The sequence below is a fragment of the Micromonospora pattaloongensis genome, from assembly GCF_900107255.1.
Classification (GTDB): Bacteria; Actinomycetota; Actinomycetes; order Mycobacteriales; family Micromonosporaceae; genus Micromonospora_I; species Micromonospora_I pattaloongensis.
Genome location: NZ_FNPH01000005.1, coordinates 228,475 through 341,716, shown reverse-complemented (window position 1 = coordinate 341,716; position 113,242 = coordinate 228,475). Strand labels below are relative to the sequence as shown.

Here is a 113,242-nt window from a genome sequence, read left to right as displayed (position 1 = left end):
CGAAAAATGCGCGAATCAATTACCGATCGTTTTGCAACCCGCCGACGCCGCAATTCCTTTTCGTCACCGGCACGCCCTTTCTCGGCACGCCACACGCCGATCACGTGATAAGTGCCCGGTTGACCGATTCCGTGCTCGGCCCGTGTGTCCATTGTGTCTGATGAGACGCGAGAAACTCATGGTTTCAGCGCGGCGGCCGAGGGGGTACCGCAGATGACGCCCCGCGAGAGCGGCTTTGCGAAAACAGCGGAAAAACATCGGCAGGCATTTCTATCACCGATCGGGTGATGGATTTCCCGGGCCTGCCGACGGCGGAAGGATAAACGATGGTGAAACGCGCAGCGCGGGTTGCCGCGGCGGTCGGAATCGGTTACCTCCTGGGACGACGACGGAAGCTGCAGCTGGCCCTGACGTTGGGGGCCGCCGCGGCGGCCGGACGGCTGAGCGGCGACTCCGGACGGCTGCTGCGGCGCGGCACGGAGTCGCTGCTCTCCTCGCCGGAACTCGGCAAGCTCTCCGGGTTGAGCCGGCCGCTGGTCGGCGCGGCGAAGGCGGCGGCGATGACGGCCGTCAGCAGCCGGGTCGACGCCTTCAGCGACCAGCTCCAGGATCGCGCGGAGATGCTGCGGCGCGGGCCGAGCGCCGGGTCCGGCCGCTCGCGCGCACGGTCCGAAGCCGACGACCCGGACGACCGGCGCGACTCCGACGACCGCTACGACTCCGACGACCGGCGGCACGCGGAAGACCGGTACGACTCCGACGACCGGGACGAGGACGAGCCGTACGACGCCCACGACGAGCCGGAAGACGACGCCCGGGACGACGACGAGTACGCGGACGAGGACGACGACCGCGAGGACGAGTACGACGACGAGGACGACGACCGCGACGACGTCGACGCCGGAGAACCGGAGCCGGCCCGGCAGCGCACCACGGCCGTCGTGCGGCGGCGCCGGAGGTGAGGCGGATGGCGACGTACGGGCGGCTCACGGCGGAGCTGCGGAATCTGGCCGACGCCGCGGGCGCGCGGCTGACCTCGACCGCCGCGGAGCGGATCGGCGCGGCGACCGAGCGGCTCAGCGCGTACGCGGAACGGGGTGGCGGGCCCGGCCTGGTCGCGGCCGCGACCGGCGCGCGGCGGCTGGCCGAGGGGAAGTCCCCCGCGCGGGCGGTGCTCGGGGCGGGCCTGGCCGGCGCCAGGGAGAAGCTCAAACAGGCGTTCGGCGCCGGCGGCGCGAAGAACAAGATCAAGGTGACGAACATCGTCGAGACCGTCGATGTCGGCGCCCCGGTACGGCTCGTCTACGACCAGTGGACGCAGGTCTCGGACTTCCCGCGGTTCATGAAGAAGGTCGAGCACGCGGAGCGCGAGTCCGATCGGAAGCTCACCTGGAAGGCGCAGGTGCTCTGGTCACACCGGGAGTGGGAGTCGACCGTCGTCGAGCAGGTGCCCGACGAGCGGATCATCTGGCGATCGACGGGCCGCAAGGGCTCCGTCGACGGCGCGGTCAGCTTCCACGAGCTCGCGCCCGGGCTGACCCGGATCGTCGTGGTGCTCGAGTACCACCCGCAGGGGCTGTTCGAGCGGACCGGGAACCTCTGGCGCGCGCCGGGCCGGCGGGCGCGGCTGGAGCTGAAGCACTTCGTCCGGCACGTGATGACCGAGACCGTGCGCCACCCCGAGGGAGTGACGGGCTGGCGCGGCGAGATCCGCGACGGCCGGGTCGTGCGCGACCACGACGCGGCGATGGCCGACGAGCAGCACGACACCGCGCGCGCCGGCGCGGATCCCGACGGCGCGGTGCCGGGCGAGCAACGCCGGGCGCCGCGGGGGCGGTCCGGGCGCCCGGAGCGACGCCCGCGCCGCGGCGACGAACAACCGCGCGGACGCGGCGGAGAGCGCCACGACGACGAACAACCCCGCCGGCCCGGCGGAGAGCGGCCGCGCCGCACCGGCCCCGCCGGACGCGCGCGGGACACCGAGAGGAGCGAACAGTGACCAGTGCCATGCAACCTGCCGGCGGCGCGAGCGTTTCCCGCGGCGGCGGCTCCGCATCCGATCTCGCCGAGGTCGTCGGCACGATCCTCGACAAGGGCATCGTCATCGACGCCCACGTCTCGGTCGGCATCGTCGGGATCCGCATCCTGACCATCGACGCCCGCGTCGTGGTGGCCAGTGTGGACACCTATCTGCGCTTCGCCGAGGCGACGAACCGGCTGGATCTCAACGGATCGCAGGCCGGCAAGGGCCTGCCGGAGATGGTGCAGGGCCCGAAGGGCGCGCTCATGGAGAAGGCCAGCGACATGTTGGGCGAGCTCGTCGGGGGCAACGACCGGGAACGGGCGCCGCGCCGCCGGCGCCGGGAGGAGAACTGAGATGGCCCAGCAGACGACCGAGGTCGGCTACTTCATCTACGGCATCGTGCCCGGCGACGTCGAGCCGACCGACGCCGCGCGCGGCCTGGGCGACCCCGCCGCGCCGGTCACCGCGGTGACGCACGGCGACCTCGGGGCGCTGGTCAGCGAGGTGGCACTGGACCGCCCGCTGGGACGCCCCGACGACCTGCTCGCGTACAAGCGACTGCTGGACGAGACCGCGGTGGCGGCGCCGGTGCTGCCGGTGCGGTTCGGCACCGTCCTGTCCAGCCGGGACGCGGTCGCCGAGCTGCTCGCCGGCGACCACGACCGCTACCTCGCCGCCCTCGACGAGCTGGAGGGACGCGTCGAGTACGTGGTGCGGGGCCGGTACGTCGAATCGGCGGTGCTGACCGAGGTGCTGTCGGAGAACCCGGAGGCGGAGGCGCTGCGCCAGGAGCTGGCGGGCGCGCCGGAGAGCGCCCCGATGGAGCTGCGGATGCGGCTCGGCGAACTGATCAGCGCCGCCGTCGAGGCCAAGCGGGCGGCGGACACCCAACGGCTGGTCGACGCGCTGGCCGCCACGGCGGTGTCCCACGTGCCGCGCCCGCCGACCCACGAGCAGGACGCCGCGCACGTGGCCTTCCTGGTCGAGACCAAGCGTCGGGACGAGTTCGAGCGGGCGGTGGAGCGCTTCGCCGGCGACGAGTGGTCCGACCGGGTGACCGTGCGGCTGCTCGGCCCGCTGGCGCCGTACGACTTCGTCGGCGGCCCGGCGCCGCAGGGGTGAGGCGCGATGTTGCTGACGCTGCTGACCCTGCCGCTCGCCCCGGTGCGCGCCCTACCGTCGCTGGTGCGGCTGCTGCGCGACCGGGCGAACGAGCAGCTGTACGACCCGGCGACGCTGCAGCGCCAGCTCGAGGAGCTGGACGCCGCGGCGGCCGCCGGACAGATCTCGGACGAGGAGCTGGCCGAGGCCCAGCAGCGGATCATCGATCGGCTGCTGGGTTGAGGCGGGCACGGCGACGAGCGGAGGTGTTCGGGTGCCAAGCGACGATCACGACGCCGACGGGCGGGACCGGCCACGCCGGCGACGTGCGGGCACGTACGACGAGGACGAGCGGCCGGCGCCGCGCCGGCCGCTGTCGGCGAGCGTGGCGGCCCGGGCGGGGCTGCAGCACATCGCGGAGCTCTCCGGCAAGACGCCCACCGGAGTGACGTCGATTGAACGGAGCGAGGACGGGTGGGTGATCGGGATCGAGGTGATCGAGGACCGGCGCATCCCGTCCTCCACGGACATCCTCGGCGTCTACCAGGTCGAGGTCGACATGGACGGCGAGCTGGTGACGTACCGGCGGATCCGGCGCTACCCGCGCGGCCAGAGCGACAGGGGGTGACTGGCGGCTGACCCGCCGGGCCGCCGCCCCGCGCCGGGTGTGCGCGGCGGCGGCCTGGGTACGCGGCTGCGGTGAGCGATGCGACCGCGACCTCGACCGTCACCTTCGTCGGGACCGCCACCACGATCCTGCGGCTGGGCCCCTTCACCCTGCTGACCGATCCGAACTTCCTGCACTTCGGTCAGCGGGCCTACCTCGGCTACGGCCTGTGGACCAAGCGGCGCACGGATCCGGCGATCGGCATCACCCAGTTGCCCCCGCTCGACGGCGTGGTCCTGTCCCACCTGCACGGCGACCACTTCGACCGGGTGGCGCGGCACGGGCTGATGCGCTCGCTGCCGATCGTCACCACCCCGGCGGCGCAGCGGAAGCTGCGCAAGTGGGGCTTCGGGGCGGCGATCGACCTGCGGACCTGGCGCCGCCACGAGATGAGCCGGGACGGGCACACGCTACGGATCACCGCCCTGCCGGGTCGGCACGGGCCGGGGCTGCTGGACTACCTGCTCCCGGAGGTGATGGGCAGCATGATCGATCTTGAGCGCGACGGGGCACGCCAGCTACGGCTCTACGTCACCGGCGACACCCTCAACCGCCCGATGCTCGCCGAGATCCCGGAGCGGTTCCCGGAGATCGACGCGATGCTGATCCACCTCGGCGGCACCCGGATCGCGGGAATCCTGCTGACCATGGACGGCCGTCAGGGCGCCGACCTCGTCGACCTGATCCGGCCCGGTGTGACGGTCCCGATCCACTACGACGACTACCGCGCGTTCCGCTCGCCGCTGAGCCACTTCCTCGACGCGGCCCGGCAGCGGGGGCTGCTGCCGGGAATCCGGCCGATCCTGCGCGGCGAGACCATCGCGCTGTCGCCGCACGCCTCGTCGAACCCCGGCCGGTAGCCGGGGCCCGACGCGCGCGGCGGTGCGGCCGGCCACACCGGTTCCGCCGCCCGGCCTAACACGATCTTCTGCCGTAGCCTGACGGAACACTCCAGCGCCACGGCGCTCGGCGTGCGTGGCGGAGCGACGGCGAGGACAAGGGGGAAACGTGAGCCAGGAAGTGCGCGGCGTCATCTCGAGGGCGAAGGGCGCTCCGGTGGAGGTCACCACGATCGTCGTGCCCGATCCGGGGCCCGGCGAGGCGGTGGTGCGGGTGCAGGCGTGCGGGGTCTGCCACACCGACCTGCACTACCGCGAGGGCGGCATCAGCGACGAGTACCCCTTCCTGCTCGGGCACGAGGCGGCCGGCATCGTCGAGCAGGTGGGTGAGGGCGTCACCGACGTCGCCCCCGGCGACTTCGTGGTGCTGAACTGGCGCGCGGTCTGCGGTGTCTGCCGTGCGTGCCGCCGCGGCCGCCCCTGGTACTGCTTCAACACCCACAACGCGGCCCAGAAGATGACCCTCACCGACGGCACCGAGCTCTCCCCCGCGCTCGGCATCGGCGCGTTCGCCGAGAAGACGCTGGTGCACGCCGGGCAGTGCACGAAGGTGGACCCGGCGGCGCGGCCGGCCGCGGTCGGGCTGCTCGGCTGCGGAGTCATGGCGGGGCTCGGCGCGGCGATGAACACCGGTGAGGTCACCCGTGGCGACTCCGTCGCGGTGATCGGCTGCGGCGGCGTGGGCAACGCCGCGATCGCCGGGGCGGCGCTCGCCGGCGCGACCACGATCGTGGCGGTGGACGTGGACGGTCGCAAGCTCGAATGGGCGAAGAAGTTCGGGGCGACCCACACCGTGAACTCGAGGGAGACCGACCCGGTCGAGGCGGTGCGCGAGCTGACGGGCGGGGTCGGCGCCGACGTGGTGATCGACGCCGTCGGCCGTCCGGAGACGTACCGGCAGGCGTTCTACGCCCGCGACCTGGCCGGCACGGTCGTGCTCGTCGGCGTGCCGACCCCGGAGATGACGATCGAGCTGCCGCTGCTGGACGTCTTCGGCCGTGGCGGGCGGCTCAAGTCCAGCTGGTACGGCGACTGCCTGCCCAGCCGCGACTTCCCGATGCTGACGGAGCTCTACCTGCAGGGCCGGCTCGACCTCGACGCGTTCATCACCGAGGAGATCACGCTGGACCAGGTGGAGGAGGCGTTCACCAAGATGCACCACGGTGACGTGCTGCGCTCGGTGGTGATCTTCTGATGGCGGCCCGCATCGACCACACGGTCACCTCCGGCACCTTCTCGCTCGACGGCCAGACCTGGCACGTGGACAACAACGTGTGGGTGATCGGCGACGACGACGAGTGCGTGGTGATCGACGCGCCGCACGACGTGGAGACGATCCTCGGGGTGGTCGGCGGGCGCCGGGTGGTCGCGGTGCTGGCGACGCACGCGCACGACGATCACGTACGGGCGGCGCCGGCGCTGGCCAGCGAGACCCGCAGCCGGGTGCTGCTGCACCCCGACGACCGGGTGCTGTGGGATCTGGTGCACCCGGACGTGGCGCCGCAGGGCATGGTGCGCGACGGCGAGACCGTCGAGGTCGCGGGCACGACGCTGCGGATCCTGCACACCCCGGGCCACAGCCCGGGCGCGTGCTGCGTCTACGCCCCGGAGCTCGGCGTCGTCTTCACCGGCGACACCCTCTTCGCGGGCGGACCCGGCGCGACGGGCCGCTCCTACAGCGACTTCGGCACGATCATCGAGTCGATCCGGACGAAGCTGCTGACCCTGCCACCGGAGACCGTGGTGCACACCGGGCACGGGGACAGCACGACGATCGGCGCCGAGGCGCCGCACCTCGACGAGTGGATCGCGCGCGGTCACTGAGGAGCCCTCGTCCGCGCGTCGGGGCCGGCCGGTTCTCCGGCCGGCCCCGACCCTTTCCGGCTCCGACTTTCTTCCGGCCCCGCCTTTTCCGGTCCGGCACCCGGCACCGCTTCCCCAACCGCCCCCGCGCCGGGCATCCTGTACGTTCCGGAATCCCGATCACGAGGGGAGGCAGCGGCCGGTGTCCGCGGGCCAGGCCCGTCGGCGCTCCGGCGTCGCGCGCCCGATGGCCGACACCACGCCCCGCGACCGCTCCGCCGATCCCGCCGCCGTGCGCCGCAACGGCGACGCGGACTGGGACGCCTGGCCGGTGCCGGACTATCTGGCGGAGAACTACCGCGAGCTGCACCCGGCCGACGTCGCGGTCATCGACCATCACGCGCGCTACTACGGCCAACTGCCGGCCGACGGCATCGACGTCGGGCTCGAGGTGGGCGCGGGCCCGAACCTGTACCCGCTGATGCTGGCCGCGGCGGTGTGCCGGCGGATCGACGCGGTCGAGCCGAGCGCGGCCAGCCGGGCGTATCTGCGCGGGCAGCTGACCCGCGGCGCCGATCCCTCGTGGGACGCCTTCTACGCGCACTGTCGTGAGCGGCTGCCGAGCCTGCCGTCCAGCAGCGCGGCGGCGCTGTCCCGGGTGACCGTCTCCCGGGGCGACGCCCTGGCGCTGCCGTCCGGCCGGTACGGGCTGGCGTCGATGCACTTCGTGGCGGAGAGCGCCACGGAGGACTACGACGAGTTCGGCGCGCTCTGCCGGGCGTACGTGGGCTCGGTGCGCCCCGGTGGGCATCTCGTGGCGGCGTTCATGGAGAACATGGGGCGCTACCGGGTGGGCGCGGGCCCGCAGTGGCCCGGCTGTCCGGTCGACATCCCGGCGATCCGCGCGGTGTTCGCCCCGTACGTCGACGACCTCACGCTGTGCCGCGTCGACGCCGATCCCACCCTGCCGGACTGGGGCTACACCGGGATGGTGCTGCTGACCGGCCGGCGCGCGGCGGCGCCGGTGCGGTGAGGCGGGGCGGAGGGAACGCGTGGTGCGGGAGGTGCGATCCAGTTCGCGCTTCGGCTACGCGCGCCGGTGTGACCGCCGATACATCCTCGGGGGGCGCGGGGCGTTCGGCCGGGACCGTCGGCCGCGGGGCCACGTTTCCGACGCCCTCGCACGGGTGCGGCGCGGGGGAAGAATGATCCAAGTTTCGGCCGAAAAAGCATTTTTGGCACATAATGGGCAACGGGCCATCCGCGCGTTCGCCGGCTGGCGCGAACGACGAGCGGCGGCCGACGGCGGCCCGGTGATGGCAGGAGGGCGGATGACGGCGCGCCGGCGGATGACCGTCTACCTCGCGGCCGCGACCGCCGTCAGCGCGGTCTACTACGCCGTTCCCGCCTGGCAGCCGGTCACCTGGGGCCTACTGGGACTCATCAGCGCCGCCGCGGTGCTGGTCGGGCTGCGCCACAACCGCCCCCGTCGCCGCGCGCCGTGGCTGCTGGTGGCGGCGTCGCTGCTGATCTTCACCGTCGGCGACACCACCTACAACATCCTCACCCACGTCGTCGGGCAGGTGAACCCGTTCCCCTCCCCCGCCGACGCCTTCTACCAGCTCTTCTACGGGCTGCTCCTGGCCGGCCTGCTGCTGCTGCCCGAACGCGGCCCGCGCGGGCCGGACCGGGCCAGCCTGCTCGATGCGCTGGTCCTGACCGGCGGGCTCGGGCTGCTGTCCTGGATCTTCCTGATCAGCCCGCACATCGAGGCCCACCACCTCACGCCGGCGCAGCGCGCCCTGTCGATCTCGCTGCCGCTGTGGGACGTGCTGATCCTGGCCGCCGGCGCGCAGCTGGTGTCGTCGGCACGGCGCAACCCGGCCGTGTTGCTGCTGGCCGCCGGCGGCGTCGGGCTGCTCGTCTCCGACGTCCTGTACGGGCTCAGCCAGCTGCGGGGCGCGTGGCAGATCGGCGGCCCGGTCGACCTCGGCTGGACGGTGTTATACATCAGCTGGGGCGCGGCGGCGCTGCACCCGTCGATGGCCGCGCTGACCGAGCCGCGGGCGCTGCGGCACCGCGAGGCGGGCACCCTGCGCCTGCTGCTGCTGGCCCTCTCCTCCCTCATCCCGCCCGCGGTACTGCTCGTCGAGTCGACCACCGGCGAGGTGCGCGACGCCACCGTGATCGCGCTGTTGTCGGCGGTGATGTTCCTGCTGGTACTGGCCCGGCTGACCGGGGTGATCGGGACGCACCGGCAGGCGGTGGCGCGCGAGCGCGGCATCCGGCGGGCCAGCACGGCGCTGGTCTGGGCGACCAACGTGGAGCAGGTCGCCAGCGCGATCCGGGTGGCGCTCGCCGATCTGCTCCCCACCGGCGTCGAGTACCGGGTTGCGCTCGCCGAGGACCGCGACGGCACCGGACCGTGGCCGCCGCCGCCCGCTCGCGGCGAGGTCGCCCGGCTGGTGGCCACCGCGACGCTCGACCCCGCGCTGGCGGCCCGACTGGGCGGCTTCGACGCGGCCTGGCAGTGCCGGATCACCCTGACCGGACGCCCGGCCGGCGACCCGCACATCGGCACCCTCTACGTGGCCGGGCCACGGGCGGCGCTGCGCGGTCTGGACGAGTCGGTCGAGGCGCTGGCCGCGCTCGCGGCGCTGGCGCTGGAGCGCATCGCGCTCAGCCAGGAGATCAACCGGCGCAGCAGCGAGGAGTACTTCCGGACGCTCGTGCACAACACCGCCGACGTCATCCTCATCCTCGACGACGACGACCGGATCCGCTACGGCAGCCCGTCGGCGACGACCGTGTTCGGCCCGCCCGCGCTGACCGGCCTGCCGCTGTCGGAGATCGTCCACCCGGAGGACCGCGCCGACGCCACCGAACTGCTGGCGCTGCTGCGGGCCGGGGCGCGCGACACCGCCGACGCCGACTGGGCCGTGGTCGCCGCGGGCGGGCGCCGGGTCGAGGTCGAGGCCTCCTGCCGGGACCTGCGCGGCGACCCCACCGTCGACGGTCTCGTGATCACCCTGCGCGACGTGACCGAGCGGCGCGAACTGGAACGCGAGCTGACGCACCGGGCCTTCCACGACTCGCTCACCGGTCTGGCCAACCGCGTGCTGTTCCAGGAGCGGATGCAGCAGGCGGTCGCCCGGGCCCGGCATGCCGGCATGGTCGCCGCCGCCCTCTTCATCGACATCGACGACTTCAAGGTCGTCAACGACACGATGGGCCACGCCGCCGGCGACGAGCTGCTGATCGCGGTGAGTCAGCGGCTGGCGGGCTGCCTGCGCGGTCAGGACACGGCGGCGCGATTGGGCGGCGACGAGTTCGCCGCCGTCGTGGAGGACGCGGCCGACCCCGCGGAGGTGGAGGAGGTGGCGGCGCGGGTCACCGCCGCGTTCGCCCGGCCGTTCCCGCTCACCGCCGGCGTCGTCAACGTGACGGCCAGCGTGGGCGTGGCCACCACCGCCGAGCTCACCGAGGGACAGGACCTGCTGCGCCACGCCGATCTGGCACTGTACGTGGCCAAGGGCGCCGGCAAGAACCAGTGGCGGCGGTACCAGCCGGCGCTGCACACGGCCGTGCTCGACCGCATGCAGCTGCGCACCGATCTCGACCAGGCGGTGCCCAGCGGCGAGCTGGCGGTGCAGTACCAGCCGATCGTGGCGCTGGACACCGGCCGGCTGGTCGGGCTCGAGGCGCTGGTGCGCTGGCACCATCCGGCCCGCGGCCTGCTCACTCCCGCCCAGTTCATCGACGTCGCCGAGGAGAGCGGGCTGATCGTCCCGATCGGATACTGGGTGCTGGAGCGGGCGATCACCGACGCGGTGGCGTGGGCCGGCGAGCTCGGCCCGGACCGGGCCCCGTACGTGACGGTCAACGTCTCCGTCCGACAGTTCCGCTGTCCCGGCTTCGTCGACCGGGTCCTGCGCACCCTCACCGACGCCGGTCTGCCGCCCGAGCGGCTCGTCCTGGAGATCACCGAGAGCCTGCTGCTCCGCGACGACGACCGCGTCTGGACCGACCTGGCCGCGCTGCGCGCCGCCGGCGTACGGCTGGCCATCGACGACTTCGGCACCGGTTACTCGTCGCTGAGCTATCTGCGGCAGGTCCCGGCGAACCTGCTGAAGCTCGAGAAGTCGTTCATCGACACGATCCTCGTCGAGCCCGACCAGCGCTCGCTCGTCGAGGGGATCCTGCGCCTGGCGCACACGCTCGGGCTGGCGATCATCGCCGAGGGGATCGAGGATCCCGCCGAGCGGCAGGTGCTCGCCGAGATCGGCTGTCAGTTCGGCCAGGGTTACCTTTTCGCCAAACCGATGGACTATGACGACATGATCAAATGGACACTCGCGCCCGACACCACGATCTGAACCGCGAGGTCCCCCGTGACGTCAACCCCCCGCCTGGCCGACCTGGCCCGGACGCCCACCAGCACCCCGATCTACGACGCCGTCATCGACGAGATCCGCGGCCGGCACATCCGGATCGGCGACGACTGGCTCGTCGACTTCGCCTCCTGCAACTACCTGGGCTTTGATCTCGATCCGGAGATCATGGCCGCGATCGGCGAACAGGTCCGCCGCTGGGGCACCCACCCCAGCTGGTCCCGGCTGCTCGGCAACCCCCGCCTCTACCCCGAGATCGAGGAACGCCTGACGGAGCTGCTCGGTGCCCCGGACACCCTCGTGCTGCCCACCGTCACGTTGATCCACATGGCGGTGGTGCCGATTCTCGCCGACCGCGGCACGGTGTTCCTCGACAGCCGGGCCCACAAGACCATCTACGACGCCGCCCGCTACGCCCAGGGGCTCGGCGCGACGCTGACGCCGTTCCGCTCGGGCGACCTCGACCAGCTCGCGGAGCTGCTGCGCGGCGCGCCGGCGTCCGGACCCCGGCTGGTCTGCATCGACGGCGTCAACAGCATGACCGGCAACCTGCCGGACCTGGCGGCCTATCTGGAGCTGTGCCGGGAACACGGCGCCCTGCTCTACGTCGACGACGCGCACGGCTTCGGCGTGATCGGCGAGCGCCGCGCCGACGAGACGTCGCCGTACGGTTGCCGCGGCAACGCCATCGTCGCGCACCAGGGGCAGAGCTACGACGACCTGATCCTGGTCGGCGGCTTTTCCAAGGCGTACTCGTCGATGCTGGCCTTCCTGGCCCTGCCGACGGCGGTGAAGCAGCAGCTGAAGGTCAGCGCACCGCCGTACCTCTACTCCGGACCCTCGCCGACCGCCTCGCTCGCCACCGTGCTGGCCGGCTTCGACGTCAACGCCGCCCGCGGCGACGCGCTGCGCGCCCACCTCCACCGCCTCACCGCCCGGGTGCTCGACCACGTCGCCGCGCGGGGGCTCAGCACGCCGAACACCAGCGGCACCCCGATCGTCGAACTGCCGGTGGCGCCCGGCCGCGAGCTGGCCGAGGTCGCCGAGGTGCTGTGGCGGCACGGCAGCTACGTCACGTTCGCGGCCCATCCCCTGGTGCCGCTGCACGAGGTCGGGATCCGGATCCAGCTCACGGCCGCGCACACCGACGCCGACATCGACCAGCTCGGCACGGCGCTGGACGCGCTCGCCGACGCCGGGTTGCTGCGCCGGGCGTGATGACCGACGCCGATCTGTGCCAGGGTGGGGACATGACGGATTTCGACGACCCCATCGATTCACCGGGCGGGTGGCAGCGCGAGCACGCCGAGCGGTACGTGGCGACCGACGGCGCCGAGGGGCACCTGTGGAACGGCGTGCCGACGCTGCTGCTCACCACCCGTGGCCGCCGTTCCGGCCAGGCGCGGCGCACCCCGCTGATCTACGGCCAGGACGGCGACGACTACCTGGTCGTGGCCTCCAGCGGTGGCAGCGACACCCCGCCCGCCTGGTACCGCAACCTCAGCGCCGACCCCCGGGTGCGGGTCCAGGTCGCGGCGGACCGCTTCGACGCCACCGCGCGCGCCGCGTCGGCCGAGGAGAAGGCGCGGCTATGGCCGGTCATGACCGCGATCTGGCCGGCGTACGACGAGTACCAGCAGAAGACCAGCCGGGACATCCCGGTGGTCATCCTGAGTCGGAGCTGACCGCCGGCTGGTTACTGTGAGGGCGTGCAGCCAGGGATCGAGCCGGACAACGGCCTGCTGAGCGCCGTCGAGCAGGAGCTCACGGTGCTGCTTCGCCGTGCGCGCGGGGCCTACCACCGCGCGGCCAAGGAGTTCGATCCGGACATGGACCCGGCGGCGTACGGCCTGCTGCTGCGCCTGGACGAGGTCGGCAGCTGCCGGGTCACGGACCTCGCCGCGTTCTTCGGCATCGGCAAGCCGACGGTGAGCCGCCAGCTGCAGATGTTGGAGCAGTCGGGGTTGGTACGCCGGCACGCCGACGCCGAGGACGCGCGCGCGGTCCGGTTCGCGCTGACCGAGGCCGGCGCCGGGCGGCTGGCCGCGGTGCGCCGGGCACGCCGCGAGCGGCTGCGCGCCGGCCTGGCGGTGTGGCCGGCGGAGGACATCGCGGAGCTGGGCCGGTTGCTGGCCCGGTTCAACGCCACCGAGTTCTGAGCCTTCGGTGTGGCGTCCGCCTCGTCGCCCTTTAGTTGCCTCAGGCAACTAACCTGATATTGTTGCCTTAAGCAACTACAGGGGGGGTGCGATGGGACAGCGGGCAGAGACGTGCGCCGCACTGGCCTCCGAGGTCAACGCGCTCGCCGCCACCCGCCGTGAGCTCGTCCGCCACCTCGCCGCCGGCACGGTGACACTCGGCTGCCTCGCCCCGCTCGCCGCCCTCAGCCGCACCGAGGGCCGCCGCGTCGGCGAGATCGCCCAACGGATCCGCGTCGACATCTCGGTCGCCAGCCGACAGATCACCGCGCTGGAGGCCGCCGGACTCGCCGAGCGCGCCGCCGACCCGCGCGACCGGCGGTCCCACGTCGTCCGGCTGACCGAGTCCGGCGACCGGGAGCTGCGGCGCCTGCGCGCCGAGGTCGGGGCGTTCACCGAGACGACCCTGACGGACTGGTCGCTCGACGAGATCGAGCAGCTCCTCACGGGCATCCGCCGGCTGCGCCGCACCTGGGAACACGCCCTGGCCGCACCGGCCACCACCGACCCGGCGTAGACCGCCGTACACGCAATCCGACCGAAGGAAGTCATGACTGTTACCACCGAGGCGCCCAGCGCACCACCCAGGGTCCGACGCGAGGTGCTCGAGTCGCTGATCGGCCTGCTGCTCGGCATGTTCGTCGCGATCCTGTCCAGCTCCGTGGTCTCCACCTCGCTGCCGAAGATCATCGCCGACCTGCACGGCTCACAGGCGTCGTACACCTGGGTGGTGACCGCGACGCTGCTGGCCATGACGGTCAGCACCCCCATCTGGGGCAAGCTCGCCGACCTGTTCAACCGCAAGCTGCTGGTGCAGCTCTCCCTGGTGCTCTTCGTCGTCGGCTCCGCGCTGGCCGGCCTCGCGCACTCCACCGGGACGCTCATCGGCTTCCGGGTGATCCAGGGGCTGGCCGCCGGCGGCCTCACCGCGCTGTCGACCGTGGTGATCTCCGACCTGATCTCGCCGCGCGAACGCGGCCGCTACATGGGCATCCTCGGCGGCGTGATGTCCGTCGGCATGGTCGGCGGACCGTTGCTCGGCGGTGTCATCACCGACACCTCCTGGCTCGGCTGGCGCTGGAACTTCTACGTCGGCGTCCCGTTCGCGATCCTGGCGATCATCGTGCTGCAGAAGACCCTGCACCTGCCCGCGCTGCCCCGCCGGCGCGTGCGCATCGACTACCTCGGCGCGACCCTCATCGCCGCCGGCGTGTCGCTGCTGCTGATCTGGGTCAGCCTCGCCGGCCAGGAGTACGCGTGGGCGTCCCGGCAGACCGCCGCAATGGTCGCCGGCGGCCTCGTGCTGCTCGCCCTCGCGGTCGCCGTGGAGCTGCGCACCGCCGAACCGATCATTCCGATGCGACTGTTCCGCAACCGCACCGTCGTGCTGGCCATCATCGCCAGCGTCACCGTCGGCGTCGCGATGTTCGGCACCTCGGTCTTCCTCAGCCAGTACATGCAGATCGCCCGCGACAAGACCCCGACCCAGTCGGGCCTGCTCACCCTGCCGATGGTCCTCGGCTCCCTGGTCTCGTCGATCGTGGTGGGTCAGATCATCAGCCGGACCGGCCGGTGGAAGCGTTGGATGGTGCTGGGCGGTGTGCTGACGATCGCCGGCATCGCGCTGATGGGCACCATCGGATCGCACACCAGCTTCGTGCTGCTCTCGATCTACATGGCGGTGCTCGGCCTCGGCGTCGGCATGACGATGCAGAACCTGGTCCTGGTCGTGCAGAACTCGATCAACGTACGCGACATGGGCGCGGCGACCGCCACCGTGACGTTCTTCCGCAGCATGGGTGGCGCCATGGGCGTCTCGGCGCTCGGCGCCCTGCTCGGCAACCGGACCGCGGAGTTGATCACCGAAGGGCTGGCGCGGCTGGGCATCCGCGCTCCCGGCGGCGCCGGTGGCCGGAGCATCCCGGATGTCTCCGCGCTGCCCGCGCCCATCCGCACCGTGGTCGAGGACGCCTTCGGTCAGGGCGTGGCGGAGCTGTTCCTGGCCGCCGTTCCGCTGGCGGTGATCTCGCTGATCGCGATCCTGCTGCTCAAGGAAGTCCCGCTGGGCACCAAGACCGGCATCGAGCTCGCCCGCGAGGAACTCCCCTAACCCCCCGGCCCCCACCCCCTGCCCCGGCGATCTTGCAGTTGCGGCCCTCGCAAATCACCACATTCCGGCCTAAAAATACGGCCATAACTGCAAGATCGGCGGGGTTGCCGGGTGGGTGGGTGGGGTGGGTTAGGTGGGGCGGAGGGCGGTGGCGGTCCAGATCGTCAGGGCGGCTAGGAATTCGCCACGGGCGGCCGCCGCGTCGACTGCCGCGAACCAGCCCTCCCACATGCCGTCCGGCACCAGGCCGGCCGGCATCGGCAGCCGCCGGTCGAACATCGGCAACACCGTCGCGGCGTCGTCGGGGTCGGTGAAACAGCACGTGATCGGCTCGGTGATCACGTCGACGAGGCCGGCCCGGACCAGCCGGCGGCGCAGCGTACGCCCCATGGAGCGGTGCTGCGGGCCGGCACCCCCGGCCAGGTGCCGGCGCAGCGCCGCGGTCAGCTCGTCGGGGAGCCCGTCCGCGGTCAGCGATTCCCAGTCGGTGTCGACCAGGCAGACCCGTCCGCCGGGGCGGGTGACCCGGACCAGTTCGGCGACGGCGGCGTCCGGGTCCGCGAGGTGCTGCAGCACCCGTTCGGAGCGCACCCGGTCGAAGGTCGCGTCCGCGAACCCGAGCGCCGTCATGTCGCCCACGGCGTAGCGCACCCGGCTGCCGTCGTGACGCAGCGCGGCGATCGCGACCGCGGCGGCGGAGAAGTCCGCCGCGACGACCTCGCCGGTCGGCGCGACCAACGCCGCGAGCTGCCGGGCGACCTCACCGGCGCCGCAGCCGGCGTCCAGCAGCCGCTGCCCGGGCAGGGGCAGCAGCGCGGTCTGCGCGGCCCGGCGCACGCGCTGGATCTCCGGCTGCGCGGCGAGCGCGTCGAGAGCGGCGATCAACCCGGCCAGCACCTCGGGCGGCAACCGGTCGAGCTGCGCGAAGGGTGACCCGGTCGGCGGCTCGTCCCCCATCCCGTCATTGTCGCCACCGGGCGGGTCCGGGCATGGCCGGTTCACGAACGACCGCGCTCCGCCGCGGTGCCCCCGCTCTCCGTGCCGACCGGCAGGAACACCGCTGACGGACGCGATGGATCGTGGAAGACCACCCGGTCCCCGGCGCGCAGCCGCACGGCGGCGCCGAGCGGTTCGCCGGTGCCGGGGTTGCGGGCGTAGCGGGGGTGGGCGCCACCGCTGACCTGTACCCGCAGCCGGTGCCCGACGTCGAAGCGGTGCGCCGCCGGCCAGAGCTCGACCGGCACCCGCAGCACGCCGTCCGCGTCGCACGGAAACCGGTCGGGGGTGACGCGGGTGAGCCCGTCGCAGATGTTCCACGACCGTCCACGCGGATCGACGTCGCAGAGCCGGACGAACACGTCGAAATACGGCAGGGTGCTGCGCACCCAGAGCTCGGCGGTGACCGGACCGACCACCTCGACCGGCGCGGTCAGCGGCGTGCCGGTGTAGGTCAGCACGTCCGGGCGACGCTCCAGCGGGCCGTTCTCCACCCGACCGGCCCGCTGTGCGACCAGCAGCGGGCCGCCCAGCGACGGCGTGGGGTCGGCCGGGTCGTAGCGCAGCGCGTCGGGCGTCGACGGTGGCGGCGTGGCGGGCGCGAGCGCGCCGCCGGGCTGCAGCCGCCACGCGGTGCTGCGGGCCGGCGGCGGCCAGTGCAACAGCTCCCGCCATCCGCCGCCCCGACCGCCGACATGGACGCGCACCGGCGCCGCGCGCAGCCGCTCGGTCTCGCCGGACAGGTGCGCGCGCAGCCAGCCGAGACCCTCCCGCAGCGCCGTCCGGTGCAGTCCCGGGCTGCCGTGCGTCCACGGGCCGATCGTCAGGTACGGCCGGGCGCCGGCGGCGCGCAGCGTGGCGTAGTCGCGCAGCTGGGCGGGGAGGAAGATGTCCTGCCATCCGGTCACCATGGCGACCGGGGCGCGCACCTCGGCGAGGCGCCCGTCGAAGACGCGGGGCGTCCAGTACGCCGCCGCGGGTCGGTGGTGCGTGAGCCACTCCTGGAAGAACGGGACGGTGTCGCCGGTGGCGATCCGGTCGGCCTCGGCCAGCGGCAGGTGTGCCAGCGCGGCGAGCAGCCGCGGCTGACCGCGCCTGAGTTCCAACTGCCGGGCCAGCCAGGGCGTCGTCTGGGCGGCGAGCAGCTCGGCCCAGGTGAGCACGGTGTCCAGCGCGAACGCCTCGCCGGCGTAGGTGGAGTCCCGGGTGGCGGCGGCGGTGACCACCGCGACCATCGCGCGCAGCTCGTCGCCGGCGTCGGCGGCCAGCGCCCATTCGACGAAGCCCTGGTAGCTCACCCCGAAGGTGCCGAGCCGGCCCGCGTACCAGCGTTGCCGGCGCAGCCAGTCGAGGGTGTCCATGCCGTCGGCGTGCTCGTGCAGCAGCGGCTCGAACACGCCCGTGGACCCGTACGTGCCCCGGCACGACTGGATCACCGCGTGGTACCCCTGCGTCGACAGCAGCGTGCCGAGCAGCCGCATCGGCCCGCCGCGGCCGTACGGCGTGCGGATCAGCACCGTCGGCGCCGCGGGCAGTTCGGGCGCGTAGTGATCGGTGCGCAGCTTGATTCCGTCGCGGGCGCGCACGGTGAGGTCGCGGGTGATCCGGACGCGCCCGGTGCGCGGCGGCGGTAGGCCCAGCGCGCCGGCCAGCGCCCGCGCCGTGGCCGCCCGGGTGGCGGCGAGCGCGCCGCTCAGAACGCGAGGCACTCGCCCGCGGTCATCAGCGCCCGGCGCGGCGCCGCGGGCCCGGCTCCTCATCGCGTCTCCTGCCGTCACCGACGACCCGGCCCGGATCGCGACCGCACCATAACAGCGATCTCGATCACGTGGGGGTGCGCCGATGCCCGGGTCGGCCCGGCGCGCACCGGGCGGCCGGCCTCGGCGCGGGTATTCTGGGAGGCCGACCAGCAGCGCCGGTGGCCGCACGGGCCGCGACCGTCTCCACGATCATGGCGCCGCCGCGATCAGCGCGGCGGGTACGGAATCAGCAGCCCCGCACGCGCGTTCCTCCCCTGGGCCGTGCGGTACACGACGGCCGCGCGGACGTTTTCCGACGAGAGCCGAGGAAGGCTCGGGTCACCCCGCGTCACAGCCACCGATCACCACCACGAAGAATGGATGCCATGCAGACCCGCTCCGATCTCCGCAACGTCGCCATCATCGCGCACGTCGACCACGGCAAGACCACCCTGGTGGATGCCATGCTGCGCCAAGGCGGCCAGTTCCACGCCCGCGCGGAGATGGCCGACCGCGTGATGGACTCGATGGACCTGGAGCGGGAAAAGGGCATCACCATTCTCGCCAAGAACACGGCCATCAGCTACGTGCCGGACAGCGGCGACCCGGTCACCATCAACATCATCGACACCCCCGGTCACGCCGACTTCGGCGGCGAGGTCGAGCGCGGCCTGACCATGGTCGACGGCGTCGTCCTGCTGGTCGACGCGAGCGAGGGGCCGCTGCCGCAGACCCGCTTCGTGCTGCGCAAGGCGCTCAAGGCCCGGATGCCGATCATCCTCGTGATCAACAAGGTCGACCGTCCCGACGCCCGGATCAAGGAGGTCGTCGACGACACGTACGAGCTCTTCCTCGACCTGGACGCCGACGAGGAGCAGATCGACTTCCCGATCGTCTACGCCTGCGCCCGCGACGGGATCGCCTCGCTGACCCAGCCCGCCGACGGCACCGTGCCGGCCGACAGCGACAACCTCCAGCCGCTGTTCCGCACCCTGCTGGAGACCATCCCCGCGCCCTCGTTCGAGGAGGGCGCGCCGCTGCAGGCCCACGTGACCAACCTCGACGCCTCGCCGTTCCTCGGCCGGCTCGCGCTGTGCCGCGTGCACCAGGGCACGATCCGCAAGGGCGAGACCGTGACCTGGTGCCGCACCGACGGGTCGATGCAGAAGGTGCGCATCTCCGAGCTGCTGATGACCGAGGGGCTGGACCGCAAGCCGGCGGAGCAGGCGGGGCCGGGCGACATCATCGCCGTCGCCGGCATCCCGGAGATCATGATCGGCGAGACCCTCGCCGACGCGGAGGACCCGCGGCCGCTGCCGCTGATCACCGTCGACGAGCCGGCCATCTCGATGACCATCGGCACCAACACCTCGCCGCTGGTCGGCAAGGTCAAGGGCGCCAAGGTCACCGCCCGGATGGTGAAGGACCGGCTGGACAAGGAGCTGATCGGCAACGTCTCGCTGCGGGTGCTCCCCACCGAGCGGCCGGACGCGTGGGAGGTGCAGGGCCGTGGCGAGCTCGCGCTGGCCATCCTCGTCGAGCAGATGCGCCGCGAGCAGTACGAGCTGACCGTCGGCAAGCCGCAGGTCGTGACGAAGGAGATCGACGGCAAGACCTGCGAGCCGGTCGAGCGGCTGACCATCGACGCGCCGGAGGAGTACCTCGGCGCGATCACCCAGCTGCTCGCCACCCGGAAGGGCCGGATGGAGCAGCTGGTCAACCACGGCACCGGCTGGATCCGAATGGAGTGGCTGGTACCGGCGCGCGGCCTGATCGGCTTCCGCACCGAGTTCCTCACCGAGACCCGCGGCACCGGCATCCTGCACCACGTCTTCGAGTCCTACGAGCCGTGGTTCGGCGAGCTGCGCACCCGCAACAACGGCTCGCTGGTCGCCGACCGTTCCGGCGTGGCCACGCCGTTCGCGATGATGAACCTGCAGGAGCGCGGCACGCTCTTCGTCGAGCCGACCACCGAGGTGTACGAGGGCATGATCGTCGGGGAGAACTCCCGCTCCGACGACATGGACGTCAACATCACCAAGGAGAAGAAGCTCACGAACATGCGCTCCTCCACCGCGGACGAGACCGAGAAGCTGATCCCGCCGCGCAAGCTGTCGCTGGAGCAGGCGCTCGAGTTCTGCCGCGAGGACGAGTGCGTGGAGGTCACCCCGGCCGCCGTGCGCATCCGCAAGGTGGTGCTCGACCAGACGCAGCGGGGCCGGATGGCCGCCCGCCGCAAGCACCAGGGCTGACCGCCCCACCCGTTGATCGAGGGCCTGTTCACCCGGGGTGAACAGGCCCTCGATCCACTTCGCGTCGCGGGACCGCGCTACTCTGCCGGCCATGACGTGGCAGCGCCTCGACGCGGAACTGGCCACCGCGTCGCGCACCGTCTCGGTGTGCGTCGGCCGGCTCGGCGCCGCTCCGGCGTACACCCGGCTGCCCGACGTCGGGCACTACGCGGCCAGCACCATGAAGCTGGCCGTGCTCACCGCCCTACACCGCGCCGCCGAGGCGGGCGCGCTCGATCTCGACGCCCCGGTGCCGGTGCACAACGCCTTCGACTCCGCCGCCGCCGGCGCTCCCCGCTTCGCCTGCACCCGGCGCTACGACAACGACGATGTGGTCTGGGAGCGGATCGGGGCGACCGCGCCGCTGCGCTGGCTCGCCGAGCGCATGATCGTCAAGTCCAGCAACCTCGCCACCAACCTGGTCCTGGCCCACGTCGGTCTGCCCGCCGTGGCGCGCGTCTGGGATCTCGTCGGGGCCCGGCACAGCGTCACCGGGCGCGGCATCGAGGACTTCGCCGCCCGCGATGCCGGCATCACCAACGAGGTCACCGCCGCCGACCTGGCCGCGCTGCTGTCGGCGATCGCCCGCGGCGCGACCGCCGCCGGACCGTGCGACGCCCCGGTCGTCGGCCCCGACGCCTCCCGCCGGATGCTCGACGTGCTGTTCCGGCAGGAACACCGCGAGGACCTCGCCGCCGGGCTGCCGCCGGGCACCCGCATCGCCCACAAGAACGGCTGGGTCCACGGGGTACGCCACGGCGCCGGCGTGGTCTTCCCCGACGACGCGCCCCCGTACGCGGTGGTGGCCTGCACCACCACGACGGACCCCGCCGACGAGCGCGGCGACGACGACGCGTGCCGGCTGATCGCGCGGATCTCCGCGACCGCGTGGACGCGTCGGCACGAGCTCACCCCAACAGGTGCCCCCGCAGCGCCGTGAGCGTGGCCTCGTCGAGACCGAGCCCGTCGCGCAGGTAGCCGTCGAACGACCCGTACACCCGCGCCACCTCCGCGTAGGCCGCGTCCAGGTACTCCTCGCGCACCTCCAGCACCGGGCGCACCGCGTCCTCGTCCAACTCCGGATGCCGGCGGCGCATCGCCCGCAGGATCGCCTCCCGCGTCCCGGCGCCCAACTGGTTGCTGCGCAGGTAGTCCGCCCGGATGGCCGCGTCGTCCACGCCGAGCGCGGTCAGCAGGATCACCGTCAGCCAGCCCGTGCGGTCCTTGCCGGCGCTGCAGTGGAACAGCAGCGGCAGGTTCGCCGGATCGGCCGCGAGCCGCACGGCCCGGCCGAACCCCGCCCGGGCCGGCGCGCCCGTGACGAACCAGCGGTAGATCTCCGCCATCGCCGCCGGCGTCCCCTCCCGGGCCAGTGCGGCGTACGCGCCGAGATCGTGGCCGGCCAGCACCGCCGACAGGTAGATGAAGACCGGATGCTCCCGCTCCGACACCGGCAGGTGCACCACCCGCGGCTGACCCGCCAGCCGGTCCGGCGCCGCCACCGAGATCTCGGAGGCGTCCCGCAGATCGACGACGCAGGTCACGCCGAGCTCGGCCAGCACCCCGACGTCGGCGTCGCCCAGCCGACCCGGCGCGTCGCTGCGGATCAACATGCCGGACCGCACCGGCCGCCCACCGGCGCCGGTCAATCCACCCAGATCCCGGCTGTTCGGCGCGCCCACCAGAATCCCACCCGGACGTGACATCCGCCCTCCCCGATACGACGATCTATTCGGGGATAGGGTGCCGTACATGTCGATTGCGGCGGTACGCACCCATCGGCTCAGCGCCGCCCTGCACACCCCGTTCGTCACCGCCCTGCGTCGGACCACCACCGTCGAAACCCTCGTCGTGGAGGTCGTCGACAGCGACGGGTGCTCCGGGTTCGGCGAGGCACCCCAGGTGTGGCAGGTGACCGGCGCATCGGTGGACGGCTCCGACGCCTGCGTCCGCGAACTCCTCGCCCCGCTGATGACCGGCCGCGACCCCGACGATCTGGTCACCCGGTGCCGCGAGGTGCGCCGCGCGGTGGCCGGCAACGAGGCCGCGAAGGCCGCCGTCGACGTCGCCCTGCACGACCTCGCCGCGCGCCGGCTCGGCGTACCCCTGGTCCGGCTGCTCGGCGGCACGGCGCTGCGGGTGCCGACCGACATCACGCTCTCCGCGGGCGACGCCGACGCGCTGGGCGCGACGGCGCGGCAACGCGTCGGCGCCGGGTTCACGATCCTGAAGGTCAAGGTGGGTACGGACGCCGCCGGCGACCTGGCCCGGGTGCGCGCCGTGCGCGACGCCGTCGGGCCCGGCCCCCGGATCCGGCTCGACGCCAACCAGGGGTGGACGCCGCGCGAGGCCGTCCGGGTGATCCGCGGGATCGAGGACGCGGAGCTCGACGTCGAGCTGGTCGAGCAGCCGGTGCCGCGCTGGGACCTCGACGGGCTGGCCTGGGTCAGCGACCGGGTCGAGGTGCCGATCCTCGCCGACGAGGCGGTCTTCGCCACGCGCGACCTGGTCGAGGTGATCCGGCGCCGCGCCGCGGACATGGTGAACGTGAAGCTCGCCAAGTGCGGGGGCCTGACACCGGCACGCACGCTGCTCGGGCTCGCCGAGGCGCACGACATGGGCACGCTCGTCGGGTCGATGATGGAGACGCAGATCGGCGTGGGGGCGGCCGCCAGCCTGGTCGCCGCGTACGGCACCACGGCCGTCAGCGACCTCGACGCCGCCTGGTGGCAGGCGTCGTCGCCGGTCCGGGGCGGTCTGCGGTACGACGGCGCGGACGTGGTGCTTCCCGAGGCGCCGGGACTGGGCGTGACGGGGTTGGGCTGACGGGGTCGATGGTTTCCGCAGAACCGACAGATAGAGGGGTGCAGGGTGACTCTCCAGCCGGGCCGGGAGGCCCTCGTCCGGGTCGCGGTGGCGACCCTGTGGGCGCGCCCCGAGGCCGTCCGCCCGATCGACGCGCCGGCGCTCGCGCCGCTGACCGACCTGTCCGCCTGGATCTCCGGGATGGACGCCGACCAGCAGGTCGGCGACGCGGTGCTCAGCCAGCTCCTGCTCGGGGAGCGGGTGCTGATCGAGGAGCTGCGCCCCGACGGGTGGGCGCGGACCATCGCCGTGGAACAGCCGGCCGCGAAGCTGGATCCGCGCGGCTACCCGGGCTGGGTGCTCGCGGCGCAGCTCGCACCCGCGCCGCTCGCGGCCGACGACACGCCGCCCAGCCTGGTGGTGGACGCGACGGTCACCGCGCTGCGGGCCGCGCCCGGCGGCGAGGTGGTGATCCCCGGCGTCATCCTCGGCACCCGGCTCGCCCCGTACGGTCCGCCGCGCCAGCAGTGGCGACCGGTCCGGGTGCCCGGCCACGCCGAGCCGCTGTGGGCGCCCGCCGGCGACCTGGTGCCCGTTCCGCAGACCCGGCCGACCGCCGAGGAGGTCCTCGCGGTCGCGTCCCGGCTGCGCGACGTGTGCTACGTCTGGGGCGGCGTCTCGGCGTACGGCATCGACTGCTCCGGACTGGTGCACCTGGCCTGGCGCCGCTTCGGGGTGCAGTTGCCGCGGGACGCCGACGACCAGGCGCGGGCGACGACGCCGCTGGCGCTGGGCGACGAGGCCCCAGGCGACCTTTACTTCTTCGCCCGCCCCGGGAGGAACATCCACCACATCGGCATCGTCACCGCCCGCCCCGATTCGCAGGGGCGGCGGATGCTGCATGCCTGCTACACCAAGCGGCGGGTGCTGGAGGAGGAGCTCCCGGACGAACGGACGGCCACGCTGGTCGGCGCGCACCGCGTCTGACCGCGTCGGCGCCCCCACCGGGCGGACCGATGCGGGGACCGCCGCCCGCCCGCGATGCCCGCGCCGGCGGGGGCATCGGGCGGTGCGGTCAGCCGACGGCGTCGACCAGGGCGCGCTTCTTGTCCCGGCTCGACTTGATCAGGCTCGCGATCGTGGCGATGCCGAGCGCGCCGATGATGACGGCGAGGGAGAGTCCGATCGGCACGTGCGGCGCCCAGGGGATCGGCTGACCGCCGTTGATGAACGGCACGTTGTTGCCAGCGAGGGCTTCGAGCACCAGCTTGACGCCGATGAAACCGAGCACCGCGGCGAGACCGATGTTGAGGTAGACCAGCCGGTCCAGCAGGCCGCCGAGCAGGAAGTAGAGCTGCCGGAGACCCATCAGCGCGAAGACGTTGGCGGTGAAGACCAGGTACGGCTCCTGGGTGATGCCGAAGATCGCGGGGATCGAGTCGAGCGCGAAGATCAGGTCGGTGGTGCCGATCGCGATCATCACGATGAGCATCGGGGTGAAGAGCCGCCGCCCGGTGGCCGGGTCGGTGACCGTCATCCGGGCGCCGTCGTAGCTCTGCGTCAGCGGCAGCGCCCGCCGGCTCCACCGGATCAGCAGGTTCTCCGAGAACTCGTCCTCGTCCGGCTCGCCCTGCCGCAGGAAGTTGATCGCGGTGTAGACCAGGAACGCGCCGAAGATGTAGAACACCCACGAGAACTGCGAGATGAGCGCGGCGCCGGCGGCGATGAAGCCACCGCGCATGACCAGCGCCAACACGATGCCGATGAGCAGCACCTTCTGCTGGTAGGCGCGGGGCACCGCGAAGCGCGCCATGATGATCACAAAGACGAAGAGGTTGTCGACCGAGAGGCTGTACTCGGTCAGCCAGCCGGTGTAGAACTCGGCGGCGTGCACCCCTCCCCAGGTGACCCAGATTCCGGCGCCGAAGAGCAGCGCCAGCCCGACGTAGAACGCGACCCAGAGGCTCGATTCGCGGATGCTCGGCTCGTGGGGTCGCCGACCGATGATCAACAGGTCGGCGGCGAGGACGGCGATCAGCGCGACCAACGTCACGAGCCAGACCCAGGGGGAAACGCCCAACTCAACCTCCGGCAGACACGGGACACCATCAGCCGGGCGCGTCCGACGTGGACGAGCCTTGGCGAGGATGTGCGATGTTGTGGCTGTCGGAGGTCTCTTCCGCCACCGTGGCCGGCCCGTCAGGACGGGCCCGTCGCGGTGACCGACGGCGCCGGGTCGGGCCCGGCGAGCCGGCCGACGACCGTGTTGACGACGCAGTCGCGAGGGAATACTCCCCTCCTACATCCGTCATTGTCCCTCAGCCCCGCGGGCCGGGCGACCGCGACCCCCCGCCTGATCTTTGTGCCATGGCACACTCCGAAGCGCGTCCTAGGAGGCTGGGCTGAAGGGGTCGCGGCGTGGCGCCTCCACCCCGCGCAGTCCCGAGCCCGAGCGGCGTGCGACGCTGCCGTCATGGTGTTGGAGGTTGCGCTGATCGACGTGGTCGCCGGTCAGGAAGATGATTTCGCCGCGGCGTACGCCAAGGGGCACGCGGTGCTCGCCGGCACGCCCGGTTGCCGCTCGGTGCGGATGACCCGCGGCATCGAGTCGCCGTCGCGCTTCGTGCTGCTCGTCGAGTGGGACTCGGTCGCCGCCCACGAGGAGAACTTCCGGGCCACCGAGCGCTTCACCACCTGGCGGTCGCTCATCGGCCCGTACTTCGCCGGTCCGCCCCGCGTCGAGCACTTCACCGACGTCACCCCCGACCGCCCCTAGCGTCCGCCACCGATCGACGCCCGCCGCGGCCGCGGCGCGCGAGTCCCTGCCATGCGGCTCGGTCCCGTACACGATCGACGGAACGCGGCCCGCGCGCGGTAGCGTCGCGGCATGCGGCTGCTGATCGTCACGGCCGGGTCGCGTGGCGACGTCGGGCCGTACACGGGGGTCGGTGCCCGGCTGCGCGCCGCCGGCCATGACGTGACGTTGGCCGCGGATCCCGAATTCGAGCCGATGGTCACCGGCGCCGGGCTGCGGTTCCGGCCGGTCCCCGGCGATCTGCGCGCGCTGCAGGCGACCTCCGCCGGGCTGCGGCTGCACCGCGCCGGGGGCACGCCGCACGGGCTGACGCACTTCGTCCGGCTCGGCCACCGCATGATCGACGGGCTGGGCGATCACATCGCCGCCGCCGCCGAATCCGACACCGAGGCGCTGCTGCTCGCCACCAGCACCGCGCCGCTGGGCTACTCGGTCGCGGAACACCACGGCATCCCCAGCATGGGGCTGTTCCTGCAACCGGTGCACCCCACCGCCGCCTTCCCCTCGGTGCTGGCGCCGTGGCCGCTCGGCCGGGTGGGCAACCGCCTCGTCGGCCGGCTCGCCCGCGTCGTCGCCCGCGCCGTGTACGCCGGGGCGTCCCGTCGGCTACGCGCCCGGCTGCGACTGCCCCCGATCCCGCTCGGCGCGCTCGAACGGCGCGCCGAAGCCGCCCGATATCCGATCCTGCACGGATTCAGCCCCGCGGTGCTGCCCCGTCCGCCCGACTGGCGCCCGGGGCTGGAGGTCGCCGGCTACTGGTGGCCCGCGCCCGTGCCCGGATGGCGGCCGCCGGCAGCGCTCGTCGACTTCCTCGCCGACGGGCCGCCGCCGGTCTTCGTCGGCTTCGGCAGCATGGCCGGCGACGGCGAGCGGCTCAGCGAGCTGGTCGTGCCGGCGCTGCGCCGGGCCGGCGTACGCGGCGTGGTGCAGTCCGGCTGGGCCGGGCTCTCCGCGGGGAGGGCCGGACCCGACATCATCACGATCGGCGATGTCCCACACGACTGGCTCTTCCCGCGGGTCACCGCCGTGGTCCACCACGCCGGCAGTGGGACGAGCGCCGCCGGGCTCCGCGCCGGCGTGCCCGCGGTGCCGGTGCCGATGCTCGCCGATCAACCGTTCTGGGCCGGGCGGCTCGTCGCGCTCGGCGTCGCGCCGCGGGCCATCCCCGCCCGGCGGCTCACCGTGGAGTCCCTCGCCGCCGCCATCCGCGCCGCCGTGACGCAACCCGTCTTCGCGCGACGGGCCCGCGCGCTCGCCGACCGCCTCGCGACCGAGGACGGCGCGGGCGCGGTGGTCCGGGCGGTCGAACGGCTCGCCGGCTGAACCGCGACTACCCGGTGGCGAACCGCGCGCGCCGCCCGATCACCGTGAACCCGAGCCGTTCGTAGAGCCGTCCCGCCGGGTTGTCGACGTTCACGTCGAGCAGCGCCGCGGTCAGGCCCGCCGCGCGCATCCGCGCCAACGCCGCCGCCGCGAGCGCCGCGCCGAGCCCGCGGCCCCGCGCCCCGGGGACCGTGCCCAGCTGCACGATCCAGCCGTCCGCGCACGTCACGAAGCCGACGTCCCGGACCACGGGGTCGGTCGCCAGCAGCGACCATTGCGGCCGGAATCCGTCGTCACCGCTGGTCCAGTCGATCCACCGCCGCGCCGACCAACCGGGGAACCCCGGCCGTTCCCGGAACGCCGCCCGGTAGACCGCGAAGAATCGCTCCGCCGTCTCCGGTCGCCACGGCACCAGCGCGATCCCGTCGGGCAGCGGGTGCGACGGCAACGGCGTGCCGGCGAGGTCGAACCGGAGCACGTCCTCCGCGAAGACCCGCCGCAGCCCCTGCCGGCGCAGGAACTCCTGCCCCGCCGGCGTGAGCGTCTCGGTCTCCACCGTCAGGCGCTCCCCCACTGCGGGCGCCGCCGCCGTACCCCAGTTCAGCAGCGCCGAGCCGAGCCCGCGCCCGCGGTGCGCCGGGTCGACCAGACCGGTCAACACGGCCGCGCGTACCCCGTCGGCGCGCTGGGCGCGGAGCGCGGCGACCGCGATCAGTTCGCCCCCGGCGTCCCGCACGCCCCGGCCGAGCACGCCGTCGCCGCTGTAGCGGCGGCCCAGGAACGGCTCCGTCGCGGCCAGCGGCAGCCCACCGTCGACCGCGAGACAGCGCAGCGCGAGCGACGCCACAGCGCCGAGATCATCGTCGGCCAGCGGCCGCCATCGGGGTGTCACGGCCCGCAGCGTAGGCGCGGCGCGCCCGGCGGCGCACCGCATTTGGGTCGCGCGTGATGGGCCGGGCCGGTCGGCTCCCGGGCGTGCCCCGGGCGATCGAGGAGTGTGCGGCAGCGGCCGACGGGTCAGCGGACGCCGGCGACGTCCATGGCGCGCAGCTCCTTCTTCAGCTCGGACATCTCGTCGCGGATCCGCGCGGCCAGCTCGAACTGCAGCTCCCGCGCCGCGTTCAGCATCTGGTCGTTGAGCTCCTGGATGAGCTGGGCCAGATCCGCCCGCGCCATCCCCGCCCGCGACGGCCCGGCGGCCGCCTTGCCCCGGCTGCGCGTCTCCGGCACCGGCGCCTTGCCCCGCGACATCTGCCGCCCCGCGCCGCCGACGATCGCGCCCTCGGTGTCCTCGGCCTCCCGGTAGATGTCGTCCAGGATGTCGTGGATCTTCTTGCGCAGCGGCTCCGGCGAGATGCCGTGCGCCTCGTTGTGCGCGATCTGCTTGGCCCGTCGCCGGTTGGTCTCGTCGATCGCGTCCGCCATCGACGGCGTGATCTTGTCGGCGTACATGTGGACCTGACCGGAGACGTTCCGGGCCGCCCGGCCGATCGTCTGGATCAGCGACCGGCCGCTGCGCAGGAAGCCCTCCTTGTCCGCGTCGAGGATCGCCACCAGCGACACCTCCGGCAGGTCGAGCCCCTCGCGCAGCAGGTTGATGCCGACCAGCACGTCGTAGTCGCCCTTGCGCAGCTCGCGCAACAGCTCCACCCGCCGCAGCGTGTCGACCTCCGAATGCAGGTAACGCACCCGGATGCCGTGCTCCAGCAGGTAGTCGGTGAGGTCCTCGGCCATCTTCTTGGTCAGCGTCGTGACCAGCACCCGCTCGTCGCGCTCGGTGCGCAGCTTGATCTCGTGCATCAGGTCGTCGATCTGCCCCTTGGTGGGCTTGACGATCACCTCGGGGTCGATCAGCCCTGTCGGCCGGATCACCTGCTCGACGAACTCGCCGGCAGCCTGCTCCATCTCCCATGACCCGGGGGTGGCCGACAGGAAGACCATCTGCCCGACGCGTTCGAGGAACTCGTCGAAACGCAGCGGGCGGTTGTCCTGCGCGCTGGGCAGCCGGAAGCCGTGGTCGATCAGCATCCGCTTGCGCGACGCGTCGCCCTCGTACATGCCACCGATCTGCGGGATGGTGACGTGGGACTCGTCGATGACGGTGAGGAAGTCGTCCGGGAAGTAGTCCAGCAGGCAGTGCGGCGGACTGCCGTAGTCCCGGCCGTCGATGTGCATCGAGTAGTTCTCGATGCCGGAGCAGAAACCGACCTGACGCATCATCTCGATGTCGTAGGTGGTGCGCATGCGCAGCCGCTGCGCCTCCAGCAGCTTGCCCTGCCGCTCCAACTCGGCGAGCCGGTCGGCCAGCTCCGCCTCGATGTCGCGGATCGCCCGCTCCATCCGCTCCGGGCCCGCCGCGTAGTGGGTGGCCGGGAAGATGAGCAGCTGGTCGACCTCCTTGACGACGTCGCCGGTCAGCGGGTGCAGGTAGTAGAGCCGCTCGATCTCGTCGCCGAAGAACTCGATCCGCAGCGCCAGCTCCTCGTACGCCGGGATGATCTCCAACGTGTCACCGCGCACCCGGAAGGTGCCGCGGTTGAACGCCAGGTCGTTGCGGGCGTACTGGATGTCGACGAGCCGCCGCAGCAGCTTGTCCCGCTCGATCTCCTCGCCGATTTTGACCTTGACCGCCCGGTCCAGGTATTCCTGCGGGGTGCCGAGGCCGTAGATCGCCGAGACCGTCGCGACCACGACCACGTCGCGGCGGGTGAGCAGCGACATGGTCGCCGAGTGCCGCAGCCGCTCCACCTCCTCGTTGATCGAGGAGTCCTTCTCGATGTAGGTGTCGGTCTGCGGGATGTACGCCTCGGGCTGGTAGTAGTCGTAGTACGAGACGAAGTATTCGACGGCGTTGTGCGGCATCAGCTCGCGGAACTCCTTGGCGAGCTGGGCGCAGAGCGTCTTGTTCGGGGCCAGCACCAGGGTCGGGCGCTGCAGCCGCTCGACGAGCCACGCCGTCGTCGCGCTCTTGCCGGTGCCGGTGGCGCCGAGCAGCACCGCGTGCCGGTCGCCGCGGCGCACCCGCCGCTCGAGCTCGTCGATGGCCGCGGGCTGGTCGCCCGCCGGCTGGTAGTCGCTGACGACCCGGAACCGGCCGTCAAGTCGCGGAATGTCAAGCGCCATGCCATCAAAGTTACGCCGGGCCTGTGACAATCCGGGGGCGCGTGCGACGGAGGGTGCGCGATCCGCTTCGATCCAGCCATTGTGTGCCGAAGATCACCAGACTACCGTGCTACGGGTAGGCCGCTCGCGGCGGCCGGCCGGGTAACGATCGGGCCTCCACACCGGCTGATCGACCCGGACGCTGTGGTTGCTGCCCCGCATCTCGCTGGCGTGCGCACCGGACGCGGTCGCGCGGAAGCGCAGACCGGCCGCCGCGAGCGCCACCTCACGATTGCGCTGCCCCGCGGCACCTGCACGTCGTCTCGGGCCGATCCCGCCGCTGGGCGCGCCGCAGCCAGGCGGAGCCGAGACGCGGTCGGAGGGACGCCCCGGCAGCTCAGCGCCCCCAGCCGGTGGCCGCGGCCCACCGTTCGGCCCGCGGGTGCACCTCGTCGAACCACGGCTCCTTGGCCGCCGCGTACGACTCGGCCGAGCCGGTCGCGGCCACGAGGTTCCGCTTGAGCGCCAGATATCCGGCCCGGGCCTCCGGGTCGGCCCGCAGGTAGTCCCGCAGCAGCAGCGCGTACCGCCAGCCGGGCGAGTTGAGCACCCGCAGGTGCAGGTTGACCGGGCGGGCGGGGTCGGCGTTGCCGTGCAGCCGCGTGGCCGCCGCGGCCGCCTCCGGCGCGGACGGCTCCGGCGCATCGAACCACCGGCGGGGGCGCGGCGGCAGCCCGGCGGCGGCGAGCGTCTCGGCGAGCGCGTCGGCCTCGTCGAGCGACGCGACGCCGAGTTGGACGTCGAGCACGTCCCGGGCGGGCAGCCCCGGCACCGCGGTCGAGCCGATGTGCTCCACGCGCCGGTCGGCGCCGACGGCGTACCGGATCCGGGCGGCGAGCCGGGCGAACTGCTCCGGCCAGCCCGGGTCGGGGTCCGCGAGGACCGCCGCGGCGGGCCGGGGGGCCGGTCGTCGGTCGCGCACGTTCCGTTCGCACGGCAGCAGCCGGTCGCGCCACGTCGCGTCGACCGCGGCCTCGAGCTGCCCGAGGCTGCCGTCGTTGCGCAGCAGCACGTCGGCGACCGCCCGCCGCTGGGCGTCGCCGGCCTGCGCCGCGATCCGGGCGTACGCCTGTGCCTCGGTCATCCCCCGGTGCTCCACCAGCCGACGCAGCCGGACCGCCCGACCGGCCTCCACGACCACGACCAGGTGGTACGTGGGGGCGAGCCCCACCTCGACCAGCAGCGGCACGTCGTTGACGACGATCGCGTCGGGCGATGCCGCGGCCACGAGCTCCGCGCTGCGGGCCCGGACCCGGGGATGGGTGATCGCCTCGAGCGCCCGCCGCGCCGAATCGTCGCCGAAGACCACCGCCGCGAGCGCGGGACGGTCCAGCGTGCCGTCCGGCGCGAGCACACCGGCGCCGAACGTGGCGACGATCTCCCGGAGCCCGTCGGTGCCGGGCCGCACGACCTCCCGGGCGATGCGGTCGGAGTCGACGATCACCGCGCCGTTGGCCGCCAGCCGCGCCGCGACCGCGCTCTTGCCGGCCCCGATCCCACCGGTGAGTCCCACCATGAGCATCCGGACAGTCAACCGCACCGTCGGGTCGGCGCCGCCGGAAGGGTCAACTCCGGCGTGCGGCGGCCGATCTGCGACATGTGCAGCGTGTTCGGGAGGCGACGTGACGGTGTCGTCGCACCGCCTCGGCGGCCTCGGCGACGACCGGGCGACCGTGTCGGGACGCACGGCCGGCTTTCTCTTCGTCGCGTGCGGGTTCTACGGGTTCATCACCCTGCCGCTGCCGACGCCACCGGGCTTCAACCACGCGGCCGTGTCGATCGTCGCGCTGGCCGCGGTCACCGTCGGGCTGATCGTGCGCCGGCTGCCGTGGCACCGGATCCCCACCGCCGGGCGCCTGACGTTGGCGCCCGCCGCGATGGCGCTCGTCGCCGTGCACAACGTCGCCTCCGGCAACGACCCCTTCCGGTACGGGGCGTTCTTCTTCATCGTCTACATCTGGATGGGGCTGTTCGAGGCCCGGTGGGTCAGCCTGAAGATGACGCCGTTCGCGCTGCTGGCGTACGTCCTGCCGCTGCTGCGCGACGGGATCTCGCCGTCCGTGCTCGCCTCGATCAGCTACGCGGTGCCGCTCTTCGCCATCGTCGGCGAGGTGCTGGCCTGGCGGACGGCCCGGCTGCAGAGCCTGCAGCACCGGCTCCGCTATCTCGCCGAGCACGACAGCCTCACCGGCCTCTACAACCGCGTGGTGTTCGTCGAGGCGCTACGCGCGGCGTGCGAGGAGCGCGCCGAGGCGGCGGTGATCTTCATCGACCTGGACGGCTTCAAGCAGATCAACGACCGCCTCGGTCACGACGCCGGCGACCGGGTGCTGGTCGAGGTGGCGGACGCGCTGCGCCGCTCGGTGCGCGCCGACCGCCAGGACCTGCCGTGCCGGCTGGCCGGCGACGAGTTCGTGGTGCTGGTCCGCGACGCCGACCCGGAACGCGCGGCCCGGGACGTCGCGGAACGCCTGGTCGGGCTGCTCGCCGAGGTCGGACCCGCCGATCATCCGGTGCGGGCCAGCGTCGGCATCGCCAGCGGCACGGCGCTGGAGTCCCGGGACATCGTGCGGGCCGCCGACGAGGCGATGTACGCGGCCAAACATTCCGGTGCCGGCCTGGTCGCGGTGACCCTCCCCCGCGCCGCCTGACCCCTCCCGTCGCCACCGCCCGACGCACCACAACCGCACGATCGACGCGCCGTCCGCCCGGTGCCGCGCCGGAATGACGTCGGGCCCCGCCCGCGACTCGCGTCGCGGGCGGGGCCCGATGTCGGTGTGGCTAACTCAGCTCTTGCCGCCGGCGAGCTTCTCGCGCAGCGCGGCGAGCGCCTCGTCGGTGGCGAGGGTGCCGGCCGGCTCCTCCGCCTGACGCGCCGGGGCCGGGGTCGACGACGTGGTCGCGCCGGCGGCCGGCGGGTTGGCCGCCGCGTCCGCGTCGGCCGCCCGGGCGTTCTGCACCTGCTTGGTGTGGGCCTCCCAGCGGGTACGCGCCTCGGCGTACTGGGTCTCCCACGTCTCGCGCTGCTTGTCGAAGCCCTCGAGCCACTCCCCGGTCTCCGGGTCGAAGCCCTCGGGGTAGATGTAGTTGCCCTCGTTGTCGTACGTCGCGGCCATGCCGTAGAGGGTCGGGTCGAAGTGCTCCTCGCCCTCGACGAAGCCCTCGTTGGCCTGCTTCAGCGACAGCGAGATCCGGCGACGCTCCAGGTCGATGTCGATGACCTTGACCATGACGTCCGAACCCACCTGGACGACCTGCTCCGGGATCTCGACGTGACGCTCGGCCAGCTCGGAGATGTGCACCAGGCCCTCGATGCCGTCGTCGACGCGGACGAACGCACCGAACGGAACGAGCTTGGTGACCTTACCCGGCACGATCTGCTGGATCGCGTGGGTGCGGGCGAACTGGCGCCACGGGTCCTCCTGCGTCGCCTTCAGCGACAGCGAGACCCGCTCGCGGTCCAGGTCGACGTCCAGGACCTCGACCTCGACCTCCTGGCCCACCTCGACGACCTCGGACGGGTGGTCGATGTGCTTCCAGGACAGCTCCGAGACGTGCACCAGGCCGTCCACGCCGCCCAGGTCGACGAACGCGCCGAAGTTGACGATCGAGGAGACGACGCCCTTGCGGACCTGGCCCTTCTGCAGCTTGTTGAGGAACTCGGTGCGCACCTCGGACTGCGTCTGCTCCAGCCACGCGCGGCGGGACAGGACCACGTTGTTGCGGTTCTTGTCCAGCTCGATGATCTTGGCCTCGAGCTCGCGCCCGACGTACGGCTGCAGGTCGCGCACGCGACGCATCTCGACCAGCGAGGCGGGCAGGAAGCCGCGCAGCCCGATGTCGAGGATGAGGCCACCCTTGACCACCTCGATGACGGACCCGCGGACGACGCCGTCCTCGTCCTTGATCTTCTCGATCGTGCCCCACGCGCGCTCGTACTGCGCCCGCTTCTTCGAGAGGATCAGGCGACCCTCCTTGTCCTCCTTCTGAAGGACAAGCGCCTCGATGTGGTCCCCGACCGACACGACCTCAGCCGGGTCCACGTCGTGCTTGATCGACAGCTCGCGCGAGGGGATGACGCCCTCGGTCTTGTAGCCGATGTCGAGCAGGACCTCGTCCCGATCGACCTTGACGACGGTGCCTTCGACAATATCGCCGTCATTGAAGTACTTGATGGTCTCGTCGATCGCGGCGAGGAAGGCTTCCTCGGAACCGATATCGTCGATGGTGACCTTGGGGGCGCTCGAGGTGGCCTCGATGCTGCTCGTCATGTGGGCGGTTGCTCCGGTCGGATGGATGTCACTGCTGGCTGAAGTCGTCGCGGTGACCATTTCGCGCCAGCGGACCCGTCGCTGGGCACCACACACCGATCAGGGTGATCATGTCGATCAGGATGATCATGTGTTGTGTCCGGCGACCGCGGGCCTGCTCCCTGCCGAGGCACACGATCCGCGAGCGCATCGACTAGCTTACCGTGCGCATTACCACAGCGTGCAAGCCCTCCCGGGTTGCCACGGGAGAGTGCTTCTGAATCGCAGCAAAAGGCCTCTGCTGGGCGAAATGGGTGTCGCCGGGGTCACAGCGAACGGCCGCCGCACCGGGCCCGGGCGGCCCACCGTAGCGTGATCGCCGTGAACGACGAGGCGGTGGAGCCCGGCGGACCGGGCGTGACGCGCCGGCAGGTCAGTGACGCGCAGACCCGGATGGCGAGCCGGGGCTGGTGGGACCGGGACGCGGACGCCTACCAGGCCGAGCACGGGGCCTTTCTCGGCGACGTCGACTTCGTGTGGTGTCCGGAGGGGTTACGCGAGGCGGACGCCCGGCTGCTCGGCGACGTGCGCGGCCGGCGGGTGCTGGAGCTCGGCTGCGGCGCCGCGGCGGCCGGGCGGTGGCTGGCCCGCGAGGGGGCGCGGGTGGTCGCGCTGGACCTCTCCGCGGGGATGTTGCGGCACGCGGTGGCCGCCGCCGACCGATCCGGGGTACGCGTGCCGCTGGTCCAGGCCGACGCGCTGACGCTGCCCTTCCCCGACGCGGCGTTCGACACCGTCTGCACCGCCTTCGGCGCGGTGCCGTTCGTGTCCGACTCGGCCGCCGTGATGCGGGAGGTCTTCCGGGTACTGCGCCCCGGCGGCCGCTGGGTCTTCTCGGTGACCCACCCGATGCGCTGGATCTTCCTCGACGATCCCGGCGAGGGCGGCCTGGTCGCGGTCCACTCGTACTTCGACCGCCGGCCGTACGTCGAACACGACGCGCACGGCGTGCCCACCTACGTCGAACAGCACCGCACGCTCGGCGACCGGATCCGCGAGATCGTCGGCGCCGGCTTCGTGCTGCGCGACCTCATCGAGCCGGAGTGGCCCGAGGGTCACGAGCAGATCTGGGGGCAGTGGAGCCCGCTGCGCGGCCGGCTCTTCCCCGGCACCGCCATCTTCGTCGCCGACAAACCGAACGACGACGCGTGAACCGACGTGGTGGGCGCTGTGCCGATCGCCGAGATCGCGCCCCAGCCCGGTCAGTCACCATGCGTGATGACGCCGCAGCAAATCCGTAGTCGATCCGTGGTTGGTGCCATCCGCCCCGGGTATTCGATGGGCGAAGGCAGAACGCCATCACGGAGGTGAGATTAGTGAGCGACAGGAACGTGCGTTCGGTGCGGACCGGTGAGGTGCAGCAGCGCGCCCGCGAGGCCGGGATCCAGGATGTCGAGGCCAAGAACAAGGGCCAGCTGCTGGACGAGCTGAACGCCCGACAGCAGGGCGACGGTGGCCGCGGCGGTGGCGGTGGCGGTCGGCGCCGATAACGCATGAGACCGCGGTGGTTGGCAGGCGCCGAGGCTTCACAGCGGCCCGTCAGACCGACTCCCGCGAGGGCGGACGCCCCCACCTCCGGGGGCGTCCGTCACCCGTGACAGGCGGATCGCCGGCGAGGCGTTAGTGGTCCGCGCTGTTCCAGTCCGGGCCGAGCCCGACCGACACCTCGAGCGGCACCGAGAGCGGATACGCCCCGCCCATCTCGCGGCGCACCAGCGCCTCCAGCGCGTCCCGCTCCCCCGGCGCCATCTCGAAGATCAGCTCGTCGTGCACCTGCAGCAGCATCCGCGACCGCAGCCCCGACTCGCGCAGCGCGGCGTCGACGTGCAGCATCGCGACCTTGATGATGTCGGCGGCCGATCCCTGGATCGGCGCGTTGAGCGCCATCCGCTCGGCCATCTCGCGGCGCTGCCGGTTGTCGCTGACCAGGTCGGGCAGGTAACGCCGCCGCCCGAGGATCGTCTCGGTGAACCCGTCGTGCCGGGCCTGCTCCACGACCGTGCGCAGATAGTCGCGGATCCCGCCGAATCGTCCGAAGTAGTCCTCCATCAGCGCCCGCGCCTCCTCGGTGGAGATGCCGAGCTGCTGGGACAGGCCGAACGCGCTCAGCCCGTATGCCAGGCCGTAGTTCATGGCCTTGATCCGGCGGCGCTGCTCGCCGGTGACCTGCTCCACCGGCACCCCGAAAACGGACGAGGCGGTGGCGGCGTGGAAGTCCGCGCCGGAGTTGAACGCCGCGATCAGCCCCTCGTCGCCGGAGAGGTGCGCCATGATGCGCATCTCGATCTGGCTGTAGTCGGCGGTCATCAACGACTCGTACGCGGAACCGACCACGAAGGCGCGGCGGATGCGCCGTCCCTCCTCCGTGCGGATCGGGATGTTCTGCAGGTTCGGGTCGGTCGACGAGAGCCGGCCCGTCGCGGCCACCGTCTGGTTGAAGGTGGTGTGGATGCGCCCGTCCGGCGACACCGACTTGAGCAGACCGTCCACCGTGGACTTGAGTTTCGCGACGTCCCGATGCCGCAGCAGGTACTCCAGCACCGGATGCGGGTTCTGCGCGTACAACCACTGCAGCGCGTCCGCGTCCGTCGTGTAGCCGGTCTTGATCTTCTTGGTCTTGGGCAGGCCGAGCTCGGTGAAGAGAATCTCCTGCAGCTGCTTCGGCGAGCCGAGGTTGAACTCCCGACCGACCGCCTCGTACGCCCCCTGCGCCGCGGCCTTCACCTCGGCCGCGAAATGCGCCTCGAGCTCCGACAGGTAGTGCGTGTCGGCCGCGATCCCGACCCACTCCAGCCCGGCGAGCACCTCCACCAGCGGCAGCTCCACCTCGGCGAGCAGCCGCGCCGACTGCTCGCCGTCGCGGGACAGCTCCGCGTCGATGGCGTCGGCGAGATCCAGCGTCGCCCGCGCCCGCAGCATCAGGTTCTGCTCGGCCTCGCCGTCGTCGCCCAACCCGTCCAGCGTCAGCTGGCCGGTCTCCGGGGCGTCGACCCGCAGCTCGCGGTGCAGGTAGCGCAGAGCCAGATCGACCAGGTCGTACGAGCGCTGGTCGGGTCGGGCCAGGTAGGCGGCGAGGGCCGTGTCCCGGCCCACCCCGCGTAGCGTCCAGCCGTGCGCGGCGAATGCCAACCGGGCCGGCTTGCTGTCGTGCACCACCTTCGGCCGCTCCGGGTCGCCGAGCCAGCCCGCGACGGCGGCCTCGTCACCGGCGTCGAGACCCGCGGGATCGAACCACGCGGCGGTGCCGTCGGCGGTGGCCAGCGCGACCCCGGTCAACGACCCGGTGCCGCGGCCGAACGTGCCCGCGACCGCGACCCCGACCGGCACGCCGGGGCGGGCGTGCGCGGTCAGCCACGCCCCGATCCCGCCCGTCCGCAGGATCTCCCCCGCCAGCTCGAAGCCCGCCTCGGCCTCGGGCTCGACCGCCTCCAGGTACTGGTACAGCCGGTCGCGCAGGATCCGGAACTGCAGCGTGTCGAAGACCTGGTGCACCGCCTCGCGGTCCCAGCCGGCCCAACGGGCATCCTCCGGCCGCACCGGCAGCTCCAGGTCCGACACCAGGCAGTTGATCTCGAAGTTGCGGATCACGTCGGCCAGCCGCTCCCGCAGGCTGTCGCCGGCCTTGCCCTTGATCTCGTCGGCGTGCGCGATGACGCCCTCGAGGCCGCCGTACAGGTTGATCCACTTGGCGGCGGTCTTCGGGCCGACGCCGGGCACCCCGGGCAGGTTGTCGCTCGTCTCCCCCACCAGCGCGGCGAGGTGGCGGTAGTGGTCGGGACCGACGCCGTACTTGTCGGTGACCGCGGCGGGGTCCATCCGGGCCAGGTCGGAGACGCCCTTGCGCGGGTACAGCACGGTCACCCGGTCGCCGACGAGCTGGAACGCGTCACGGTCGCCCGTGCAGATCAGCACGTCCATGCCGGCGTCCCGCCCCTGCCAGGCCAAGGTGGCGATCACGTCGTCCGCCTCGTAGCCCTCCTTCTGCACCACGGGGATCCGCAGCGCCGCGAGCACCTCCTGCACCAGGCTCACCTGCCCGGCGAAGTCGGCCGGGCTCTCCGCGCGCCCCGCCTTGTACTCGGCGTACCGCTCCGTGCGGAACGACCGGCGCGACACGTCGAACGCGACCACGATGTGGGTGGGCCGCTCGTCCCGGAGCACGTTGATCAACATGGAGGTGAAGCCGTAGACCGCGTTCGTCGGCTGCCCCGTCGAGGTGGAGAAGTTCTCGACCGGAAGGGCGAAGAACGCCCGGTAGGCCAGGGAGTGGCCGTCGAGAAGGAGCAGGCGGGGCACGTTGTCGGTCACGTCAGACGACTCTAGTCCGTGACTCCGACAGGTCAGCACGCGACGCGGGTGACGGAGACCCGGGTGGTGCCGGTGATGCGGATCCACATGTCGCTGCCGGGAGCCTCGGTCCGCGGCTTCGCCACCGCGTCGCCGTAGTAGAAGGTCGTCCGGCAGCCACCGCGGACCATGAACGCGTCGACGTCGTAGTAGTACGCCGATTTGGCGCTCGAACTCTCGCCCAAGGCCAGCCAGGCGTCCGCCTCGCGCGCCGCCCAGCTGTCGTGGTTCTTCACGCACTCCAGCTCCGGGCCGACGAAACGCTGCAGCGCCGTCCAGCACCACTGGTTCGCGACCCGGATCGGCGCCGCACTGCCTTGGTTGACGACCGTGCCGCCGCAGCCGGGCGTGCCGCACGTCCCGGCCGCGGCCGGCGACGCGACGCCGACGACGGCGCCGACCGCCACCGCCGCGGCGGCGCCGACGGCCGCGAACATCTTCCGCGCCCTCATCCCATCCCACCCCGAGATCCGACCGGACCGTGTCGCGAGCGGTCCGGCGAGCCGGCCAGGGGATTCCCGCGCACGCGGCTTTCATGCCGCGGCACGGGGCGCGGGGCTAGAGGACCTTGCTCAGGAACGTCCGCGTGCGATCGTGCCGCGGGTTGCCGAGCACCTCGTCCGGCGCGCCGCTCTCCACCACCACGCCGCCGTCCATGAAGATCAACGAGTCGCCGACCTCGCGGGCGAAACCGATCTCGTGGGTGACCACGATCATCGTCATCCCGTCCCGCGCGAGGTCCTTCATCACGTCGAGCACCTCGCCGACCAGCTCCGGGTCGAGCGCGCTGGTGGGCTCGTCGAAGAGCATCAGCTTCGGCCGCATCGCCAGGGCCCGCGCGATCGCCACCCGCTGCTGCTGGCCGCCCGACAGCTGCCCCGGATAGTTGCCGATCTTGCTGGCCAGGCCCACCCGGTCGAGCAGCGCCGTCGCGCGTTCGCGCACCTCGGCACGCGACTCGCGGCGCACCCGCAGCGGCGCCTCCATCACGTTCTCCAGCGCCGTCATGTGTGGGAAGAGGTTGAACCGCTGGAACACCATGCCGATCGACCGGCGCTGCGCGGCGACCTCCTTCTCGCGCATCTCGTACAGCTTGCCGCCGCGCTCGCGGTACCCCACCAGCTCGCCGTCGACCCAGATCCGGCCGGCGTTGATCTTCTCCAGGTGGTTGATGCAGCGCAGGAACGTCGACTTGCCGGAGCCGGAGGGGCCGATGACGCACGAGACCTCGCCGGGCCGCACCGCCAGGTCGACGCCCTTGAGCACCTCCAGCGGGCCGAACGACTTGTGTACGTTCTCCGCCCGCACCATCAACTCGTCGCTCATCCGACGGCCCCCGTTCCGCCACCGCCGCCGCCCTGCTCAGCCGCGAAGCCGCGCAGCTTCATCCGCGCCCGAGCCTGCTGTCCGTACCCGCGCGAGAAGTGCCGCTCCAGGAAGTACTGCCCGACCAGCAGCACGCTGGTGAGCAGCAGGTACCACAGGCAGGCGGCGACGTACATCGGGAAGATCTGGAACGTGCGCTTGCCGACCGCGTCGAGCTGGAAGAACAACTCCATCGAGACCGGCACGTACAGCAGCAGCGACGTGTCCTTGAGCATGGCGATCGTCTCGTTGCCGGTCGGCGGGATGATCACACGCATCGCCTGTGGCAGCACCACCCGGCGCAGCGTCTGCCCCCGGCTCATGCCGAGAGCCGTCGCCGCCTCGGCCTGCCCCCCTTCGACGGACTGGATGCCGGCGCGCACGATCTCGGCCATGTAGGCGGCCTCGGAGAGCGCCAGCCCCAGCAGCCCCGCCATGAACCCGGTCAGCACATCGCGGGAGGTGAAACCGAACGCCCGCAGCTCCAGGTTGTCGATGCCGAAGAGCCGGCCGATCTGCGTGTCGAAGGGCACGCCGAACTCGATCCGGCTCCACAGGATGCCGAGGTTGCCGAAGACGGCCAACAGCACCAGCCGGGGCACCGCCCGGAAGAACCAGGTGTACAACCAGGCCACCGCGCGCAGGATCGGGTTGTCGGACAACCGCATGACCGCGATCACGACGCCCAGCGTGACGCCGAGGAGCATGGCGCAGATCGTCATCACGACGGTGCCGCGCACCAGCCCCTCGATGATCGGCGGGCGGAACATGTTGTCGACCATGAAGGCCCACTGGAACGCGTCGTTCGTGACCAGCATGTGCACGAACATCGCGGTCAGCACGGCCAGCACGGCCACCGCCAGCCAGCGGCCGGGGTGCCGCACGGGCACGGCCCTGATGGGTTCAGGCCGTGCCCGTTCGGTTGTCGCTTCGGTGATCGTCATCGAATTCGATCAGGGGTTGATGGCGGGATCGGTGATCGCGCCGCCCTGCACCTTCCACTTCTCGAGGATGGTCTTGTACGAGCCGTCCGTGATCAGCGCCTTCACGGCGTCGCGGACCGCCTCGGCGAACGCCGTCTGGTCCTTGTCGACGACGTAGCCGTACGGCGCCGCCTCGTACTGGTCGCCCAGCAGATCCAGCTGCCCGTTGGACTGCGTCACCGCGTACACCCCGACCGGGTAGTCGGCGAGCATCGCGTCGTCCTTGCCGGACACGACCGCGGCCGTCGCCTGGTCCTGGCCGGGGTATTGGTCGATCGTGATGGCCGGCTTGCCGGCGTCGGTGCAGGCCTTGGACCGCTTGGTGATGTCCTCGACCTGCACGGTGTCCTTCTGGACCGCGATCTTCTTGCCGCAGGCGTTGTCGATCGCGATGCCGGCCGGGTTGCCCTTCTTGGTCGCCCACTGGGTGCCGACCTGGAAGTAGCTCACCATCTGCGCGGCGGCCTTGCGCTCGTCGTTGACGGTGAACGACGAGACGCCGATCTCGTACTTGCCGGTGTCGACGCCGGGGATGATGTCGCCGAACGGCGCGGAGACGAACTCGGCCTTCAGGCCGAGCTTGCCGGCGACCGCCGTGAACAGGTCGACGTCGAACCCGATCACCGTCTTGCCGTCGGTGTCCAGGAACTCGGCGGGCGCGTACGTCGAGTCCGTGCCAACCACGATCTTGCCGTCCGACTTGATGGCGTCCGGCACCTTGCCGGCCAGCGCCGCGTCGACCGACGTGGCCACGCTCGCGCCCCCGCCCGGCTGGTCCGTGGCCTCCTTCTCGCCGCAGGCGGTGAGGGAGAGCGCCAGTGCCGCGGCACCGGCGAGTCCGAGTGCGGCGCGACGGCCGCGGTTATTCGCGATAAACATTCGTGTCCTCCAGGGTTGCCCAACGTACCCGACGGGCTACGCCACGCCCAGGTAGGCCTCTTTGACGGCCGGGTCGTGCAGCAGCTCCTGCCCGGTGCCGCTCTTGACGATCCGCCCGGTCTCGAGGACGTACGCCCGATGTGCCCGCGAGAGCGCCTGCTGGGCGTTCTGCTCCACCAGCAGCACCGTCGTGCCCTGCTGGTTGATTTCCGTGATGATCGAGAAGATCTGCTGGATCAGCATCGGCGCGAGCCCCATCGACGGCTCGTCGAGCAGCAGCAGCTTCGGCCGGCTCATCAGCGCCCGCCCGACCGCGAGCATCTGCTGCTCGCCGCCGGAGAGGGTGCCGCCCGGCTGCTTGCGCCGCTCCCGCAGCCGCGGGAACAGCTCCAGCACCCGTTCCAGGTCGGCGTTGATGCCCGCGCGGTCGCGTCGGGTGTAGGCCCCCATGTCGAGGTTCTCCAGCACCGTCATGCCGGGGAAGATCCCCCGCCCCTCCGGCGCCTGGCACAGCCCGCGCCGCACCCGCAGATCGGCGCGGAGCTTCGAGATGTCCTCGCCCTCGAACCTGATGCTGCCGGACGCGATCGGCCGGATCCCGGAGATCGCCCGCATGGTGGTGGACTTGCCGGCGCCGTTCGCGCCGATCAGCGCCACCACCTCGCCCTCGTTGACCGTCAGGCTGATGCCGTGCAGCGCCTGGATCCGCCCGTAGAGCAGGCTGACATTGTCGATCTCAAGCAGCATCGTCCGGCACTCCCAGGTAGGCCGCGATCACCTTCGGGTTCTCCCGCACCTCGGCGGGGAGCCCTTCGGCGATCTTCTTTCCGAACTCCAGCACCACGATCCGGTCGGTGACACCCATCACCAGCCGCATGTCGTGCTCGATGAGCAGCACCGTGATCCCCCGGTCCCGGATCTGCCGGATGAGCTGCAGCAGCTCCTCCTTCTCCGCCGGGTTGAAGCCGGCGGCCGGCTCGTCCAAACAGAGCAGCACCGGGTCGGTGGCGAGCGCCCGGGCGATCTCCAGCCGCCGCTGCTCGCCGTACGACAGGTTGCGGGCCGTCTCGTGCATCCGGTGGGCGATGCCGACGAACTCCAGCAGCCGCTCGGCCTTTTCGATGCCCTCGCGCTCCTCGCGCCAGTGCCGCGGCAGCCGGAACAGCGCCGAGATGACGCTGGTCTTGTGGTGCGCGTCCGCGCCCACCTGCACGTTCTCCAGCGCGGTCATCTCGGGGAAGAGCCGGATGTTCTGGAACGTCCGCGCCATTCCCATCTGGGTGATCTGGTGCTTCTTCCGGCCGCTGATCCGCTCGCCACGGAACCGGATCTCACCCTGCGTCGGCCGGTAGATGCCGGTCATCGCGTTGAAGCAGGTGGTCTTTCCGGCGCCGTTCGGCCCGATCAGCCCGAGGATCTCGCCCTTGTAGAGGGTGAAGTCCACGTTGTCCAGTGCGACGACACCGCCGAAGCGCAGCGTGACGTTGTCCACTTCGAGCAGCGGCTCCCGGCCGCCCCCGGCCGGAACCGCCGCGCTCTCGTCCTGCGGGGCGTCGGTCTGCACGGTCTCACTCACCGACGATCACCTCCTTGCGGCGGTCCTTGAACTCCGCCGCCCGTCGTCGGTTCGGGATCAGGCCCTGCGGCCGGAAGATCATCATCACGACGAGCACCAGGCCGAAGACGAGGAACCGGTACTCGTACAGCTCGATGCCGAACAGCTCGATGCTGCGGAACCGCTCGATCATGTACGCCACGAGGCCGCCGCCGACGATCGCGCCGACGATGTTGCCGGACCCGCCGAAGATCACCGCCGCCAGAATGATGATCGAGTTCAGCAGCTCGAAGTTCTGCGAGTTGACGAAGTTCTGCTTGCCCGCGAAGAGCGCGCCCGCCAGGCCGGCGACCGCCGCGCCCGACGCGAACGCCCAGAGCTTGAACTTGAACGTCGGCACGCCCATCAGCTGCGCGGCGTCCTCGTCCTCCCGGATCGACACCCAGGCCCGGCCGACCCGGCTGCGGGTCAGGTTCCGCACCCCGATCACCACGAGAATGATCAAAGTCAGCACCAGCCAGTAGTACGGCCGGGCGTCGAGCACGCCGAAGACCGGCTTGCCGTCGGCGTACTGCCCCGGCGGGTGCGGGATCTGGTTGAAGCCGCGCTGTCCCTTCAGGAACTCCGAGCTCACCGCCGCGATCCGGATCATCTCGGCGAAGCCGAGCGTCACGATCGCCAGGTAGTCGCCGCGCAGCCGCAGGGTGGGCGTACCCAGCATCACGCCCGAGACCATGGTCAGCGCGATCGCGATCGGCACCACGAGCAGCCAGGGCCACAGGGTCTTGATGTCGCTGCTCGGCGACGTCAGCACCGCGACGGTGTACGCGCCGACGGCGAAGAAGCCGAAGTAGCCGAGGTCGAGCAGGCCGGCGAAACCGACCACGATGTTCAACCCGACGGCCAGCAGCACGTAGATCGAGATGGTGAACAGCACCTGCGTGAAGTTCGCGCCCGGGGTCGGGATCGGCCCGAGGTACTGGTAGAACTCCTTGTTCGGCAGCGCGTAGAAGAACACGATCACCGCGGCCAGCAGCGCCCAGCGCACCCAGCGCGGCGCGCCGCGCCACCGTTCCCCGACCGCCTGGCGGCCGGAGTGCACCCTTTCCAGGATGGTCGTCATGCCCGCGCCCTCCCCAGCGACTCACCCAGCAGACCGGTCGGCCGGAACATCAGCAGCACGACCAGCACCGCGAAGGCGGCGAAGTCCTTCCAGTTCGTCCCGAACACCGCCGAGGCGTAGTTCTCCACCAGGCCCAGCAGCAGACCGCCGAGGAGCGCGCCGCGCAGGTTGCCGATGCCGCCGAGCACCGCGGCGGTGAACGCCTTGAGCCCCAGCAGGAAGCCGACGCTGTACGTCAGCGTCTGGATCCGCACGTCGTAGAGCAGACCGGCGACGCCCGCCATCGCCCCACCGACGACGAAGACCATCAGGATGATCCGGTCCTTGTTCACGCCCATCAGCGCGGCGGTGTTCGGGTCCTGGGCCACGGCCCGGATGCCCCGGCCTACGCGGCTGCGGTTGATGAACATGTCCAGCAGGATCATCATCAGCAGCGCCCCGCCGATGGTCAGCAGCTGCACCGGGTTGATCGGCACGCCGAAGACGTGGAAGAGCGGATCCTGGCTCACCAGGCGCGGCCCGCTCTCCGGCAGGCGGCGGGTGTAGATGCCGAACGCCTCCGAGATGGCGATCGAGGCGCCGATCGCGGTGATCAGGAAGGCCAGTGGCGGCGCGTTGCGCTTGCGCAGCGGCCGGTAGGCCACCCGCTCCACCACCGTCGCCGTCGCGGCCGAGGCCAGCGCGGCGACGAGCATCGCGATCAGCAGATAGAACACGATCGCGCCGAAGCCGGTCACGTTCGAGTCCTGGTTGAGGCCGAAGGCGCCCCAGGTCCAGATGGCCGCGAACGCCCCGGCGATGAAGACCTCGGAGTGCGCAAAGTTGATCAGTCGTAGCACGCCGTAGACCAGCGTGTAGCCGAGCGCCACGAGCGCGTAGATCGCGCCGATCGTCAGGCCGGTCGTGGTGAGTTCCCCGAAATTGGAGAAGAGTTCGTTGAAGTCCAAGGAGGGTGCTCCATCAGGCTTGGAAAGACGGAGGTGCGGCCGGGAGCTGCTCCCGGCCGCACCCGCGATCACACAGCTACTACCGCCCAGCGGGAAGCCGGCCGGTCACGCCTTCGGGATCTCCTGGTCCGGCACGACCTTGCCGCCCTGGACCTTGAACGCCCAGACCTTGACCTCGGCCGGGTCCAGCTCGCCGGTCTCGGTGAACTTGTAGTTCGCCGCGACACCCTCGCCGGTGTAGCCCTTCACGAACTCGAGCATCGCCGGACGCGTCGCCTTGCCCGCCTTGATGCCGGCGAGCAGGATGTTCGCCGCGTCGAAGGCGGTGTCGCTGTAGGTGCCCGGGTCGGTGCCGTGCAGCGCCTTGTAGTCCGCCGCGAACGTGCCGCGGGCCTCGGTGGCCGGCGCGCACGGGCAGGTCAGGATCGTGCCCTCGGCCGCGGCCTGACCGGCGGAGTTGATGTACGCGGGGTCGTTGACGCCGTCGCCGGCCACCAGCACGGCCTTGACCCCGGCAGCGGTGAGCTGCTTGCGGATCAGGCCCGCCTCCTGGTAGTAGCCACCGTAGAAGACGGCGGTGGCGCCGGAGGACTTGACGCGGGTGACCGTGGCGGAGAAGTCGGTCTGCTTGCCCTCGCCCTGCACCTTGTCGTTGCCGGCGACCGCGGCGCCGAGGACCTTCTTGACCTCGTCGGCCAGGCCCGCGCCGTACGCGGACTGGTCGTCGATGACGAAGACCTTCTCCGCCTTGAGCACGTCCTTGATGTACCGTCCGGCCGCCGGCCCCTGGCTCAGGTCGTTGCCGACCACCCGGAAGAAGGTCTTCCAGTTCTGGTCGGCGAGGCTCGGCCGGGTCGCGGACGCGGTCAGGTGCACCAGCCCGGCCTCGGAGAAGAGCGGGTTCGCGGCCTCGGACTCACCCGAGTACGCCGGGCCGACGATGCCGACGATCTTCTCGTCGTCGATCGCCTTCTGGGCCAGCTGCGGCGCCTGGTCCGGGCTGCCCTGCGAGTCCAGCGGCACCAGCTCGACCTTGCAGTCGGCGTTCTCCTTGTTGTACTTATCGACGGCGAGCTTCACGCCGTTGTTCTCGTTGATGCCCAGCGCCGCCGAGCTGCCGGTCAACGCGCCAAAGAATGCGATCTTGCTGCCACAAGAGTCGCCACCAGCCGTGTCGTCGCCGCCGCCGCTGCTGCAGGCCGCGGCGCCGGTGACGAGCGCCATCAGGGCGACGCCACCGAGCACGCGTGCGAGCTTCTGCCTCAAGGCTCGAACCCCTCCTCCGTCCAGGCCCCGTGCCACCCACCGCCGATTGGCTCTTGCAGGTGCGACGAAGCTGACCGTGAACCGGTCTTGGGGCGGGACGTTATCCCACCGGCGAGGGTGCCCGTAAGGTCTGAACAGCGGCGTTGGCTAAACCGTTACGTACGATGCGCCTATCAATGACGTTGCTGTAACAGACATCTAACATTATCCCTGGCCAGACGGGCTGGGCGTCTCCGTCAAGATCCGTTCGGCCACTTCCCGCATGGTCATCCGGTGGTCCATCGCCATCCGCTGGATCCACTTGAACGCCTGTGGCTCGGTCATGCCGTACGTGGTCATCAGCGCCCCCTTGGCCCGCTCCACCACCTTGCGGGTCTCCAACCGGTCGGTCAGGCCCGCGACCTCGGACTCCAGGGTCGCGATCTCCGCGTACCGCGACAGCGCGATCTCGATCGCCGGCACCAGGTCACTCTTCTGGAACGGCTTCACCAGGTACGCCATCGCGCCCGCCGCCCGCGCCCGCTCCACCAGGTCCCGCTGACTGAACGCGGTCAGGATGATCACCGGGGCGATCCGGGCGCCGGCGATCCGCTCCGCGGCGGCGAGCCCGTCCATGATCGGCATCTTGATGTCGAGGATCACCAGGTCCGGCTTGAGCTCCTCGGCCAGCCGCACCGCCGTCTCGCCGTCGGCGGCCTCGCCCACGACGTCGTAGCCCTCCTCGGCGAGCATCTCCGCCAGGTCGAGCCGGATCAACGCCTCGTCCTCGGCGATCAGCACCCGCCTGCGCTCGGCACCCGCCTGCGTCTCGGCCACGAACCCCTACCCCCCACACCTGTCCTGAACCAGCACCACCAATGCTTACGCATGAGACTAGTCGGGTACAGTGGGCCGCATCCTTCGGGATGGCTACGCCGGGATGATGGAATCGGCAGACATGAATGCCTCAAAAGCATTTGCCCGAAAGGGCGTGCGGGTTCGAGTCCCGCTCCCGGCACCAGCTTTGTTCTACAACGGCACCTGACCGAACCTCGTCGACGCCCGCAAGGCGGCGATGCGCGCCGCATTGGCGGCCACCGCGCCGCGGGTTCGCCAAGCAGGGCCGTGTCGGCATGCGGAGCTACGCGGAGCACCGGTGCCGGTCTACGCCCCCGCCCCGCACCGGCACAAAGCACGACCGGCCGATCCTGCCGACCGACCGGCAACGGGAGTTAGCGGCCGCCCATCCGGGGCATTTAGTTGGACGCGACAAGGTCTGGCGTCTATCCGCGTTACATGTTCACCACCGAGTCGCGCGACATCATGGGGCCCTGCCGGTGGGGCGTGACCTGGTCGGCGTCGAGTGGCGGATGAACCGGCGCAACTCGCCGTCGGTGGCGAAACGGAACTGGGTCGCCGCGCTGGACCGGCACGTCGGGCCGAAATCGTGACGGGCCGGAAGAAACCACGTCCGAACCAGGTTGGAGGAGCGTGTGATCAACGTACCGCTCTCTGTTCTCGACCTCGCGCCGGTCGCGGCCGGCGCCCCCGTCGGTGAGGCCCTGCGCCACACCACCGAGCTGGCCCGCCGCACCGAGCAGCTCGGCTACCACCGCTTCTGGGTGGCCGAGCACCACAACATGCCCTCCATCGCCTCGTCCGCGCCGGCAGTGCTGATCGCGCACCTGGCCGCCGCCACCGCGACGATGCGGATCGGCTCGGGCGGGGTGATGCTGCCCAACCACGCGCCGCTGGTGGTGGCCGAGCAGTTCGGCACGCTGGAGGCGCTGCATCCGGGCCGCATCGACCTGGGGATCGGGCGCGCACCGGGCACGGACCAGGCGACGGCGCTGGCGCTGCGCCGGACGATGGAGGGGCTGTCGGCGGAGGGGTTCCCGCAGGAGCTGGCGGATCTGATCGGCTACTTCGCCGGTGACCCGCGGTTGCGGATCACCGCGACGCCGGGGCGCGGGGACATGCCGGGCGTCTGGCTGCTGGGGTCGAGCGGGTTCAGCGCGCAGCTGGCCGGGATGCTTGGGCTGCCGTTCTCGTTCGCCCACCACTTCAGTTCGGAGAACACGCTGCCGGCGCTGGCGCTGTACCGGCAGCATTTCCGGCCGTCGCGGTGGCTGGAGCGGCCGTACGCGATGGTGGCCGTGAACGTCATCTGCGCGGAGACCGACGAGCGCGCGGAGTGGCTGGCCGGACCGAGCGCGCTGTCGTTCCTGAAGCTGCGGGCGGGGCGCCCGGAGCCGCTGGTGTCGCCCGAGGAGGCGGCGGCGTACCCGTACAACGACCTGGAGCGCGAGTTCGTGCTGAGCCGCCGTGAGGGGCAGGCCATGGGGTCGCCGGAGACGGTGCGGCGGCAGCTGGAGGAGCTGTCGGCGCGCACGAAGGCGGACGAGTTGATGCTGACCACGATGGTGTACGACGTCGGCGACCGGGTGCGTTCGTTCGAGCTGGTCGCGGAGAAGGTGGTGGGCGGGCTGCGCCGCCCGGAGTGAGCCGGCGGACGGCCCCTGGCCGATGCGGAGCCAGGGGCCGTCGCGTACTCACCGGATCGCGAAGCTGGGGTGGGGCGGCTGGTTGTAGGCGGTGTTCTGCCAGGCGAGCGCGAGGCGGTACTGCGGGTCGTGCAGGAGGGTGCGGACCCGGCGGTCGGTGGGGATTCCGGTGGCGTAGATGCGCAGCGCGGTGGAGTCGGTGGTGCGCCAGATGACCTCTTCCCGCCAGTCGCCGAGCAGGTCCCCGGAGAGCGCCGGGGTGGCCTTGGTGCCGTTGTTGGCGGCGACGCCGGCGCCGGTGAGCAGCCGGGTGTCGCCGCTGGTGCCGTACTTGTCGATGCGGGTGGCGTCGAGGAGTTCGCGCTGCGGGTCGCCGTCCCACCAGATGACGAAGTTCGTGGACGAGGGTTTGCGGCCGATGTTCCGGCCCTGGGTGTCCTGCAGGCCGGCGACCGCGGCGGACCAGGATTCGGCGCCCGGGCTGCCGGCCCAGATGTCGGCGGAGACGCCGCGTCCGTTGTCGCCGGAGGCGGGGGTGGACCAGAGGACCTGGCCGGTGCGGGCGTCGGCGAACCAGGACGACGGCTTGCTGGCGTCCTCGTCGACCTTGAAGACCTCCAGGCCGGCGCGGTCGGGGGCGAGGTCGCCGACGTGCAGGGCGTCGCCGTGGCCGTTGCGGGTGTTCCACAGTGGCGCGCCGTTGTCGTCGAGCGCCATGGCGCCGAAGACGATCTCGTCGCGGCCGTCGGCGTCGACGTCGGCGATGGCGAGGTTGTGGTTGCCCTGGCCGGCGTACTGGCCGCCGGCGGAGTTGGAGTCGAAGGTCCAGCGGCGGGTGAGGGCGCCGTTGCGGAAGTCCCAGGCGACGATGACGGTACGGGTGTAGTAGCCGCGCGACATGATCAGAGAGGGCCGGGCGCCGTCGAGGTAGGCGGTGGCGGCGAGAAAGCGGTCGACGCGGTTGCCGTAGCTGTCTCCCCAGGACGGGACGCTGCCGCGGGCGGGTTCGTAGCCGGCGGTGGCCAGCGCGCCGCCGGTCCGGCCGTCGAACATGGTCAGGTATTCGGGGCCGGCGAGGACGTACCCGCTGGTGTTGCGGTGGTCGGCGGAGGCGGAGCCGATGGTCTGGCCGGTGCCGGAGCGGGTGCCGTCCGCGGTCTTGACGGCGACTTCGGCGCGGCCGTCACCGTCGTAGTCGTAGACCTGGAACTGGGTGTAGTGGGCGCCGGCGCGGATGTTGCGGCCGAGGTCGATACGCCACAGCCGGGCGCCGCTGAGCCGGTACGCGTCGAGGTAGACGTTGCCGGTGTAGCCGGACTGGGAGTTGTCCTTGGCGTTGGAGGGCTCCCACTTGAGGACGATCTCGAGTTGGCCGTCGCCGTCGAGGTCGCCGACGGAGGCGTCGTTGGCGGCGTAGCTGTAGCTTTCGCCGGTCGGGGTGGTGCCGCCGGGTGGGATCTGCAGCCGCACGTCGAGGTAGCCGCCGGCGAACTGCAGCGCGGCCGGCGACGGCGGCTGTTCGGCGCCGTTGACGACGGCGCGCACGGTGTACGCGACGCCGGCCGGGGCGCCGGCGTCGAGGTAGTTGGTCGTCGCGGTCACGGGGGCGGCGGTGACCCGGGTGGCGCCGCGGTAGACGTGGAAGCCGGCGCCGTCGGGGTCGGTGCCGAGCAGCCGCCACGAGACGAGGTTGCCGTCGCCGGAGCGGACGCTGATCAGTCCGCGGTCGAGGTTCTCCAGTTGTCGGGCGGCGGCGAGGGGGCCGGCGGCGGCTCGGGTGGCCGGCGCGTCGGGGGCGGCGTCGGCGCCGGGAACGCCGGCGAGGGCGGTGAGGCCGGTCGCGACGGCGGCGGCGAGCGCCAGGAGGCGGGATCGGGGTGGTCGCATGCGGGGCTCCGTACGGGTGGGATGCGCCGCGCCGATCGCCGTGCCTGCGCTGCCCGGGGCGCGGCCGGCCGGTACGCCACCTGTGCGGCGACGCGGATCGGAGGGCGCGATCGAGGGGGGTGAGTGGCTCCCGCTTCCGGCCATGCTAGCGGCAACCGCTTTCCCCTCACAACGGACCGGGCGCCCCGCCACCGGCATCTACTCTCCGGTATCCGACGCGTTACCGTGTGCTGGCTGACGTTCGTCGATGGGGAGCAGCTTCGGCCGCCGGCGTACCACCGCCGGGGGCGGGAATGGAGGCGCCGACGTGTCCGACGCATCACCCGCCACCGGCGTGCCGGCCGAGCAGCCCGGCGTGGCGACGCCGCCGGAGGCCCGCGATCCGTCGACCAAACGCGCCGACATGGTCACCATCGCCGACGTCGCCCGGCACGCCGGCGTCGCGGTGAGCACGGTGTCCTATGTGATCAGTGGAAAGCGGGCGATCTCGGCCACGACGCGGCAGCGGGTGCTCGCCAGCATCCGCACCCTGGGCTACCACCCGAACGCGGGGGCGCGGGCGCTGGCCAGCCGCCGGGCCAACGTCATCGCGCTGGTGCTGCCGCTGCGCTCCGGGATACATCTACCGGTGCTGATGCAGTTCGCGACCGCCGTGGTGACCACCGCCCGCACCTACGACCACGACGTGCTGCTGCTGACCGCCGACGAGGGGCCGGCGGGACTGCGGCGGATCGCGGCGAGCGCGATGGTCGACGGCGTCGTGGTGATGGACGTGGAGATGCGCGACCCGCGGGTGCCGTTCCTGCGGGAGCTGGAGCGGCCCAGCGTGTTGATCGGATTTCCCGACGACGCCGCCGGCCTGACCTGCGTCGATCTGGACTTCCACCGCGCCGGCGAGGCCTGCGTCGACCATCTGGCCGCGCTCGGTCACCGCGACATCGCGCTGCTCGGCGCGCCGGCGGTGGTCTACGAACGCGACACCGGGTTCGCGCACCGCACGCGGGCCGGCGTCGTCGACGCCGCCCGGCGGCACGGCATGACGGCGGTGGCCCAGCCGTGCGAGGAGCAACCCGAGGCGGTGCGCCGGGCGGTGGCCGGGCTGCTGGAGCGGCATCCGGAGCTGACCGGGCTGGTGGTGCACAACGAGGCCGCGGTCGCGCACGTGCTCGCTGCGCTGCCGGCGCTGGGTCGGACGGTCCCGGACGACGTGTCCGTGGTGGCGATCTGCCCCGACGAGGTGGCGGAGCGCGCGGGCCCGGCGCTGACCTCGGTGCTGGTCCCCGCCGAGGAGGTGGGACGTCAGGCGGTGTCGCTGCTGATGCGCAAGCTCACGGGCGAGCCGGTCCCGGAGGGAACGCTGCTGAGCCCGCGCCTGACGGTCCGGGCCAGCACGGGCCGGGGGCGCATCCCCGAGCAGCGCCGCCCGCGGTGACCTCCTGGCGGTCAGTGGGAGCCCGAGAGGGCGCCGACCGGTTCGGCGGGCTCGGCGGGCGCGGGGGCGGGGGCGGCAGCGGCGGCGCGGCGGGTGCGGAGCAGCGCGCGGACCGCGAACGTGGCCGCGGCGATCCAGGCGAGCACGATCGCGACGTAGACCACCGGACGGATCCCGGCGGCGACGTCGAAGGCGCGCATCAGGGTACGGGCGTTGGTCAGCACGATCACGCCGCCGACCGCGGCGCCGAGCAGCTGGGCGGGCACCACCTTGATCAGCCAGGCCGCGATGGGCGCGGCGATGAGGCCGCCGATCAGCAGCGCCGCGACGGTCGGCAGGATGAACCCCTCGGAGCCGAGCCCGATCAGGAAGCCCAGGCTGGCCGCGCCCGCGACCAGGAACTCGGAGGTGTCGACCGAGCCGATCACCTTGCGCGGCTCCATCCGGGCCGAGACGAGCAGCGACGGGGTGGCGACCGGCCCCCAGCCGCCCCCGCCGGTGGCGTCGACGAAGCCGGCGACCAGGCCGAGCGGGGCCAGGAACCGGGTGCGCAGCGGCCGGCGCGTGGTGACCTGCCGCAGCGGCCGGGCGAACCGGACGAGCAGGTAGGTGCCGAGCGCGAGCAGGATGCCGGCCATCCAGGGGGCGGCGGCCTCGGTGGAGATGGAGCTCAGGAAGGTGGCGCCGGCGAAGGCGCCGACCGCGCCGGGGATGGCCATCCGAAACACCACCCGCCAGTCGACGTTGCCGAAGCGCCAGTGCGCGACCCCGGACGCCAGGGTGGTGCCGATCTCGGCGAGGTGCACGGAGGCGGACGCCGAGGCGGGCGCCACGCCGGCGAGCAGCAGCAGCGTGGACGAGGTGACGCCGTACGCCATGCCGAGCGCACCGTCGACCAGTTGCGCGGCGAGCCCGACCAGCGCGAGCACGAGCAGCTTCCGCACGCCTCCACCTCCCTTGACCAGTTTTCCTACCGACTTAGTGGAGAATGCCGCAGGGCGCCGGCAAGGTCAACCCCGTGTTCGGGTAATGGGACGCGCCGGTCAGCTCCAGGCGGTGGGATCGGCGGCGAGAACGCGCACCCGCTCCGGCAGCGTCGCGGCGGCGACGTCGGCGACGGTGACGAGTTCGAGGATCTGCCGTTCGCTGGCGCGCAGCGCGATCCAGACCTCCTGCAGGGCGCCGGCCGCGCCCCGGTAACCGAGGTCCTCCGGACGTTGGCCCCGCACGTGCGCCAGCGGCCCGTCGATCACACGGATGATCTCGGCCAGCGAGATCTCCGGGGCCGGGCGCGCCAGCCAGTAGCCGCCGTCGGGCCCGCGCTGGGCGTGCACGATGCCGCCGCGGCGCAGCTGCAGCAGGATGCTCTCCAGGAACTTCGGCGGAATCTCCTGGGCCCGGGCGATCTGTTCCGCCGTGACGGGAGTGGGGGGACGGTCGGGGCCGGCGCCCGCGGCGGCCAGTTCGGCGGCGGCGCGCAGCGCATAGTCGACCCGGGCAGACAGACGCATACCGCACAGGTTATCGCCGCGGGCGACGCCGGCCGCCGGCGGCGCTACTCCCCGACCCGGCGCAGCAGTCCCTCCTGGACGGCGCTGGCGATGTGCCGCCCGTCGCGGGTGAACATCCGGCCGGTGGCCAACCCGCGCGCTCCCGACGCCGACGGGCTCCAGCAGTCGTACAGGAACCATTCGTCGGCCCGGAACGGCCGGTGGAACCAGAGCGCGTGGTCCAGGCTCGCCCCCACCACGCCGCCGGGACCCCAGACCTCGCCGTGCACCGACAGGACCGAGTCGAGCAGGGTCAGGTCCGAGGCGTACGTCAGAGCGCAGGCGTGCAGCAGCGGATCGTCGGGAAGCTTCCCGTCGATGCGCATCCAGACCCGCTGGTACGGGTCGGCCGGCCGGTCGCCGGGGCGGACCCAGCCGGGCTCGCCGACGTAGCGGACGTCCATGGGGCGCGGGATGATCGACCAGATGCCGAGCCGCTCCGGGTAGCGCGCCAGCCGGTCGGCCATCGTGGGCACCTCGTCCGGGCCCGGCACGTCCGGCGGCTGCGGCGCCTGGTGGTCCAGCCCGTTCTCCGCCCGCTGGAACGACGCGGACATGAAGAAGATCGGCTTGCCGTGCTGCAGCGCGACCGAGCGGCGCACCGAGAACGACCGACCGTCGCGGACGTTCTCGACCTGGTACTCGATCGGCTCCGCCGGATCCCCCGGCCGCACGAAGTAGCCGTGCAGCGAGTGCACGTACCGCTCGGGGTCGACGGTGCGGCCGGCGGCGACGAGCGCCTGGCCGGCGACCTGCCCGCCGTAGACCCGCTGCGGGCCGACCGGGGGGCTGATGCCGCGGAACGACGCCGCGCCGAGCTGCTCCAGGTCGAGCACCTCGAGCAGCTGGTCGACGGCGGCCTGGCCGACGACCGGCCCGTCGCCCGTCACTGCAACGCCCGCGCCGCCGCGGCGGCGTCGACCAACGAGCCGAGCTGGTGCACGCGCAGCGTGTTCGTGGAGCCGGGCGTGCCGGGCGGGCTGCCCGCCACGATCACGACGTAGTCGCCGGGGTTGCACCGGCCGAGCCCGAGCAGCGCCTGGTCCACCTGGCGGAACATCGCGTCGGTGTGCTCGACGAACGGCATCAGGAAGGTCTCCACGCCCCAGGAGAGCGCCAGCTGGGCGCGGACCTCCGGGACCGGGGTGAAGGCCAGCAGCGGCAGCTCGCAGTGCAGCCGGGACAGCCGCCGCACGGTGTCGCCGGTCTGGGAGAACGCGACCAGGGCCCGGGCGCCGATGTTGCGGGCGATCTGCGAGGCGGCCACGGTGAGCGCCCCGCCGTGGGTGCGCGGGTCGTGCTGCAGCCGCGGCACGGCGAACGAGCCCGCCTCCGTGGTCGTGACGATCTTCGCCATTGTGCTGACCGTGAGCACCGGGAACTTGCCGACGCTGGTCTCACCCGAGAGCATCACCGCGTCGGCGCCGTCGAGCACCGCGTTGGCCACATCGGAGGCCTCCGCGCGGGTGGGGCGCGAGTTCTCGATCATCGAATCGAGCATCTGCGTCGCGACGATCACCGGCTTGGCGTTCTCGCGGCACAGCTGCACCGCCCGCTTCTGCACCAGCGGCACCTGGTCGAGCGGCAGCTCGACGCCGAGGTCGCCGCGGGCGACCATGACGCCGTCGAAGGCATCCACGATGGCCTCGAGGTGGGTCACCGCCTCCGGCTTCTCCACCTTGGCCAGCACCGGCCGACGAACCCCGAGCTCGTCCATGATCGCGTGCACGAGCTTGATGTCGTCGGGCGACCGCACGAACGACAGGGCGACCAGGTCCACGCCGAGCTGCAGAGCGAAGCGCAGGTCGGCGGCGTCCTTGTCGGACAGCGCCGGCACGCTCACCGCCACGTTCGGCAGCGACACGCCCTTGTTGTTGGAGACCGGCCCGCCCTCGACCACGAGGCAGCGGATGTCGTTGCCGGCCACGTCGCTGACCTCGACCGCGACCTTGCCATCGTCGATGAGCAGCCGGTCGCCGGCCTTGACCTCCTGCGGCAGCTTCTTGTACGTGCAGGAGACGCGCTCGCGGGTGCCGACGATGTCGTCGCTGGTGATGACCACGGAGTCACCCGTGCGCCACTCGTGCGGCCCGTCGGCGAAACGACCGAGCCGGATCTTCGGGCCCTGCAGGTCGGCCAGGATGGCGACGGCCCGGCCGGAGGCGTCGGCGGCCTCGCGCACGAGCCGGTAGACCTGCTCGTGGTCCGCGTGCGAACCGTGGCTGAAGTTGAGGCGGGCCACGTCCATCCCCGCCTCGACCAGCCCGCGAATGCGCTCGGTTGAGGCGGTGGCGGGACCAAGCGTGCAGACGATCTTTGCGCGACGTGTCACACCCATCAGGCTAGTCTCTCCCCCGGGTCGGCCCCCCGGCCGACCCCCCGTCGGATATCCGAACAGTTACCCAACGTTGCGTAATGTCTGCCTGACACGCGCGTCGACGGTACGCAAACGGTGGTGGCGGGCATCGACGACCGCGCGGGACAGCTTACCGACGGCTGCGACGGACGCCACAACACCCCTTCGGCCGGTCACGGCGGGAGATGAGGCGCACGCCGAACGGGACGGCGCCGGGCGGCGCCGTCCCGCGTACCGGGCGAGGGTCAGACGCCGGCGGCGGTGAGGGCGGCGAGGTAGCCGTACCGGTAGCCGTTGGCGTTCGGGTGGTAGGCGCTGGAGTTGAGGGTCAGGCCGTTGATCCACGGGCTGCCGGCGCAGACCCCGTGGCCGGCGAAGGCGGAGCGGACGTCGACGTACGTCGCGCCGGCGGCCGCGGCCCGGGCGGCGATCACCGAGGCGAGGTGGTCGGCGCCGGAGTTGATGACCGTGCGCTTGTACAGGCTCATGCCGAACAGCCCGCAGCTGGAGGTGAGTTCGAAGATCCGCGGGTAGCCGAGCACGATCAGCCGGGCGCTGGGCGCACGGCTGCGGATCGCGGCGTACGTCTGGTCCAGTCGGGCCGGCAGCTGGTTGCTGGCGAACGCCTTGCCGTTGTTGACGGCGGTGGCGCAGGCGGAGTCGCTGCCGAGCTGGCAGGTGGTCAGCACGCTGGCGAAGCCGGCGTCGTTGCCGCCGATGGTGATGGTCACGCGGTTGACGCTGGTGTCGAGGGCGGAGACCTGGTTGTTGCGGACGTCGGCGGTGACGGCGCCGCTGCACGCGACGAAGCGGAAGCTGGTCACCGCGTTGGCACTGGCCCAGAGCGGGGCGTACGCCCGCTGGCTGCGCTCGCAGCCGGAGGAGTCGTACGGCGGGGCGCCGGTGCCGGAGGAGTAGGAGTCGCCGAGGGCGGCGTACGTCAGGGCGGGGGCGGCCTGCGCCGGTGCGGCGATGGCGAGGCCGGTGAGAGCGAGGGTCAGCGCGAGTGCGGCGCGGACCAGCGGCGGACGGAGTCGCATGGACGTACCTCCACGAGGGCTGGATGGTGCCTCGTGGCCGCGCGCGTGGCCGGAACGTAACAACCGATCCGTAACGGTTGTTACTTGACGGTAATACTATCGAAACATATCGCTACCCGAAAGAGCGGAACACGCAAGATCCGCGTGATCAGGGGGCGTGAACACGACGCGCCAATGACACGCCGGAGCTATTCCCTGATCACGCGGATCTTCCGCGGATCACGCGGATCTTGCGTTAGGTCAGCGGAGGGCTAGGGGGTGGTCGGTGGAGGTGACCGGGGCGGGGAGGTCGCCGGCGCCGCCGAGGTAGGAGTGGATCGCGGCGGCGGCGGAACGGCCCTCGGCGATCGCCCACACGATCAGCGAGGCGCCGCGGTGCATGTCGCCGGCGACGAAGACCCCGTCCACGTCGGTCTGCCAGTCCGGGCGCGCGTCGATCGCGCCGCGGGCGTTGCGGGCCAGCCCGAGCTGGTCGAGCAGCGGCTGCTCCTCGGTGCCCTCGAAGCCGATCGCCAGCAGCACCAGGTCCGCCGGCAGCTCGCGCTCCGAGCCGGGCACCACCGTGACCACCCGGCGGCCGTCCCGGCGTTCCACCGTGACCTCGGCGATCCGGATCGCGCGCAGCGCGCCGGTGTCGTCGGCGACGAACTCCTGCACCGCCACCGCGAAGATCCGCTCGCCGCCCTCCTCGTGTGCCGGGTAGCTGCGCAGCACCCACGGCCAGGTCGGCCACGGGTCGCGCGCCTCGTCGCGCTCGGACGGCGGCAGCGGGTACTGGTCGAGCTGCGTCACGCTCGCCGCGCCCTGCCGGTGCGCCACGCCGAGGCAGTCCGCCCCGGTGTCGCCGCCACCGATGATGATCACGTGCTTGCCGGCGGCGTCGACCGGCGTCGAGTCGGCCTTGCCGGCCACCACCCGGTTCGCCGGCACCAGATGCTCCATCGCCAGGTGCACGCCGCGGGCGGCCCGCCCCGGCGTCTCCGGCGTGTCGCGGCCGGCGAGCGCCCCGCAGGCCAGCAGCACCGCGTCGTGGTCGGCGCGCAGCTGCGCCGCCGTCACGTCCACGCCGACGTTGACGCCGGCCCGGAACCGCACCCCCTCCGCGGCCAGCTGCGCCAGCCGCCGGTCGATGTGCTCCTTCTCCAGCTTGAAGTCCGGGATGCCGTAACGCAGCAGCCCGCCGATCGCGTCGTCGCGCTCGTAGACGGTCACCTCGTGCCCCGCCCGGGCGAGCTGCTGCGCGGCCGCGAGCCCGGCCGGACCGGAGCCGACCACCGCGACCCGCTTGCCCGACGGCTCCGGCACCGCCTGCGGCGTCACCAGCCCAGCGTCGAACGCCCGGTTGATGATCTCGACCTCGACCTGCTTGATGGTGACCGGCTGGCCGCCGCCGATGCCGAGCACGCACGCCGCCTCGCACGGCGCCGGGCAGAGCCGCCCGGTGAACTCCGGGAAGTTGTTGGTGGCGTGCAGCGACTCGATCGCGCCGGCCCAGCCGCCGGTGCGGACCAGGTCGTTCCAGTCCGGGATCCGGTTGCCCAGCGGGCATCCCTGGTGGCAGAACGGGATGCCGCAGTCCATGCAGCGGGTGGCCTGCTCGCGGATCAGCTCGTCGCTGGCCGGCGGGTAGACCTCGCGCCAGTCGGAGATACGCACCGGCACCGGGCGACGCGTGGGCAGCTGCCGCTCGTACCGCAGGAAACCATTCGGGTCAGGCACGGGCCACCTCCATGACGGCCTGGTCGACGTCACGGCCGGCAGCTTCGGCGGTCCGTATCGCTTCCAACACACGCTTGTAGTCGCGCGGCACCACGGCGGTGAACTCCGCCACCGCCTCCGGCCACCGCGCCAGCAGGGCCTGCGCCACCGTCGACTCGGTCTCGGCGGCGTGCCGCTCCAGCAGATCCCGCAGCGCCACCGCGGCCTCCGCGGAGACCGGCTCCAGCTCCACGAGCTCCCGGTTCACCAGCGTCGGCTGCAACCGCCAGACGTACGCGGTGCCGCCGGACATGCCCGCGGCGAAGTTGCGCCCCGTCGGGCCGAGCACCACCACGGTGCCGCCGGTCATGTACTCGCAGCCGTGGTCGCCGACGCCCTCGACCACCGCGGTGGCGCCGGAGTTGCGCACCGCGAAACGCTCGCCGACCCGACCGCGCAGGAAGAGCTCGCCGCCGGTCGCCCCGTACACGATGGTGTTACCGGCGATGATCTGCTCCTCGGCGGCGGCGAACGGCGCCGCCCGGTCCGGGCGGACGATCAGCCGGCCGCCGGAGAGCCCCTTGCCGACGTAGTCGTTCGCGTCGCCGAAGAGCCGCAGCGTCACCCCGCGCGGCAGGAACGCCCCGAACGACTGCCCGGCGGTGCCCTCCAGCGTGATCTCGATGGTGTCGTCGGGCAGCCCCTTGCCGCCGAAGCGGCGGGTGACCTCGCCGCCGAGCATCGCACCGACGCTGCGGTGCTCGTTGCGCACCGGCACCGTCGCCCGCACCGACGACCCGTCGGCCAGCGCCGGCGCGGCCAGCGCGATCAGCTCGTTGTCCAGCGCCTGCTCCAGCCCGTGGTCCTGAGCGCGGATGCCCCGCCGGGCGGCGCCGGCCGGCAGGTCGGGCACGTGCAGCACCGGCGTCAGATCGAGCCCCTTGGCCTTCCAGTGCGACAGCGCGCCGGCGGTGTCGAGCAGCTCGGCCTGGCCGATCGCCTCCTCCAGCGTGCGGAAGCCCAACTCGGCGAGGTAGCCGCGGACCTCCTCGGCGAGGAAGAGGAAGAAGTTCTCCACGAACTCGGGCCTGCCGTTGAAGCGCTCGCGCAGCACCGGGTTCTGCGTGGCGATCCCGACCGGGCAGGTGTCCAGGTGGCAGACCCGCATCATCACGCAGCCGGAGACGATCAACGGCGCGGTGGCGAAGCCGAACTCCTCGGCGCCCAGCAGCGCCGCGACGATCACGTCGCGACCGGTCTTGAGCTGCCCGTCGACCTGGACGGTGACCCGGTCGCGCAGCCGGTTGAGCAGCAGCGTCTGCTGCGCCTCGGCCAGCCCCAGCTCCCAGGGGGTGCCGGCGTGCTTGAGCGAGTTCAGCGGCGAGGCGCCGGTGCCGCCGTCGTGACCGGAGATCAGGATGACGTCGGCCTTGAGCTTCGCCACGCCCGCCGCGACCGTGCCGACCCCGACCTCGGAGACCAGCTTGACGTGCACCCGGGCGGCCGGGTTGACGCACTTGAGGTCGTGGACCAGCTGCGCGAGGTCCTCGATGGAGTAGATGTCGTGGTGCGGCGGCGGCGAGATCAGCCCGACGCCCGGGGTGGCGTGCCGGGTCTTGGCGATCCACGGCCAGACCTTGTTGCCGGGCAGCTGGCCGCCCTCGCCGGGCTTCGCTCCCTGCGCCATCTTGATCTGCAGGTCGTCCGCGTTGACCAGGTACTCGCTCGTCACCCCGAACCGGCCGCTGGCGATCTGCTTGATCGCCGACCGGCGCTCCGGGTCGTACAGCCGGTCGACGTCCTCGCCGCCCTCGCCGGTGTTCGAACGGCCGCCGAGGCGGTTCATCGCGATCGCGAGGGTCTCGTGCGCCTCGGCCGAGATCGACCCGTACGACATGGCGCCGGTGGAGAAGCGCTTGACGATCTCGGAGGCGGGCTCGACCTCGTCCAGCGGCACCGGCGGGCGGACCCCGGTCCTGAGCGTGAACAGCCCGCGCAGCGAGCCGGCCTGCGCGGCCAGCTCGTCGACCTTGGCCGTGTACTGCTGGAACACCTCGTACTGCCGGCTGCGGGTGGCGTGCTGCAGCAGGAAGACCGTCTCGGGGTTGAACAGGTGCAGCTCGCCCTCGCGACGCCACTGGTACTCGCCGCCGACCTCCAGCCGCCGGTGGGTGCGCTCCGCGGAGTTGGCCGGGTAGGCGCGGGCGTGCCGCGCGGCGATCTCGGCGTGCAGCTCCGCCAGGCCCGCACCGCCGATCTTGCCGGGGGTTCCGGCGAAGTAGCGCTGCACCAGCTCGGCGTCGAGGCCGACGGCCTCGAAAACCTGGGCGCCGCAGTACGACGAGACCGTCGAGATGCCCATCTTGGACATGATCTTCAGGACGCCCTTGCCGAGCGCCTTGACGTAGTTGCGGACCGCCTTCTCCGGCTCCAGCCCGGTCAACCCGGTGGCCGTGCCGGCATGGCGGACCATGTCCTCGACCGACTCGAACGCCAGGTACGGGTTGACCGCGGCCGCGCCGTAGCCGATCAGCACCGCGGCGTGGTGCACCTCGCGGCAGTCGCCGCTCTCGACGACGAGCGCGACCTGGGTGCGGGTCTGCTCGCGGACCAGGTGCTGATGCACCGCGGCGGTGAGCAGCAGCGACGGGATCGGAGCCAGGTCGGCGGTCGAATCCCGGTCGGAGAGCACGAAGATCCGTACGCCGTCCTCGATCGCCTCGGAGACGTGCCGGCAGATCTCGGTCAGCCGCGCCTTGAGCCCCTCGGCGCCGTCGCGCAGCGGGTAGAGCCCCGAGACCCGGACCGCCTTGAAGCCCGGCATGTCGCCGTCCGCGTCGATCGACAGGATCTTCGCCAGCTCGTCGTTGTCGATCACCGGGTACGGCAGCACGATCTGCCGGCAGCTCGCCGGTCCCGGGTCCAGCAGGTTGGCCTCGGGCCCGATCGTGGACTGCAGGCTGGTCACCATCTCCTCGCGGATCGCGTCCAGCGGCGGGTTGGTCACCTGGGCGAAGAGCTGATGGAAGTAGTCGTAGAGCAGCCGCGGCCGGGTCGACAGCGGCGCGATCGGGGTGTCGGTGCCCATCGAGCCGAGCGGCTCGGCGCCGCTGCGCGCCATCGGCGCGAGCAGGATCTTCAACTCCTCCTCGGTGTAGCCGAAGGTCTGCTGCCGGCGCTGCACCGAATCGTGGGTGTAGACGATGTGCTCGCGGGCGGGCAGCTCCTCGAGGTGGATCAGTCCGGCGTGCAGCCACTCCTCGTACGGCTCCGCCGCGGCCAGCTCGGCCTTGATCTCGTCGTCCTGCACGATCCGGCCGGCCACGGTGTCGACCAGGAACATCTTGCCGGGCTGGAGCCGGCCCTTGGCGACCACGGTGGCCGGGTCGAGGTCGAGCACGCCGGCCTCGCTGCCGAGCACCACGAGCCCGTCGGAGGTGCGCCACCAGCGACCCGGACGCAGTCCGTTGCGGTCCAGCACCGCGCCGACGATCTCGCCGTCGGTGAAGGCGACCGCGGCCGGTCCGTCCCACGGCTCCATCAGGCTGGCGTGGAAGCGGTAGAACGCCCGCTTCGCGGGGTCCATCTCCGGGTCGTTCTCCCACGCCTCGGGGATCATCATCAGCACGGCGTGCGGCAGGCTGCGCCCGGCCAGGTGCAGCAGCTCCAGGACCTCGTCGAAGTTGGCCGAGTCGGAGCCGCCGGGGGTGCAGACCGGGAAGATCCGCTTGATGTTGCCGGGCAGCCGCGGGCTGGCCAGCAGCGCCTCGCGGGCGTTCATCCAGTTCTTGTTGCCGCGGATCGTGTTGATCTCACCGTTGTGCGCGATGAGCCGGTACGGGTGCGCCAGCGGCCACGACGGGAACGTGTTGGTGGAGAAGCGGGAGTGGACCAGCGCGATCGCGCTGGTGACGCGCGCGTCGGTCAGCTCCGGGAAGAACTCCGGCAGCTGGTCGGGCGTGAGCATTCCCTTGTAGACCATCGTGCGTGACGACAGCGACGGCAGGTACGCCGGCACGTCCCGCTCGGCGGTCTCCCGCTCGGCCTGCTTGCGCACGCAGAACGCGACCCGGTCGAGTTCCAGCCCGGTCAGCGGCTCCCCCGCCGGCCCGTCCGGCGATCCGGTCAGCCGATGCGCGGCCAGGAAGATCTGCCGGATCCGCGGCAGCACCGCCAGCGCGGTCTCGCCGAGCCCGTCGGCGTTCACCGGCACGTCCCGCCAGCCGAGCAGCTCCGCGCCCTCCACCAGGGCGTACTTCTCCAGCACCCGCCGGGCGCGCGCCTCGTCGGCGTCGTCGTCGGGCAGGAAGACCAGGCCGGTGGCGTAGTGGCCGGCCGGCGGCAGCGGGAAGTCCACGGTCGCACGCAGGAACGCGTCCGGAACCTGGATCATGATGCCGGCGCCGTCACCGGTGTTCTGCTCCGCGCCCCGCGCGCCACGGTGGTCGAGCCGGCACAGCGCCGACAGGCCCTTGGCCACCACGTCGTGCGACCGGCGGCCGTTGAGATCCGCGACGAAGGCCACCCCGCAGGCGTCATGCTCGTTGGCCGGGTCGTAGAGGCCCTCGCTCGGGCGGATCTGCTGCGGCGAGCGATGCGGTCGCCGGGGGTACGGAAGAGCCACCGGACCTCCTGTCGTCGTGGGCTGTTACGAAGATCGGGACGACGTCGGCCCTGGCTTGGGTTCTTGAGTCTACGTTAGGGTGCGGCGGTCTTCACCAGTGCAGATAGATCACACTTCCACGTGTTGGGACGTGTAGTCTCGCCGCGTGGCGCTGCGGGACGGTGACCTTTTCGGCCGGTTGGAACGCTTCTACGATGCCGTGCCGCGCGACATCGCGCGGGCCGAGGAGATCGGCGGGCTCGTGCTGTTCGTCCGCGACGGTGCGGGTTGGCCGCTCTACGCCCGGCCCCGGCGGAACGCGGATCATGCCCCGTCCGCCGCCGACATTACCGCGACCCGTGCCCGACAGCGCGAGCTGGGTGTGCCCGAGGCGTTCGAGTGGGTGCACGAGACCAGCCCCGACCTGCTCGCCGTCGCCCGCTCAGCCGGACTGTCCGTGTTGCAGGCGCCGCTGATGCTACTCCGTCCGGAGGCGCTGGCCGCGCCGGAGGACTTGTCCGACGTGCCGGTGCGGCTGGTCGACCCGGCCTCCGAACGGTTCGGGACGGATGTCGCGCGGGCCGCGGCGGTCGCCGCCGTCGGCTTCGCCGACCCCGGCCTGGAGATCGGTGACGCCGGGGCCGCCGAACGCGACGCGGCGGTGCGGGAGCCGGCCGGCGACGAGCTCAGCCGGGAGCGGCAACTGGCCGTCGCCGGTCGACGGATCACCGCGCTGGCAGACTCCCCCACCGAGGGGGCACTGGCCAGCGGCGTCGTGCAGCGCGTCGACGACGTCGCCGAGATCGTCGGCGTCGCGACGCTGCCCACCGCCCGCCGGCGCGGCCTCGCGGCCGCGGTCACCGCGGCCCTGGCCCGCCGCGCCCTCGACACCGGCGCCACCCTGGTCTTCCTGACCGCGGGAAGCGAGGACATCGCCCGCGTCTACCTCCGCGTCGGCTTCCACCGCGTCGGCACCGCCTGCATCGCCGAGCCCTCCGCCGCCACTGTCTAGGGTCAGGCGGGTGGGGTCCATTGGGCGGCGACCGAGGACGCGCTGCCCATGAGGCGGGGAGTGATCGTGCCGAGGGCGGCGTCACGGGCGCGCAGCGCCAGCCGACCGCGCGCCTGCAGCACCGCCGACATCCGCCGCGTCTGCCGGACGATCGTGACGGTGCGCGGGCGGCGCAACCGGGTGTACGCCCGCACCGCCTCCCGCAGTGCCTCCCCCGGCGCCGCGTCGCGGACCGCCGACCGCAGCGTGGCGGCGTCCTCGAACCCGAGACACGCACCCTGACCGAGGTGGTGCGGCATCGCGTGCGCGGCGTCCCCGATCAGCACCACCCCGCCGGAACCGGCGGGGAACCCGTACTCCCGCGGCAGCGGACGCAGCTCGCGCACCTCCTGCTGCACCAGGTCGTCGGGCTCGGTGGCGGCCAGCAGCTCGCCGATCGGGGCCGGCCAGTCGGCGAACCACCGGCGCAGCAGCGCCAGCTGGGTGGCGGGCTGCTCGGGCCGGGGGGCGCCCGCGGCCGTCGCGACCCAGTAGATGCCGCCCCGGCTCGACCCGCCGGCCGAACCGCGCTCACCCAGCGACGCCGCCACGAACCGGTAGCCCGCGCCGAGCGTCTCGCCGGTCACCGGCCGGTCGTCGGCCAGCCGCGGCGCCCGGTACCAGGGGATCACCGCCCGCCACGCCGTGCACCCCGAGCTGACCACGCTCGAGGCCGGGGCCAGCCGCCGCCGCACCGTGCTGTCGATGCCGTCGGCCCCGACCAGCAGGTCGGCCTCGACGGTGGTCCGGCCGACGCCGACCGCCGGACGCCCGTCGGAACGCGCCCGCACGGTGTCCACGGTCACGCCGGTACGGATGTCGACCCGGTCGCCCAGCCCGGCCACGAGCGCGTCGTGCAGGTCCTCGCGGTGCACCACCACCGGCGCCCGATCGGCGGTCGTCGGCCGCGGCTGCACCAGCCAGTGTCCGTCCGGGCGGCGTACCCCCATGTCCGGCAGCGGCGTGGCGATCGCGTCCAGCCCGTCACCGAGCCCCAGCGCACGCAGCGCCCGGATTCCGTTCGGCCACAGGATCAGCGCCGACCGCGCCGCCCGTACCCGGTCGTCGCGCTCCAGCAGCGTCACCTGCCAGCCCGTGCGGGCCAGCGCGCCGGCGGCGGCGAGTCCCGCGATCCCCGCGCCTACCACCACGGCCGTACGCATGAGCGCCGTCCCCTCGGTCAGTGCCGTGCTCAGCGGTCCTCGACGCCGCGCGCCGCCGGGCGCTGCGCCCCCTCACCCGCGCTCGGGGCGTTGCCGGCCCGCGCCGTCTTCGCGTCCTCCACCACCGGCGGGTCGATTTCGTCGTCGTCGGGTTCGTCGTCGGCGAAGTCGTCGAGCAGCTCGCCGTCGTCGGTCAGCGCGTCGTCGTCATCGTCGGGCAGTTCGCCGGTCTGCTGGTAGCGCCGGTACGTCGGCTCGTCGACCACCCGGTAGCCCTGTGGTGGCGCGACGGGCCGCGCGGTGGCCGAGACGTCGACCTGGGAGACGCCGCTCGCCGGGGCGGCGTCGGCACCCGCCGGGGCCCCGCCCACCGGGGTCGCGCCCACCGGCACCAGGAACTCCTGCGGCCCGCGGACGCGCACGAAGTAGAGCAGCGCGCCGAGGAAGACCAGCACGGCGGTCCAGACGTTGACCCGCAGCCCCAGGATCTCGTTGGCCGGGTCGGTGCGCATCAGCTCGATCCAGAACCGGCCCGCGGTGTAGCCCATCACGTAGAGGGCGAACGCGCGTCCCCGCCCCAGCTTCCAGCGCCGGTCGGCGGCGAACACCAGCACCGCGACCCCGATGTTCCAGAGCGCCTCGTACGCGAAGGTCGGGTGGTAGAGGCCGGGCTCGGTGATCGGGTTGCCCTCGAGGTCGCGCACGGCCCGACCGCCGGCCATCCGATGCACCTCGAGCCCCCACGGCAGCGTGGTGGGACCGCCGAAGAGCTCGTTGTTGAACCAGTTGCCGAACCGCCCGACGGCCTGCGCCAGCGGCAGGCCCGGCGCGAGCGCGTCAGCGACCATTGCGAACGGCAGGCCGAGCTGCCGGGCGGCCAGCCAGGCCCCGACCGCGCCGCCGGCGACCGCCCCCCAGATGCCGAGCCCGCCCTCCCAGATCTTGAAGGCGCCGAGCGGGTGACCGTCGGCCCCGAAGTACTGCTGGGGAGAGGTGATCACGTGATAGATCCGCGCCCCGACGATGCCGAGCGGCACCGCCCAGACGGCGATGTCGAGGACCGCCCCGGGCGGGGCGCCGCGGCGGCGCAGCCGCGCATCGGTCACCACGCAGGCGACCACGATGCCGAGCACGATGCAGAGCGCGTACGCCCGGATCGGCACCGGACCGAGGTGCCACACCGCAGTGGTCGGGCTGGGGATCGCAGCGACTGTCACGGGTGCACACGCTACCGCCGGAACCTGCCCGCGCGGCACCCCGGTCCGGCGACCATTGCGCCATGGCTGACTTCGGCTGTCTACGGTCGTACGCTTTTTGTCTATGACCTCGCTCACATCCGCGGTCGCCGCCGTCATCTCCGACGACGCCGGCCGCGTGCTGCTCTGCCAGCAGACCCAGGGACACCGGCGGTGGGGGCTGCCGGGCGGCCGGATCCGCCCGGCGGAGAGCCCCGTGCACGCCGCGGTCCGCGACATCCGCGAAGAGACCGGGATGGAGACGGAGATCGCGGACCTGGTCGGCATCTACCACCTGACCGGCGAGGCCGCCGGGCAGGGGCTGCCCGACGTGCTCGTCCACGTGTTCCGTGGCCGGGTGGGCGCCGGGGAGGCCACGGTGAACGCCCCCGGGCGGATCTGCCGGCTCTCCTGGCACGACCCGACCGCGCTGCCGGAGCCCATGACGCCGGTGACCCGCGCGGCGCTCGCCGACGCGGTGGCCGGGCGCGCCGGCGTGCTGTGCGACGTGCGCCGGGACGCCGAGCCGGCAATCCCGGACGCGACCGAGCCCGAGCAGGAGCCGGTGGTGGCGGCCGTCGCCGCCTGACCCGCACCACCAGCGGGCCGGCAGGTGCGCCGCCCGCACCACCAGCGGGCCGGAAGGCGCGGGCCCGCACCGCCGCGCGCCCGCAAGCGCGGGCGGTTCGCTAGCGGCGGACCGCGCGGACGCCGGCGGCGAGCTCGGTGCTGAGCGCGCGCAGCGCGTCCAGGCCGGCCGCGAGGTCCGGGGCGCCCAGCAGGCAGCGAATCAGCGCGCTGCCCACGATCACCCCGTCGGCGAACGAGCCCACCTCGGTCGCCTGCGCGCCGTTGCCCACGCCCAGGCCGACACCGACCGGCAGATCGGTGACGGCCCGCACCCGGCGGACCAGCGCCGGGGCGTCCGCCGAGGTCTGCTCGCGCGCGCCGGTCACGCCCATCAGCGCGGTCGCGTAGACGAAGCCGCGGCAGTGCGCCACGGTCATCGCGATCCGCGCGTCGGTCGACGACGGCGACACCAGGAACGTGCGGTCCAGTCCGTACGCGTCCGAGGCGGCCAGCCACTCGTCGGCCTCGTCGGGGATCAGGTCGGGGGTGATCAGCCCGGTGCCGCCGGCCGCGGCCAGGTCCCGCGCGAACGCGTCGACGCCGTACTTCTGGATCGGGTTCCAGTACGTCATGGTCACCACGGGCGCGCCGGTGGCGGCGACCGCCTCGATCACCCGCAGGCCGTCGGCCAGCCGCACCCCGTTCGCGAGCGCGATGTCGCTGGCCTTCTGGATCACCGGCCCGTCCATCACGGGGTCGGAGTAGGGCAGCTCGACCTCGATCACGTCGACGCCCGCCTCGACCATCGCGGTCATCGCGGCGATGCTGCCGTCGACCGTGGGAAACCCGGCCGGCATGCAGCCGACCAGCAGCGCGCGCCCCTCGGCGCGGGCCTTCTCGAACGCCACCGCGATGCTCACCCGTGCTGCCCGTCCCGCCCGTCGAGGATGCCGAAGTAGGTGCCGGCGGTCTGGACGTCCTTGTCCCCGCGGCCGGAGAGGTTGACCACGATCGTGGGTTCCCGGCCGAGCTCCTCGGTGAGCGCCGGGATGATCTTCAGGGTGCCGGCGAGCGCGTGCGAGCTCTCGATCGCCGGGATGATCCCCTCCGTGCGGCACAGCAGCTGGAACGCGTCCATCGCCTCGGCGTCGGTCACCGGCGCGTACGTCGCGCGGCCGGCGTCGGCGAGCCAGGCGTGCTCGGGCCCGACCGCCGGGTAGTCGAGGCCGGCCGAGATCGAGTGCGAGTCGAGGGTCTGGCCGTCGGCATCCTGCAGCAGGTAGGTGCGGGCGCCGTGCAGCACGCCGAGGGACCCGCCGGTGATGCTGGCCGCGTGCCTGCCGGTCTCGACCCCCTCGCCGCCGGCCTCGAAGCCGTAGAGCCGCACGTCGGCGTCGGGCACGAAGGCATGGAAGATGCCGATCGCGTTGGAGCCGCCGCCGACGCAGGCGGTGACCGCGTCGGGGAGCCGGCCGAGCTGGTCGAGGCACTGCTGGCGGGCCTCCACGCCGATGCCGCGGACGAAGTCACGGACCATCGACGGGAACGGGTGCGGGCCGGACGCGGTGCCGAGCAGGTAGTGGGTGTGCGCGACGTTGGCGACCCAGTCCCGCAGCGCCTCGTTGCAGGCGTCCTTGAGCGTGCGCGAGCCGGTGGTGACCGGCACGACGGTCGCGCCGAGCATCCGCATCCGGGCCACGTTCAGCGCCTGCCGCTCCGTGTCGACCTCGCCCATGTAGACCACGCACTCGAGGTCGAGCAACGCCGCCGCGGTGGCGCTGGCCACGCCGTGCTGGCCGGCGCCGGTCTCGGCGATCACCCGATTCTTGCCCATCCGCTTGCTGAGCAGCGCCTGGCCGAGCACGTTGCGCACCTTGTGCGCGCCGGTGTGGTTCAGGTCCTCGCGCTTCAGCAGGATCTGCGCGCCGACCCGGGCGGAGAGCCGCTCGGCGCGGTAGAGCAGCGAGGGGGCGCCGGCGTAGTCGCGCAGCAGCGCGCCGAACTCGGCCTGGAACGCGTCGTCGGCCATCGCGTGCCGGTAGGCGGCGTCCAGCTCGTCGAGCGCCGCCACCAGCGCCTCCGGAACGAACCGACCGCCGTAGCGGCCGAAGTGACCGGTGGCGTCGGGCAGCAGGCCGGACTCGCCGGCCGTGGCCGTGGCACTCATCAAAGCTCCTTCACACGTGGACGCGCGGATCGGCGGAGGCGACGGATCGACGGTGACCCGGTCAGCGCACCGGCCGGGGCGTCGCGGGGTGGTTGCCGGCGTTGACCAGCTCGGCCACCGCGTCGCGCGGGCTCTTCTGGGTCACCAGACCCTCCCCGACCAGGACGGCGTCGGCGCCGGCCGAGGCGTACCGGATCAGGTCGTGCGGGCCGCGGACCCCCGACTCGGCGATCTTGACGACCGTGTTGGGGAGCCCCGGCGCGATCCGCTCGAAGACCGACCGGTCGACCTCCAGGGTTCGAAGGTTACGCGCGTTGACGCCGATGACGCGTGCTCCGGCCTCCAGCGCCCGGTCGGCCTCCTCCTCGTCGTGCACCTCGACCAGCGCGGTCATGCCCAGCGACTCGACCCGCTCCAGCAGCCCGATCAGGACGTTCTGCTCGAGCGCGGCGACGATCAGCAGGACCAGGTCGGCGCCGTGGGCCCGGGCCTCGTGCACCTGGTAGCTGGAGACCACGAAGTCCTTGCGCAGCACCGGGATGTCGACGGCGGCGCGCACCGCGGCGAGGTCGTCCAGGGAACCACCGAACCAGCGCCCCTCGGTCAGCACGCTGATGCAGCGGGCTCCGCCGGAGGCGTACTCCGAGGCGAGCTCGGCGGGATCCGGGATGTCGGCGAGCGGCCCCTTCGACGGCGACGCACGCTTGACCTCGGCGATCACCGCGACGCCGGGGCGGCGCAGCGCCGCGTAGGCGTCGCGCGCCGGCGGCGCGGCGGCGGCCAGCTCACGGATCCGGTCCAGCGGGACGCGCTGCTCGCGCAGCGCGACGTCCTCGCGCACCCCGGCGATGATCTCGTCGAGCACGCTTCCCGACCGCGCCGCACCGGCGTCGTCGTCGCCCGCGTAGGAAGGCTCAGCAGTCACCAAGGGACTCCCCTCTCCGGGTGTCATGGGCCGATGCTAGGTGGCGCCACAGGGCAGACCACGCCGGGGGTATGGCGCGCCTCACGGGATGGGCTGGGGCATAATCCCGCACCTGTTGTGCACATAAGATCACCGAGGGTACGCCAGATCCGACCGCGCGCATAAAGCGATGAGAACACAGCTTCCAATGGACCGGCATCTCGTCGGCGGCACCGCACTGTGACCGACGTCAAGGAAGAGCATCGACGAAGGGCACGTTGCGCTGATCGGCGACAGCGTTTGACGGCGGGTTCACAAGCCGGAAACCGACCGCCGGCAGCATCGGTTTCGGGCACACTGGTCGGCGGCGGGCGCCGACCGCAGCAACCTCGGTGGGGGAAGACATGAGCACTGCGCAGCGCGAGTCGCGGATCGATCTGGCCGATCTTCCGCGCGCCCTGCTCTCCGTCGCCGCCGGCGTCGTGCACAACGTCGAGCGCGCGATGGTCGGCGAGGCGCGGGTGCGCACCGCCCGCGGCAACGCATGGGAGGCGATCTGCGCCGACCGGGCCCGCGCCGACCAGCGCGACGAGCTGCGGCGCATCGTCGCCGCGCTCGCCACGACCCGGGTCGGCGCCGACCGGCGCGAGCGCGTCAACTGACCGTCGGGTCCTCGCCGCGGTCGAGCGCGTCCCAGGCGCGCGTCGTGCCGGTGCCCTCGACCCGGCCGGCCGGGCCCGCGACCGCACCCCCGTCGCCAGCGCGTCCGGCCGCCCGCTCGTAGCGGGCGCCCATCGCCGGCCAGTCCCGTCCCCGCGCCACCGTCGTCACCGCGGCCGCGGTCACCAGCAGCCCGCCGACGGCTCCCAGCACCGGCCACGCCAGCGCCGCGCCGCCCGCCGCACCGCGGTCCACCGCGACCGCCCCGTAGCCGCCGCCGAGCGTCAGCGCCACGCCGATCAGCACCAGCAGACCACCGACCAGCCGGCGCGCCGGTCCCCGCGTCGCGATCACCGCGCCGGCCCCGGCGAGGCCGACCACGGCCAGCGGCGGCAGCCAGGGCATCAGCGCGCCACCGGACTGCCCGGTGCGCACGCTCGGCAGCGGCGCCGGGCGCACGGTCACCTCGACCGCCCAGGTGCGGGTCGCGGCGAACAGCGCCAGGCCGGCGCCGACGGCGGCGAGCAGCACCGCGTACGTCAGGGGCCGGCGGTTGCGCACGGCGGTGGTCGCGGGCCCGGTCACCGGGCCGGCCGCAGGGTCTCGGCCGCGGCGATCGCGGCCAGCACGGCGGCCGCCTTGCTGCGGGTCTCCCGCTCCTCGGCGGCCGGGTCCGAGTCGGCCACGATGCCCGCGCCCGCCTGCACGTACGCCCGCCCCGGCCGCATCAGCGCCGTGCGGATCGCGATCGCCATGTCCATGTCGCCGCCGAAGCCGAAGTAGCCGACGGTGCCGCCGTACAGGCCGCGCCGGGTCGGCTCGAGCTCCTCGATGATCTCCATAGCGCGGACCTTCGGCGCGCCGGACAGGGTGCCGGCCGGGAACGTCGCGGCGAGCGCGTCGAACGCCGTCTGTTCCGGGCGCAGCTCCCCGACCACCGTCGACACGATGTGCATCACGTGGCTGTAGCGCTCGATCGTGGCGAACTCCGGCACCTCGACGGTGCCCGGGCGGCAGACCCGACCCAGGTCGTTGCGGCCCAGGTCCACCAGCATCACGTGCTCGGAGCGCTCCTTGGGGTCGGCGAGCAGCTCCGCCGCGAGCGCCGCGTCCTGTTCCGGCGTCGCGCCGCGCGGCCGGGTGCCGGCGATCGGGTGCAGCATGGCCCGGCGCACGCCGCCGTCGCCGACCGTCACCTTCAGGTGCGCCTCCGGCGAGGAGCCGACCACGTCGAACCCGTCGAACCGCAGCAGATACATGTACGGGCTGGGATTGGTGCTGCGCAGCACCCGGTAGACGTCGAGCGGATCCGCCGACGTCTCGCGCTCGAAGCGCTGCGCCACGACGATCTGGAAGCACTCCCCGGCCCGGATCGCCTCCTTGGCCTCCTCGACCGCCTTCGGGTACGCCCCCTCCGGCGTCCGGCTGATCACCTCACCCACCGGCGCCCCGGTGACCGTGGAGATCATCGGCGGGATGGGCCGGGACAGCGCGGTGGTCATCGCGTCCAGCCGCCCGACCGCGTGGTGGTACGCCGCCGCCACCGTCGCCGCCCGGTCGGGGTCGTCGGCCTCGGCCGGCAGCACGGCGTTGGCCACCAGGATCGCGGAACCGTCGAAGTGGTCGAGCACCACGAGATCGGTCGCGAGCATCATGCCCAGCTCGGGCACGCCCAGGTCGTCCTCGGCCCGCGACGGCAGCCGCTCGAAGCGGCGCACCAGGTCGTAGCTGAGGTATCCGACCATGCCGCCGGTGAGCGGGGGCAGCTCCGCGCCGCCGTCGCCGCTGTCGGCGACCGGGCCGGCGAGCGCGGCCACGGTCTCGCGCAGCACCGTGACCGGGTCACCGCCGGTCGGCACCCCGGGCGGGGGCGTGCCGAGCCACACCGCCGCGCCGTCCCGCTCGACCAGCGTCGCCCCGCTGCGTACCCCGATGAACGAGTAGCGCGACCACGCGCTGCCCGCGGCGCCGCCGCCCTGCTCGGCGGATTCCAGCAGGAACGTCCCCGGACCGCCGGCGAGCTTGCGGTAGACCCCGACCGGGGTCTCCGCGTCCGCGAGCAGCCGCCGGATCACCGGCACCACCCGGCGGGTACGGGCCAGCTCTGCGAAGGTCGCCACGTCGGGGCTCACCGCGCCGGTGGTCATCGCCGCTCCTCCCCCGCCAGGTCCGGACCAGCGTCGCCGGAGTCGCCCGGCGCGCCGACGGTGGCCGGCAGCACGGTGAAGAAGCAGCTGCCGCTGCCGGTGTGGCAGGCCGCCCCCACCTGGTCGACGCTGACCAACACGGCGTCGCCGTCGCAGTCCAGCGCCACCGACCTGACGTACTGGTGGTGACCGGAGGTGGCCCCCTTCACCCAGTACTCCCGCCGGCTGCGCGACCAGTACGTCGCCCGCCCCGTGGTCAGGGTCCGGTGCAGCGCCTCGTCGTCCATCCACGCCACCATCAGCACCTCCCCCGAGTCGTGCTGGCGCACCACCGCGGCCACCAGCCCCTCGGCGGTGCGGCGCAACCGCGCGGCGATCGCCGGGTCGAGCGCGGACGGGCGCGCGGGGCCGGTCGCCGCCGGGCCGGTCGCGCGCGGTGGGGTGTCGGCTACAGACGCATCAGGTACGGGCACAGCGTCCGATTGTTCCGCACCGCCGGTCGGCGCAGGCGACGTGGCCCACGCCCGTGTTCCGTGGCTCTCCTTCAGGAACGCGTTCGACGGCCCCGCCGGCCTCATGTTCGGGGCTGTGCGGCGCGGCGCCGAGCGGTACCGTGACTGTGCGCCGGCACTGGACCTGTCGCGCCGCGCTGGCTCCCCTCGCACCGTCGCCGTCGACGTCAGGCGCGCTGCGCTGCGCCCGGCGACGCCACGCCGGACGTGCGGGGGTGACCGGTCCTTCCGCGACAGCCGAGAGCAGCGGACGGAGGACCACGCCATGCAGCCCATGTCCATGTCGATGCCCACTCCCCCACCTTCGGAAGCGCCCGAGCCCTCGGCGGCGTTCCCGCCGGGGGACGCGCCGGTGCCGGGTTCCCGCGTCCCACCCGACGGCCCGGTCGCGCAGACCGGACCGGAGTTCGACCCGGACGCGCACCCGGAGACCGTCGTCGAGCCGGACGCCCCGCCGGAGCCGGAGACCGGGCCGGAGCCCGCCGTGGACGCCGAGCCCGCGCCGGTCGACGAGCCGCGCACCGATTCGGAGGAGGTGCTGGGCCCGGCGCCGCGCGACGAGCCCGAGCCGGATGACGCGTGGGCGGTGACCGCGCACGGCGACGCGGGCGACCTCTTCGACACGGCCGAGGCGTTCGACGACGACGAGCAGCCGGAGGTGGAGATCGACGACGACGAGCCGGAGGTCGACGCCGGTGGCGCGCCGCTGCGCCCGGGCGATCTGCCGGAGACCCCGATCGCGATCTGGAGCGAGGAACGCGCGCAGGCGTACCACGATCAGTGGCACGACGTGAAGGCGCTCTTCGTCGACGAGCCGGAGGCGGCCGTGGCACAGGCGCAGTTCCTGGTCACCGACGCCGTGCACGCGCTCGCCGAGACGCTGCTGGCCGCGCAGACGGACCTCGACCCGCGCCGGCAGAGCCTGTCGCCGGACACCGAGACGCTGCGGGTGGCGATGCGCCGCTACCGGGAGTTCCTGGACCGGGTCCTCGCCCTCTAGGGGCGGGCGCGGCCCACTCGACGTCAGGAGGGACTCGGGGCTCCGGGTCCGCAGTTGAGGTCCACCCCGCGCGCCTTCATCCACGGCTGCGGGTCGACCTGCTTCCACAGCGCGCCCAGGTGCACCTCGAAGTGCAGGTGCGGCCCGGTGGAGTCGCCGGTCGCGCCCTCGTACCCGATCACGTCGCCGGGCGCGACCTGCTGCCCCTTCGCGACCGCGGTCTTGTTCATGTGCGCGTAGTGCGTCAGCACGTCGCCGCCGTGGTCGATCACCACCGAGTTGCCGTATCCGCTGTAGAGCGGGCCGGCGGCCTTCACCGTGCCCGCGCCCGCGGCGTGGATCGGGGTGTCCTCCGCCATCGCCAGGTCGATGCCGGCGTGCAACACGCCCCACCGCTGCCCGAAGCACGAGGTGGTGCGGGCGCCGGGCATCGGGCTCACCCACTCCGGCTTCAGTTCGGGCGGCGCCGCGTCCCGCTGGGCCCGGTCGGCCCGTGCGTTGGCGTCGGCGCGCGCCTGCCGCTGCGCGACCTCCTCCGCGCGGTGCCGGCCCGACCGCACGCGCTGCTCGGTCAGGACGGCGCCCACCGCGCCGAACAGGGCGAGCACGGTGACCAGAGCGGCGATCCGCCGTCGCCGCGTGCCGGCCGCGGTGGCGAGCAACCGTCGCCGGGGCCGAATGGTGCGGACAGGGTGCGCGGGCCCGTCGTCGGGCGATGGCGTGTGCTGCACGGAACCTCCGCGTGTGGGGCGATGACCGACACGGGGGGTGAGTGGGGGGTACAGCGGCTGCCGACGCCCATGATGCCACCTCCCCGGGCGGCTCGGCCCCACTGTCGTGCGACGCGGGGGCGCGGCCCGCAGCGGCACGCGGAAACCGGGCCGATCGGGTGATGTCGGACGGCCGCTTGTGCACCCCGCCGAATCTCATCTAGCGTTGAGTTCAACGGGTGATGAGTTTCCCTATCGAAGGATCACCATGGACACAGCGATCGAGGTCCGGGACCTCGTCGTCGAGCGGCGGGGGCGGCGGGTGCTCGACGGCATCTCGTGCGCCGTTCCGCGCGGCGCCGTGACCGGCCTGCTCGGCCCCAGCGGCAGCGGAAAGACGACCCTGATGCGCGCCGTCGTGGGCGTGCAGCTCATCCGGTCCGGCACGGTCACCGTGCTCGGCCATCCCGCCGGCAGTGCGCCTCTGCGCCGCAAGCTGGGCTACCTCACCCAGGCCCCCAGCGTCTACGCCGACCTGACCGTGCGGGAGAACGCACGCTATTTCGCGTCGCTGCACGGCCTGTCGCGCGCCGACGCCGACGCCGCGGTCACCGACGTCGGGCTCGCCGGCGCGGCCACCCAACTCGTGGGCACGCTCTCCGGCGGCCAACGCAGCCGCGCCTCGCTGGCCTGCGCCATCCTCGGCCGCCCCGAGGTACTCGTCCTCGACGAGCCGACGGTCGGCCAGGACCCGGTGCTCCGGACCGACCTGTGGGAGAGGTTCCACGCGCTCGCCGCGGCCGGCACCACGCTGCTGATCTCCAGCCACGTCATGGACGAGGCGGGCCGCTGCGACCGGCTGCTGCTCATCCGCGAGGGACGGCTCGTCGCCGACGACACCCCCGCCGCGGTCCGGGCCGCCGCCGGCACCGACGACCTGGACGAGGCGTTCCTGCGGATCATCCGGGACCGCGAGCGGGCGGGCGCGGAGAAGGGGACGGTGCGGTCATGAGCCCGCGGATCCTGGCCGCGACCACCGGGCGCATCCTGCGGCAGCTGCGCCACGACCGGCGTACGGTCGCCCTGCTGCTCGTCGTTCCGGCGCTGCTGCTGACGCTCCTCTACTTCATGTACGCGGACCAGCCCACGCCGCCCGGCCAACCGTCCATGTTCGACCGGATCGCGCTGGTCATGCTCGGGGTGTTCCCCTTCGTGATCATGTTTCTGGTGACCAGCATCGCCATGCTGCGCGAACGCACCACCGGCACGCTGGAGCGGCTGCTCACCACCCCGCTCGGCCGGCTCGACCTGCTCTTCGGATACGGCATCGCGTTCGGTGCCGCCGCCGCGGTGCAGGCCAGCGTCGCCGCCGTGGTGGCGTACTGGATCTTCGGCCTGGAGACCGCCGGCCCCACCGCGCTGGTCATCCTGATCGCGGTGGTCAACGCCGTGCTCGGAGTGGCGCTCGGGCTGTTCTGCAGCGCCTTCGCGCGGACGGAATTCCAGGCCGTGCAGTTCATGCCGGTCGTGGTGGTCCCGCAGCTGCTGCTCTGCGGGCTCTTCGTCGCGCGCGGGCAGATGGCGGGGTGGCTGCAGGCGGTCAGCGACGTGCTGCCGCTGTCGTACGCGGTCGAGGCGCTGCAGGAGGTCGGCGCGTACGCCGAGCCGACCGGCACGATGTGGCGGGACGTGGCGGTGGTCGCCGGCGCCGTCGTCGTAGCGCTCGTCCTCGCCGCCGCAACGCTCCGCCGCCGCACCCCCTGACCCCTGCCCCGCCCGCCTGCGCGATGATCAAGGGGCCGGCGACGCTCCGACCCACGCGTCGGGGACGCCGGGCCCTTGATCACGAGAGAGGACCGCATGGCACGACGGACCGGCCGGCGTCCCGGGAACCCGGACACCCGGGAGGCGATCCTCGCGGCCGCCCGGGAGGCGTTCGCGGAACGGGGCTTCGACCAGGCCTCGATCCGTGCCATCGCCGCCGCCGCCGGAGTCGACCCCGCGCTGGTGCACCACTACTTCGGCACCAAGGACCAGCTCTTCCTCGCCGCCATGAACTCGCCGATCGATCCGGGCGAGCTGATCCCGCGCGTCTGGAACGGCGACCCGGACGCAGTCGGCGAGCGACTGGTCGGGGCCTTCCTCGGCATCTGGGACTCGCCGGCCGGCACCGCCGCCGTCGCCCTGCTGCGGTCGGCGGTGAGCAACGACTGGACCGCGCGGCTGTTGCGTGAGTTCATGCTGACGCAGGTGATGCGCCCGATGGTGAAGGCCGCCGAGCTCGATCCGGCGGAGGCGGCGCTGCGGGTGCCGCTGGTGGCCTCACAGCTGGTCGGGCTCGCGATGGTCCGCTACATCATCAAGGTCGAGCCGTTCGCCTCGGCCCCGACCGGGGCGCTGGTCGCCGCCGTCGGGCCGACCATCCAGCGCTACCTCACCGACGAGCTACCCGGCGCCTTCGACCACCTGCGCTGACGCGTCCCCGCGCGGTCCCGACTCCGCGCGGTGCCAACTTCCCGCGCGGCGCCAACTTCCCGCCGCGCGGTGCCGACTCCCCGCGCCGTCCCGACTCCCGCGCCGCGACGCCGGCCCGGAACTCGGTTCGGGCGCCTTTGCTCTGCTTCCTCATCCGCAACACCCACTGTCCGGATATCGGACAGCGTGTGTTTCCTCCGGGTAAGCAGAGCAAAGGTGACGGGCGGAGGCACCTCGCCCGACCACGGCAGCAGGCCCCACCACGGCAGCAGGCCCCGCTACGGGAGCAGGCCCCGCCACGGCGCGGAACGTCAGCGATGGGCGATCAGGTCTCGCTCGGCCGGCCGCAGCGACCGGCGCAGCGTCGGCAGAGCACCGGATGCAGCAGCCGGGCCAGTTCCGCGCGATCGCGCACCGGGTGCGGAAACGCGAGCCGGGCGTACGGCGCGCGTCCGGCGCCGAGCGCCACCACGAAGCCGTACCGGTCGAGCCGCACCACCCGCGGCGGCTCCGGACCCCCGTCCCGGCCGGCGACCCGCAGCTGCCGCCGCAGGTAGTCGCCCAGCTCCGGCCCGTGGTGACCGGCCAGGTCCGCGAGCAGCTCCGCCTCCACGGCGTGCAGCGGATCCGGCTCGGCGTCCCGGTAGTCGTCCGGGTCGACCTCGACCGTCGTCCCGCCGCGCTCCAGCCGCACCTCGGCGACCTCGACACGGTGCAGCGTGAACGCGCGCCCCACGTCGAGCAGGTCCCCCGCCGGGTCGACGTCGGCGTACTGCAGGGCGGCCTCCCGCGCCGCCTCGCCGGCGAGCGGGCTGACCCAGCCGGAGATCCGCACCCGGCCGAGCCCGGGCGCGCCGGGCAGCGGCGGGACGTCCGGGACGTCCAGCACGATCGCGGCGTCGTCGACGCCCGGCTCCGGCCGCAGCGCCCGGGCCGCCCGGCCCGCGGACGGGACGAGCAGGAGCACCCGGCCGAGCGGGTCGGTGACGTGCCGGACGGGATGCGGGCCGGGCCGGAACGCGACGTGTGCGACACCGGGCAGCCGGCCGGCGGCCAGGGTGCGGGCGAGCTCGGCGGGGGTGGGTGGCATATCCGGAACCTCCCGGGTGTTAGTAAGGTCAGCCTAACCTCAAAAGAAAAGAGGTGTCCCGTGAACCAGGCCCGCCCCAAGGCGCGGCTCTCCCGCGCCCTCGGCCTCCCCCTGACCCCGAAGTGCGCGAAGTACTTCGAACGCCGTCCCTTCCCGCCGGGCGTTCACGGGCGGCAGCGCCGTAAGACCTCGGACTACCAGGTACGGCTGCTGGAGAAGCAGCGCCTGCGCCACCAGTACAACGTCAGCGAGACGCAGCTGCGCCGCACCTTCGACGACGCGGTGCGCAAGAGCGGCAAGACCGGTGAGAACCTCGTCGGTCTCCTCGAGCGCCGCCTGGACGCGGTCGTGCACCGCGCCGGGCTGGCCCGCACCATCTACCACGCCCGCCAGCTCGTGGCGCACGGCCACTTCGCCGTGGACGGCGCGAAGGTCGACCGGCCGTCGTACCGGCTTCGGCCCGGGCAGGTCGTGCAGGTCCGGGAGCGGAGCCGGCAGAAGCCGCCGTTCCAGCTCGCGGCCGCGGGCGCGCACCTCGGCGACGGCCCCACCGCGCCGTACCTGTCGGCCAGCCTGACCGACCTGTCGGCGACGCTGCTGCGCGAGCCCGCCCGCAGCGAGGTCCCGGTCATCTGCGACGAGCAGCTGGTCGTCGAGTTCTACTCGCGCTGACCCGAAAGGCCCCTTGTTATCCGAAAAGCGATGACAAGGGGCCTTCTTTCAGCGGGTCTGCTCCAGCCAGGAGGCGAAGAGCTTGCCGTAGACCGACGACGGATCCCCGACCAGCTCGTCGTGCGGGCCGCGCTGCACCACCCGCCCGCGGTCGACCACGATCACCTCGTCGGCGGACTGCGCGGTCGAGAGCCGGTGCGCGATCGCCACGGTCGTCCGGCCGCGGGTCACCGCGTCGAGGGTGCGCTGCAGCCGCACCTCGGTCGCCGGGTCCACCGCGCTGGTCGCCTCGTCCAGCACGAGCAGATCGGGGTCGGCCACGTACGCCCGGGCCAGCGCGACCAGCTGCCGCTCGCCCACGCTCAGCGCCTCGCCCCGCTCCCCCACCTCGGTGGCGAGTCCGGCCGGCAGGCCGGCGACCCAATCGGTGAGCCCCAGCTCGGCGAAGGCGAGCGTGAGCTGCTCGTCGGTCAGGGACGGCCGGGCGAACCGGACGTTCTCGGCGACCGTGGCGTTGAACAGGAAGCCGTCCTGCGGCACCATCACCACCCGCGACCGCAGCGACGCGAACCGCACCTCGTCCAGCGGCACGCCCGAGAGCAGCACCTGCCCGGAGGTCGGGTCCATCAGCCGGGTCAGCAGCTTCGCGAACGTCGTCTTGCCGCTGCCGGTCTCGCCGACCACCGCCACCCGGGTCTTCGCCGGGATGTCGACGGTGACGTCGGAGAGCACCTGCGGGCCGCCGGGATAGGCGAAGCAGACATCGACGAAGGCGACGTCGAGCGGACCGGGCGGCAGGTCCCGGCCGTTCTCCGCCGGGTCGGCGACATCCGGCGCGACGTCCAGCACGTCGAGCACCCGCCGCCAGCCGGCGATGGCGTTCTGCGCCTCGTTGAGCACCTCGGTGGCGATCTGCACCGGCTGGATGAAGAGCGTCACCAGGAACAGGAACGCCGTGAGCTTGCCGATCGTCAGGGACCCGTCGATGCCGAGCCGCACCCCGAGCACCACCACGGCGGCCAGCGCCAGCCCGGCGGCGATCTCGCCAGTGGAAAAGCCGATCACGCTCGTGCGCAGCGCCCGCTGCTGCGCGCGCCGCTGCCCCTCGATCGCCTCGTCGAGCCGCTTCGCGGTGCGCGCCGACACCCCGTACGCCCGGATGACCGGCGCGCCGACCACGCTCTCCGCGATCGCCGCGAGCAGCGCGCCCATCCGCTGCCGGACCGTCGCGTACGCGCCGGCCAGCCGCTTCTGGAACGCCCGGATCACCACGAACGCGGGGATGAACGCGGCGAGGACCACCAGGGTGAGCTGCCAGGAGTAGACGGCCATCACGGTCGCGGTGACCACCACCTGGCCGCCGCTGATCAGCAGGATCACCCCGCCCCACTGCAGGAACTGGGTGATCTGGTCAACGTCGCTGGTGACCCGGGAGACGAGCGAGCCGCGCCGCTCCCCCTGCTGGTGCAGCATCGACAGGTCGTGCACGTGCCGGAACGCCCGGGTGCGCACGCCGGCCAGCGCCGTCTCGCTGACCGTGAAGAGCCGGCGCATCATCAGGTAGCCGCAGAGCGTGGTCACCGCCAGCACCGCGGCGCTCACGGCCACGACGGCGCCGACCACGCCGAGGTCCGGACCGCCGGCCGCGCGCAGGCCGCGATCGATGCCCTGCTGCACCGCCACGGGTACGGCGGCCCGCCCGACCATCGACACCAGCGCCAGCCCGATCGTGCCGGCGAGCCCGGTGCGCAGCTCCGGCGAGAGCGCCAGCCCACGGCGCATGGTCCGCCACGTCGACTCCTGCCGGACCGACTGCGCGGTCATGCCCCCACCTCGGCGTCCAACGTGGCCTCCTCGTACGCCTTCTCGCGTTCCCGCTCCGCCTCGGCCTTCTCGTACGCGGTGACCAGGTCCGCGTAGCCGGTACAACTCGCCAGCAGCTCCGGATGGGTGCCGTGCGCGACCACCCGGCCGTGCTCGACGTAGACGACCTCGTCGGCGAGCGCGATCGTGGCCCGCCGGTACGCGACGACCAGGATCGACGTCGCGGTGTCGGCGCGACGCAGCGCGGCGAGGATCGCCGCCTCGACGCGCGGGTCGACGGCGCTGGTGGCGTCGTCGAGGACGAGCAGCCGGGGGCGGCCGGCCAGCGCCCGGGCCAGCGTCAGCCGCTGGCGCTGCCCACCGGAGAGGGTGGTGCCGCGCTCGCCGACCATCGCGTCCAGCCCGTCGGGCAGCCGGGCCACGAACCCGTCCGCCCCGGCCAGCCGCAGCGCCGCCCAGACCTCGTCGTCGGTCACGCCGGGACGGTCGAGCGCGATGTTGGCCCGGACGGTGTCGTCGAAGACGAACGGCACCTGGGCCACCAGCGCGGCCGTGGCGGCCAGCGACGCGGCCCGCAACGACCGGACGTCGAGGCCGTCGATGGTGACCCGGCCGGACTGCGGATCGACCAGCCGCACGGCGAGGGCGGCGATGGTCGACTTGCCGGAGCCGGTGGGGCCCACGAGCGCCACGGTCCTACCGGGCGGGACGGTGAAGGAGATGTCGTGCAGCACCGGCTGCGCGGGCTGCTGCGGATCGGCCGGTTCGTAGCCGAAGCCGACCCGGTCGAAGGCGAGCGTCGCCGGGGTGTCGCGGGTGTCGAGCTCCGCGTCGCCGTACGGCATCTCGCCGGTCGCGGTGAGCACGTGCCGCACCCGTTCCCAGCCGGCGACGCTGCGCGGCAGCTCGGCGAGGACCCAGCCGATCGCGCGGACCGGGAAGGCGAGCACCGTGAACAGGAACGCGACGCTGACCAGCTCGGTCACGGTCACCGCGCCCTGTCGCAGCCGCCACGCGCCGATCAGCAGCACGGCGAGGGTGCCGACGCTGGGCAGCGTCTCCAGCATCGGGTCGAAGACGCCGCGGAGCCGGCCGACCGAGATCAGCGCGTCGCGCAGTTCGCCGGCGCGGGCGGCGAACCGCGAGGTCTCCTGCGCCTCGCGCCCCATCGTCTTGACGACCAGCGCGCCGTCGAAGCTCTCGTGGGCGATCTCGCTCACCTCGGCCCGCAGTTGCTGCGCGCGGGCCTGGCGGGGCGCCATCCGACGGGAGTAGACGACGTTGAGGGCGAACAGCGCCGGGAAGATCGCCACGCCGACGAGGGCGAGCACCCAGTCGGTGGCGAACAGGGAGGCGAACGCGGTGACGAGCATCACCACGGTGCCGACCGCGAACGGCAGCGGGGCGATCGGGAACCAGGTCGCCTCGACGTCGGAGTTGGCGTTGGAGAGCAGCGTTCCGGTGGCGTGCCGCTGATGCCAGGCGAGCGGGAGCTCGAGGTAACGGCGGGTGACCCGGCGGCGGTAGGCGGCCTGGAGCCGGAACTGCATGTAGCCGGCGCCGAGCCGGCGGCCGAAGATGCCGACCACCTTCAGCACGCTGATCCCGATCAGGGCCGCGGCGCCGAGCGCGAGCAGACCGGTGTCGGCGCGGCCGGTGGAGATGGCGGGCACCACGACGTCGCCCACGATCGCCCCGACGAGGTACGCGCTGCCGATCGTCAGCAGCCCGAACAGCACGCTGCCGCCGACGGCGACGGCGAAGATCTTCGGCTCCTCCCGGATGGCGCGGCCCAGGACCCGCAGTCCCCGCACGAGGACGTCTCGACTCGTCTTACTCGCCACACTCTCCCCCGCCGTAAGCCTTGGTCGTCATCCTCATCCTTACCGATCGGCATCCCCGGCGACGACCCGATCGCGACTGTGTCGGCCGCCACGCCCTCCACGCGACCGCCTCGCGCGCCTAGGATCGACGCATGGCTCGGTACGCACAGACGGAACGCCGGGAACTCGCCGACCTGTTCCTCACCGTCGGCCCCGACGCCCCCACCCTCAACGCGGGGTGGACGGCGCGCGACCTCGCCGCGCATCTGGTCGTGCGGGAGCGCCGGCCCGACGCGCTGCCCGGGCTGCGGCTGCCCTCACTGAGCCGTTATACCGAGCGGGTCCGACAGGCGGCGGCCGCGCAACCGTACCCGCGCCTCATCGACCAGCTCCGACGCCCGCCGTGGTGGAGTCCGCTGGGCAACCCGCTCACCGACGGGCCCGCCAACACGCTGGAGTTCTTCATCCATCACGAGGACGTACGGCGGGCGCGGCCCGACTGGCGGCCACGGGAGCTGCCGCCCGGCCAGCAGGCCGCGCTCTGGAAGCCCGCGTCGCTGCTGGCCCGGCTGCGGCTGCGGCGCTTCCCGGCCGCCCTGCTCATCCAGGCCGTCGGCTTCGGCGAGGTCAGGGCCGGCGCCGGCGGCGAGCCGCTGCGCCTGGAGGGCGCCCCCGCCGAGCTCGTGATCTTCCTCAGCGGGCGGCAGTCCGCGGCCCGCGTGCACCTGGACGGGACGCCGGCGCTGGCGGAGCGACTCCGCACGGCGCCGCTCGGCCTCTAGGCGCCGGCGGCTACCCGTCGGACTTCCACGACGCCACCGGCCGCCCGGCGTCGCAGACCACCTCCACGTCGACCTTCCGCTCCGCGCCCTCGAACCGCACCCTGGCCCGGCGCTCCGGCCCCGGCTCCGCATGGGAGCCCGCGTAGCCGGACGCCGGCGACCAGGACAGCAGCTGGACCAGCCCGTTCGCGCACGCGGCGACGACCGTGCCGCCCGGGGTGGACACCGCCGCCCGGGCCGGGTCCGGCGACGGCGACGCCGCGCTGGTCGGTGAGGCCGCGGTGGTCGGTGGGGCCGCGGTGGCCGGCGCGGGCGCGGCGGTGGGCGACGCGGCGGCGAGCGCCTCGGCGACCTGCTCCGCGGTGAGCAGCTCGCCGCTGGCGTCGCCGGTGATGCCGGCGCCGATGAGGCGGACGGCGGCCAGTCCGACCAGCGTCGCCGCGACCGCGGCGGCCAGCCAGCCGGCGACGGTGAACAGCCCACGCCGAGTCATGCCCCCGACTATCCCCCCTCACGGGTTAAGGCGAGCGCCCCGGCACCCTAAAACGCGGTAAAGAGACGCTGGTCGCGCCGGACGAACGCGATACGGTCCGTGCTGTGCCCCGCCTGTTGCTCATCGAGGACGACCTCGCCATCCGCACCCCGTTGATCCGGGCGTTGCGCGAGCGCGGCCACGCGGTCGCGGCCGCGCACACCGCGATGAGCGGCCTGCAGAGCGCGCTGGACGAGCGCCCGGATCTGGTCGTACTCGACCTCGGACTGCCCGACCTGGACGGTCTGGAGCTGTTGCGGATGCTGCGCGCGGTCAGCGCCGTGCCGGTCATCATCGCGACCGCGCGCGACGACGAGGCCGAGATCGTCCGGGGGTTGGACGGCGGGGCCGACGACTACGTGGTGAAGCCCTTCACCGCCGCCCAACTCGACGCCCGGGTGCGGGCGGTGCTCCGCCGGGGGGCGCCCGACGAGCCCGATCAGACCGTCATCGTGGGCGAGCTGCGGATCGACCCCCGCGGCCGCCGCGCCAGCCTCGCCGGCGTCGCGCTCGACCTGACGCCGCGCGAGTTCGACCTGCTGCATCACCTCGCCGCCCGCGCCGGCCGGGTGGTGACGAAGCGCGAGCTGCTCACCGAGGTCTGGCAGGTGCCGTACGGCGGCGCGGACAAGACCGTCGACGTGCACCTGTCCTGGTTGCGGCGCAAGCTCGGCGAGACCGCGCAGGAGCCGCGCTACCTGCACACGATCCGCGGCGTCGGGGTGCGGCTCGACGCACCGGGACAGCCCCGGTGAGGCGCCGGCTCACGCTGCTGGTCGCGGCCACCACCTGCCTGGTGCTGGTGGCGTTCCTGGTGCCGCTGGCGCTGCTGGTCCGCACGGTCGCCCAGGACCGCGCGGTGGTGGCCGCCACCGCCGACGTCCAGGCGATCGTCTCGGTGGTCGGCACCGCGGACCCGACCACGCTGCGGCTGACCATCGAGCAGGCGGCCGCGACCCGCCCGCTCACCGTGTACCTGCCCGACGGCAGCGTGCTGGGCACCCCGGCCGCCCGTACCCCGGCGGTCGAGCTCGCCGCCCGCGGCCGCAGCCTGACGGCCGTCTCGCCGCAGGGACGCGAGATCGTGGTGGCGGTGCAGGGACGGCCCGACGGCACCGCGGTGATCCGGACGGTCGTGTCCACAGCGGAGCTGAGCCGCGGCGTCACCCGCGCCTGGCTGCTCCTCGCCGGGCTCGGCCTCGCCCTGGTGCTGCTGGGGCTGCTCGTCGCCGACCGGCTCGCCCGCCGGCTCGTCGCCCCGATCACCGAGCTCTCGGCGGTCTCGCACCGGCTGGCCCGCGCCGAGCTGACCGCCCGCGCCCGCCCGGCCGGGCCGCCCGAGGTGCGGGACGTCGCCGCCGCGCTCAACCAGCTCGCCGGGCGGATCCAGGAGCTGCTGCGCGAGGAGCGGGAGCAGGTCGCCGACCTGTCGCACCGGCTGCGCACGCCGCTGACCGCGCTGCGGCTGGAGGCCGAATCGCTGGCCGAGCCGGCGGACGCCGCGCGGATCACTGCCGGGGTGGACGCGGTCGAGCGCGCCGTGACCGGCCTGATCCAGCAGGCGCGACGCCGTGGCGCGGCACCGACCGGTCCGGGTGACGCGGCCGCCGTGGTGCGCGACCGGGTGGCGTTCTGGTCGGTGCTCGCCGAGGACACCGGACGTACGCTCCGGCTCGACCTCGATCCCGGCCCGCTGCCGGTCGCGGTCGCCGACGACGAACTCGCCGCCGCCGCCGACGCGTTGCTCGGCAACGTCTTCGCGCACACCCCCGACGGCACCGCCTTCGCGGTCTCGCTCGCCGCGGTCCCCGGCGGCGGCGCGGTGCTCACGATCGCCGACGAGGGTCCCGGTCTGCCGGTCGGGGCGGCCCACCGGGGCGCCAGCACCCGCTCCACGGGCCTGGGACTGGACATCGCCCGCCGCGCCGCCCGCACCAACGGCGGCGACCTGCGCCTGTCCACCGCCCCCACCGGCGGCGCCATCGTCACCCTCCACCTGGCCCCACCCCCCTGACCCGTCCCGCCCGCGGTGGGGTCTTAACCCCGAGTTAGGGGTGGGACAGCGCGGCGCTATCGGCGGTGCGGCGAGTGTGGACGTGTCCACAGGAGCCAACAGGAGGTACGTAATGAAGCGCAGGACTTTGGTCGTACTCGTCATGGGTGGCGTGGCCGCGCTGGCCGCCACCGGCACCGCGCTCGGCGCGACCGCCAGCGAGGTGCTTCCGTCAGCGAGCAGCGCCGCGACAGCGCCGGCGGCGGACGACGGGGCGACCTCGGCGGCGGCGCCCGACGGGGTCGATCGGCGGCGCGCCGCCGAGATCGCGCTCGCCCGCGTGGGGGGCGGCGACGTCGTGAAGGTGGAGCGGGAGGTCGAGCACGGCCGGCCGGCGTGGCACGTGCGGGTGATGAGCGGGGGCGCGCGCCACGACGTGTACGTCGACGTGGCGACGGGCGACATCGTCAAGGCGTCCGGCCGGGACGGACGCAGCGGCGGTGACGATCGGGGCCGCGACGACAAGGGCGGCCAGCGCCCCGCCGGCACGAGCGACGACCGCGGGTACGACGACAAGGGCGGCCAGCGCCCCGCCGGCACGAGCGACGACCGCGGGTACGACGACAAGGGCGGCCACCGCGGCGGCGACGACGACTGACCGGCCGGCGTCATGCGCGCGTTCCGGGTGCGGCTCGGCCGCACCCGGAACGCGCGCGCGTCAGCCGATCCGGCAGGCGGTGCCGTTGAGGCTGAACCCGGTGGGCGCCGGGTTGTTTCCGCTGTGGCTGCCCTGGAAACCGAAGCTCTGCGCGCCGCCGTTGGCGGGGATGCCGCCGTTGTAGGCCACGTTCCGGGCGGTGACCTGGCTGCCCGACTGGGTGACGGTGGCGTTCCAGGCCGACGTGACGGTCTGGCCGGCGCCGAACGTGAAGGTCAGCGTCCACCCGTTGATCGCGGCCGTGCCGTTGTTGACGACGCGGACGTTGCCGGTGAAGCCGCCGGTCCAGCTGTTCGCGGTGTAGGTGACGGTGCAGCCACCCGTCGGCGGGTTGGTCGGCGGGTTCGTGGGCGGGTTGGTCGGCGGGGTCGTCGAGTCGAGCCCGAAGAACCGGATCGCCTCGGCGGCGTTGATGGGCAGGTTGTGCGAAACCCCCTGCATGCTGATCGCCTCGACCGGGGCCGTCGGCCCGCTGCCGCCGTACCGGGTGCGGGTGTAGCCGGACTGCGGCGTGTCGGTGTACGTCGGCGTCTGGCTCAGCCCGTGCACGTTCGTCCATTGTTTGATCTCTTCCCCGAAATTGGGGTAGCGCAGCGTCTCGTCGTTCGTGCCGTGCCAGAGCTGCATCCGCGGGTAGCGGCCGCTGTAGCCGGGGTACGCGGCGCGGACGAGGTTCCCCCACTCCTGGGCGCTCCTGATCACCTGGCCGTTGGCGCACTCGCTGTTCCAGGTGGACCCGCCGGTGGTGGCGAAGCAGCTGTGCGGCACGCCCGCGAAGGCGGCGCCGGCGGCGAAGACGTCCGGGTAGTTGCCGAGCAGGACGTTGGTCATCATGGCGCCGGAGGAGGAACCGGTGGCGAAGATCCGCGCCGGGTCGGCGTTGTACCGCTGTTGGACGTACCGGACCATCGACATGATCGAGACCGGGTCGCTGCCGCCGTCGCGCCGCAGCGCCTGCGGCGAGTAGACGTCGAAGCACTGCCCGCTGCGGGTCGCGGACGGGTAGATGACGATGTACCCGTACCGGTCGGCGAGCGAGGCGAACTGGGTGCCGGAGTAGAAGGCGGGGCCGGTGCCGGTGCAGTAGTGCACCGCGACCAGGATCGCCGGCCGGGCGGCGACGCGATCGGGCACGTACAGGTGCATCCGCAGGTTGCTCGGATTGGTGCCGAAGTTGGTCACCTCGGTCAACGTGGCCGCCGACGCCGACGGCGCGAACGCCACCGCCGTCGCGGCGAACACGACCGCGGCGCACAACGCGCCGAGAGCGCGTCTCAGGATCTTCATGATCGCTTCCTTCCTGCGCACACGACTCCTGCGCACACGACGGGCCTCCTCCGGCGCGACGCCGCGGGCACCGGGCCGGAACATTTGAAAGTATCGATGGAAGTGCGGAGATGCACAACACACCGGTTCCGCGTGCCTGGCACCCGCGTTCCGGTCGACCGACATCTCCCGAGCTGGTCAGCCGGGGGCCGCGGCGCGGCGACCATCGGGGCAACTCTCGGAAATTTTCCGGGATACTCCGGTCCGGGGCACCACGCGACCTCGCCCCGATCGACCCGCTGGCCGCCGACGGCGCGCTGGCTGCGGGCGTATGTCTGGCCGGATCAGACCGCCCGCGCGGCCCGACTCGCCGGCGCGCTGGGGCTCGCCGCACGGGTGCCGGCCGAGCTGGTCACCGCCGGCGCCGCCGACTTCCTCGCCGACCTCGAGCTGCGGCCCGGCACGCACGTGGCGTTCGGGCCGCGGCGCGTCGGCGGGGAGCACCGGTTCCGGCTCTCCGTGCGGCTCGGGCGCGGTCCCGAGGTCGTGCCGGCCGGGGCGCGGCCGCACGGACTGCCGGCCCACGGGTCGCGCCGGCCTAGCGGCAACGCGGCACCGCGGTGCGGACAGCGAAGGTCCCCGGGCGCGGGGGTGGCGCCCGGGGACCCGTGTCGCGATGGTCAGCTCACGAAGAGCAGCCGGTTCGGCGAGCCGGAGCCGGGGCTGGTGACCACGCCGGTCGTGGCGCGGCTGACCAGGGTGCTGGACACCTGGGCCGGGGTGTAGCTCGGGTTGGCGGAGAGCACCAGGGCGGCCGCGCCGGCCACGTGCGGCGCGGCCATCGAGGTGCCGCTGATGGTGTTCGTCGCCGTGTTGCTCGTGTACCAGGCCGAGGTGATCGACGAGCCGGGGGCGAAGATGTCCAGGCAGCTGCCGTAGTTCGAGTAGGAGGCGCGGGCGTCGGTGCTGGTGGTGGCGCCGACGGTGATCGCGCTGGCAGTGCGGGCCGGCGAGGAGTTGCAGGCGTTGGCGTTGGAGTTGCCGGCCGCGACGGCGTACGTGACGCCGGAGGCGATGGAGTTGGCGACCGCGTTGTCCAGGGCGCTGCTGGCGCCGCCACCGAGGCTCATGTTCGCCACGGCCGGCTTCACCGCGTTGGCGGTCACCCAGTTGACACCGGCGATCACGCCGGCGTTGGTGCCGCTGCCGGCGCAGTCGAGCACGCGGACGCCGACCAGCCGGACGCCCTTGGCCACCCCGTAGGCCGCGCCGCCCACGGTGCCGCCGACGTGGGTGCCGTGGCCGTTGCAGTCATCGGCGGTGCCGCCGTCGACCGCGTCGTAGCCACTGGTGGCCCGGCCGCCGAAGTCGCTGTGCGCGAAGCGCAGCCCGGTGTCGATGATGTAGGCGCGCACGTTCGTCGCCGTGGTCGGGTAGGTGTAGGACCGGTTCAGCGGCAGGTTGCGCTGGTCGACGCGGTCCAGCCCCCACGAGGGTGGGTTGGTCTGGGTCGCGGCGAGCGACACGACGTGGTTCTGCTCCACGTACGCGACGTCCGGGTGCGCGGCGAGCCGACGGGCGGCCTGCGCGCTCATCCGCGTCTCGAAGCCGTTGAGCGCGGCCGAGTACGTCCGCTCGACGCTGCCGCCGTAGCTGTCCGCCAGGCTGCCCGCACGACTCGACACCGCCGAGGCGGCCCGGGACGCGCCCGCCTTGGCGCCGACCGCGCTGTCCTTGAGCACCACGATGTAACTGTCCGCGATCGCGGTCGCGCCGCCGGCCAGCCGGATCTCGCCGGTCGCCGGCGCGGCGTTGGCCGGCGCGGCGGCGGCGGTGACCACCGCCGTGAACAGGCCCGCCACCAGCAGGTGGCGGGCGCGGATCCCTCGGAGTCCCATGTGGATCCCTCCTCCCCTCATTCCGGTCCCGCCTGCCGGGTTGCGCCCGGGGCGGAAAGCCGGAAACCGATGGACGGGATCGTAGGCAGGAGCGCTCGACTATCTTCTATATCGATCTCCCCATACCGCGGCCGCGAGCCGGGGTCGCGCGCCGCTGCGGGGCCCGTTCCCGCAGCCCAGGGCGAGTCCCCTCTAGCCGAAGCGGCCGCCTGGCAATACTCTTCGGTAACACGAATACGTGACGGCGGTCACGAGCACATAACCCCGGAGGCGGCTCTCCCGATGGCTCTCGATGTTCCATACCGGTCTATTCCGGACATGTTTCTGCAGCGCGTGGCGGCGTCGCCCGACAGCGACGCGTTCGCGCACCCCGCGCCCGACGACTCCGGACCGGTCTGGCTCACCTGGGCGCAGGTCGGTCAGCGGGCCAAGGCGATCGCGGCCGGACTGCGCGGCCTGGGGATCGGCGACGAGGACCGGGTGGCCATCCTGGCCAACACCCGGCTCGACTGGATCGTCGCCGACCTCGGCGTCATGTGCGCGGGCGGCGCGACCACGACGGTCTACCCCACGACGGAGCCGGAGGAGGCCTGTTTCATCATCGCCGACTCCGGCTCGAAGGTCCTGATCGCGGAGAACCCGACGCAGGCAGCGAAGATCTCGGGCGCCGAGCTGCCCGCGCTGACCCACGTCGTGGTCATCGACGGCGCGGCCGACCCGGCCGCGAACCCCCCGCAGCTCACGCTCGCCGAGCTGGAGGCGCGTGGGACGGAGGCGCTCGCCGCCGAGCCGGACATGATCGACAACATCGCGAAGGAGATCGGGCCGGAGCGGCTCGCCACGTTGATCTACACCTCCGGCACGACCGGTCGACCCAAGGGGGTCGAACTGCTGCACGGGGGCTGGTGCTGGGAGGCGGTCGCGCAGGCCGACCTCGGCATCATGCGCGCGGACGACCTGCAGTACCTGTGGCTGCCGCTGTCACATTCGTTCGGCAAGACGCTGGTCTGCGGCATCATCCACGTCGGCCTGCCGACGTACGTCGACGGGCGGGTCGACAAGCTGATCGACCTGCTCGGCGTGGTGCGCCCGACCCTGATGTGCGCGGCGCCGCGGGTGTTCGAGAAGGTCTACAACAAGGTCGTCACCAACGCGCAGGGCGAGGGCGGCGCGAAGGCGAAGATTTTCGCCTGGGCGGTCCGCGTCGGCAAGGAGAAGGTGGCGCTGGAGCAGGCGGGCCGGCCGCTGCCGTTCGGTCTCAAGCTCCGGTACGGGCTGGCCGAGAAGCTGGTGTTCAGCAAGCTGCAGGCGCGTCTCGGCGGCCGGATCCGGATCCTGGTCTCCGGCGCCGCGCCGCTGAGCAAGGAGATCGGCGAGTTCTTCGCCGCCGCCAACCTGCCGATCTCCGAGGGGTACGGCCTCACCGAGTCGAGCGCAGCGAACTTCGTCAACCGACCCGGACAGCTGAAGATCGGCACGGTCGGGCAGCCACTCGGCGATCTCGAATGCCGCATCGACTCCGACGGCGAGATCCTGCTGCGGGGCGCGCCGGTGATGCGCGGGTACCACAACCTGCCCGAGGAGACCGCCAACGCGTTCACGGAGGACGGGTTCTTCCGCACCGGCGACATCGGCGAGCTCGACGCCGACGGCTTCCTGAAGATCACCGACCGGAAGAAGGACCTGGTCAAGACGTCGGGCGGCAAGTACATCGCCCCGTCGCACATCGAGGGCACGTTCAAGGCGATCTGCCCGTACACCTCGCAGGCGGTCGTGATCGGTCAGGCCCGCAACTACTGCACGATGCTGGTCACGCTCGACCCGGACGCGATCGTCGGGTGGGCCGCGGGCGGCCCGCTGGAGGGCAAGTCGTACGCCGAGATCGTCGCGTCGCCGGAGGCGAACGCGATGGTGGAGGGCTACGTCGCGGAGCTGAACAGCAAGCTCAACCGCTGGGAAACGATCAAGAAGTTCGTGATCCTGCCGCGCGACCTCACGATCGAGGACGGCGAGATGACTCCGTCGCTGAAGATCAAGCGGCGTGGCGTGGAGGCCAACTTCCGCGACGAGATCGAGCAGATGTACGCCGGCACCCTCGCCGAGATCTGACGCCCGCCCGGTGGGCCCGTGCCGTCGGTCAAGGAGTTGCGCACCCATCGCCGTGTGCACAACTCCTTGACCGGGCACGACCGGGCCAGCGCGCGCCTCAGGCGATGACCGCCGGTTCCCGCCACTGGCGGCGGCCGGCCCGGTCGAGGTCGTAGCGGACCGCGGCGATCCGCTGCACCGCGTCGGTCAGGTCGGCGGCCGGTAGCGTGAACGGCAACCGGAGGAAGCGCTCCAGCGTGCCGTCGATGCCGAACCGGGGGCCGGGCGCGAGCCGCACGCCGACGTCCTCGGCGGCCCGGGCCAACGCGCTGGAGATCGGCCCGTCCAGCTCCGCCCAGAGGGTGACGCCGCCGCGCGGCACAGTCACCCGCCACTCCGGCAGCACCTCGCGCACGGCGGCGAGCAGCGCGTCCCGCTGCGCGGCGAGCTGCGCCTGCCGGGCCGGCACGATGGTCTCGGCGGCGGCGAGCAGGTGCACGGCGACGAGTTGGTCGAGCACCGGGCTGGCCATGTCGACGCCGACCCGCAGCGCGGCGAGCCGCTGCACCAGCGGCGCGGAGGCGCGGACCCAGCCGATCCGCAGCCCGCCCCAGTAGGGCTTGCTCATCCCGCCGATGGAGACCACCCGGCTGTGCCGGTCGTAGACGGCGGTGGGGGGCGGCAGCGGGGTGCCGTCGAGCGGCAGGTCGACGAAGGACTCGTCGACGACGAGGTCGGTGCCGCTGGCGTGGGCGGCGGCGACGACCCGCTCGCGCAGCTCGGCCGGCATCAGGTGCCCGGTCGGGTTCTGGAACTCGGGGATCAGGTACGCCAGCCGCGGCCGGGTCTGCCGCAGCCCGGCCAGCAGCAGCTCGGCGTCCCAGCCCTCGGCGCCGTCGAGGCCGTGCGTGGTGATCCGGGCCCGCCGGGCCGAGAGCGCGGCGAGCGCGTTGGGATAGGTGGGCGACTCCACGAGTACGCCCGCGCCGGCCGGCACGGCCAACCGCAGCACCAGGTCGAGCGCGTGCTGAGTGCCGCTGGTGATCATGATCTGCTCGGGGCTGGTGGGCAGTCCCCGGCCGGTGTACGACCGGGCGACGGCCTCGCGGAGCTCGATGATGCCGGTCGGGTGGTAGCCGGCGTCGCTGAGGTAGCGGGGCAGTTCGTCGGCGGCGGCCCGGGCGGCCGGGACCAGCTCGGCGGGGGCGGCGAGCGCGGCGCAGCCCAGGTCGATCATGTCGAGGTCGGTGGTCGGGGTCCAGAGGCCGGAGCTGGCCACCCGGTGGCCGCCGGGCAGCGCCGTCCAGCTACCGGCGCCGCGCCGGCTGGTCAGGTGGCCGGTCTCGCGCAGCTCGCGGTACCCGGCGGTGACGGTGGTCCGGCTGACCTTGAGCGCCTCGGCGAGTTCGCGTTCGGCGGGGAGGCGGACGCCGAGCGGCAGCCGCCCGTCGGCGAGCAGCCCCCGGATGGTGCCGGCCAGCGCCGCGTAGTCGGGGCTGCGCCGCCGTCCCGGCAGGGCATGCCAATGACCGAGAAGGCGAGCCAGTTGTGCCCCACGCACGATGCCCGTCATGCCACCTCCGCAAGATTGGCTCTTCATTTCCCCCGGATTGGCCACCAGAGTGGCATGCATGAGCACGATTGGCAACCTCCGGGACCGGCCGCTGCGCCGGCTCGTTCAGCTATACACGGGCCTGGCGCTGTACGGCGGCAGCATGGCTCTGATGATCAAATCCGGCCTCGGCCTGGACCCGTGGGACGTCTTCCACCAGGGGCTGGCCGAACTCACCGGGCTGTCGTTCGGCACGGTCGTCATCGCGGTCGGCGCGCTCGTGCTGCTGCTCTGGATTCCGCTGCGCCAGCGCCCCGGCATCGGCACGGTCAGCAACGTCGTGGTCATCGGCCTGGTCGTGGACGCCGCCCTGGCCGTTCTGCCGGCCGTGCAGTCGTGGCCGTTGCGGATCGGCTTCCTGGTCGCCGGCATCGTGCTCAACGGCGTCGCCACCGGCCTCTACCTCGGCGCACGGCTGGGGCCGGGGCCGCGCGACGGGCTGATGACCGGCTTCGTCGCGCGCCGCCCGCAGCACTCGATCCGGCTGGTCCGCACCATCATCGAGGTCACCGTGCTGGCGACCGGATGGCTGCTCGGCGGAACCGTCGGCGTGGGCACCGTGCTCTACGCGGTGAGCATCGGACCGCTCGCGCACGTGTTCATCCCGATGTTCACCGTGCCGACCGGGCCGCAGGAGCCGGCACCGGGCTCAATCCAGGGGCCGGTAGTTAACCCCGAGGCGGTCTAGCCGGCCGAGGTGGGCGGCGAGCCGGCCGCGGAACTCGCCGAAGTCTCCGCCCGCGCCCGACCAGCCCACCTCGGCCAACGCGGCCAGCCGCGGGAACGCCCGCCACTCCACCCGGTCCGTGGTCGGCAGGTACTCGCTCCACAGTTGGCCCTGCACGCCCAGCACGGGGCCGGGCGCGAAGCCGTACACCCGCTCCAGCGGCAGCACCCCGGCGATCGCCAGCGGCTCGTCCGGGCCGTCGTGCTCCGCCCAGTCGAAGTAGGTGTGGGTGTACGGGGCGGCCACCACCTCGTGGCCGGCGTGCCGGCCGGCCAGGATCCGGTCCTCACCGCGCCACGCGAAGATCGTCGTGCCCTCGGCCGGGCGGCGGTCCAGGATCTCGTCCCACGCCGCGGCCCGCCGGCCCCGGCGCGCCAGGTGGTCGGTCAGGTGCGCCGTCCACCAGCCCTGCAGGTCCGCCACCCGGGCCAGGCCGAGCTGGGCCGCGCGCCGCTGCGCGTGCGGACTCGCCGCCCACTCCCGCGACGGCACCTCGTCGCCCCCGATGTGCACGTACTCGAACGGGAAGACGTCGACCACCTCGTCGAGCACGTCGCGGACGAAGTCGAGCGTGGCGTCGGCGACGTTGAGCACGTGCGTGGAGATGCCCCAGGTGGTGCCGACCGGCAGCCGGGTGCCGGGATCGTTGCCGAGCTCCGGATAGGCGGCGATCGCGGCCTGGGTGTGGCCCGGCAGGTCGATCTCCGGCATGACCCGCACGCCGCGCAGCGCCGCGTAGTCGACCAGGTCGCGCAGCTCGCGCTGCGTGTAGAAGCCACCGTGCGGCACCCCGTCGGCGCGTTCGTCGCGGGCGTGCCCGAGCGGTGACTCCCGGCGTACGCCGCCCAGCTCGGTCAGCAGCGGGTAGCGCCGGACGTCGAACCGCCACCCCTGGTCGTCGGTGAGATGCAGGTGCAGGGTGTTGAGCTTGTGCAGCGCCAGCAGATCGACGTAACGGTAGAGGAACGGCAGCGGGTGACACCACCGGGCCACATCGAGCAGCGAGCCGCGCCAGGCGTACGCGGGAACGTCGGTGACCTCGACGCACGGCAGCCGCCAGTCGACGCCGCGCACGACGCGGTCGGCGTACACCGGATCGGGCAGCAACTGTCGCAGCGTCTGCGCCGCCCAGCGCAGCCCGGCCTCGGCGGCGGCCCCGGCCACCACGCCGGTCGGCGTGACCCGCAGCCGGTATCCCTCCTCCCCCAGCTCGGGGTCGGCGGCCAGCCGGAAGGTGAGCACGCCGTCACCGGGGGCCGGCGCGTCCGGCAGCGGCAGGCCGGTCGCCGGGGTGAGCAGCGCGCGCAGCAGCCGGGCGACCGGCTCGGGCGCGTGCACGCGGGTCGCCGGCGAGAGCGGGAACGCGCCCTCGGAACGCCGCATCCGGGTGGGACGGGGTAACAGCATCAGATCACCCGACCTCGGGAGTTCCGCGACGGCCGATAGCACGGCATCATTGCCGCATGGCGGACGACGGATGGCGTTGGGCCGACGCGTGGATCTTCGTCTCGGTGGTCATCGCGGGCGGCGCGGGGCGGCACCGGCGCTCGCCCTCGACCCGGCGCCCGGAGGGGATCCGCCTCGCCGACGTGCTGTCCACTGCGGACCATCTCAACCGCGCCATCCCGACTCGCAAGGACGTCGAGGTGGCGGTACGCCGCCTCGGCGGCGCCGGTCTGATCTCGGTCTCGGACGGCTGGTTCCAGCTGACACCCGCCGGGGAGACGCTCTGGCGCACCCGACCGCGATGCGGGATGTCCACCGTGGTCGATACCGTCCACAGTGCTCTGCTGACCCGGTACGAGCCGGGCGCGGCCCAGTGGCGGCTCGGCGACGACGAACACGGCGCGGCCGTCCAGGAGTACCTCGTCCGGCGGATGGCGCCGGCCCCGCGCCGCCCCCTCTAGACCGGGCGCGGGCCGACGGCGCTCAGCCACCGGCGACGGAGGGCAGCAACTGCACCTCGGCGTCGGCGGGGACGGGCGCGGCCAGGCCCCCGGCGACGCGGCAGTCCTGCCCGTCGACGTAGACGTTGACGTAGCGGCGCAGCTCGCCCCGCTCGTCCCGGATGCGCCGGGCCAGCCGCGGCCAGCGGAGGGCGACCTCGTCGAGGACGGATCCGAGGGTACCCGCGGCCGCGACGCGCAACCGGGCCGCGCCGCCGGCATCGCCGCGCAGCGCCGCCGGCACCAGCAGCGTGACCATGTCAGACCTCCGCCGCGCGCAGGCAGAGCACGTCGGGCAGGTGCGCCGCGACCAGCGACCAGCTCCCACCCTCGTCGCGGCTGGCGTAGACCTCGCCGGACCGCGTGCCGAAGTAGACCCCGGCGGGGTCGACGTCGTCGACGCACATCGCGTCGCGCAGCACGGAGGGATAGAACGGCTCCGTCGGCAGACCGGCGGAGAGGCCCTCCCAGGTGGCACCGGCGTCGGCCGACCGGAACACCCGACACGTGCGATCGACCGGGAACCGCTCGCCGTCGGCGGTCAGCGGGAAGGTGTAGATGACGCCACCGCGGTGCGGGTGGGCCACGATCGGGAAGCCGAAGTCGCTGGGCAGCCCGTCGGCGATCGAGCGCCAGGTGCCGCCGGCGTCGTCGGAGCGGTAGACGCCGTGGTGGTTCTGCGCGTAGAGCCGGTCCGGGTCGGCGGCATCGCGCGCGACCTTGTGCACGCACTGGCCGAACTCCGGCCACTCGTCCGGCAGGAAGTACGCCCGGATGCCCCTGTTGTGGGCGTCCCAGGTCGCCCCGCCGTCATCGCTGCGGTACACACCGCCGGTCGACATCGCCACCACCAGCCGCGCCGGGTCACGCGGGTCGGGCAGCACCGTGTGGATCGCCTGACCGCCGAACCCCTCCCCCCACTGCGATCGGTGCGGATGGTCCCAGAGCGGCCGGACCAGCTCGTACGTCCGGCCGCCGTCGACGGACCGGAACAGCGCCGAGGGTTGGGTGCCGGCGTAGACCACGTCGGGTTCGTCCGACGTTCCGGGGGCGAGCTGCCAGACGCGGGTGAGGCTGGCCCCGGTGTCGGACGGAAAGGCGACCGGGGCCCCGTCCGGCTCCTGCCAGGACGTCCCGAGATCGTCGCTCGCGGCGACGCTGGGGCCGAAATGCGAGCTGGTCATGCCGGCCAGCAGCCGGGGCGTGCCGGGCCGCTTGTCGATCGCGGTCGCGTAGACCGCCGTCATCGGAAAGTGCGGGCCGCTGAGCCGCCAGCGGACCCGGCCATCGTCGCTGGTGGCGAGGAACAGCCCCTTGCCGGTGCCGATCGTGAGCAGAGTTGCCATCACCCTTCCTCCGATCCGGCGCGCACCGCGCGCGCCTCCCGCCAGTATCGCGACGACCCCCGACAGTCCCGCGCATCGCGCACGGTCGATCGCGCGGCCGGCTCTCCGCGCGCCTGTCTGCTCAACCGTCGCGCGCGGCGCGACGTGACGACCCGCGAGTGCCGCGGCCGGACCGCGACCGCCGCGCTAGATTGCCGGCGGGGACGCCGGCGCACGGGCCGTGCGGGGCGGGAACGGGGGCGACGATGGGCGCAAGTCGGTGGAGCGAGCTGACCGGCGGCAACGCCGACGCCGGCGCGCGGTACGCGTCGCGGTTCGCCGCCCTGGCCGCCAGCGGCGCGGACGTGCACGGCGAGGCCCGGTTCTGCGCCGACCGCGCGGAACCCGGCGCCCGGGTGCTCGACGCCGGCTGCGGCACCGGGCGGGTCGCGATCCGGCTCGCCGAACTCGGCTACCGCTGCGTCGGCGTCGATCTCGACGAGTCGATGCTGGCCGAGGCGCGGCGGCTGGCCCCGGAGCTGCCCTGGATCCGGGACGACCTCGCCGAGCTGGACCTGCCGGGACACGGGATCGCCGAGCCCTTCGACCTGATCGTGGCGGCCGGCAACGTCATCCCGCTGCTCACCCCGCGGACCGAGCCGGCCGTCCTCGCACGGCTCACCGCGCATCTGCGCCCCGGCGGGCTGCTCGTCGCCGGCTTCGGCCTCGACCCCGCGCACCTGCCGCTGAACTGGGCCCCGGTCGACCTGCGCCGGTACGACGAGTGGTGCGCCGCGGCCGGGCTGGCGCTGCACGAACGGTACGCCACCTGGGACGGCGAGGAGTACGCCGGCGGCGGCTACGCCGTCAGCGTCCACCGCCGCAGCTGAGGCGGCGACGGCGCCCGGACCGCCAGCCCCGCGCACCCCACGGCGAGCGTCGGGGTACGACCGCGCACCGAGGCGGACCGGAGGACCTCAGCACGGACCGGGAACGACCGATGGGAGAGGCGGTCCACGCAAAGGCCGCGACGGCACAGCCGGCAGACTCCGCACCCTGGTCAACCACGGGATACGGGACACACGGATGACCTTCGCGGACGGTACGGTGTGGCGCACCCTTCCCTGACATCGAGGTGAGATGTACCCACAGAACCCGCCAGAGCCGGGCTTTGGCGAACATAAGAACCCGCACGAGCAGGTGCCGCCGCCGTACGTGCCACAGTCCGGGTACGCGCCCCAGAGCGGCTACCCCCAGGCGTACGGATACCCGGCGTCCTCCCCCGGACTCAAGCCGGACAACTACCTGGCGTGGTCGATCGTCAGCACCATCATGTGCTGCTGGCCGATGGGCATCCCCGCGATCGTCTTCGCGTCCCGCGTCGACTCGGCGTGGATCCGGGGCGACTACCTGGGCGCGCACGAGGCGTCCCGCAAGGCGCGCGGATGGACGATCGCCAGCGCGGTCACCGGCGGAGTCTTCATCCTCGGCTACATCGCGATTATCGCTCTCAGTATGGTCGCGAGTTCGTGACCGCACCTCCGGTCGCGGGCGGGCGGATCGGCGGGGCCGGTCTTCGGCTGGCCCTGCCACCGGTCGTCGCGGTCGGCGCGGCGATCTGGTTCCGGGCGTTCCCCGCCGGGTCCTTTCCGTACCCGCCCTGTCCGCTGTACGCCCTGACCGGCCTCTACTGTCCCGGCTGCGGGTCCACCCGGGTGTGCCACGCCCTGGCGGCCGGTGACGTGCCGGGCGCGTTCCGGCAGAACCCGTTGGTCGTGGTGACGCTCGCCGCGCTGGCCGCGCTCTGGGTCCGGGCCGTCGTACGGGCGGGCCGGCCGCCCGCGGCGAGGGCGGCGCGACCCCGGCTGATCGCCGGCGTCGCCGCGGCCGTGGTGCTCTTCGGGGTGCTGCGGAACCTGCCGGGCCTGGAGCTGCTCGCGCCGCGGTGACGGCGGCTCCCGGCGTCAGCGCACCGGGTGGCCGGCGCCGCGCAGCGTCTGTTTGACGTCGCCGATGGTCAGCTCGCCGAAGTGGAAGACGCTGGCCGCCAGCACCGCGTCGGCGCCGGCCGAGACCGCCGGCGGGAAGTGGCCGAGCTGACCCGCCCCGCCGCTGGCGATGACCGGGATCTCGACCGCCTCCCGGACCGCGGTGATCAGCTCCAGGTCGAAGCCGGCCTTGGTGCCGTCGGCGTCCATCGAGTTGAGCAGGATCTCTCCCGCGCCGAGCTCCGCGCCGCGGCGCGCCCACTCGACCGCGTCGAGGCCGGTGCCGCGCCGCCCGCCGTGCGTGGTCACCTCGAAGCCGCTGCCGGTCGTGCCGGGCGCGGCCCGGCGTACGTCGAGGGAGAGCACCAGCACCTGGCGGCCGAACCGGTCCGCGATCTCGGCGATCAGCTCGGGCCGGGCGATCGCGGCGGTGTTCACCCCGACCTTGTCGGCGCCGGCGCGCAGCAGCGTGTCGACGTCGGCCACGGCCCGCACACCGCCGCCGACGGTCAGCGGGATGAAGACCGACTCGGCGGTGCGGCGCACCACGTCGAGCATGGTGGCGCGCTCGCCGGACGAGGCGGTGACGTCCAGGAAGGTGAGCTCATCCGCCCCGGCCGCGTCGTACGCCGCGGCGAGCTCCACCGGGTCGCCCGCGTCCCGCAGGTCCAGGAAGTTGACGCCCTTGACCACCCGCCCCGCATCCACGTCGAGACAGGGGATCACCCGCACGGCCACCGTCATGCGGTCGAGCCTATCCGCTGGTGGTCGCCGCACAGCGACCACCAGCGGCGGTCCTGATCACAGCCGGACGAGCATCTTGCCGAGGTTCTCGCCGCGCAGCAGCCCGAGGAACGCCTCCGGCGCGTTGCGCAGGCCGTCGACGACCGTCTCGTCGTAGCGCAGCTGCCCCGCGCGCAGCCACCCGCCGACCTCGGCGACGAACGCGTCACGCAGGTGGTTGTGGTCGCCGACGATGAACCCGCGCAGCGTGAGGCGCTTGCCGATGGCCAGCGCCAGATTGCGCGGCGCGGCCGGCGGCTCGGTCGCGTTGTACTGGGCGATCGCCCCGCACAGCGCCACCCGGCCGTGGTTGCGCAGCGCGCCGATCGCCGCCTCCAGGTGGTCGCCGCCGACGTTGTCGAAGTAGACGTCGATGCCGTCCGGCGCGGCCACGCGCAGCGACTCGCGCACCGGGCCGTCGTGGTAGTCGAAGGCGGCGTCGAAGCCGAGCTCGCGCGCGTACGCGACCTTCGTCGCGGAGCCGGCGCTGCCGACCACCCGGGCGGCGCCGCGGAGCTTGGCGATCTGCCCGGCGAGGCTGCCGACCGCGCCGGCCGCCGCGGAGACGAAGACCGTGTCGCCGGGCTTCATCGCCGCCACCTCGACCACCCCGGCGTACGCGGTCAGCCCCGGCATGCCGAGCGCCCCCAGGTACGCCGACGCGGGCGCCACGGTCACGTCGACCGGGCGCACCCCGCGCGCCTCGACCAGCGCGTACTCCCGCCAGCCGAGCCCGTGCAGCACGGTCTGACCGGGCGCGAGCGCGACGCCCTCGCCGGCCGCCACCACCTCGCCGACGGCCCCGCCGTCCAGCGGGGCGTCCACCCGGAACGGCGGCACGTACGACTTGACGTCGTTCATCCGTCCCCGCATGTACGGGTCGACCGACATCACCGTGTTGCGCACCAGCACCTGGCCCGGGCCGGGCGAGGGCACCGGCACCTCGACGAGGCGGAAGTTGTCGGGGGTCGGCCAGCCGCTCGGACGCGACGCCAGGTGGACCTCCAGCCCGGTGGTCACTTCGCCTCCGCGAGCGCGGCGAGCGCCTCGGCGACGGTGAAGGCACCCGCGTAGAGCGCCTTGCCGGCGATGACCCCCTCCACGCCGACCGGCTCCAGCGTGGCCAGCGCGCGCAGGTCGTCCAGGGTGGACACGCCGCCGGAGGCCACGACCGGCCTGTCGGTGCGCGCGCACACCTCGCGCAGCAGCTCCAGGTTCGGCCCGCGCATCGTGCCGTCCTTGGTGATGTCCGTGACCACGTAGCGCGCCGCGCCGGCCTTGTCGAGCCGCTCCAGCACCTCGTACAGGTCGCCGCCGTCGCGGGTCCAGCCGCGCGCCGAGAGGGTACGGCCACGCACGTCGAGCCCGATCGCCACCCGGTCGCCGTACTCGCCGACCACCCGGTCGCACCACTGCGGGTTCTCCAGCGCCGCGGTGCCGATGTTGACCCGCGCCGCCCCGGTGCCCAGCGCCGCCAGCAGCGACTCGTCGTCACGGATGCCGCCCGACAGTTCGACGTTGACGTCCAGCCGGCGCACCACGTCCGCCAGCAGATGGGCGTTGGAGCCCCGCCCGAACGCCGCGTCGAGATCGACCAGGTGGATCCAGGTGGCGCCGTCGCGCTGCCACGCCAGCGCCGCCTCCAGCGGGTCGCCGTACGCGGTCTCGCTGCCGGCCGCCCCCTGCACGAGGCGCACCGCCTGGCCGTCGGCGACGTCGACGGCGGGAAGCAGGGTGAGGGTCAACTCGATCTCCTATCTGGGAAGGGGGTGCTAGGTGCGTCGGCCGAGCGCGATCACCACGAGCGCCGGCAGGCCGAGCAGCCCCAGCACGATCAGCAGCAGCCGGAGCGCCGGGTCGTCGACGAGCAGCCAGACCACGGCGAGCAGCGCCAGCGTCAGCACCGTGATCCCGGCCCGCTCGCCGGCGCTGCGCCGGGGAAAGAGCCGCCCGGTACGCCGGCGCGGCAGCCGTGGCGTGAGCCGGCCGACCAGGGCGCGGCGGCGTTCCCGGCGGGCGACGAGCCGGGCCCGTTTCGCCCGCTGCCGCTCCGCCTCCGCCTCCCGCGCGGCGCGACGCCGGGCCCGCTCCTTGCTCACCGGAGCGCCGCCGCGGCCGGGCCGGCGGCGTCGGACACCACGCTCACAGCGTCGACAGCCAGTTGCGCAGCAGCGCCGCGCCGGTGTCGCCGGACTTCTCGGGGTGGAACTGGGCGGCCGACAGCGCGCCCCGCTCCGCGGCCGCCACGAAGGTGCTGTCGTGGGTGGCGGTGGCGACCAGCGCACCGGCGTCGGTGAGGCCGCCGACGGGCCCGGCCGCGTACGAGTGCACGAAGTAGAAGCGGCTGCCCGGGTCGATGCCGGCGAAGAGCCGGCTGTCGGCCGGCGCGTCCACCGTGTTCCAGCCCATGTGCGGCACCCGGCGGGCGGCCAGCCGGGTCACGCCGCCGGGCAGCAGCCCCAGCCCCTTCGTGACCACGCCGTGCTCCTCGCCGTGCTCGAAGAGCACCTGCATGCCGACGCAGATGCCCAGCACCGGACGACCGGACGCGACCCGCTCCGCGATCACCGGGCCCGCGCCGAGCGCCTCGATGCCGGCCATGCACGCGGCGAACGCGCCCACTCCGGGCACGACCAGGCCGTCGGCGCGGGCCGCGGCGTCCAGGTCGGCGGTGACGGTGACGTCGGCGCCGGCCCGGGCCAGCGCCCGCTCGGCGGACCGCAGATTGCCCGAGCCGTAGTCGAGCACCACGACCCGAGTCATCACTCACCCCCCGGGATCAGCCAGAGCGCGCCGCCGGCGGCCGAAAGCAGCGCCAGCACGCCGACGAGCACCACACCGGCCCGGGACGCGGCCTGCCGGTGCATCGACCACGCGCCGCCGACCAGGATCCCGGCCAGCGCGAAGAGCGCGACGGGAAGGACCGAACTCACAGCGCCGCCCTTCCGTTCGCGACTGCGGGGCTCCGCTGCGCTGCGCTCCTCGCGCTCACGGGGCCTTCCTTTCGTTCGCGACTGCGGGGCTCCGCTGCGCTGCGCTCCTCGCGCTCACAGCGCACCCTTGGTGCTGGGGATGACGCCCGCGGCGCGCGGGTCGATCGAAACCGCCTCGCGCAGCGCCCGCGACACCGCCTTGAACTGCGCCTCCACCACGTGGTGCGCGTCCGGGTGGCCGCCGGGGCGGGCGGCGCGCAGCACGTCGACGTGCAGCGTCATCCGGGCGGCCTGCCCGAACGACTCCCAGATGTGCCGGGTCATGCTCGTCGGGTAGACCGGCCCGATGTACGGCACCAGCGCCGGCTCGTCGTGCACCACGTAGGGGCGGCCGGACAGGTCGACAGCGGCGCGCACCAGCACCTCGTCCATCGGCACGGTCGCCGAGCCGTACCGCCGGATGCCGGCCTTGTCCCCCAGCGCCTCGGCGAACGCGGCGCCCAGCGCGAGCGCGGTGTCCTCCATGGTGTGGTGGGCGTCGATCTCCAGGTCGCCGACGGTCTGCACGGTCAGGTCGAAGCCGCCGTGCCGGGCGATCTGGTTGAGCATGTGGTCGTAGAAGCCGACCCCGGTGCTGATCTCGGCCTTGCCGGTGCCGTCGAGGTCCAGCTCGATCAGGACCTTGGTCTCGGTGGTGGTCCGCTCGACCCGGGCGGTGCGGCTCATGCGTCTGCCTTTCGTTCGGGGTCGCGCCCGACGTCCTCCATGGCGCGCAGGAATGCGTCGGTCTCTTCCGGGGTCCCGGCGGTGACCCGCAGCCAGCCGGGCAGCCCCACGTCCCGGACCAGCACGCCGCGGTCGAGCAGCGCCCGCCACGTCGCCTTCTGGTCGCCGCCCACCCGGTACAGCACGAAGTTGGCGTCGCTGTCGGCGACGGTGTGCCCCCGCTCCCGCAGCGTCGTCACGATCCGGTCGCGCTGCGCCTTGATCGCGTCGACCGTCGCCAGCAGGGCCGCGCGGTGCGCGAGCGCCGCGCGGGCCGCGGCCTGGGTGAGCGCCGAGAGGTGGTACGGCAGCCGCACCAGCTGCACCGCGTCGATCACCGCCGGATCGGCGGCGAGGTAACCGAGCCGCCCGCCGGCGAACCCGAACGCCTTGCTCATCGTGCGGGTCACCACCAGGCGCGGGTGGCCGGGCAGCACGGTCAGCGCGCTCGGCGTGCCCGGCCGGGCGAACTCCGCGTACGCCTCGTCGACCACCACCATGCCCGGCGCGGTCGCCAGCACCGCCTCGATCACGGCCGGGTCGAGCGCGGTGCCGGTGGGGTTGTTCGGCGAGCAGAGGAGGACCAGGTCCGGCCGGTGCGCCTCGACCTGCGCGACGGCCTCGTCGGCGGTGAGCCCGAAGCTCGCGTCGCGCCGCCCGTCGACCCAGGCCGTGCCGGTGCCGAGCGCCAGCAGCGGGTGCATGGAGTACGCCGGCGTGAAGCCCAGCGCCGTGCGCCCCGGCCCGCCGAACGCCTGCAGCAGCTGCTGCTGGACCTCGTTGGAGCCGTTGGCCGCCCACACCCGGTCGCCGGTCAGGCCGTGCCCCAGGTAGTCGGCCAGCTCGGCGCGCAGCGCCACCGCGTCGCGGTCCGGATAGCGGTTGAGGTCGCGCAGCTCGGCCTGCAGCGCCTTGCCGATCGCCTCCACCACCGCGTCCGGCACCGGGTACGAGTTCTCGTTGGTGTTGAGCCGCACCGGCACGTCGAGCTGCGGCGCACCGTACGGGCTCATCCCGCGCAGGTCGTCGCGGAGCGGCAGGTCGTCCAGCGTGGTCATGCCGGCGTCGCCCCGCCGAACCGTGCCTGCACCGCCTGGCCGTGCGCCGGCAGGTCCTCGGCGTTGGCGAGCGTGACCACGTGGGCAGCGACGTCGCGCAGCGCCGCCTCGTCGTAGTCGACGACGTGGATGCCGCGCAGGAACGACTGCACCGACAGGCCGGACGAGTGCCGGGCGCAGCCACCGGTCGGGAGGACGTGGTTGGAGCCGGCGCAGTAGTCACCGAGCGACACCGGCGCGTACGCCCCGACGAAGATCGCGCCGGCGTTGCGGACCCGCATCGCCCAGTGCCGCGCGTCACGGGTCTGGATCTCCAGGTGCTCGGCGGCGTACGCGTCGACGACCCGCAGCCCCGCCTCCAGGTCGTCGACGAGCACCGCCCCGGACTGCGCGCCGGTGAGCGCCGTCGTGACCCGCTCGCTGTGCTTGGTCGCCGGGACCTGGCGGGCGAGCTCCCGCTCGACCGCCTCGACCAGCGCCACCGAGGGCGTGACCAGGACGCTCGCGGCGAGCGGGTCGTGCTCGGCCTGGCTGATCAGGTCGGCGGCGACGTGCACCGGGTCGGCGGTGTCGTCGGCCAGGATCGCGATCTCGGTCGGGCCGGCCTCGGCGTCGATCCCGACCACGCCGCGCAGCAGCCGCTTCGCGGCGGTCACCCAGATGTTGCCGGGACCGGTGATGACGTCGACCGGGGCGCAACGCTCGGTGCCGTCGGCGGTCGTCTCCGCGCCGTAGCCGAGCATCGCCACGGCCTGGGCGCCGCCGACCGCGTAGACCTCGTCGACGCCGAGCAGGGCGCACGCCGCGAGCACGCGGGCGTCGGGCAGACCGTCGTTGTCCCGCTGCGGCGGGCTCGCGACGACGAGCGACTCGACGCCGGCGACCTGGGCGGGGACCACGTTCATGACCACGGTCGACGGGTACATCGCCAGGCCGCCCGGGACGTAGAGGCCGACCCGGGACACCGGGACCCAGCGCTCCGTCACCGTGCCGCCGGGCACCACCTGCGTGGTCACGTCGACGCGCCGCTGGTCGCCGTGGACGCGGCGGGCCCGCGCGATCGCCTCGACCAGCGCGGCGCGGACGTCGGGATCGAGCTGCCGCTCGGCGGCGGCGATCGCCTCGGCCGGCACGCGCAGCCGGTCGACCGTCACCCCGTCGAAGCGCTCGGTGGCCTCGCGGATCGCCGCGAAGCCATGCTCGCGCACCGCCTCGACGACCGGACGGATCCGGTCGACGGCCTCGGAGACGTCGAGCTGGGCACGGGGCAGCAGCCCTCGCGGGTCGCGGGAGCCGCCACGCAGGTCGATCCGGTTCAACACCCTTGCGAGTGTAGGCGGCTCCCAAGGGACGGACAGCGGCCGTCCAATGCGCGGGACGGTGAGTCCTGCCACGCTACGCTCGGCCGATGAGCGCCCAGTTGCCGGTCTTCCCGCTGGGGACGGTGCTCTTCCCCGGGCTGGTCCTGCCGCTGCACATCTTCGAGGAACGCTACCGCGAGCTGGTCCGGCACCTGGTGAGCCTGCCGGAGGGCACGCCACGCGAGTTCGGCGTGGTGGCGATCCGGCGCGGGTGGGAGGTGTTGCCCCCCGCGGGCCCGGCCGGCGGCACCCCGGCCAGCGGCGGGGTCACGCTGCACGAGGTCGGCTGCACCGCGGAGCTGCGCCAGGTGACCGAGCTCGCGGACGGGCGCTTCGACATCGTCACCGTCGGCCGGCGCCGGTTCCGGATCGCCGGCGTGGACGAGCAGTCGACGCCGTACCTGCGGGCGCGGGTGGAGTGGCTGCCGGAGCCGACCGGCTCCGAGGACGTCGCCGACCTGCTCGCCCCGCGCGTGCTCGCCGTGTTCCGCCAGTACCTCGGGCTGATCCGCCGCGGCCCCGAGGAGATCGCCGAACAGCTGCCCGAGGATCCGACCGTGCTGTCGCACCTGGTGGCCGCCACGGCGGCGCTGACCGTCGAGGACCGGCAGCGGCTGCTCGCCGCCCCGGACACCGCCCGACGGCTCCGCGCCGAGCTGCGGCTGCTCAATCGCGAGGCGGCGTTGCTCCGCCAGGTGCGGGCGGTCCCGGTGCCGCTGGCGGAGCTGGCGGTTGCGGCGAGTCCGAACTGACGGGGGCGTCGCTGCCACCGCGACCGTGGTCGCGCTCGCCGGTGCCGATGTGGCCGTGGTCGCGCTCGCCGCTGCCGACGGGGGCGCCCGCCGCCGGGCCATTGCCCGCCGGGAGGTTGCCCGCCGGGACGTTGCCCGCCGGGACGTTGCCCGACTGGCCGTGGCCCGGCTGGCCGGAGCCCGGCTGGACGGCCGGTGCGTGGGCGGGCTGGGTGGCCCGGCCGGGCATGAGCTCGGCGCCCGCCGGCTCGCCGGGCTCGGCATGGAGCGAGGCGTACCGCGACCAACCGGCCAGCAGGGTGTAGGCGACCGCCGCGCCGAAGGCCGGAAGCAGCAGGTCGCCCTGGATCGTCGGGATGAAGCCCTGGACCAGCTCGAACCGCCCGGCCCGCAGGTCCGGCGGCTTGTTCAGCACGTCTCCCACGGCGGCGGTGTGCAGCAGCCGCCGGTATTCCGACAGCCCGATCTGGCGCCCGAGCCCCCAGGCGATCGGCGCCGCCGCCACCGCCCCGGCCACGACGGCGAGCAGCCCGACCGGCCCACGGTGGCGCCGCAGCAGGACCCAGGCCCCGATCGCGCAGAGCACCCCGAAGCCGGCGCCGAGCACGGCGAACCAGCCGTCCGCGGCGACGAACTGCTGCGGCTGGGGGTCGGTCAACGCACCGCCGTCCGCGGTCTTGATGATCGGGACGCTCGGCGCGAGGGCCCGCCAGAGCAGGCCCAGCGGCACGCCCAGCGCCGCCACCGCCAGCGCGGTGGCGAGCGCGACCAGCAGCGTACGGAGCCGCCGTCCCCGGCCGGTCGCCGGCATCGAGCCGGGGGCGGCGGGCGGGTCGGTCAGCGCCCCGTTCTCACCGGCCGGGTCCGCCGGAGCCGCCGGGCCGGTCGTGGGCGGGGGCGGGACGACCAGGGGTGGCAGCGGCGGCGCCGGTGGCGGCGGCGGGAGGGTCGGCCCGGCCGCGGGTTCGACGCGACGCTGGCCGTCGCGGTCGCCGCCGGCGCGGTCGTCGTCGGAGGAAGGGGCGCTCACTCCGCGATCCTCTCAGGCAGCCGTCGCCGCCCGCACGACGGCTGCCGTCCCGGCCCGCCCCGGGGCCGGCGTCCGCCCCGCCCGCAGGGCGGCGCGGCAACCCGTGATCAGCGCGCGAACGGCTCGAGCATCACGGAGGCGGCCTGCAGCCACGCCTGGCGGGTCTCGGGTTGCAGCTGCACGTACTCGATCGACGAGCCGGTCTCCAGCGCCGGGTCGTACGGCACGACCGCGACCGCGCGGGTGCGGGTGGCGAAGTGCTTCGTGAAGTCGTCGAGGAGCGGCGAGGGTCCCGGGGTCGGGCAGGAGAGCAGCGTGACCGCATTGTCGGCCAGCTCCCCCATGCCCACCTCGTGCAGCAGGTCGAGCATCCAGTCGGCGCTGAACGCCGCGTCCTCGCGGGGCACCGTCGTGACCACCAGCTGGTCGGCCGCCTGCAGCACCGTCTGCCAGTTCGCGCTCTCGACGTTGTTGCCGGTGTCCACGCAGATCACATCGTGCGTACGGCGCAGCAACTCCAGCACCCGCCGCACGGTGTGCCGGTCGAGCTGCTGCGCGAAGCGCGGATTCTCCTCCCCGGCGAGCACGTCGTAGGAGCCGTCCGAGGCGTGCCGCAGGTAGTCGTCGAGCCGGTCGGTGAGCTCGAAGCCGTGAGACGCCTCGATCTCGATGAGATCCGCGATCAGGTGCCGGATGGTGCGCGCGTGCCGCGCGCTGCCGGCCCGCAGCCCGAGCGTGCCGCGCAGCTCGTTGTCGTCCCAGGCGAGCACCCCGCGGCCGCGGACGCTGCCCACCGTGGCGGCGGCGAGCACCGTCGCCGTGGTCTTGTGCACGCCGCCCTTGGGGTTGGCGAACGCCAGCACCCGCGGCACGCCCAGGTCGCCGCGGAGCACGGCGGCGGCCCGGTCGGCCGCGGCGTCCGGCCGGGTCTCGCGCCACTCGATCCGCGCCGGATGCGCCGCCTCTGCCGAGCCGTACGCGGTGGGCGGGTACCCGGCGCCGTGGGAGGAGCCGTAGCCGGGCGACGGCGCGTAGGCCGTGGGACGGCCGGCGGCCGGCTCGTACGCCGGGACGGCGTAGCCGGGCTCGACGCCGTAGCCGGGCACGGCGCCGTATCCGGGCTCGGTGGTGTGTCCGGGGTCGGGGGCGTATCCGGGCTCGGGCGCGTACGTGGGCTCGGCGGCGTAGCCCAGCTCCGCCGGGTAACCGATCGGCTGCGTCTCAAGGTAGCCGCCACCCGGCGGCCGCGTCTCAAGGTAGCCGCCACCCGGCGGCCGCGTCTCAAGGTAGCCGCCACTCGGCGGCTGCGTCTCAAGGTAGCCGCCACCCGGCGGCTGCTCGATCGGGCGCGACCGCGCCCGTCCGCCGCGGCCCAGCTCGGGCTGTTCACCGGTGCGGCCGCCGAGTCGGGCGCGCTCGAGCAGCGCCCGCCAGCGGGGCGCTGGTTCGGCCGGCCGATCCCAGCCGGTCTCGGTCCCCTCCACGCCCCGCCCTCCCCGCGTCATCGATGCCCTTGACACGCTACGAGGTCACCCTATTCGGACCCGCGCGGCACGCCTATCCCAACCACCAGCGTGTTTTCAACGCACGGCGCGGCCACCGGATATGGCCTGTGACGTTCATGATGCCGCCGGGGACTCGGCGGTGACCGATTCCGCCGCCGGGGTGGTGTCCGTCGCCGAGGGGCGTACCCGGGTCGGGCTGGGCGAGACCGCCGGGCCGGTGCGGGTCGGCTCGTCCGATGCGACCGGCGAGGGCGATGGCGCGATCACCCCGACGGTGCTGGTCGCGGCGGGGCTGGTCCCGACCGGGCCGGGGGTCGCGGTGGGAGCGGTGGCGAGGTCTCCGTCGGCCGGCGGCCGCACCACGTCCTGCTGTTCCGGCAGCGGCGGCAGGAACACCGCCCGCTCCAGCCGGCGCAGCTCGGGCGCGGGGTCCACCGCCCGCACCTCGGGGCGCTCCGCGACCCGCCGCAGCAGCGCCGGCGTGGCGCGTACGACCGCGGCGTAGACGCAGGAGCAGTGCGACCGGTACGCCGTGGCTTCGGCGAGCGCGACGCGGGCGCCGCTGTCGTAGAGCTGCCGCAGCTCCCGCTCCTGATCACCGTCGCCGGTCAGCGCGGCGCCCCGCTCCCGGTAGTCCCGCGCCTCGATCTCCTTGCGCTGCGCCACCTGCGCCATCCCCGCCGTCACGTCGTCCGGGACGCGCTGCGCCGGAATGCGCACGATCTGCGTCTGGGTGTGCGGCAGCGGCACCCGGCTGAAGACCTCCGAGACGGCGAGCCCGTCCAGCACCGGCGACAGCCGGCCCGGCGCGAGATAGGCGGCGAAGGTGACCAGGGCGTACGTCTCGGTCGGCGCGCTCGGCGGGGCGGCCGACAGGGCGTCCAACTTGTCCCGGCTCGCCCGCACATAGCCGGGGATCGAGTCGCCGTCGACCACGCCGACCCGCACCACGTCGCCGACGGTCTGATCGCCCACCGGACCCCGGTCGGCGGCCCAGACCGCGGTCATCAGCACGGCGGTCACCGACACCGTCGCCGCGACCGTCAGCACGCGCGGGCGGACCTGCCCCTGGCCGAGCCGGGCCATCCCCCTCGCCAGCGGCGGCAGCACTCGGCTGTCCAGCCGTCGCAACAGCTCGCCGGCACGCACGGACGCACTCTCCCTCGTCAGGCTCTGACCTGTTCCGCCATCGACGGGCGACGCTTACTCGCCGAGAATGGCGAGCGCCCGTTTCAGGTCATCAGGGTAGTCGCTGACGAACCGAACCTCCTCGGCCGTACGGGGGTGGAGGAAGCTGAGCGCACGGGCATGCAGCCACTGCCGGGACAGTCCGAGTCGCGCGGCGAGCGTCGGATCGGCGCCGTACGTCAGGTCACCGACACAGGGGTGTCGCAAGGCGGACATATGCACCCTGATCTGGTGGGTACGCCCGGTTTCGAGCCGGATGTCCACCAGGCTCGCCGCCGGGAACGCCTCAACCGTGTCATAGTGCGTGACGCTCGGCTTACCGTGCGAGATGACCGCCCACCTGTAGTCGTGGCTGGGATGCCGGTCGATCGGCGCGTCGACCGTTCCCCGCAACGGATCGAGGTGGCCCTGCACCACCGCGTGGTAGCGCTTGTCCACTTCGCGGGCCTTGAACGCCCGCTTGAGCACGCTGTACGCCTGCTCGCTCTTGGCGACCACCATCAGCCCGCTGGTGCCGACGTCGAGCCGGTGCACGACGCCCTGCCGCTCCGCGGCGCCACTGGTCGAGATCCGGTGCCCGATGCCGGCGAGCCCGCCGATCACGGTCGGGCCGGTCCAGCCGGGGCTCGGGTGCGCCGCCACACCGACCGGCTTGTCGACCACCACGATGTCGTCGTCGGCGTAGACGACCGTCAGCCCCGGCACCGCCTGCGGGGTGACCACCGGCGGCGCGGGCGGCGCCGGGAGGATGACCTCGAGCCACGCGCCGGCGGCGACCTTCTCGGACTTCGCCCGCGGCACTCCGTCGACCAGCGCGTCGCCGGCCTCCACCAGCGCGGCCG

General features: G+C 73.2%; 106 protein-coding genes and 1 tRNA gene (1 of these 107 cut by a window edge). 48 read left to right on the top strand and 59 right to left on the bottom strand.

Annotation, left to right across the window (positions count from 1 at the left end):
• Positions 1-326 precede the first annotated feature (326 nt).
• The 16 genes from BLW47_RS25160 to BLW47_RS16440 all read left to right on the top strand — a co-directional run bounded on the left by BLW47_RS25160 (position 327) and on the right by BLW47_RS16440 (position 15,192).
• Entirely contained in the window at positions 327-962 is a 636-nt protein-coding gene (locus BLW47_RS25160) for a hypothetical protein (protein WP_175543662.1), read from the top strand.
• A gap of 5 nt (positions 963-967) precedes the next feature.
• Complete coding sequence (locus tag BLW47_RS16505) at positions 968-1,999, top strand: SRPBCC family protein (RefSeq protein WP_091557751.1); 1,032 nt, start codon at positions 968-970, stop codon at positions 1,997-1,999.
• Positions 1,996-2,376 carry a gas vesicle protein GvpJ gene (gene gvpJ, locus BLW47_RS26060; protein WP_217634867.1) on the top strand — a complete coding sequence of 127 codons (381 nt, stop codon included), beginning with the start codon at positions 1,996-1,998 and terminating at the stop codon, positions 2,374-2,376. The genes BLW47_RS16505 and gvpJ overlap by 4 nt, the downstream gene beginning before the upstream one ends.
• Before the next feature lies 1 nt (position 2,377).
• On the top strand, positions 2,378-3,145 hold the full coding sequence (locus BLW47_RS16495) for a GvpL/GvpF family gas vesicle protein (protein ID WP_091557743.1): 768 nt from the start codon (positions 2,378-2,380) through the stop codon (positions 3,143-3,145).
• Positions 3,146-3,151: 6 nt separating this feature from the next.
• Positions 3,152-3,367, top strand: coding sequence for a gas vesicle protein GvpG (locus tag BLW47_RS16490; RefSeq protein WP_091557740.1), 216 nt, complete (start codon positions 3,152-3,154; stop codon positions 3,365-3,367).
• Positions 3,368-3,398: 31 nt separating this feature from the next.
• Positions 3,399-3,752, top strand: coding sequence for a gas vesicle protein GvpO (locus tag BLW47_RS16485; RefSeq protein WP_091557737.1), 354 nt, complete (start codon positions 3,399-3,401; stop codon positions 3,750-3,752).
• A gap of 71 nt (positions 3,753-3,823) precedes the next feature.
• The gene (locus tag BLW47_RS16480; RefSeq protein WP_091557734.1) at positions 3,824-4,651 is read left to right on the top strand and encodes an MBL fold metallo-hydrolase; all 828 of its coding nucleotides are present in this window, start codon (positions 3,824-3,826) and stop codon (positions 4,649-4,651) included.
• A gap of 148 nt (positions 4,652-4,799) precedes the next feature.
• Positions 4,800-5,885, top strand: a complete 1,086-nt coding sequence (locus BLW47_RS16475) for an S-(hydroxymethyl)mycothiol dehydrogenase (protein WP_091557732.1) — start codon at positions 4,800-4,802, stop codon at positions 5,883-5,885.
• Positions 5,885-6,514 (top strand): MBL fold metallo-hydrolase, encoded by a 630-nt coding sequence (locus tag BLW47_RS16470; RefSeq protein WP_091557729.1) that lies wholly within the window; start codon positions 5,885-5,887, stop codon positions 6,512-6,514. Before BLW47_RS16475 ends, BLW47_RS16470 begins: the two co-directional genes overlap by 1 nt.
• Before the next feature lie 181 nt (positions 6,515-6,695).
• Positions 6,696-7,526 (top strand): hypothetical protein, encoded by an 831-nt coding sequence (locus BLW47_RS16465; protein WP_217634866.1) that lies wholly within the window; start codon positions 6,696-6,698, stop codon positions 7,524-7,526.
• 298 nt (positions 7,527-7,824) lie between these two features.
• Positions 7,825-10,869 carry a putative bifunctional diguanylate cyclase/phosphodiesterase gene (locus BLW47_RS16460; protein WP_245736693.1) on the top strand — a complete coding sequence of 1,015 codons (3,045 nt, stop codon included), beginning with the start codon at positions 7,825-7,827 and terminating at the stop codon, positions 10,867-10,869.
• A 15-nt stretch (positions 10,870-10,884) separates the two neighbouring features.
• Complete coding sequence (locus BLW47_RS25385) at positions 10,885-12,102, top strand: aminotransferase class I/II-fold pyridoxal phosphate-dependent enzyme (RefSeq protein ID WP_217634865.1); 1,218 nt, start codon at positions 10,885-10,887, stop codon at positions 12,100-12,102.
• Between the two features lie 32 nt (positions 12,103-12,134).
• Positions 12,135-12,569, top strand: coding sequence for a nitroreductase family deazaflavin-dependent oxidoreductase (locus BLW47_RS16455; protein WP_091558192.1), 435 nt, complete (start codon positions 12,135-12,137; stop codon positions 12,567-12,569).
• 24 nt (positions 12,570-12,593) lie between these two features.
• The gene (locus BLW47_RS16450; protein WP_245736692.1) at positions 12,594-13,043 is read left to right on the top strand and encodes a MarR family winged helix-turn-helix transcriptional regulator; all 450 of its coding nucleotides are present in this window, start codon (positions 12,594-12,596) and stop codon (positions 13,041-13,043) included.
• A 91-nt stretch (positions 13,044-13,134) separates the two neighbouring features.
• The gene (locus BLW47_RS16445) at positions 13,135-13,599 is read left to right on the top strand and encodes a MarR family winged helix-turn-helix transcriptional regulator (protein WP_091557725.1); all 465 of its coding nucleotides are present in this window, start codon (positions 13,135-13,137) and stop codon (positions 13,597-13,599) included.
• Between the two features lie 15 nt (positions 13,600-13,614).
• Positions 13,615-15,192 (top strand): MDR family MFS transporter, encoded by a 1,578-nt coding sequence (locus BLW47_RS16440; protein ID WP_281247284.1) that lies wholly within the window; start codon positions 13,615-13,617, stop codon positions 15,190-15,192.
• A 129-nt stretch (positions 15,193-15,321) separates the two neighbouring features.
• Here BLW47_RS16440 and BLW47_RS16435 read toward each other — a convergent pair whose 3' ends face one another.
• A complete protein-coding gene (locus tag BLW47_RS16435; RefSeq protein ID WP_091557718.1) occupies positions 15,322-16,149 on the bottom strand; it encodes a methyltransferase domain-containing protein in 828 nt (275 codons plus the stop codon).
• A gap of 41 nt (positions 16,150-16,190) precedes the next feature.
• Positions 16,191-17,948 (bottom strand): CocE/NonD family hydrolase, encoded by a 1,758-nt coding sequence (locus BLW47_RS16430; RefSeq protein ID WP_091557714.1) that lies wholly within the window; start codon positions 17,946-17,948, stop codon positions 16,191-16,193.
• A gap of 365 nt (positions 17,949-18,313) precedes the next feature.
• Between BLW47_RS16430 and typA the strand changes: the two genes are divergently transcribed.
• Together typA and BLW47_RS16420 are read left to right on the top strand one after the other, a co-directional pair.
• Positions 18,314-20,179: a translational GTPase TypA gene (typA, locus tag BLW47_RS16425; RefSeq protein WP_091557711.1), complete on the top strand. Its 1,866-nt coding sequence runs from the start codon at positions 18,314-18,316 to the stop codon at positions 20,177-20,179.
• A 91-nt stretch (positions 20,180-20,270) separates the two neighbouring features.
• Positions 20,271-21,158 carry a serine hydrolase gene (locus BLW47_RS16420; RefSeq protein WP_091557708.1) on the top strand — a complete coding sequence of 296 codons (888 nt, stop codon included), beginning with the start codon at positions 20,271-20,273 and terminating at the stop codon, positions 21,156-21,158.
• Here BLW47_RS16420 and BLW47_RS16415 read toward each other — a convergent pair.
• Positions 21,127-21,924, bottom strand: a complete 798-nt coding sequence (locus BLW47_RS16415) for a tyrosine-protein phosphatase (RefSeq protein ID WP_091557705.1) — start codon at positions 21,922-21,924, stop codon at positions 21,127-21,129. The two genes, BLW47_RS16420 and BLW47_RS16415, sit on opposite strands and share 32 nt — an antisense overlap.
• Positions 21,925-21,970: 46 nt before the next feature.
• On the opposite strand from BLW47_RS16415, the gene BLW47_RS16410 reads away from it, so the two are divergent.
• Positions 21,971-23,044, top strand: a complete 1,074-nt coding sequence (locus BLW47_RS16410; RefSeq protein ID WP_091557701.1) for a mandelate racemase/muconate lactonizing enzyme family protein — start codon at positions 21,971-21,973, stop codon at positions 23,042-23,044.
• A gap of 45 nt (positions 23,045-23,089) precedes the next feature.
• Positions 23,090-24,010: a C40 family peptidase gene (locus BLW47_RS16405; RefSeq protein WP_091557698.1), complete on the top strand. Its 921-nt coding sequence runs from the start codon at positions 23,090-23,092 to the stop codon at positions 24,008-24,010.
• A gap of 88 nt (positions 24,011-24,098) precedes the next feature.
• Here BLW47_RS16405 and BLW47_RS16400 read toward each other — a convergent pair whose 3' ends face one another.
• Positions 24,099-25,103, bottom strand: a complete 1,005-nt coding sequence (locus BLW47_RS16400) for a TerC family protein (protein ID WP_091557694.1) — start codon at positions 25,101-25,103, stop codon at positions 24,099-24,101.
• A 393-nt stretch (positions 25,104-25,496) separates the two neighbouring features.
• Here BLW47_RS16400 and BLW47_RS16395 point away from each other — a divergent pair, with 393 nt between their 5' ends.
• A complete protein-coding gene (locus BLW47_RS16395; RefSeq protein ID WP_091557690.1) occupies positions 25,497-25,799 on the top strand; it encodes an antibiotic biosynthesis monooxygenase family protein in 303 nt (100 codons plus the stop codon).
• Between the two features lie 111 nt (positions 25,800-25,910).
• Positions 25,911-27,161 (top strand): glycosyltransferase, encoded by a 1,251-nt coding sequence (locus tag BLW47_RS16390; RefSeq protein ID WP_091557688.1) that lies wholly within the window; start codon positions 25,911-25,913, stop codon positions 27,159-27,161.
• Between the two features lie 7 nt (positions 27,162-27,168).
• Here BLW47_RS16390 and BLW47_RS16385 read toward each other — a convergent pair whose 3' ends face one another.
• The 3 genes from BLW47_RS16385 to coaE all read right to left on the bottom strand — a co-directional run bounded on the left by BLW47_RS16385 (position 27,169) and on the right by coaE (position 31,845).
• Positions 27,169-28,053: a GNAT family N-acetyltransferase gene (locus BLW47_RS16385; RefSeq protein ID WP_175543661.1), complete on the bottom strand. Its 885-nt coding sequence runs from the start codon at positions 28,051-28,053 to the stop codon at positions 27,169-27,171.
• 125 nt (positions 28,054-28,178) lie between these two features.
• On the bottom strand, positions 28,179-30,284 hold the full coding sequence (gene uvrB / locus BLW47_RS16380; RefSeq protein WP_091557681.1) for an excinuclease ABC subunit UvrB: 2,106 nt from the start codon (positions 30,282-30,284) through the stop codon (positions 28,179-28,181).
• Positions 30,285-30,660: 376 nt separating this feature from the next.
• Positions 30,661-31,845: a dephospho-CoA kinase gene (gene coaE, locus BLW47_RS16375; RefSeq protein ID WP_091557677.1), complete on the bottom strand. Its 1,185-nt coding sequence runs from the start codon at positions 31,843-31,845 to the stop codon at positions 30,661-30,663.
• A 100-nt stretch (positions 31,846-31,945) separates the two neighbouring features.
• Between coaE and BLW47_RS16370 the strand changes: the two genes are divergently transcribed.
• On the top strand, positions 31,946-32,974 hold the full coding sequence (locus tag BLW47_RS16370) for a GGDEF domain-containing protein (protein WP_245736690.1): 1,029 nt from the start codon (positions 31,946-31,948) through the stop codon (positions 32,972-32,974).
• A gap of 135 nt (positions 32,975-33,109) precedes the next feature.
• On the opposite strand, the gene rpsA is transcribed toward BLW47_RS16370, so the two are convergent.
• On the bottom strand, positions 33,110-34,654 hold the full coding sequence (rpsA, locus tag BLW47_RS16365) for a 30S ribosomal protein S1 (RefSeq protein WP_091557671.1): 1,545 nt from the start codon (positions 34,652-34,654) through the stop codon (positions 33,110-33,112).
• Positions 34,655-35,026: 372 nt separating this feature from the next.
• Between rpsA and BLW47_RS16360 the strand changes: the two genes are divergently transcribed.
• Entirely contained in the window at positions 35,027-35,785 is a 759-nt protein-coding gene (locus tag BLW47_RS16360) for a class I SAM-dependent methyltransferase (protein ID WP_091558186.1), read from the top strand.
• A 164-nt stretch (positions 35,786-35,949) separates the two neighbouring features.
• On the top strand, positions 35,950-36,123 hold the full coding sequence (locus BLW47_RS25155; protein WP_175543660.1) for a hypothetical protein: 174 nt from the start codon (positions 35,950-35,952) through the stop codon (positions 36,121-36,123).
• 130 nt (positions 36,124-36,253) lie between these two features.
• On the opposite strand, the gene polA is transcribed toward BLW47_RS25155, so the two are convergent.
• The 11 genes from polA to BLW47_RS16305 all read right to left on the bottom strand — a co-directional run bounded on the left by polA (position 36,254) and on the right by BLW47_RS16305 (position 47,914).
• On the bottom strand, positions 36,254-38,941 hold the full coding sequence (polA, locus tag BLW47_RS16355; protein ID WP_091557668.1) for a DNA polymerase I: 2,688 nt from the start codon (positions 38,939-38,941) through the stop codon (positions 36,254-36,256).
• A 32-nt stretch (positions 38,942-38,973) separates the two neighbouring features.
• Complete coding sequence (locus tag BLW47_RS16350; RefSeq protein ID WP_091557665.1) at positions 38,974-39,432, bottom strand: hypothetical protein; 459 nt, start codon at positions 39,430-39,432, stop codon at positions 38,974-38,976.
• A gap of 106 nt (positions 39,433-39,538) precedes the next feature.
• Positions 39,539-40,306, bottom strand: a complete 768-nt coding sequence (locus tag BLW47_RS16345) for an amino acid ABC transporter ATP-binding protein (RefSeq protein ID WP_091557662.1) — start codon at positions 40,304-40,306, stop codon at positions 39,539-39,541.
• Entirely contained in the window at positions 40,303-41,289 is a 987-nt protein-coding gene (locus BLW47_RS16340; RefSeq protein WP_091557659.1) for an amino acid ABC transporter permease, read from the bottom strand. Before BLW47_RS16340 ends, BLW47_RS16345 begins: the two co-directional genes overlap by 4 nt.
• A 9-nt stretch (positions 41,290-41,298) precedes the next feature.
• Positions 41,299-42,207, bottom strand: coding sequence for an ABC transporter substrate-binding protein (locus BLW47_RS16335; RefSeq protein ID WP_091557655.1), 909 nt, complete (start codon positions 42,205-42,207; stop codon positions 41,299-41,301).
• Between the two features lie 36 nt (positions 42,208-42,243).
• Complete coding sequence (locus tag BLW47_RS16330) at positions 42,244-42,954, bottom strand: ABC transporter ATP-binding protein (RefSeq protein ID WP_091557651.1); 711 nt, start codon at positions 42,952-42,954, stop codon at positions 42,244-42,246.
• Positions 42,944-43,771, bottom strand: coding sequence for an ABC transporter ATP-binding protein (locus BLW47_RS16325; protein WP_425435411.1), 828 nt, complete (start codon positions 43,769-43,771; stop codon positions 42,944-42,946). Before BLW47_RS16325 ends, BLW47_RS16330 begins: the two co-directional genes overlap by 11 nt.
• Before the next feature lie 4 nt (positions 43,772-43,775).
• Positions 43,776-44,885, bottom strand: a complete 1,110-nt coding sequence (locus BLW47_RS16320; protein ID WP_091557643.1) for a branched-chain amino acid ABC transporter permease — start codon at positions 44,883-44,885, stop codon at positions 43,776-43,778.
• Entirely contained in the window at positions 44,882-45,832 is a 951-nt protein-coding gene (locus BLW47_RS16315; protein ID WP_091557639.1) for a branched-chain amino acid ABC transporter permease, read from the bottom strand. Before BLW47_RS16315 ends, BLW47_RS16320 begins: the two co-directional genes overlap by 4 nt.
• 105 nt (positions 45,833-45,937) lie before the next feature.
• Positions 45,938-47,098: a branched-chain amino acid ABC transporter substrate-binding protein gene (locus BLW47_RS16310; RefSeq protein WP_091557636.1), complete on the bottom strand. Its 1,161-nt coding sequence runs from the start codon at positions 47,096-47,098 to the stop codon at positions 45,938-45,940.
• A 204-nt stretch (positions 47,099-47,302) separates the two neighbouring features.
• Positions 47,303-47,914 carry an ANTAR domain-containing response regulator gene (locus tag BLW47_RS16305; protein WP_091557633.1) on the bottom strand — a complete coding sequence of 204 codons (612 nt, stop codon included), beginning with the start codon at positions 47,912-47,914 and terminating at the stop codon, positions 47,303-47,305.
• Between the two features lie 97 nt (positions 47,915-48,011).
• Between BLW47_RS16305 and BLW47_RS16300 the strand changes: the two genes are divergently transcribed.
• Both BLW47_RS16300 and BLW47_RS16295 read left to right on the top strand, forming a co-directional pair.
• A tRNA-Leu gene (locus tag BLW47_RS16300) sits at positions 48,012-48,098 on the top strand.
• 472 nt (positions 48,099-48,570) lie between these two features.
• Positions 48,571-49,581: an LLM class flavin-dependent oxidoreductase gene (locus BLW47_RS16295; protein ID WP_175543659.1), complete on the top strand. Its 1,011-nt coding sequence runs from the start codon at positions 48,571-48,573 to the stop codon at positions 49,579-49,581.
• A 48-nt stretch (positions 49,582-49,629) separates the two neighbouring features.
• Here BLW47_RS16295 and BLW47_RS16290 read toward each other — a convergent pair whose 3' ends face one another.
• The gene (locus BLW47_RS16290) at positions 49,630-51,468 is read right to left on the bottom strand and encodes a rhamnogalacturonan lyase (protein ID WP_175543658.1); all 1,839 of its coding nucleotides are present in this window, start codon (positions 51,466-51,468) and stop codon (positions 49,630-49,632) included.
• Positions 51,469-51,871: 403 nt separating this feature from the next.
• Between BLW47_RS16290 and BLW47_RS16285 the strand changes: the two genes are divergently transcribed.
• Complete coding sequence (locus BLW47_RS16285; protein ID WP_091558183.1) at positions 51,872-52,900, top strand: LacI family DNA-binding transcriptional regulator; 1,029 nt, start codon at positions 51,872-51,874, stop codon at positions 52,898-52,900.
• 11 nt (positions 52,901-52,911) lie between these two features.
• On the opposite strand, the gene BLW47_RS16280 is transcribed toward BLW47_RS16285, so the two are convergent.
• From BLW47_RS16280 to gltB, 7 genes are all read right to left on the bottom strand, one after another.
• Positions 52,912-53,844: a sulfite exporter TauE/SafE family protein gene (locus BLW47_RS16280; RefSeq protein WP_091557626.1), complete on the bottom strand. Its 933-nt coding sequence runs from the start codon at positions 53,842-53,844 to the stop codon at positions 52,912-52,914.
• Positions 53,845-53,943: 99 nt separating this feature from the next.
• A complete protein-coding gene (locus BLW47_RS16275) occupies positions 53,944-54,411 on the bottom strand; it encodes an RrF2 family transcriptional regulator (RefSeq protein ID WP_091557623.1) in 468 nt (155 codons plus the stop codon).
• 44 nt (positions 54,412-54,455) lie between these two features.
• Positions 54,456-55,340: an acyl-CoA thioesterase gene (locus BLW47_RS16270; protein WP_091557618.1), complete on the bottom strand. Its 885-nt coding sequence runs from the start codon at positions 55,338-55,340 to the stop codon at positions 54,456-54,458.
• A complete protein-coding gene (gene pyk, locus BLW47_RS16265; RefSeq protein WP_091557613.1) occupies positions 55,337-56,788 on the bottom strand; it encodes a pyruvate kinase in 1,452 nt (483 codons plus the stop codon). The genes BLW47_RS16270 and pyk overlap by 4 nt, the downstream gene beginning before the upstream one ends.
• A 263-nt stretch (positions 56,789-57,051) precedes the next feature.
• On the bottom strand, positions 57,052-57,846 hold the full coding sequence (locus tag BLW47_RS16260; RefSeq protein ID WP_091557610.1) for an SGNH/GDSL hydrolase family protein: 795 nt from the start codon (positions 57,844-57,846) through the stop codon (positions 57,052-57,054).
• A gap of 240 nt (positions 57,847-58,086) precedes the next feature.
• Positions 58,087-59,565 (bottom strand): glutamate synthase subunit beta, encoded by a 1,479-nt coding sequence (locus tag BLW47_RS16255; RefSeq protein WP_091557605.1) that lies wholly within the window; start codon positions 59,563-59,565, stop codon positions 58,087-58,089.
• Positions 59,558-64,168, bottom strand: coding sequence for a glutamate synthase large subunit (gltB, locus tag BLW47_RS16250; protein WP_091557602.1), 4,611 nt, complete (start codon positions 64,166-64,168; stop codon positions 59,558-59,560). Before gltB ends, BLW47_RS16255 begins: the two co-directional genes overlap by 8 nt.
• Positions 64,169-64,313: 145 nt before the next feature.
• On the opposite strand from gltB, the gene BLW47_RS16245 reads away from it, so the two are divergent.
• Entirely contained in the window at positions 64,314-65,159 is an 846-nt protein-coding gene (locus BLW47_RS16245; protein ID WP_245736688.1) for a GNAT family N-acetyltransferase, read from the top strand.
• Between the two features lie 2 nt (positions 65,160-65,161).
• On the opposite strand, the gene BLW47_RS16240 is transcribed toward BLW47_RS16245, so the two are convergent.
• A complete protein-coding gene (locus BLW47_RS16240; RefSeq protein WP_091557599.1) occupies positions 65,162-66,361 on the bottom strand; it encodes an FAD-dependent oxidoreductase in 1,200 nt (399 codons plus the stop codon).
• 29 nt (positions 66,362-66,390) lie between these two features.
• Entirely contained in the window at positions 66,391-67,578 is a 1,188-nt protein-coding gene (gene lgt / locus BLW47_RS16235) for a prolipoprotein diacylglyceryl transferase (protein ID WP_245736687.1), read from the bottom strand.
• Between the two features lie 103 nt (positions 67,579-67,681).
• Here lgt and BLW47_RS16230 point away from each other — a divergent pair, with 103 nt between their 5' ends.
• Positions 67,682-68,185, top strand: a complete 504-nt coding sequence (locus BLW47_RS16230; protein WP_091557592.1) for an NUDIX hydrolase — start codon at positions 67,682-67,684, stop codon at positions 68,183-68,185.
• A 100-nt stretch (positions 68,186-68,285) separates the two neighbouring features.
• On the opposite strand, the gene trpA is transcribed toward BLW47_RS16230, so the two are convergent.
• The 3 genes from trpA to trpC all read right to left on the bottom strand — a co-directional run bounded on the left by trpA (position 68,286) and on the right by trpC (position 71,198).
• Complete coding sequence (trpA, locus tag BLW47_RS16225; RefSeq protein ID WP_091557589.1) at positions 68,286-69,086, bottom strand: tryptophan synthase subunit alpha; 801 nt, start codon at positions 69,084-69,086, stop codon at positions 68,286-68,288.
• A complete protein-coding gene (gene trpB, locus BLW47_RS16220) occupies positions 69,083-70,333 on the bottom strand; it encodes a tryptophan synthase subunit beta (protein WP_091557585.1) in 1,251 nt (416 codons plus the stop codon). The genes trpA and trpB overlap by 4 nt, the downstream gene beginning before the upstream one ends.
• A gap of 61 nt (positions 70,334-70,394) precedes the next feature.
• Entirely contained in the window at positions 70,395-71,198 is an 804-nt protein-coding gene (gene trpC / locus BLW47_RS16215) for an indole-3-glycerol phosphate synthase TrpC (protein WP_091557582.1), read from the bottom strand.
• A gap of 443 nt (positions 71,199-71,641) precedes the next feature.
• Here trpC and BLW47_RS16210 point away from each other — a divergent pair, with 443 nt between their 5' ends.
• A complete protein-coding gene (locus BLW47_RS16210; RefSeq protein ID WP_091557578.1) occupies positions 71,642-71,899 on the top strand; it encodes a hypothetical protein in 258 nt (85 codons plus the stop codon).
• On the opposite strand, the gene BLW47_RS16205 is transcribed toward BLW47_RS16210, so the two are convergent.
• From BLW47_RS16205 to hisI, 3 genes are read right to left on the bottom strand one after another with little or no spacing between them, the layout of a single operon-like run.
• Positions 71,892-72,482 (bottom strand): Trp biosynthesis-associated membrane protein, encoded by a 591-nt coding sequence (locus BLW47_RS16205; protein WP_091557575.1) that lies wholly within the window; start codon positions 72,480-72,482, stop codon positions 71,892-71,894. The genes BLW47_RS16210 and BLW47_RS16205 overlap by 8 nt on opposite strands.
• Positions 72,479-74,044, bottom strand: a complete 1,566-nt coding sequence (locus BLW47_RS16200; protein WP_091557571.1) for an anthranilate synthase component I — start codon at positions 74,042-74,044, stop codon at positions 72,479-72,481. Before BLW47_RS16200 ends, BLW47_RS16205 begins: the two co-directional genes overlap by 4 nt.
• Entirely contained in the window at positions 74,041-74,517 is a 477-nt protein-coding gene (hisI, locus tag BLW47_RS16195; protein WP_245736686.1) for a phosphoribosyl-AMP cyclohydrolase, read from the bottom strand. The genes BLW47_RS16200 and hisI overlap by 4 nt, the downstream gene beginning before the upstream one ends.
• 304 nt (positions 74,518-74,821) lie before the next feature.
• Between hisI and BLW47_RS16190 the strand changes: the two genes are divergently transcribed.
• Entirely contained in the window at positions 74,822-75,556 is a 735-nt protein-coding gene (locus tag BLW47_RS16190) for a hypothetical protein (protein ID WP_139307320.1), read from the top strand.
• A 23-nt stretch (positions 75,557-75,579) separates the two neighbouring features.
• Here BLW47_RS16190 and BLW47_RS16185 read toward each other — a convergent pair whose 3' ends face one another.
• Positions 75,580-76,287, bottom strand: coding sequence for a M23 family metallopeptidase (locus tag BLW47_RS16185; RefSeq protein WP_091557564.1), 708 nt, complete (start codon positions 76,285-76,287; stop codon positions 75,580-75,582).
• Between the two features lie 247 nt (positions 76,288-76,534).
• Between BLW47_RS16185 and BLW47_RS16180 the strand changes: the two genes are divergently transcribed.
• The 3 genes from BLW47_RS16180 (at position 76,535) to BLW47_RS16170 (ending at position 78,741) form a co-directional block, all read left to right on the top strand.
• Positions 76,535-77,278: an ABC transporter ATP-binding protein gene (locus tag BLW47_RS16180; protein WP_091557560.1), complete on the top strand. Its 744-nt coding sequence runs from the start codon at positions 76,535-76,537 to the stop codon at positions 77,276-77,278.
• The gene (locus tag BLW47_RS16175; protein WP_091557556.1) at positions 77,275-78,030 is read left to right on the top strand and encodes an ABC transporter permease; all 756 of its coding nucleotides are present in this window, start codon (positions 77,275-77,277) and stop codon (positions 78,028-78,030) included. Before BLW47_RS16180 ends, BLW47_RS16175 begins: the two co-directional genes overlap by 4 nt.
• Before the next feature lie 96 nt (positions 78,031-78,126).
• A complete protein-coding gene (locus BLW47_RS16170) occupies positions 78,127-78,741 on the top strand; it encodes a TetR/AcrR family transcriptional regulator (RefSeq protein WP_091557552.1) in 615 nt (204 codons plus the stop codon).
• A gap of 325 nt (positions 78,742-79,066) precedes the next feature.
• On the opposite strand, the gene BLW47_RS16165 is transcribed toward BLW47_RS16170, so the two are convergent.
• Positions 79,067-79,831 (bottom strand): DUF2470 domain-containing protein, encoded by a 765-nt coding sequence (locus BLW47_RS16165; RefSeq protein WP_091557548.1) that lies wholly within the window; start codon positions 79,829-79,831, stop codon positions 79,067-79,069.
• 60 nt (positions 79,832-79,891) lie between these two features.
• Here BLW47_RS16165 and rpsD point away from each other — a divergent pair, with 60 nt between their 5' ends.
• Entirely contained in the window at positions 79,892-80,503 is a 612-nt protein-coding gene (rpsD, locus tag BLW47_RS16160; protein ID WP_091557544.1) for a 30S ribosomal protein S4, read from the top strand.
• 48 nt (positions 80,504-80,551) lie between these two features.
• Here the strand turns inward: rpsD and BLW47_RS16155 are convergent, their stop codons facing one another.
• Together BLW47_RS16155 and BLW47_RS16150 are read right to left on the bottom strand one after the other, a co-directional pair.
• Positions 80,552-82,327, bottom strand: coding sequence for an ABC transporter ATP-binding protein (locus tag BLW47_RS16155; protein ID WP_091557541.1), 1,776 nt, complete (start codon positions 82,325-82,327; stop codon positions 80,552-80,554).
• Positions 82,324-84,171 (bottom strand): ABC transporter ATP-binding protein, encoded by a 1,848-nt coding sequence (locus BLW47_RS16150; protein WP_091557539.1) that lies wholly within the window; start codon positions 84,169-84,171, stop codon positions 82,324-82,326. Before BLW47_RS16150 ends, BLW47_RS16155 begins: the two co-directional genes overlap by 4 nt.
• Positions 84,172-84,302: 131 nt before the next feature.
• Between BLW47_RS16150 and BLW47_RS16145 the strand changes: the two genes are divergently transcribed.
• A complete protein-coding gene (locus BLW47_RS16145; protein ID WP_091557535.1) occupies positions 84,303-84,932 on the top strand; it encodes a TIGR03085 family metal-binding protein in 630 nt (209 codons plus the stop codon).
• 10 nt (positions 84,933-84,942) lie between these two features.
• Here the strand turns inward: BLW47_RS16145 and BLW47_RS16140 are convergent, their stop codons facing one another.
• Positions 84,943-85,425 carry a hypothetical protein gene (locus BLW47_RS16140; protein ID WP_091557532.1) on the bottom strand — a complete coding sequence of 161 codons (483 nt, stop codon included), beginning with the start codon at positions 85,423-85,425 and terminating at the stop codon, positions 84,943-84,945.
• Positions 85,426-85,529: 104 nt separating this feature from the next.
• Here BLW47_RS16140 and BLW47_RS16135 point away from each other — a divergent pair, with 104 nt between their 5' ends.
• From BLW47_RS16135 to BLW47_RS16125, 3 genes are all read left to right on the top strand, one after another.
• The gene (locus BLW47_RS16135; RefSeq protein ID WP_091557528.1) at positions 85,530-86,219 is read left to right on the top strand and encodes a response regulator transcription factor; all 690 of its coding nucleotides are present in this window, start codon (positions 85,530-85,532) and stop codon (positions 86,217-86,219) included.
• Positions 86,216-87,478 carry a sensor histidine kinase gene (locus tag BLW47_RS16130; protein WP_091557525.1) on the top strand — a complete coding sequence of 421 codons (1,263 nt, stop codon included), beginning with the start codon at positions 86,216-86,218 and terminating at the stop codon, positions 87,476-87,478. The genes BLW47_RS16135 and BLW47_RS16130 overlap by 4 nt, the downstream gene beginning before the upstream one ends.
• Positions 87,479-87,590: 112 nt before the next feature.
• Positions 87,591-88,115 (top strand): PepSY domain-containing protein, encoded by a 525-nt coding sequence (locus BLW47_RS16125; RefSeq protein WP_091557522.1) that lies wholly within the window; start codon positions 87,591-87,593, stop codon positions 88,113-88,115.
• A 60-nt stretch (positions 88,116-88,175) separates the two neighbouring features.
• On the opposite strand, the gene BLW47_RS16120 is transcribed toward BLW47_RS16125, so the two are convergent.
• On the bottom strand, positions 88,176-89,462 hold the full coding sequence (locus tag BLW47_RS16120) for an extracellular catalytic domain type 1 short-chain-length polyhydroxyalkanoate depolymerase (RefSeq protein ID WP_175543657.1): 1,287 nt from the start codon (positions 89,460-89,462) through the stop codon (positions 88,176-88,178).
• Positions 89,463-89,594: 132 nt separating this feature from the next.
• Here BLW47_RS16120 and BLW47_RS16115 point away from each other — a divergent pair, with 132 nt between their 5' ends.
• Positions 89,595-90,227, top strand: a complete 633-nt coding sequence (locus BLW47_RS16115; RefSeq protein ID WP_217634864.1) for a DUF2332 family protein — start codon at positions 89,595-89,597, stop codon at positions 90,225-90,227.
• Here the strand turns inward: BLW47_RS16115 and BLW47_RS16110 are convergent.
• Positions 90,122-91,339: a S8 family peptidase gene (locus tag BLW47_RS16110; protein WP_091557515.1), complete on the bottom strand. Its 1,218-nt coding sequence runs from the start codon at positions 91,337-91,339 to the stop codon at positions 90,122-90,124. The two genes, BLW47_RS16115 and BLW47_RS16110, sit on opposite strands and share 106 nt — an antisense overlap.
• Positions 91,340-91,621: 282 nt before the next feature.
• Here BLW47_RS16110 and BLW47_RS16105 point away from each other — a divergent pair, with 282 nt between their 5' ends.
• Positions 91,622-93,448 (top strand): AMP-dependent synthetase/ligase, encoded by a 1,827-nt coding sequence (locus BLW47_RS16105; protein ID WP_091557512.1) that lies wholly within the window; start codon positions 91,622-91,624, stop codon positions 93,446-93,448.
• 97 nt (positions 93,449-93,545) lie between these two features.
• Here BLW47_RS16105 and yczR read toward each other — a convergent pair whose 3' ends face one another.
• Positions 93,546-95,000 carry a MocR-like transcription factor YczR gene (gene yczR, locus BLW47_RS16100; protein WP_091557508.1) on the bottom strand — a complete coding sequence of 485 codons (1,455 nt, stop codon included), beginning with the start codon at positions 94,998-95,000 and terminating at the stop codon, positions 93,546-93,548.
• A 58-nt stretch (positions 95,001-95,058) separates the two neighbouring features.
• Between yczR and yczE the strand changes: the two genes are divergently transcribed.
• Entirely contained in the window at positions 95,059-95,727 is a 669-nt protein-coding gene (gene yczE, locus BLW47_RS16095) for a membrane protein YczE (protein ID WP_245736685.1), read from the top strand.
• Here the strand turns inward: yczE and BLW47_RS16090 are convergent.
• The gene (locus BLW47_RS16090; protein ID WP_091557504.1) at positions 95,689-97,173 is read right to left on the bottom strand and encodes a beta-N-acetylhexosaminidase; all 1,485 of its coding nucleotides are present in this window, start codon (positions 97,171-97,173) and stop codon (positions 95,689-95,691) included. The two genes, yczE and BLW47_RS16090, sit on opposite strands and share 39 nt — an antisense overlap.
• A gap of 56 nt (positions 97,174-97,229) precedes the next feature.
• Between BLW47_RS16090 and BLW47_RS16085 the strand changes: the two genes are divergently transcribed.
• Positions 97,230-97,673, top strand: coding sequence for a hypothetical protein (locus BLW47_RS16085; protein WP_091557501.1), 444 nt, complete (start codon positions 97,230-97,232; stop codon positions 97,671-97,673).
• A gap of 22 nt (positions 97,674-97,695) precedes the next feature.
• On the opposite strand, the gene BLW47_RS16080 is transcribed toward BLW47_RS16085, so the two are convergent.
• Both BLW47_RS16080 and BLW47_RS16075 read right to left on the bottom strand, forming a co-directional pair.
• Positions 97,696-97,971 (bottom strand): MoaD/ThiS family protein, encoded by a 276-nt coding sequence (locus BLW47_RS16080; protein WP_091557498.1) that lies wholly within the window; start codon positions 97,969-97,971, stop codon positions 97,696-97,698.
• A 1-nt stretch (position 97,972) separates the two neighbouring features.
• Positions 97,973-99,058: a WD40/YVTN/BNR-like repeat-containing protein gene (locus tag BLW47_RS16075; protein ID WP_091557495.1), complete on the bottom strand. Its 1,086-nt coding sequence runs from the start codon at positions 99,056-99,058 to the stop codon at positions 97,973-97,975.
• Between the two features lie 245 nt (positions 99,059-99,303).
• Between BLW47_RS16075 and BLW47_RS16070 the strand changes: the two genes are divergently transcribed.
• From BLW47_RS16070 to BLW47_RS16060, 3 genes are all read left to right on the top strand, one after another.
• On the top strand, positions 99,304-99,927 hold the full coding sequence (locus tag BLW47_RS16070; protein ID WP_091557491.1) for a class I SAM-dependent methyltransferase: 624 nt from the start codon (positions 99,304-99,306) through the stop codon (positions 99,925-99,927).
• A gap of 250 nt (positions 99,928-100,177) precedes the next feature.
• Complete coding sequence (locus BLW47_RS16065; RefSeq protein WP_091557488.1) at positions 100,178-100,570, top strand: CD225/dispanin family protein; 393 nt, start codon at positions 100,178-100,180, stop codon at positions 100,568-100,570.
• On the top strand, positions 100,567-100,986 hold the full coding sequence (locus BLW47_RS16060) for a DUF2752 domain-containing protein (protein WP_217634863.1): 420 nt from the start codon (positions 100,567-100,569) through the stop codon (positions 100,984-100,986). Before BLW47_RS16065 ends, BLW47_RS16060 begins: the two co-directional genes overlap by 4 nt.
• 15 nt (positions 100,987-101,001) lie before the next feature.
• On the opposite strand, the gene hisF is transcribed toward BLW47_RS16060, so the two are convergent.
• From hisF to hisD, 9 genes are all read right to left on the bottom strand, one after another.
• Positions 101,002-101,769 carry an imidazole glycerol phosphate synthase subunit HisF gene (gene hisF / locus BLW47_RS16055; RefSeq protein ID WP_091557480.1) on the bottom strand — a complete coding sequence of 256 codons (768 nt, stop codon included), beginning with the start codon at positions 101,767-101,769 and terminating at the stop codon, positions 101,002-101,004.
• A 57-nt stretch (positions 101,770-101,826) separates the two neighbouring features.
• Positions 101,827-102,828 (bottom strand): NADP-dependent oxidoreductase, encoded by a 1,002-nt coding sequence (locus tag BLW47_RS16050; RefSeq protein WP_091557477.1) that lies wholly within the window; start codon positions 102,826-102,828, stop codon positions 101,827-101,829.
• The gene (gene priA / locus BLW47_RS16045; RefSeq protein ID WP_091557473.1) at positions 102,825-103,553 is read right to left on the bottom strand and encodes a bifunctional 1-(5-phosphoribosyl)-5-((5-phosphoribosylamino)methylideneamino)imidazole-4-carboxamide isomerase/phosphoribosylanthranilate isomerase PriA; all 729 of its coding nucleotides are present in this window, start codon (positions 103,551-103,553) and stop codon (positions 102,825-102,827) included. The genes BLW47_RS16050 and priA overlap by 4 nt, the downstream gene beginning before the upstream one ends.
• Positions 103,554-103,580: 27 nt before the next feature.
• Entirely contained in the window at positions 103,581-103,907 is a 327-nt protein-coding gene (locus BLW47_RS16040; protein WP_091557468.1) for a hypothetical protein, read from the bottom strand.
• A 43-nt stretch (positions 103,908-103,950) separates the two neighbouring features.
• Positions 103,951-104,571 carry an imidazole glycerol phosphate synthase subunit HisH gene (gene hisH, locus BLW47_RS16035; protein WP_091557463.1) on the bottom strand — a complete coding sequence of 207 codons (621 nt, stop codon included), beginning with the start codon at positions 104,569-104,571 and terminating at the stop codon, positions 103,951-103,953.
• Complete coding sequence (locus BLW47_RS25150) at positions 104,571-104,741, bottom strand: hypothetical protein (protein ID WP_175543656.1); 171 nt, start codon at positions 104,739-104,741, stop codon at positions 104,571-104,573. The genes hisH and BLW47_RS25150 overlap by 1 nt, the downstream gene beginning before the upstream one ends.
• A 114-nt stretch (positions 104,742-104,855) precedes the next feature.
• Entirely contained in the window at positions 104,856-105,467 is a 612-nt protein-coding gene (hisB, locus tag BLW47_RS16030) for an imidazoleglycerol-phosphate dehydratase HisB (RefSeq protein ID WP_091557459.1), read from the bottom strand.
• Entirely contained in the window at positions 105,464-106,564 is a 1,101-nt protein-coding gene (locus tag BLW47_RS16025) for a histidinol-phosphate transaminase (protein WP_091557456.1), read from the bottom strand. The genes hisB and BLW47_RS16025 overlap by 4 nt, the downstream gene beginning before the upstream one ends.
• On the bottom strand, positions 106,561-107,886 hold the full coding sequence (hisD, locus tag BLW47_RS16020) for a histidinol dehydrogenase (RefSeq protein WP_091557452.1): 1,326 nt from the start codon (positions 107,884-107,886) through the stop codon (positions 106,561-106,563). The genes BLW47_RS16025 and hisD overlap by 4 nt, the downstream gene beginning before the upstream one ends.
• An 86-nt stretch (positions 107,887-107,972) precedes the next feature.
• Between hisD and BLW47_RS16015 the strand changes: the two genes are divergently transcribed.
• Positions 107,973-108,677, top strand: a complete 705-nt coding sequence (locus BLW47_RS16015) for an LON peptidase substrate-binding domain-containing protein (protein WP_091557448.1) — start codon at positions 107,973-107,975, stop codon at positions 108,675-108,677.
• On the opposite strand, the gene BLW47_RS16010 is transcribed toward BLW47_RS16015, so the two are convergent.
• The 4 genes from BLW47_RS16010 to BLW47_RS15995 form a co-directional block, all read right to left on the bottom strand.
• Entirely contained in the window at positions 108,592-109,707 is a 1,116-nt protein-coding gene (locus BLW47_RS16010; RefSeq protein WP_091557443.1) for a DUF2567 domain-containing protein, read from the bottom strand. The two genes, BLW47_RS16015 and BLW47_RS16010, sit on opposite strands and share 86 nt — an antisense overlap.
• A gap of 107 nt (positions 109,708-109,814) precedes the next feature.
• The gene (locus BLW47_RS16005) at positions 109,815-111,212 is read right to left on the bottom strand and encodes an AAA family ATPase (RefSeq protein ID WP_091557440.1); all 1,398 of its coding nucleotides are present in this window, start codon (positions 111,210-111,212) and stop codon (positions 109,815-109,817) included.
• Positions 111,213-111,326: 114 nt separating this feature from the next.
• Positions 111,327-112,361, bottom strand: a complete 1,035-nt coding sequence (locus BLW47_RS25145; protein WP_091557436.1) for a hypothetical protein — start codon at positions 112,359-112,361, stop codon at positions 111,327-111,329.
• Positions 112,362-112,415: 54 nt separating this feature from the next.
• Positions 112,416-113,242, bottom strand: the 3' portion of a protein-coding gene (locus BLW47_RS15995; RefSeq protein WP_091558175.1) for an RluA family pseudouridine synthase. 52 nt of this gene lie beyond the right edge of the window; 827 of the gene's 879 nt are visible here — the last part of the coding sequence; its start codon lies off the right edge, out of view — the gene reads right to left on this strand; the stop codon is at positions 112,416-112,418.

Excerpts from the sequence above, each read along its gene's own strand:
- BLW47_RS16435 (WP_091557718.1), bottom strand. The coding sequence starts at position 16,149 with ATGGGGGACGAGCCGCCGACCGGGTCACCCTTCGCGCAGCTCGACCGG.
- yczE (WP_245736685.1), top strand. The coding sequence starts at position 95,059 with ATGAGCACGATTGGCAACCTCCGGGACCGGCCGCTGCGCCGGCTCGTT.
- uvrB (WP_091557681.1), bottom strand. The coding sequence starts at position 30,284 with ATGGCGCTTGACATTCCGCGACTTGACGGCCGGTTCCGGGTCGTCAGC.
- BLW47_RS16505 (WP_091557751.1), top strand. The coding sequence starts at position 968 with ATGGCGACGTACGGGCGGCTCACGGCGGAGCTGCGGAATCTGGCCGAC.
- BLW47_RS16455 (WP_091558192.1), top strand. The coding sequence starts at position 12,135 with ATGACGGATTTCGACGACCCCATCGATTCACCGGGCGGGTGGCAGCGC.
- BLW47_RS16415 (WP_091557705.1), bottom strand. The coding sequence starts at position 21,924 with ATGTCACGTCCGGGTGGGATTCTGGTGGGCGCGCCGAACAGCCGGGAT.
- BLW47_RS16495 (WP_091557743.1), top strand. The coding sequence starts at position 2,378 with ATGGCCCAGCAGACGACCGAGGTCGGCTACTTCATCTACGGCATCGTG.
- BLW47_RS16275 (WP_091557623.1), bottom strand. The coding sequence starts at position 54,411 with ATGCGTCTGTCTGCCCGGGTCGACTATGCGCTGCGCGCCGCCGCCGAA.
- BLW47_RS16395 (WP_091557690.1), top strand. The coding sequence starts at position 25,497 with ATGGTGTTGGAGGTTGCGCTGATCGACGTGGTCGCCGGTCAGGAAGAT.
- trpB (WP_091557585.1), bottom strand. The coding sequence starts at position 70,333 with ATGAGTGCCACGGCCACGGCCGGCGAGTCCGGCCTGCTGCCCGACGCC.
- hisH (WP_091557463.1), bottom strand. The coding sequence starts at position 104,571 with ATGACTCGGGTCGTGGTGCTCGACTACGGCTCGGGCAATCTGCGGTCC.
- BLW47_RS16285 (WP_091558183.1), top strand. The coding sequence starts at position 51,872 with ATGGTCACCATCGCCGACGTCGCCCGGCACGCCGGCGTCGCGGTGAGC.
- BLW47_RS16460 (WP_245736693.1), top strand. The coding sequence starts at position 7,825 with ATGACGGCGCGCCGGCGGATGACCGTCTACCTCGCGGCCGCGACCGCC.
- typA (WP_091557711.1), top strand. The coding sequence starts at position 18,314 with ATGCAGACCCGCTCCGATCTCCGCAACGTCGCCATCATCGCGCACGTC.
- BLW47_RS16170 (WP_091557552.1), top strand. The coding sequence starts at position 78,127 with ATGGCACGACGGACCGGCCGGCGTCCCGGGAACCCGGACACCCGGGAG.
- yczR (WP_091557508.1), bottom strand. The coding sequence starts at position 95,000 with ATGACGGGCATCGTGCGTGGGGCACAACTGGCTCGCCTTCTCGGTCAT.
- pyk (WP_091557613.1), bottom strand. The coding sequence starts at position 56,788 with ATGGGTGTGACACGTCGCGCAAAGATCGTCTGCACGCTTGGTCCCGCC.
- hisF (WP_091557480.1), bottom strand. The coding sequence starts at position 101,769 with ATGACGGTGGCCGTGCGGGTGATCCCCTGTCTCGACGTGGATGCGGGG.
- BLW47_RS16190 (WP_139307320.1), top strand. The coding sequence starts at position 74,822 with ATGCAGCCCATGTCCATGTCGATGCCCACTCCCCCACCTTCGGAAGCG.
- BLW47_RS16145 (WP_091557535.1), top strand. The coding sequence starts at position 84,303 with ATGGCTCGGTACGCACAGACGGAACGCCGGGAACTCGCCGACCTGTTC.
- BLW47_RS16210 (WP_091557578.1), top strand. The coding sequence starts at position 71,642 with ATGAGCACTGCGCAGCGCGAGTCGCGGATCGATCTGGCCGATCTTCCG.
- BLW47_RS16080 (WP_091557498.1), bottom strand. The coding sequence starts at position 97,971 with ATGGTCACGCTGCTGGTGCCGGCGGCGCTGCGCGGCGATGCCGGCGGC.
- BLW47_RS16350 (WP_091557665.1), bottom strand. The coding sequence starts at position 39,432 with ATGAGGGCGCGGAAGATGTTCGCGGCCGTCGGCGCCGCCGCGGCGGTG.
- BLW47_RS16420 (WP_091557708.1), top strand. The coding sequence starts at position 20,271 with ATGACGTGGCAGCGCCTCGACGCGGAACTGGCCACCGCGTCGCGCACC.
- BLW47_RS16065 (WP_091557488.1), top strand. The coding sequence starts at position 100,178 with ATGTACCCACAGAACCCGCCAGAGCCGGGCTTTGGCGAACATAAGAAC.
- BLW47_RS16430 (WP_091557714.1), bottom strand. The coding sequence starts at position 17,948 with ATGAGGAGCCGGGCCCGCGGCGCCGCGCCGGGCGCTGATGACCGCGGG.
- BLW47_RS16120 (WP_175543657.1), bottom strand. The coding sequence starts at position 89,462 with ATGAAGATCCTGAGACGCGCTCTCGGCGCGTTGTGCGCCGCGGTCGTG.
- BLW47_RS16470 (WP_091557729.1), top strand. The coding sequence starts at position 5,885 with ATGGCGGCCCGCATCGACCACACGGTCACCTCCGGCACCTTCTCGCTC.
- BLW47_RS16335 (WP_091557655.1), bottom strand. The coding sequence starts at position 42,207 with ATGTTTATCGCGAATAACCGCGGCCGTCGCGCCGCACTCGGACTCGCC.
- BLW47_RS16140 (WP_091557532.1), bottom strand. The coding sequence starts at position 85,425 with ATGACTCGGCGTGGGCTGTTCACCGTCGCCGGCTGGCTGGCCGCCGCG.
- BLW47_RS16320 (WP_091557643.1), bottom strand. The coding sequence starts at position 44,885 with ATGACGACCATCCTGGAAAGGGTGCACTCCGGCCGCCAGGCGGTCGGG.
- BLW47_RS16125 (WP_091557522.1), top strand. The coding sequence starts at position 87,591 with ATGAAGCGCAGGACTTTGGTCGTACTCGTCATGGGTGGCGTGGCCGCG.
- BLW47_RS16260 (WP_091557610.1), bottom strand. The coding sequence starts at position 57,846 with ATGCGACTCCGTCCGCCGCTGGTCCGCGCCGCACTCGCGCTGACCCTC.
- coaE (WP_091557677.1), bottom strand. The coding sequence starts at position 31,845 with ATGCTCATGGTGGGACTCACCGGTGGGATCGGGGCCGGCAAGAGCGCG.
- BLW47_RS16110 (WP_091557515.1), bottom strand. The coding sequence starts at position 91,339 with ATGGGACTCCGAGGGATCCGCGCCCGCCACCTGCTGGTGGCGGGCCTG.
- BLW47_RS16155 (WP_091557541.1), bottom strand. The coding sequence starts at position 82,327 with ATGACCGCGCAGTCGGTCCGGCAGGAGTCGACGTGGCGGACCATGCGC.
- BLW47_RS16165 (WP_091557548.1), bottom strand. The coding sequence starts at position 79,831 with ATGCCACCCACCCCCGCCGAGCTCGCCCGCACCCTGGCCGCCGGCCGG.
- BLW47_RS16090 (WP_091557504.1), bottom strand. The coding sequence starts at position 97,173 with ATGCTGTTACCCCGTCCCACCCGGATGCGGCGTTCCGAGGGCGCGTTC.
- BLW47_RS16340 (WP_091557659.1), bottom strand. The coding sequence starts at position 41,289 with ATGACGATCACCGAAGCGACAACCGAACGGGCACGGCCTGAACCCATC.
- BLW47_RS16345 (WP_091557662.1), bottom strand. The coding sequence starts at position 40,306 with ATGAGCGACGAGTTGATGGTGCGGGCGGAGAACGTACACAAGTCGTTC.
- BLW47_RS16360 (WP_091558186.1), top strand. The coding sequence starts at position 35,027 with ATGGCGAGCCGGGGCTGGTGGGACCGGGACGCGGACGCCTACCAGGCC.
- BLW47_RS16025 (WP_091557456.1), bottom strand. The coding sequence starts at position 106,564 with ATGACCACGCTGGACGACCTGCCGCTCCGCGACGACCTGCGCGGGATG.
- BLW47_RS16085 (WP_091557501.1), top strand. The coding sequence starts at position 97,230 with ATGGCGGACGACGGATGGCGTTGGGCCGACGCGTGGATCTTCGTCTCG.
- BLW47_RS16290 (WP_175543658.1), bottom strand. The coding sequence starts at position 51,468 with ATGCGACCACCCCGATCCCGCCTCCTGGCGCTCGCCGCCGCCGTCGCG.
- BLW47_RS16105 (WP_091557512.1), top strand. The coding sequence starts at position 91,622 with ATGGCTCTCGATGTTCCATACCGGTCTATTCCGGACATGTTTCTGCAG.
- BLW47_RS16330 (WP_091557651.1), bottom strand. The coding sequence starts at position 42,954 with ATGCTGCTTGAGATCGACAATGTCAGCCTGCTCTACGGGCGGATCCAG.
- BLW47_RS16490 (WP_091557740.1), top strand. The coding sequence starts at position 3,152 with ATGTTGCTGACGCTGCTGACCCTGCCGCTCGCCCCGGTGCGCGCCCTA.
- BLW47_RS16005 (WP_091557440.1), bottom strand. The coding sequence starts at position 111,212 with ATGACGCGGGGAGGGCGGGGCGTGGAGGGGACCGAGACCGGCTGGGAT.
- BLW47_RS16410 (WP_091557701.1), top strand. The coding sequence starts at position 21,971 with ATGTCGATTGCGGCGGTACGCACCCATCGGCTCAGCGCCGCCCTGCAC.
- BLW47_RS16175 (WP_091557556.1), top strand. The coding sequence starts at position 77,275 with ATGAGCCCGCGGATCCTGGCCGCGACCACCGGGCGCATCCTGCGGCAG.
- BLW47_RS16230 (WP_091557592.1), top strand. The coding sequence starts at position 67,682 with ATGACCTCGCTCACATCCGCGGTCGCCGCCGTCATCTCCGACGACGCC.
- BLW47_RS16015 (WP_091557448.1), top strand. The coding sequence starts at position 107,973 with ATGAGCGCCCAGTTGCCGGTCTTCCCGCTGGGGACGGTGCTCTTCCCC.
- BLW47_RS16445 (WP_091557725.1), top strand. The coding sequence starts at position 13,135 with ATGGGACAGCGGGCAGAGACGTGCGCCGCACTGGCCTCCGAGGTCAAC.
- BLW47_RS16200 (WP_091557571.1), bottom strand. The coding sequence starts at position 74,044 with ATGACCACCGGCGCGGTGAGCCCCGACGTGGCGACCTTCGCAGAGCTG.
- BLW47_RS16075 (WP_091557495.1), bottom strand. The coding sequence starts at position 99,058 with ATGGCAACTCTGCTCACGATCGGCACCGGCAAGGGGCTGTTCCTCGCC.
- BLW47_RS16070 (WP_091557491.1), top strand. The coding sequence starts at position 99,304 with ATGGGCGCAAGTCGGTGGAGCGAGCTGACCGGCGGCAACGCCGACGCC.
- BLW47_RS16240 (WP_091557599.1), bottom strand. The coding sequence starts at position 66,361 with ATGCGTACGGCCGTGGTGGTAGGCGCGGGGATCGCGGGACTCGCCGCC.
- BLW47_RS16180 (WP_091557560.1), top strand. The coding sequence starts at position 76,535 with ATGGACACAGCGATCGAGGTCCGGGACCTCGTCGTCGAGCGGCGGGGG.
- BLW47_RS16390 (WP_091557688.1), top strand. The coding sequence starts at position 25,911 with ATGCGGCTGCTGATCGTCACGGCCGGGTCGCGTGGCGACGTCGGGCCG.
- hisB (WP_091557459.1), bottom strand. The coding sequence starts at position 105,467 with ATGAGCCGCACCGCCCGGGTCGAGCGGACCACCACCGAGACCAAGGTC.
- BLW47_RS25160 (WP_175543662.1), top strand. The coding sequence starts at position 327 with ATGGTGAAACGCGCAGCGCGGGTTGCCGCGGCGGTCGGAATCGGTTAC.
- rpsA (WP_091557671.1), bottom strand. The coding sequence starts at position 34,654 with ATGGTCACCGCGACGACTTCAGCCAGCAGTGACATCCATCCGACCGGA.